Consider the following 115,343-nt stretch of genomic DNA (forward strand, 5'->3'; position numbering starts at 1 on the left):
GCCGGGGGCCACATCGGGGCCGCAACGCCCCTGGGTCTGAAAGAAGTACAAGGTGCGCAGATCGGCGCTTTCCACCATGGTCACGGCATGCTCCATGCCCGGCGGCACCCACAGCACGCGCGAGGGCGGCACGATATAGGTGCCCTGCGCTACCGTCAGGCGTATGGTGCCCGTGGTGGAGATGGCCAGCTGCCCCCAGGGATGACGGTGCGGCTTGACCTGGGTGTCGGCCTCCAGCCAGCGGCATTTGGCACGCACCGGACGCTGTGCCGTGGGTATGTAGAGATGGGGTGTCAGCGTCTCCACATAGGCGCTGGCCTTGCCTGCGCGCAGGGGCTCGGGGTCGTGGAGGCTGGACATGATGGTTTGGCTGGCTTGCGATAGCAATTGGCAGACTATCGCATACAAGACGCGAGCAGTCTGCCTAAGATGCGACATATGAACCGCCCTGCCTCCACAACACCTCAAAACCAGGCGCCAGAGACACTGCGCAGTGACGCGCGCACCATCAGCCTCATCGGTCTGGCCCATGGCTCGTCGCATTTCTTCCATCTGCTGCTGCCGCCGTTGTTTCCCTGGCTGATCAAGGACTTCGGCTACAGCTATGCCGAGCTCAGCGTCATGGTCTCGCTGTTCTTCATTGTTTCCGGCACCGGCCAGGCACTGGCCGGCTTTGCGGTGGACCGCTTTGGCGCACGCCCGATTCTCTTTGCCGCCCTCGGCAGCTTTGTGGTGGCAGGCCTGATTGCCAGCACGGCCCAAGGCTACAGCATGCTGCTGGCTGCCTCCTTTTTTGCGGGCCTGGGCAATGCGCCCTTCCACCCCGTGGACTTCACCATCCTCAACAAGCGCGTGTCGCAGCAGCGCATAGGCCATGCGTTCTCGGTACATGGCCTGTCCGGCAATCTAGGCTGGGCGCTGGCGCCGCTATTCATGGCGGGCATCACCACGGCCACGGGCTCCTGGCGCCTGGCCTGCCTGGGCGGAGCCCTCTGCGCAGCCGTGGTGCTGGCCATCATGGTCTTCAACCGCGACGCGCTCGATGATCGCGCCGAATCCGCCGGAGCTGCCGCCAAGCCGGCCGCCGGAGCCATTGCCGCACCTCAGGAACACCCCATGGCCTTCATGAAGCTGCCATCGGTGTGGCTGTGCTTTTCCTTCTTCTTCTGGAGCACCTGCGCGCTCAGTGCCATCCAGAGCTTTGCCAGCCCGGCCCTGCAATCCATGTACGGCCTGCCGCTTTCCGTGACGGCGCTGATCGTCACCGGCTATATGCTGTGCGGCGCTGCCGGCATGGTCGTGGGCGGCTTTCTGGTCGGCCGCGTGCAGCGGCTGGAAAAGGTGATCTCCATCTGCATGCTGGGCTCGGGCCTGTTGCTGTTTGTCGTCGGAACGGGCTGGCTACCCGGCATGGTGGCGGTGGTCGTGGCCTCAGTCGCCGGTCTGGGCACGGGCCTGGCCGGCCCCTCGCGCGACATGCTGATCAAGCGCGCAGCGCCCCCCGGCGCCACGGGCCGCGTCTACGGCACGGTGTATTCGGGCCTGGATCTGGGCTTTTGCCTGGCGGCGCCGGTCTTCGGCTACATGCTGGACCACCAGATGACCAACGCAGTGTTCTATGGCTCGGCAATTGCGCTTGTACTGTCTGTGGTCTCGGCCGTCATCGTCGGCGACGGTGTGAGCAAGAAGACCAAGGCCCATCTGGCGGCGGCCTGAGCAAACGGCGCAACCCACCAAGCCCTGCCCGCGCAAGCTGCAGGGCTTTTTTGTCGGCGCGAGAGATCAAGTTACCCTGGTATTTATCCCTAGGTCGGCAGCCCGGAGGCCGCAAACACCGCTGCTAAGCTGAATTCCCTCAGCGGCGCATCACGCCGCTTTCCTGCCGCGGCCCTATCCGGGAGCGGCCCGCCCCCCAAGGAGAATTTCTATGCGTTGGAACACGCCCTCTGCCCCTTTGCTGCGCGCCCTGCCCCTGGCCCTGGTGCTGGCCTTCGGCTCTGCCCAGGCTGCCCCTCAGGCCGAATGGCTGGAGCATGCGAAAAAGGAGCAGCAGCCCTATCTGGATACGCTGCGCGATCTGGTGCACATCGAGTCCGGCAGCAAGGATGTGGCGGGCGTGAAGAAGATCGCCGAGTACATCGCGGGCAAGCTGCGCGCGCAGGGCGGCAAGGTCGAGGTGATCGAGCCCAGCGACATCTACCGCCTCGATGACACGCCCGAGAAAGTCGGCCCCATGGTGCATGCCGAATTCAAGGGCAAGGGCAGCAGCCGCATCATGCTGATCGCGCATATGGACACCGTCTATCTGCCCGGCATGATCAAGGACCAGCCCTTTCGCATCGACGGCGACAAGGCCTATGGCCTGGGCATTGCCGACGACAAGCAGGGCGTGGCCCTGATCATGCATATCGTGCCCCTGCTCAAGAAGCTGGGCATCGAGGACTACGGTACGCTCACGGTGCTGATCAACGGCGACGAGGAAATCAGCTCGCCCGGAGCACGCAGCACCATCACCCGCCTGGGGGCCGAGCAGGACGCCGTGTTCAGCTTTGAAGGCGGCGGCACCGACGGCAGCCTGCGCCTGGCCACCAGCGGCATCGGCGCCGCCTACCTCAAGGTCACGGGCAAGGCATCTCATGCGGGCGCCAAGCCCGAAGACGGCGTGAATGCGCTGTACGAGATGTCGCATCAGTTGCTGCAGATGAAGGATCTGTCCCAGCCCCAGGACGGCCTCAAGCTCAACTGGACGGTGTCGAAGGCCGGCACCAACCGCAATGTGGTTCCCGCCGAAGCCACGGCCCAGGCCGATGCCCGCGCACTGCGCGTGGCCGACTTCACGGCGCTGGAAAAAGCCATGCAGGACAAGATCGGCAACAAGCTGCTCCCCGCCAGCAAGGTGGAGCTGAAATTCGAAGTGCGCCGCCCACCGCTGGAGGCCAATGCCACGGCACGCAAACTGGCCGCCCATGCCCAGGGCATTTATGAGCAGGAACTGAAGCTGCCGATGAAGGTCATGGACAAGGCCACGGGTGGCGGCACGGATGCGGCTTTCGCGGCCCTCAAGGCCAAGGGCGGCGTGATCGAGGGCTTCGGCCTGTCGGGCTATGGCGCGCATTCCAACGATGCCGAATACGTGCAGATCAACACCATCGCACCGCGCCTGTATCTGGCCGCCCGCATGATCCAGGACCTGTCGCGCGGCCAGATCAAGTAAGCGGTTTTGATAGCGGCTTTCGCTTGATTTGCTTCAGTTTTTGTACATAAGCTATCTGAAAATCAAAAGGAGCTTACGCTGTAAGCTCCTTTTTTATTTCCAGCTACTTACGCGAACAGAAAGACACAGCCGTCATTTCCATCGAGAGCACACCCTGCCTGATCTGAATTGGCGTAATCCGTATTTCCAAGCTTCTGTCGCCTAGCCAACAGACCGCTGGCGCGCGAGTCTCTACATTCATCGAATCAACGATGAAGGAGAGTCGCCCGTGAGCCAAGAGCCCTTGAACATCCCCAGCGTGCAGCATCTGGTCAGCCCCGAAGAGTGGCAACTGCGCGTGGATCTGGCCGCCTGCTACCGGCTGGTGGCGCTGTACGGCTGGAGCGATCTGGTCTTCACCCACATCAGCGCACGGCTGCCGGGCCCCGGACATCACTTTCTCATCAACCCCTACGGGCTGATGTTCGACGAGATCACGGCATCCTCGCTGATCAAGGTGGACCTGGGCTGCAACAAGCTCATGGACTCGCCCTTCCCCGTGAACCCGGCCGGCTTCGTCATCCACAGCGCCGTGCACGAGGCTCGCGCCGATGCACAATGCGTGATCCATACCCACACGCGCGCCGGCGTGGCCGTGGCGGCCCAGAAGCAAGGTCTGCTGCCCATCAGCCAGCAAAGCACGTTTGTCCTGGGGTCCCTGGCCTATCACGTCTACGAAGGCGTGGCCTTTCGCGAGGACGAGAAGCCGCGCCTGCTGGCCGACATGGGCGAGGCCAACTTCCTCATGCTGCGCAACCACGGTCTGCTGACCTGCGGCCCCACGATTGCCGACGCCTTTCTGTCCATGTACGTCTTCGAGTCCGCCTGCCAAATCCAGATCTCGGCCCAGTCCGGCGGCGCCGAACTCACCGAGGTCGACCCGCAGATTCTGCAAGGCATCGCCCATGCCATGAAGGTACAGACCGGCGGCATGGGCGGCCAGTTTGCCTGGCCCGCCCTGCTGCGCAAGCTCGACAGAATCGACCCCGGCTACCGCAGTTAGAACACCGCTCCGGAATCAAAAAAGGGCATCCAGATGGATGCCCTTTTTTGCAGCATCAGCTGCGGCGAATACGGTAGAGACAGTGCTCAGCAAGCGCGTGGCCGGATGGCAGATCAGGGTGCATGAATGTCTGCGCATCGGGCTGCATTCCCAGGCGCTGCATTACGGCCTGTGAGGGTTTGTTCGGCACCGCCGTGAACGCCACAACTTCATCCAGCTGCAGCTCATTCCACGCAAAATCCAGCGCGGCTCTTGCGCCCTCTGTCGCCAGACCTTTGCCCCAGTATGGCCGGGCCAGCCGCCAGCCCACTTCCACGCAGGGTGAAAACGGTAGCTCTGCTGCGGGAGTGTGCAAGCCAATCATTCCTGCCAAGTGCCCGGTGGCTCTATCTTGCGCAACCCAGAATCCCCAGCCACGCTCGGCAATCAGAGCCTCGGCCTTGGCGGCCAGGGCATCGCTGGCCTGTCTGTCCAGCACGTTGGGGAAGTAGCGCATGACTTGCGTGTCCGCATTGAGCGCGGCAAACTCCGGCAGATCCTGCGGCGTCCATTGCCGCAGAATCAGCCTTGGTGTGGTAAGGCACTCAGACTTCGCCACGCAGCTTTTCGATGATGCCGTTGAGCTCCTCCAGCGAGCCGAACTGGATGGCGATCTCGCCCATTTCCTGCTGCTTGCCGTGGCGACGCACGGTCTTCTTGATGCGCACCTCTACATCGGCCGTGAGCAGGTCGGACAACTCTTCCTCGATGCGTTTCACGTCGCGCGACTTGCCATCCTTCTTGGCTTTCTGGCGCGTCAGATTGAACTCGGCACCGATTTTCTTGACCAGCGACTCGGCCTCGCGCACCGACATCTTCTTGGCTGCGATCTGGTTGCCTGCCGTGATCTGGGTGGCTCGGTCCAGCGTCAGCAGTGCTCGTGCATGGCCCATGTCGATATCGCCGGCCATCAGCATGGTCTGCACGGGCTCGGCCAGATTCAGCAGACGCAGCAGATTGGTGGCGGCGCTGCGCGAGCGGCCCACGGCCTGCGCGGTCTGCTCGTGGGTCAGGCCGAACTCCTTGACCAGGCGGGCCAGCCCCTGCGCCTCTTCCAGCGGGTTCAGGTCTTCGCGCTGAATGTTCTCGATCAGCGCCATGGCCGCAGCGGCCTCGTCGGGCACTTCGCGCACCAGCACCGGTACCTCGGACAGACCCGCGATATGCGCGGCACGGAAGCGTCGCTCGCCGGCAATGATTTCGTACTTGCCGGCGTTGTCGCCCCTGGAGAGCTGGCGCACCAGAATCGGCTGCATGATGCCCTGGGCCTTGATGCTCTCGGCCAGCTCATACAAGGCGCCTTCGTCCATGCGGGTGCGCGGCTGGTACTGGCCGGCCACCATCACATTGAGCGCCAGGCTGCTCGGCAGATTGGCCTGCTGCCCGCTCGCAGCGGCCTGCTCTGCTTCACTGACCTTGGGGCCCAGCAGGGCTTCCAGACCTCGTCCCAGGCCCTTGGGTTTCTTAGTCACCATTGCTGAATTCTTTCTTTAAAGGGAGAGCAGCAGCTCATGCCCGGCTTCCCACAGTCCCAGTCCGCTGGCCGTGTTGATATGGCCTGCGGCGCCCGCATTCACGAAGCGGCTGCCCCAGCCCTGTGCCATGGCCTGCGCGCGCGCTACAGAGCAATTGGGGTCGTTCTCGCTGCCCACCAGTATCGACGGGAAGGGCAGCTTTTGCAGCAGCACGGGCGACCAGCCCAGCAGGACGCCGCGCAGACTCTCCTGCTCGGTGTCGCCGGGTGCCACCAGCAACGCACCACGCACCTTGCTCCTGGCAACCTGAGAATGTGCCGCCCACCAGGACACCAGCACGCAGCCCAGGCTGTGCGCCACCAGGGTGACGGGAGCCGGAGCGTCGAGCACGGTTTCCTGCAGGCGAATGCTCCAGTCGCCGCGCAGCGGATGCTGCCAGCTATGCTGCTCCAGCCGCTGGTAGCCATACCGGTCCTGCCACAGACTCTGCCAGTGGCCGGGATCGGAGTTCTGCCAGCCGGGCAGCAGCCAGACATGCTGCGGGTTCAGTGCTTCAGAGGTCATGACGGTTGGCGATGGCTGGATGGGAGACTGGGAGCTGTTTCACGTGAAACCCTCACATTTTCTTGATGCGGCGCACCATCTCTTCGGCGAACTCGACAAAGGCCTTGCTGCCCTTGGCCGAGGCATCGAACACCACGCCGGGCAGGCCGTAGCTGGGGGCTTCGGCCAGGCGCACATTGCGCGGAATCACGGTATCGAACACCTTGTCGCCGAAATGCTCCTTGAGCTGGTCGCTGACCTGCTGCTGCAGCGTAGTGCGCGGATCGAACATCACGCGCAGCAGACCGATGATCTGCAGGTCGGGATTCATATTGGCATGCACCTGCTTGATGGTGTTGACCAGATCGGTCAGGCCTTCCAGTGCAAAGTACTCGCACTGCATGGGCACGATCACGCCATGCGCCGAGCACAGACCGTTCAGGGTCAGCATGGACAGCGAAGGCGGGCAATCGATCAGCACGAAGTCGTAGTCGGCGGCCACGGCCTGCAGAGCGGTCTTGAGGCGCTCGTTGCGGCGCTCCAGCGAGACCAGCTCGATCTCGGCACCCGACAGCTCGCGGTTGGCGCCCAGCACGTCATAGCCGACTTGCTCGGACTTCTGGGCCACTTCCTTGACGCTGGCGTTTTCCAGCAGCACGTCGTAGACCGTCAACTCCAGCGCGCGCTTGTCTACGCCGGAGCCCATGGTGGCATTGCCCTGGGGGTCCAGGTCGATCAGCAACACACGCTGGCCGACCTTGGCCAGACCGGCGGCAAGATTGACCGTGGTCGTGGTCTTGCCCACTCCACCCTTTTGATTGGCAACGCAGAAAATTTTGGCCATTGAACTTCTCTTTTAGTTGGCGGCCAGCTTGAGGCCAAAACCGATCAAAAACACACCGGCTGTTTTTTCCAGCCACTTCACCACGGCCGGGTTGGCACGCAAGCGCTCTGCCAGCACCGTGGTCAGCATCACCACGATGACGCTGTAGATAAAGGTAATTGCTGCCACCGTGACTGCCATCACACCAAAGGTGATGACGCCCTGATGCCGGGCCGGGTCCACGAACATGGGAAAGAAGGCCATGTAGAACACGATGGCCTTGGGGTTCATCAGGGTGATCAAAGCACCCTGGCGGAAATACTGGCGCGGCTGGATTTCAATGGCCGGCGCATCGCCAGGCTTGGCCGTGAGCAGCTTGTAGCCCAGCCAGGCCAGATAGGCCGCCCCCACCCATTGCACGGCATGGAAGGCCGCCGGATAGGCTGCCAGCACCGCTGCCACGCCGGCTACAGCCAGCCACATCAGCACCTGGTCTGCAGCCATCACACCCAGGCAGCAGGCGACACCGGCCCTCCATCCGCCCTTGCCCGTGGAAGTAATCAAGGCCAGATTGCCTGGTCCAGGGATCAGCAAGAAGACGGTAACGGCGGCTGCAAAAGCGCCGTAATCAGAGATGCCAAACATTCAAACCCTGCGCGATGGAAAACAGCAAGTTTATGCGAGGGCCGTGACCGACGCATCTGCATTGCACAGATGTTGCCTGACACAGTATGTAAAAAGGCACTTTGCTCCCCTTGGAAACAAAGTGCCCGACCAAGCTTTACCGCTCAAGAAGCCAGTTTCAACCAGATCACGCAGCGCTCGGCATCCAGGCCGGGAACCTGTAATGGTTCCACGTGAAACACCTTCACATCGGCAGGCAGCGCAGCAATTTCCTCATCAGGGTGCTTGCCCTTCATGGCAAACCAGATACCGTCCTCGGCCAGAGCCTTGCGCGACCAGGTGGTGAAGTCCACCAGCGACGCAAAGGCACGGCAGCTGATGACCGGATACCGGGTCTTGAGATTTTCCACCCGGTCATGAATACCGCGCAGATTGGGCAGGCGCAAGGCTGCAGCCACCTGCTGGATGAAAGCAGCCTTCTTGCCCACGGTATCCACGCAGTTCACATCGATCTGCGGGCAGCAGATGGCAAACACCACACCGGGCAGACCACCGCCTGAGCCCACGTCCAGCAGAGGCAGGCGCTTGCCTTCTTCCAGCGGCAGGCGGTTCACATGCCGCAGCAAGGCGGGCACGGCGGCCAGGCTGTCGAGCAGGTGATGCGTCAGCATCTCCTGGGGATCACGCACCGACGTCAGGTTGTAGACCTTGTTCCATTTCTGCAGCAGATCCATGAAGGACATCAGCAGATCGATCTGCGCCGGAGCCAGTTCCAGCTTCAGTGCCTGAACGCCCTGCTCCAGTTGGGTACGCAAAACCTGACTCATGCGGAAGCCTCTTCGTTCTGATTGGCAAAGCCCTTGAAGCCGCCTTTTTTCAGATGCACCATGAGCAGCGAGATGGCGGCAGGCGTCACTCCCGAAATACGCGAGGCCTGACCCAGGGTTTCGGGCCTGTGCTTTTGCAGCTTCTGGCGCACCTCGAAGGACAGCGCCGCCACCTGCATGTAGTCGAAGTCCAGCGGCAGACGCAGGCGCTCGAAATGTGCAGCGCGTTCGACTTCATCCTTCTGGCGGTCGATATAGCCAGAGTACTTGGCGGCAATCTCCACCTGCTCGATCACTGGAGCGCTGAGCTCGCCCAGAGCCTCGGGCTGCACATCGGCAGATGCATACCGGCCCTGGTTCATGCCCATGAGCTTGTCGTAGTCCACACCGGGGCGACGCAGCAGATCGAACAGGTTGTATTCGCGCTCCATGGCCTTGCCCAGCACGCGCTCTGACTCTTCCGCTGCCACGACACGCGGGTTCACCCAGGTGGACTTGAGGCGCTCTGTTTCACGTGAAACAGCATCGCGCTTGCGGCTGAAGGAATCCCAGCGCGCATCGTCGACCAGCCCCATCTGGCGGCCCGCTTCGGTCAGGCGCATATCGGCATTGTCTTCACGCAGTTGCAGGCGGAACTCGGCGCGGCTGGTGAACATGCGATAGGGCTCGGTCACGCCCTTGGTGATCAGATCGTCGACCAGCACGCCCAGATAGGCTTCGTCACGACGCGGCATCCAGGGGCCTTCGCCACGGCACTGCAGCGCTGCGTTCAAGCCGGCGAACAGGCCCTGGGCGGCCGCCTCTTCATAGCCGGTCGTGCCATTGATCTGACCCGCAAAGAACAGCCCTTGAATTTGCTTGGTCTCGAAACTGCTCTTGAGCGAGCGGGGATCGAAATAGTCGTACTCGATGGCATAGCCGGGACGCAGAATATGGGCGTTCTCCAGACCCTTCATGCTTCGCACCAGTTCGTACTGGATGTCGAACGGCAGGCTGGTTGAGATCCCGTTGGGGTAGAACTCGTGCGTGGTCAGGCCTTCGGGCTCCAGAAAGATCTGATGGCTTTCCTTGTCCGCAAAACGGTTGATCTTGTCTTCCACGCTGGGACAGTAACGCGGACCTACACCCTCGATCTTGCCGGTGAACATGGGACTGCGGTCAAAGCCGCTGCGGATGATCTCGTGCGTGCGCGCATTGGTGTGCGTGATCCAGCAAGGCATCTGCCGGGGATGCATGGCACGGTTGCCCATGAAGCTGAATACAGGCACTTCACCCTCGTTCACGCCGCCAGGCATGCCGTCGCCGGGCTGTTCCTCGCACTGGCTGAAATCGATGCTGCGGCCGTCGATGCGGGGGGGCGTGCCGGTCTTCAGACGCCCCTGTGGCAGCTTGAGTTCCTTCAGGCGTGCCGACAGGCTCACGGCCGGAGGATCGCCGGCACGGCCTGCTGCATAGTTGTTCAGGCCCACGTGAATCTTGCCATCGAGGAAGGTGCCCGCCGTCAGCACCACGGTGCGGCTGCGGAACTTGAGACCCACCTGGGTGACGGCACCTACCACGCGGTCGCCCTCCACCATCAGGTCATCCACGGCCTGCTGGAAGAGCCAGAGATTGGGCTGGTTTTCCAGCATCTCGCGAATCGCGGCCTTGTACAGAATGCGGTCGGCCTGGGCGCGCGTGGCGCGTACGGCCGGGCCCTTGGAGCTGTTCAGGATGCGGAACTGGATGCCGCCCTTGTCTGTCGCCAGGGCCATGGCGCCGCCCAGGGCATCGACCTCCTTGACCAGATGGCCCTTGCCGATACCGCCGATACTGGGGTTGCAGCTCATCTGCCCCAGGGTTTCGATATTGTGGGTCAGCAGCAATGTCTTGCTGCCCATGCGCGCAGCGGCCAACGCAGCCTCGGTGCCGGCGTGGCCGCCACCGACCACGATCACATCAAATTCCTGTGGGTACAACATATTCCTGCTCCGGGCCAAGCCCGGCCCTTGCCCCTGCACGAAGCAACCATGCCTCGGCTCTCACGGCAGGCGGACATGTTCTCGCGCCATGTCCAGCCCTGCGGGGAACCTGCAATTTTCCCACCATTGGCGCAACAATGCCTTGCCAGGGGGGTTTCACGTGAAACATGGCGGCCTGAAGCCCAGCCTAGATGTTTGCCCTGATAGTCCCGTCTATGCATGAAAAATGCAATTGCTCTGTGCTGCAATCACTGCATGCAAATTCTCATTTTTGCGGGCAGTACCCGCCAGGACTCATACAACCGCAAGCTGGCCAAGGTGGCCGCCTCCATCGCGGAACAACAGGGCGCACAACCCAGCCTGCTGGAATTGTCGGACTACGACATTCCGCTCTACAACGCCGACCTCGAAGCGCAGGGCACTCCAGCCGATGTCATTCGCCTCAAGCAGGCCATGCACAGCCATGCAGCCTGGATTGTCTGCAGCCCCGAGTACAACGGCAGCTACCCTGCCCTGCTCAAGAACGCGATTGACTGGGCCTCCAGCCCGGTCAAGGGCGATGCACAGTGGTCTGATGGCGTCCTGCCCTTTCGCAACAAGGTCGTCGGCATGGCCAGTGCCTCGCCTGGAGGTCTAGGCGGCCTGAGAGCCCAGTCTCACCTCGCAGCGCTGCTATTGAATCTGGAATGCTGGGTAGCACCGCGCAGCCATGCCGTGAGCCATGCTGCAGAGGCTTTCGATGCCCAGGGTCATCTGCTGCGTACACAGAACCAGCAAGGCATGGAGGCTCTTGTGCAGCAGGTGCTGTGGGCTGCAGGGCGCCTGGGCTGAGCAATCTCCTCTCCGATCCGGACTTCTGCCGGCTGCGCATGCATATGAAGTGCAACCGGTTTAGCATGGGCGCTTGTCTTTTCATTGCATAGAGAGCCACTCACCATGAAGCTTTACTACAGCCCCGGCGCTTGCTCCATGTCTCCGCACATCGTGCTGCATGAAGCAGGCCTGCCGCATGAAACCGTGATGGTCAGCACCAAGAGCCACAAGCTCCAGGACGGAACGGATTACTACGGCATCAATCCGCTGGGTTATGTGCCCTTTCTGGTGCTGGACAACGGCGACACCTTGCACGAAGGTCCGGCCATTGTTCAGTACCTCGCCGACCTGGCCCCCGAAAAGAACCTGGCGCCGGCCAACGGCACCGTGGCACGCTACCACCTTCAGGAATGGCTGAACTTCATCAGTACCGAGGTGCACAAGGGCTTCAGCCCCTTGTTCAGCCCCGCAACGCCCGAAGACTTCAAGCCTGTGCTGCTCGGCAATCTGTTCAAGCGCCTGAGCTGGGTCAACGAGCAGCTCGCCAACAAGTCCTATCTGATGGGCGATCAGTTCACCGTGGCCGATGCCTACTTTTTCACGGTCACAGGCTGGGCCCAATTTGTGGGCCTGGACATCTCTGAACTCCAGCACCTTCAGGCTTATCGTGAGCGCATTCTGGCGCGCCCCGCAGTGCAGGCTGCCATGAAGGCAGAGGGCTTGCTCAAGTAAGTTTTTCGACACCCATGCAAACTCAAAAGCTCGGTACCCACCGAGCTTTTTTCATCTGGAGTTCTGCATGACCTCATTGTTCGAACCGATTGAAGCAGGCAGCCTGCGTCTGCCCAACCGCATTGCCATGGCACCGCTGACGCGCAACCGCGCCCCCGACGCGATACCCACGCCACTGATGCAAACCTACTACGTCCAGCGCGCCTCCGCCGGTCTGCTGATCAGCGAAGGCACGGCCATCAGCCACCAGGGACAAGGCTATGCCGATGTGCCCGGTCTTTATGGCGAAGAGCAACTGCGGGCCTGGAAAAAAGTCACCGATGCCGTGCATGCCAAGGGTGGCCGCATCGTCACCCAGCTCTGGCATGTGGGTCGCATCTCCCACAACGTGCTGCAGCCAGACAGCCAGTCCCCGGTCGCGCCCTCCGCGCTGACGGCCCGCTCCAAGACCTATGTGATCGACAAGCAGACGGGGCAAGGCCAGTTTGTCGCCACCTCCGCACCGCGCGCACTCCGGCAGCAGGAGCTGCCGGGCATTGTTCACAGTTTCGCCACCGCCGCGCGCGAAGCCGTACAGTCGGCGGGCTTCGATGGCGTGGAGCTGCATGCAGCCAACGGCTATCTGCTCGATCAATTCCTCAAGACCGGCACCAACCAGCGCAGCGACGACTACGGCGGCAGCATCGAGAACCGCGCCCGTCTGGTGCTGGAATGCGTGCGCTCCGTGGCCGATGCCATCGGTGCCGGAAAGGTCGGCATCCGCATCTCTCCGGTCACGCCAGCCAATGACATCGTGGACAAAAACCCGCAGGTGCTGTTCGAATATCTGGTGCGCCAGCTCGCCCCGCTGGGCCTGTCCTATATCCATGTGATCGAAGGCGCAACAGGCGGTCCGCGCGAGCTGGCGGATCGTCCCTTCGACTACCAGGCGCTCAAGCAGGCCTATCGCTCTGCAGGCGGCAAGGGAGCCTGGATGGTCAACAACGGCTATGACCGCCAGTTGGCCACGCGCGCTGTGGAAAGCGGCTATGCCGATGTCGTGGCCTTCGGCAAGGCCTATATCTCCAACCCCGATCTGGTGCATCGTCTGCGCGACGATCTGCCGCTCAATGCCTGGAACAGCGAACGTTTCTACGGGGGCGGTGCCGATGGTTATACCGACTACCCCTCGGTTGCCTGCCAGTAACTTCAATCCATCAAGCCTCCAGCCCTTTCTCTGATTTGGCTGGAGCCTATCGAATAGAAAGCAAAAGCCCGGTGCATCACTGCAACCGGGCTTTTTTCATGGAACGAGCCGCTCAGGAATGAGCCGCTCGGGGCTCAGGCATGTTCCAGCAATTGCGCCTTCTGACCAGGCAAAGCAGTCTGCGCGGATGCAGGCACCGCCGGTGCCATGCCGGGATGGGCTGCGCCTCTGGGGCTGCGCATGACTGCATGCATCGCGCCGCCCGCCAGCTTGAACTGGCTGACCAGCTGTGCCAGTCGCGCCGCCTGCTCGCGCAGCGATTCTGCGGCGGCGGCAGACTCTTCCACCAGGGCCGCATTCTGCTGGGTCATGCGGTCGATATCACCCACGGCCTGATTGACCTGGCCGATGCCCAGCGACTGCTCGCTGGACGCCGCCGTAATCTCGCCGATGATGTCGCCCACACGCTGTGCGCTGTCCACGGTCTCCTGCATGGCCTTGCCTGCGCTCTCCACCTGGCGCGCGCCCACGTCCACGGTCTGCACGCTGGTGTTGATCAAGGACTTGATCTCGTTGGCGGCCTGGGCCGAACGCTGGGCAAGGCTGCGCACCTCGGCCGCCACCACGGCAAAACCACGGCCCTGCTCGCCGGCACGGGCCGCTTCCACAGCGGCATTCAGCGCCAGGATATTGGTCTGGAAAGCAATGGAATCAATCAGGCCGATGATGTCGCCGATCTTGCGGCTGGAGGCCGAAATCTCCTGCATGCTGTTGACGGCCTGGCCGACGATCTCGCCGCCCTGCACGGCCGTCGAAGAGGCCGAGGCTGCCAGCTGGTTGGCCAGCTGCGAAGACGATGCGGTCTGCTGCACCGTGGCCGTCAGCTGAGCCAGCGACGCGACGGTTTCCTGCAGATTGCTGGCAGTCTGTTCGGTGCGGGCCGACAGATCCTGATTGCCCGTGGCAATTTCCTGGCTGGCCGTGGCGATATTGCCGCTGGCATCGCGCACCTGGGCCACCGTGGTGCTCAGCGATTGCTGCATCTGGTCCAGCGCACGCTGCAGATCCGTCAGCTCATCCTTGCCGCTGACCTCGGCCCTGTGCGACAGATCGCCGCCGGCAATCGTCAGTGCCATCTGGCGGGCCACTTCAAGCGGACGGCAGATGGACAGCATGTTCAGCAAAGTCAGCGGAATCACCACCACCAGCGCCAGGATCACGGCCGCCACAAACATCCAGCGTGTCTGGTCGGCCACGTCGCGCTCGGCTGCGGCCAGTGCATTGGCCTGCTCACGCAGCAAGTTGTCCAGCTGCGCCAGCAGCTTGTCGGCCTCCATGACTTCGGCCAGAGCCTTGCCGCTCATGCGGTTGGCCGTGGTGGCCGAGTCATAGCCACCGGCTTCAAGCTGGCGCGCAACAGGCTCGAAGAGCTTTCGATAAGCGTCGATGTGCCCAATGATGCTCTTGGTCAGCTGTGCGTCCTGCGCGTTCTGGTCGGTCACAAACTTGCCCAATGTCACCTTGGATTTGTCGATGAACATGACCCATTGCTGATAGGCCTTGCGCACCTCTTCGGGCTTTTCGTACTGGATGACCATGTCCTTCTCGCTGGAACGGATGCCACCCAGCTCGGTGCGCAACTGCGCCATATGGCCCGATTTGACAAAGGCGTTGCTCAGAAACTCCTGGCTCATGTCCTGGATGCGGAACATGCCCAACATCCCGGCGCCGCCCAGCAGACTCAGCAACACCATCACCACACCAATGGCGCCCAGCATGCGCGTGCGGATGGTGAAGCCCCGCATCATTTCCAACAGACTCATGAATCCCTCTCCACTTTGAACGACTGGCATTGTCGGGCCAGAACTTGCAAATTGTTTCAGATTGTCACCGACACCAAGAAAAACCCGTGACTGCGATGCCCAAGCCATGGCGATCAGCAATATGACAAGTTCTTATCGGCAGTCTTTGCGGCTTATCAACCCTGCCGGCTTCATGTCTTGTCAAAGGCTTGACCTTGCCATGATGTTAGGGTTGACCATTCAAGACATGGAGTCCGCCAGTCCGGTCGACTCACTTTCTGAAGGAGCCATCCATGCAACAAGTTTTTGAAGTTCAAGGCATGACCTGCGGCCACTGCGAACGCGCCGTCACCAATGCCATCCAGGGCGTCGATGCCCAGGCGCAGATCAAGATCGACCGCGCCGCCAACCGAGTGGAAGTCGAAACCGGCGCCAGCCGCGAGGCCGTGGCAGCCGCCATTGCCGAAGAGGGCTACAAGGTAGCCTGAGCGCAGCCTCTCCCACCGCGCCAGCACCTCACGCGAGCCATCAGAAGGCCGCTGGCGCGTTTTTTCAGGATCGTCCATGCCCAACCACCCATCGACACAAAAAATCGCTCAGAACTGGCCTGTCGTCATCGGCGAGGCTGCACGCCGCGCCGGGGTTTCTGCGCGCATGGTGCGTCACTACGAGTCACTGGGCCTGCTGCCACCCGTGCACCGCACCGACAGCGGCTATCGCCAGTACACCGAAGCCGATGTGCATGCGCTGCGCTTCATCCGCCGCGGGCGCGATCTCGGCTTTTCCATGGACGAGATCGCCACCCTGCTCGGCCTGTGGCAGGACCAGGGCCGCGCAAGCAGCCAGGTCAAGGCCATCGCGCAAAAGCACATCGCCACGCTGACCGAGCGCATCGCCGCCATGCAGTCCATGCAGCGCACGCTGCAGACTCTGGTGCATTGCTGCCATGGGGATGACAGGCCGGACTGCCCCATCCTCGACGACCTGGCCAGCGCGGACACCGACCTGACGCCGGCCCATCACGAACCCAGGGCCCCCACTCCGAGAAGCCGGCGCAGGGCTGCGGCCTGAGGCTGCTCATGGGTTTCACGTGAAACCATCGCCGCCCACGCAGGGCCGCGTCAACAATGAGACATGTTGCACTGCAGCAAATACTGCAGAATACTCTGTGCGATGAATGCGGTTGCTCTCATTCATCTTTTCAAATCACTCAAGCACAAGCATTGCTGACGCGATGCAGGAGACAAACCATGAGCACCAGAGACATCTTCGTTGTCAGCGCCGCGCGCACGGCCATCGGCACTTTTGGCGGCAGCCTCAAGGACGTTCCCAACGCCCAGCTGGCCACCACCGTGGTCAAGGCCGCCATTGCGCGTGCCGGCATCGCTGCCGACACCGTGGGTCATGTGGTGATGGGCAACGTCATCCCCACCGACACGCGCGACGCCTACCTGTCCCGCGTGGCGGCGGTGGACGCCGGCTGCCCCATCGAAACCCCTGCCTTCAACGTCAACCGCCTGTGCGGCTCTGGCCTGCAGGCCATCGTCTCGGCAGCTCAATCGATTGCGCTGGGCGACTGCGAAGTGGCCATTGGCGCCGGCTCCGAATCCATGAGCCGCGGCCCCTACTTCGACATGTCCGCGCGCTGGGGCGCACGCATGGGCGATGCCAAGAGCATCGACTACATGCTGGGCATCCTGCACGATCCCTGGCAAAAAATGCATATGGGCATCACCGCTGAAAACGTGGCCGAGCGCTACAAGATCAGCCGCGTGATGCAGGACGAGCTGGCCGTCATCAGCCAGCAGCGCGCCGCTGCCGCCATCGAGGCCGGCCGCTTCAAGGAGCAGATCGTTCCCGTGGAAATTGCCAGCCGCAAGGGCGTGGTGCTGTTCGACACCGACGAACATGTGCGCGCGGCCACCACGCTGGACACCCTGGCCGGCATGAAGCCCGCGTTCAAGAAGGAAGGCGGCACGGTCACCGCCGGCAACGCCTCCGGCATCAACGATGGCGCGGCTGCCGTGCTGATGATGAGCGAGCAGGCGCTGAAGTCTTCCGGCGCCAAGCCCATTGCCCGCCTGGTCGGCTACGCCCACGCCGGCGTCGAGCCCGCATACATGGGCATCGGCCCGGTCCCTGCCACGCAGAAGGTGCTGGCACGCACCGGTCTGAAGATCGAACAGATGGACGTGATCGAAGCCAACGAAGCCTTCGCCGCCCAGGCCTGCGCCGTGATTCAGGAGCTCGCTCTGGACCCTGCCAAGGTCAACCCCAACGGCTCCGGCATCTCCCTGGGCCACCCCGTGGGTGCCACCGGCGCCATCATCACCACCAAGGCGCTCTACGAGCTTCAGCGCACCGGCGGCCGCTATGCGCTGGTGACCATGTGCATCGGCGGCGGCCAGGGTATTGCCGCGATTTTTGAGCGCGTCTGATCCCCGCGTTTCCGGGAACCTGAAATGCCCATGAAAAAGGCCTGCCAGAGTGATCTGGCAGGCCTTTTTTGATAGCTTCTTGCGCTTTCTAGTGCTTGATTTCAGCATTAATAAATACTGAATTCATTGCCTGGAAAGCGCAGACAGCTACAGCATAAATAGCGTCAAAACGGTGCCTCTTCCGGGGCCGTATCGGCGGGCGCCGTGGCCGGCCCGGTGACCGTCCCCTGGCTCCGCCCCTGTGCCAGACGCACGGGCAGAGTTTCTGCGGCAGGAGCCGACGACAGCGATGCCGGCAGGCCGTCGCCCAGACCCGTACGCCCTTCCCCGCCCAGCGCTTCGATCAGATCGGGAATCAGGCGCGAGAGCTCGCCCGTGGCAATCGCCACATCGGTATCGAAACCGCCATCGTCCTGGCTGTTGCCGTCCATCACTGCGTCGAGCAACGCGATCTTCTTGATCTGCAGACCTTCGCTGAGCACAAAGCTCACGCGGTCATCCCAGGTCATGGCCAGCTTGGTCGGCAGCTTGCCATGCTCGATGTGCTGGCGCACCTCGTCGATATCGAGCGGGTGGCGCGCATAGCGCACCACGGCCTTGGACTCATCGGCGGCCTTGAGCTCGCACTCGCGGTCTATGGAAAAACCTGCGGGCGGCTCCTGCGTCATCAGCCAGTGCGCCATGGCGGCCTGCGGACTGGTCTGCGTATCCAGCAGCGCCACCGCAAAGCCCGGCAGGCCTTCGACCAGCAGCGTCACGATCTCGTCGGCACGGCCTTGTGCACTGGTATCGAGCACCAGCGTGCGCGCCTGCGCATCGATCCAGACCCACATGCTGCCCTGCTTGGTGAAAGCCATGGGCAGCAGGTCCAGCTTGGCCTCGTCCTTGAGCTCTTTCTTTTCCTTCTTGCCGGGCTTGCGGCCCTCGGTCTTTTCGATGTGCTCGGCCTTCTCGTTGACCTTGCGGTTGAGCACGCTGGCCGGCAGCATCTTGGACTCGCTCATGAAGCGCATCACCCACTGGCCGGCCACGCTTTCCGCCAGCGGGCCATGGGCCTCGCCGCGCGGCGGCACCCAGCCCACGGAGCGCTCCTGGGTCGCACCGCACTCCTCAAACACCGTCTTTTGCAGCGCATCTTCGAGCTGCTGCAGATCGCCCTGCCAGCTCTCGGCAATGCGATAAACAATCATGTTCTTGAACATCAAAAACCTTTGCTAAACCTTCAATCGTCGCCAGCTCCTGCAGCTGGATCTCGCGGGAAAAAATCGGCCGCCAATGCAGCCCATGCATGCATTGTTGCGCAGTCGCAGCCACTCAAACTTATCAAATCTTTACAGAGCGGCTGCAAAACCTCACGTCTCAGAAACATGGGGGGTCCACACTTCAGTCATCCGCTACCGAATGCCCATTCAGGAGCAAGACCAGGCGGCCACTTCTTCCACTTCAACCGAAAAGGAAACAGACATGACCCGCTTTCGCCAGACATTGACCAGCGCCGCTGTGGCAACCGCCCTGCTCGCCTCGCTGAGCCTGCCCAGCTTTGCCCAGACTACCGCTGCCGCCGAGCAGCCTGCCGCAGCCCAGAAAGCGCCAGAGACGCACAAGCACCAGCGTGGTGACAAGCGCGGCGACCGCATGGAGCATATGAAGCAGCGCATGGAAAAACTCAAGGCCGATCTGAAGCTGACGCCTGCGCAGCAAACTGCCTGGACCACCTACACCCAGGCCATGAAGCCCGGTGAACGCCCTGCCCCCGGCGACCGCGAAGCCTTTGCCAAGCTGACCACGCCCGAGCGCATCGACAAGATGCGTGAAATGCGCGGCAAGCGCATGGCGGAAATGGACCGCCGTGCCGAAGCCACCAAGGCCTTCTACGCCCAGCTCAATGCCGAGCAGAAAAAGACCTTCGATGCGGCCACCCTGCACATGCATCACCAGCGCGGTGAGCACCATCACGGCCATCATGGCGGCAAACCCGGCCAGGAACGTCCCGCAGCTCCTGCCCCTGCGGCCAAGTAAGCCGAGTTCAATCGCCTTCTCCATAAAAGCCCCCGGTCGTCATGACCGGGGGCTTTTTTCATTTCGATATCAATTGGCTGACTACCAACGCAAGCGCTTGCCGACAGAACATTTATTCACAAGCTTCTAAATTCATATCCACAGAGGGAGCGAAATCAAGGCATTGTCGTAGTATCGATATCGCGACCAGATTCCAAGCATTTAGATGGCAATTGACATGAAAAAACTGCAATTAGCAACAAATCTTGTAGTCCCCATGCTGATCGGCCTGACAAGCCCCATGCTTCATGCACAGCCTGTGCAATCCTCGACCAGCGCCCTCTATCTGCAATACGGCTCGGCGGAGCACAGCACCGACAGCTGGACAGGCGGCGTCATCCTCCCCTGGAACTGGAGCTACGCCCTTGGCTCGGGTCGGATGACGGGTTACTGGGATCTCTCTGTCAGCCGCTGGTCGGCCGACTATCAGGGCGGCAATCGTTCAACCTGGGTTCTGGGTGCACAACCCACATTGCGCTGGCGCCCCTCTCAAGGCCAGCCTCCCTGGTTTCTGCAAGCCGGCCTGGGCGTGAGCTATGCCATCAACCACCGCTTCATCACCGATCACAAGGAATTTTCGACCCGCTACAACTTTGCCAGCCATATAGGCATCGGCTACCTGTTTGGCGAGCAACTGAAAAACGAGATCAGCCTGCGCTTCGAGCACCAATCCAATGCAGGCATCAAGCGCCCCAATCCGGGAGAGAACTTTCTTCAGCTGCGATACGCACGCCACTTCTGAATTCCCGGGGCAGCGCTATCCGGGTCGACCTGGCCGCCCAACGGGCGGCTTTTTTCATGCTTTGCAGCGGTTGCACGGCCTGTGAATAAACATGGTGATAAAAGCCAAGGAAATTTTCTGTTTTCCACAGCTAGGCTGGCTTCTGGAAAGTTGTTCCCAAATCAATGACATCGGCAGCCCATGCAAGGGCACAGACTTTGGAAAAGTCTAAGTTATTGATTTTAAATGAACTTAATTACTTATCAACAATTAAGTGGACTACTTACTATTACTACTAAGTAAAAAGATAAGACTAGAAATAACAACTTTGGCCGAAGTGTACACAGCAATCTGAGATGGTCTGAATAAAAAAAGAGGCTAATCAGATCCGCTTCAAGAAGTTCTTGCTACATCACACCCTTGACATCTGATGTGCTCAAGCATGTCTTCATCAGTTGTTCACTATAAAAATAATAGCTAAAAACGTATATATATCAACGGATAAATAGCATTTAATTCCAATCAACAGAAAAATGGATTTCTGTGGATAAGCGGATATCAACTTTCATGTTTTCCACAAAAATATGGAAGAAGGCCAAGTTGTTCATGGATCGAGGACAGCAGCAACCGTCATTTGTCTCCATGTTTGTCATTACGCAAGATGCTTGATTTGCCTTGAGTTTTTAAAGTTATCAACAGCAGATGCCAAGTCTTACTACTACGACTATATTTTTATAAAACTTCTAAAGAACAACTGAAGGCAAAGTCGCAGGCAAAAGCAGGGGCCATGCAAAATTGCAGCTGATCAGACGCTCCAATCCCTTTGATTCAGAGGGAAGTCCAGAAAAAAAGGGCTTTGGGAAAATTGACGCGCCAGATCTCGAAAAATTGGCGTAAGATGCGCCTCCTCAATGAAATGAGGTGGGGATAAATTCCCATTGAAGAGTCTTTGAAGCGACTGTTATCCACAGAATGTTATGAACAGCTGGGGGAAACTGGCCAAACGTGCGTGCAATCGATATCAGCCATGATTGCGCCCTGCTCGTTCAAAAAAATTCAACGATCTATAGATCATTGTTTTTAAAGAACTTTTCGCTTTTCGCTTGTCGGTGAAGCAAGACCCGGCCCAGATGTGGCAAGCGCTGGGAAAGTGCGGCACCCGCCAACACCGACAGGTCTGAAATCCGGAGTTGCTCAACAACCATGGGGTCTGCAGCGCACCTGCCCGGCTGCGCCGCTTCGGGCAAGACCTTGCGGGTTGCCAGTCCTGCAAGACGGATGCCGTCTCGCATTGCCCGGCAACTGTTAGAAAAATTACAACTGCGCGGAGTGCGCCGGGACTGAGTGAACGTGCGCAGGAAGGGCGCTGCAGCAGTGCAGAAAAGAGCCATGCTGCAAAGGCCTGGAGCGCTGAAAACCTGTCTCAGGAATGGCGCAAAAGAGCAGCGAAACGGCCTTGGATCAGCAGTGTGAAAGGCGCGCTTCGCTCAGGACGTCAAGGCATTGAAACAGGGCGCCGTTGCAGCGTGAAGGGCGGCAGGCCCTTGATGAGCAATTGACCGTAGCTGGTGCCCGTCAGGCGGCGGTCATAGCAGTACACATGGGCCTGGTCTTCCTCGGTCCGGATGGCGCGGCCTACCCACTGGGCCAGGCGAATGGCCGTGGCCGGCACCACCAGCTCGTTGAAGGGGTTGCGGCCGCTGCTGCGCAGCCATTCGGCTCTTGCCTCGCCAACAGGGTCATCGGGCGGAGCAAAGGGCAGCTTGGTGATGAACAGGGACTCGCAGAGCGCTCCGGGCAGGTCCAGTCCTTCGCCAAAGGACTGCATGCCGAAGATGATGGAGGGCTCGCCCATCGCCACGGCCTCACGATGGCGTGCCAGCAGAGTCTGGCGGGGCAGGGCGGTCTGCACCAGCACCTGGTTGCGCATGCTGGTGGAAAGCGCGTCCACGGCCTGGCGCATCTGCTCGCGGGATGTGAACAGGACCAGTGCGCCGGCCTCTATGCGGCTCAGATCGTTCAACAGGGCCTCGACCATCTCCTCGGTAAAGCGGGCGGCTTCGCGCGGGTCTGAGGCCGTTTCACGGGCCACCAGCGTGCCCTGGCGCGCATAGTCGAATGGGCTGGGCACTTCCAGCGTGGTGACGGAATCGTCATTGGCCAGCCCCGCTTCGCGCAGAAAGAAGTCGAAGTGGCCGCAGCTGGTCAGCGTGGCGGATGTCAGCACCGCACCGCGCACCTGCGACCACAGGTGCTGGCGCAGGGTGGAGCCGGGCTGTATGGGGCTGGCATGGGCCTTGACCACGATGAACTCGCCGTCCATCTCCAGCGTGAACCACTTGGCATGGGGCACCATCTTGCCGTCGCCATCGCTCTCGTTGTTCTGCAGCAGCAATTGCGTGGTGTTGAAGATGGCTTCCAGCCTGGGCGCCAGGGCGCCTACCTGCGCATAGACGGTGGACAGGCGTTGTGCTTCCTCGGGTTGTTCCTTGATTTCGGCACGCAGAGCCTTGGAGACGGCACGCAGCGCATCCAGAAAGCCGTCGGCATGGTGCGCAATCTGTCCCAGAGGCTCCAGAAGGGCCTCTGGCAGCATTCCGCGGGGTGCCCGTACCCTGGCTGGCCCATAGCTGTCTTTCTGCGATTTGAGAGTCTCTCCGTAGTGCTCCATGACCAGCCGCGCCAGCTCCTGCATCTGCTGGCGCAGCTGACCCGCATGCTTGGGCACGTCGGCCAGTTCCTCGACTTCGGCGACCTGGTTCACGCGCAGCGCACGGCTGGCCAGCTTGTCGATCCAGCCCAGGCGGCTCAGATCCATCTCGCCGGCAAACTGATCCAGAGCCGTGGAGGGCAGGTGGTGGGCCTCATCGAGCACGAGCAGGCAATTGTCCAGCTCGGGCAGCAGCTTGGAGCCCAGCGAGGAAAGCAGCAAATCATGATTGGCGACAATGACTTGCGCCGCCACCAGGTCTTTGCGGCGTTCGTAATAGACGCAGTTGCCGAAGGCCGGGCAGTGCTTTCCGGTGCATGAAGAGGACTCGGCTGCCACGGGGCTCCAGGCCTCGGCCTCAGGCGGGGTCTCCAGCGAATCGCGGTCGCCGTTCCAGGCCTCCGTGGCCAGCGCATCGGCCATGGATTTGTAGAACTGCATGCGGGCCTGCAGTTCATGCTGAGGACGGCTGAACTTGGTCTGGCCCTGCTCATCGCCAAACAGATCGTCCATCTCGTCCTGTGCTTCCCCCGTGCTCGCCAGACGTTCCAGCTTGAGCTTGCAGACAAAGCGGCCACGCCCCTTGGCCAGTGCGAATTTGAATGGCTGGTCCAGCTTTTGCGCCAGAGCCGGCAAATCCTTGTTCACCAGCTGTTCCTGCAGCGCCACCGTGGCTGTGGAGATCAGCACGCGCGTGCCGCGCGACAGCGCCATGCGAATGGCCGGAATGCTGTAGGCCAGCGATTTTCCGACCCCGGTTCCGGCTTGCACGACAGCGATGGCACGACGCGGTTCCGGTTCGCCTTCATCGACTTTTCCGAGCTGGGCCTGGCTCAGCGTTTGCGCGATCTGGGCCGCCATTTTTCGCTGTCCATCACGACTGCGAAACCCCGGCATGGCCCCGACCACGGCATCAAAGGAATTCAGGGCCTCTTCAGCCCACTTTTTTTCATGCATTTCAGCGTTTTTTGAGACGCAAAGACGCTGTGCTTTGGCGTTTTATAAGTATTCGTACAGAGATATGTATCAAATAAGATTGAATTTCTTATGTGATACGGCATACAAAACAGGGGAGTTTGTATGTTCTGCGCTTGTATCCAGTGGGCGGTTTCAATGAAACTTTTCCACCACTTGTATGTGACTTGTTCATTGTAGTTGTGGATTCCGTCCATGGTAGTTACCAAGAAACTTATCCACAGGGAGATTGGAGAATTGGCCTGTACATATCCTGGAGACAACCATGTATTCATGTCTGTGGATATAGTTGTTAAATTTTTATGAATAAAAACTTTTTCTAGATTTTGATACTGCTGAGGTTTTTCGGGATCTGCATAGTTTTCAAGCGCTGTGAGTAAGTTTATCCATGGCTTGCATCGCTCTTGCAGGGTATGGAGTTCTCGGTTTATCCACAGGTTAGACGGATCTGCTCCTGAAGGCATTCAGGCTCTGAATTTTCCACTGATGACGGTCATGCCGCTGGTTTGTATGCCAGAGCGGTCATTTCTGTTGAAATCCGGGATGCGGAGGAGGGAGGGGCGCAATCTATCCACTGCGTGGATAACTTCAAAGCTCTACTTTTGATAGTAGATATCCATTGCTTATCAATGGATTGATCGTGTTTTCTGAGGAATTCAGAGATAAGGCGTGGCCTTGGCTTTGGTCACGATTTTTGGATACTTTTAATACTCATGTATGAAAAAATACATGAAAAATGCCTGTTTTTTGAGCAATTGACAGATGCTGTCAATGAATTGCCTGAAAAACGGGCAATTCGTCGAGTCTGCAGGCTGATTTCCCTGTTCAACCCTGGCCCGGCTGCTCTCTGGTCGTGCTTGTACCTGTGTCCGGTCTTACCAAACCGTAATGCGTGTGTCATCCACGCAGCTGGGGGCTGTTCCTAGCATGGTGGCATCACTGCAAGTGAAGCCGCGGACCAGCTCGTCACTTGCCAGTCATGGAAAAGGGTGAACGATGAACAAAAGCCTTGTGGGACTGCCGGGAGCGGCACATTTACCAAACTGGACATGGGCAAGACTGCCGGTGGTGGCTGCGGCCATTGCCGTGGCGGGTCTGTTGGGTGGCTGTGATGCCTCCAAGGCCACCGAGGAAGCGAAGAAACCGGTTGCGCAGCTGCCCAAAGGCTTTATTCAGGTCAAGCCAGAATCCGTGAAGATGCTGGAGATCGCGCCCGTGGCCGATCCGCAAGGGGTGCAGATGGCCTGGGCTCCTGCGCACGTGGCGTTTGTCGAGGATCGTGTGGCTTCGGTTGCAGTGCCGTTATCGGCGCGTGTCGTGGCTGTCAATGCGCATGTGGGCGATATGGTCAAGGCCGGTGATTTGCTGGCGACGCTGGTCAGCCCCGATGCACTGCGCACCCGCTATGACGTGGCTGCGGCCAAGACCGCACACGACGTGGCTGTGGTGGAAGCCCAGCGCCAGCAGACCATGGTGGACAAGGGCGTGGGCGTGGAGGTCGATCTGCGTGCCGCGCAGGCCAAGCTGCGTGAAACCTCGCAGGAACTTGGTCGTGCACAGGGCACGGCAGCGCTGCTGGGCTCCGGTGGCGGCGATCGGATCGAGCTGCGCGCACCGCGTGCCGGCATCGTGGCCGAGCGCAAGGCCGTGGTGGGTACCGCTGCCGAGCCGGGAGCGGCGCTGTTCATGATTGGCGATCCCCAGGCCATGAATGTGGTCGCTGAGGTGTTCGAGTCCGATCTGCCAGGCATTCGCCTGGGCAGTTCCGTACAGGTCGAGGTACCGCAGCTGCCCAAGCCGATCAAGGGCACGGTCCGTCATCTGGGGGCCACCCTGGACAAGGAGTCGCGCCGCGCTGCCGTGGTGGTGGAGCTGAGCGAACAGAACCCGGTGCTGCGTCCCGGCATGCAGGCCAAGGTGGGCGTGCAGTTGTCGAATCTGCAGGAGATGCTGATTCCCGTCACTGCCGTGCTCATCAAGGATGAGAGCCGCAGCGTGGTCTATGTGCAGCATGAGAACAACCAGTTCGAGGCACGCGTGGTGACGCTGGGGCGTCCATCGCGCGGCATGGTGCCGGTGATCAGCGGCCTCAAGGTCGGTGAGAAGATCGTGGTGCGTGGTGGCCTGCTGCTCGACGGCGCGGCCAGTCAGCTGCTGTAGTCCCGGCAGGAGTCTGAACCATGCTGCGTTCATTTATTGCATTTGTCGTCCATCGCCGGCTGCTGGCGCTGTGCGCCACGCTGGCGATTGCCATCTATGGCGTCTACGCCTATCTGCAGACAGCCATCGAAGCCTATCCTGACGTGACCAATGTGCAGGTCGGCGTGATCACCCAGGCACCGGGGCTGGCTCCTGAAGAAGTGGAGCGCCAGATCACCCAGCCGCTGGAGCGTGAGCTCAACGGTACGCCGGGTCTGATATCGCTGCGCTCGGAGAGCTATTTCGGCCTCTCCATGATCAACCTGGTCTTCAACGACGACGCGAAAAGTTTCACCGCGCGCGCCGAGGTTTCGCAGCGTCTGCCGCAGGCAGATCTGCCCAACGGCGTGACGCCTGAAATGGCGCCTGACTACACGCCGCTGGGCAAGATTTTCTACTATCGCCTGCAAAGCGACAGGCACACTCTGGCGCAGCTGCGCACCGAGCAGGAATGGCATGTGGTGCGCGTGCTCAAGCAGGTGCAGGGCGTGGCCGACGTGGTGAGCATTGGCGGCTTCGTCAAGGAGTTCCACGTTGAAGTGGACCCCGAGAAGCTCTACAGCCTGGGCCTGTCGCTGGACGATGTGAGCGATGCACTGTCCAAGTCCAACCGCAACGTCGGCGGTGGTCTGATGCGTCGCGGCGAACAGTCCTTCATCATTCGCGGTATCGGCCTGTTGCGCAATCCGCAGGAGATTCAGGATGTGGTCGTTGCCATGCGTGGCAAGGCTCCCGTGACCATCGGTGACGTGGCGCGTGTCGCGCAGTCGCATACGCCGCGTCAGGGCTCGGTGGGCATGGACGACCAGAACGATGTGGTGCAGGGCATTGTGCTGCTCAAGCGCGGCGCCAACCCTTCCATCGTGCTCGATGACATTCATGCCAAGGTCGATGAGCTCAACAGTGGCGGCCTGCCTGAAGGCATGCACATGGTCACCAACTATGACCGCTCCGATCTGGTGGGCCATACGCTCAAGACCGTGCAGCACAACCTGCTGTTCGGGGCCACGCTGATCGTGGCCGTGCTGTGGCTGTTCCTGCGCAGCCTGCGTGGCTCGCTGATCGTGGCCACCGTGATTCCGCTGTCGCTGCTGGTGGCCTTCATCGGCCTGCACTGGCTGGGCATGCCCGCCAATCTGATCTCCATGGGAGCCATCGACTTCGGCATCATGGTGGACGGTGCCGTGGTGCTGGCCGAGAACATCATCCGCAACGCACGCCAGCGCAAGCCGCAGACGGCGAACGACATGCGCCACATCATTGTGGATTCGGCCGTTGCCGTGGCCAAGCCCACGCTGTTCGCCATGGCCATCGTGATTGCGGCGCTGATTCCCGTGTTCTCGCTGCAGAGCATCGAAGGCCGTATCTTCCGCCCGCTGGCCATGACTTACAGCTTTGCCCTGCTGGGTGCGCTGGTGTTTGCCATGGGGCTGGTGCCTGCGCTGTGCGCCCTGATGCTCAAGCCCAAGCATGTGATGGTGGAAGAGCCCAAGATCTTCGACCGCGCGCATCATGGCTACCAGCACTGGATCGCCAAGGTGCTGGGCGCCGCCAAGCGCCGCACGGCTGTGATTGCCGTGTTCGTGAGCGTGCTGGTGGTGGCCGGGGTTTCAGCCAAATGGCTGGGCACCGAGTTCCTGCCCGAGCTCGATGAGGGCGATGCCTATGTGCTGGTGCAGATGCCTGCTTCCATCTCGCTGGAAAAAGGCCAGGAAGTGCTGCGCGATGTGCGTCTGCGTCTCAAGGTCTTCCCCGAGGTGATCACCGTCACCACGGAGCAGGGTCGCCCCGAATCGGGAACCGACAACGAGACGCTCAATCTGGCCAAGGTGCTGGTGCGCCTCAAGCCCCATGGCGATTGGCGCAAGGGCTTGACCAAGCCCGCGCTGATCGAGGAAATGCGTGCGACGCTGGGTGAAATTCCTGGCGTGGCCTTCAACTTTGCGCAGCCCATTCGCGACAGCGTGGAAGAGTCCACATCGGGCGCGCGCGGCCAGGTGGTACTCAAGCTGTTCGGCCCCGATATTCCCACCCTGCGCGGCATTCTTCAGCAGACCAAGTCGCTGGTGAAAGGCATCGACGGAGTGGTTGACCTGGATCTGTATCGCGATGCTCCGGCGCCGCAGGTGCATGTGCAGTTCGATCGCCAGGCGCTGGCACGCCAGGGCATCGCCATGGAAGACGCGCAAAAGACGCTGGAAGTGGCCCTGGCAGGCAATGTGGCCACCACTCTGTGGGAAGGTGAATTCCCCGTGCCGGTGCGCGTGCGCCTGCCCTATGTAGACCGCATGGACGAGGAGCGCATTCGCAACATCGCCATACCGCTGCCCGATGGTGGCTCGGTCCCCCTGGGATCGGTAGGTACGGTCAGCATGAAGATCGGCAACTCCTCCATCTTCCGCGAAGGCAATGCGCGCTATATGGCGCTCAAGTTCAACGTGGAAGGCCGCGATATCGGCTCGGTAGTGAAGGACACGCTGGCCACCTTCAAGCAGAACGTGAAGCTGCCCGAAGGCTACCAGGCCGTCTGGGGCGGCGAGTGGGAGAACCAGCAGCGTGCGGCTGCACGCCTGAAGGTGGTGGTGCCGCTGTCTCTGGTCATCGTCTATGCCCTGCTGTTTGGTGCGCTGGGCCAGGCCCGCAGCGCCGGCATCATCCTGCTGTGCGCGCCGTTTGCCATGGTGGGCGGCATCGCAGCCTTGCATCTGGCACACATCGAGCTGTCCATCAGCGCGGCCATCGGCTTTATCGCCTTGCTGGGTCAGGTGGCTTTGGCGGGCTTGCTGGTGGTCTCTGCGGTCGAGGATTTGCGCCGCCAGGGTATGCCCTTGATGCAGGCGCTGATCGAAGGTGCAGCCGAGCGCATGCGCTCCATCATTCTGGTGGCACTGCTGGCGCTGCTGGGCCTGCTGCCCATGGCTCTGTCTACCGGCGTGGGTAGCGAAACCCAGCGCCCCTTTGCCTCGGTCATCGTTGGCGGCATGGTGGTGCTGCCACTGGTGGCGCTGGTGCTGCTGCCCGTGCTGTATGCCTTGCTGGGCCCCAAGAACATGTTGACGCAGGAAGAACGTGATGAAAGCGCTCAAGATGAATAAGTGGCACTCTCTGGCCATGGCCGCTGCACTGTGCTGCGGCGCTTTCAGCGGCACAGGCCATGCTGCCGAGACTATGGATGCAGCCGCACAGAGCAATGCTGCAGCGGGCCGTCTGGCGGCCCCTGCACAGCCTGTGACCCTGCAGGAATATCTGCGCATCGTCGTGCAGAACCAGCCCAATCTGGCGGCAGATCGCATGCAGCTGGATCTGGCAAAGGCAGACAGCAAAACGGCTGCCACCATACCCAATCCCGCCATGCACTACTCCAGCAAGCGCGGAGAAAAGGAATGGGGTGTGGAGCAGGCCATCCCCATCTTCGGCCAGCGTGGCATGCGCATCGAGAACGCCAGGCTGGGCGAGAAGGCCGCCGCGGCGAATGCCGATGTCGCAGTCGCCGTCACCATGAGCGATGCAGCCCATGCCTTCAATGAGCTGCTGGTGGCCCAGCAGCGCTATCAGGTGTGGTTGGCTGCCCGTGATGAGCTGGAGAAGGCCGGCAACATCGTCAAGGGCCAGATCGAAGCAGGCACGCGCAGCCGCTATGACGGCGCGCGCCTTAACCTGCAACAGGCACAGATGAGCATGCAGGTCAGCAAGGCCCAGGCCGCCTTGCGGGATGCAGCATCACGCGTGGCCAGCATTGCCGCCTTGCCGCAATGGCAGGTGCGTGTGGAAGGCAGCCTGCAGGCCACTGACATTCGCAAGGCAGCCAGCTACGAGCAGCTGTGGAACCAGGCGCAGAACCAGTTGCCGAGTCTGCGTGCCGCGCAGGCCGAGCTCGACAGGTCGCGCCAGAAAATCAAGCTGGAGCAGCGTGAAGCATTGCCCACGCCGTCCTTTGGTCTGGCCCGCATTCGCAACAGCGTGGATGGCAGTTTCAACCAGGTGGGCGTGAGCGTGGAGATCCCGCTGTTCGACCGCCGTCAAGGCCCCATCGAGCGCGCCAAGGTCGAGGCCGATCAGGCCGAGCTGCGCCGCGATGCGGCTGTGCTTGCCGCCCAGTCCGAGCTGCAGCGCGCCTTGCAGCAGCTGTCGCTGCGCCGAACGGCCGTGCGCGACTACGAGAAGGAAGGGCTGGCGCAGATTGCGCCGCTGCACCAGATGGCACAAGACGCCTACAAGCTGGGCAAGGGCACGATTCTGGAGCTGATCGATGCGCTGGGCTCGATCACCGAGCACAGGCTGGAGCATCTGGAGCTGGTCAAGGACATGCTGGATGCGGAGTGGGAAGTGCGTCTGGCCAGCGGCGATCTGCCACAGGTGCAGCCTTGAGCGAGGCGAGGGAGATGGCACAAACCCCTGTACCACCTCCTGATGCTGCTGCATCGCCGGCTGCGAAGGTGGAGGCAACGGCTTATAGTGTCTGTCCACCAACGGCCAGAGACAGACTCAGCATGTACCGCTACCTCATCATCGAAGACGATGCGCTCAACGCGCGTTACATCGCTGAAGGGTTGCGCCAGCAAGGCGCGCATGTCAGCGTCTGCGGTGACGGCGTGCAAGGCATTGCACAGGCCGTTGGCGAGAACTGGGATGTCATCATCCTTGACCGCATGTTGCCCAATGGCTTTGACGGGCTGCAGATTCTGCAGACACTGCGCTCCATGGGAAAACAGACGCCGGTGCTGGTGCTGAGTGCCTTGTCTGCCACGGATGAGCGAGTGCGCGGGCTCAAGGCCGGCTGCGATGACTATCTGACCAAGCCCTTTGCATTTTCCGAGCTATCGGCAAGGCTCGAAGCCCTGGTGCGCCGCGCCCAGATCCCGGCTCCCACGCGCGAGATGCAGGTGGCCGATCTGCGCGTCAACCTGATTTCGCGCAGCGCCGAGCGCGCCGGCCAGCCGCTGTCGCTGCAGCCGCGCGAGTTCCGTCTGCTGGCGTTCCTCATGCAGCACGCGCACCAGATCGTCACGCGCACCATGCTGCTGGAGTCGGTCTGGGATTACCGCTTCGATCCGCAGACCAATGTGATCGACGTGCACATCAGCCGCCTGCGCAGCAAGGTGGACAAAGGCTTTGCCACGCCTCTCATCCATACCGTGCGCGGTGTGGGCTACAGCCTTTCGGACCAGCCGCAAGACCTGCCCGAGGTGGTCTGATGATGCGCTCCAGACCCTGGAGTTCGCTGGCCTTCAGGCTGGCACTCAGCTATGGCGGCCTCCTGGTTCTGACCATGGCCATTGTGCTGGCTGTCTTCTATGTGCAGACCGTGGGCGTGGTGCGGGTGAGGCTCGACAAGCAGGCCGAAAACCATGTGCGCAGACTGACCGAGCACTCGGCCAAATACGGCCCCGGAGCGCTGGAAAGCGAGATATTGCAGACCATTCGTGACGGTGTGAATACCGACACGGAAATCCTCATTCTCATGAACCCGCAGGGCGAGACCATTGTCAGCAATGCCGAGGTCTATCCTCCGCGCAAGCTCAGCATCATGGGCGTGCGCGAGCTGACCGTGAAGCGCAACGGGCGGCTGATGGTGGGCCGGGTTGCCGTGGTTGAAATGCCCAATGGCAATCTGCTGGCCGTAGGCAGCGACATGCAGCTGCAGCGCGACATGGAGGAGCTGTTCGGTCAGGCCAGCTTGCTGGCGGCCGTTGCAGCCTGCATCATGGCCCTGATCGGTGCCATGGTTTTCAGGCGTGTGGTGGATGAGCGCGCGGCCGCCATTCGCAACACCATGTCGCGCGTTGCGGCGGGCGATTTGCGACAGCGCATTCCGGTCGATCAGCGCGGCGATGAATTCACGCTGCTCAACCGCGATATCAACGCCATGCTCGATCGGCTCGAGCAGTTGATGGAAGGCATACGCCATGTCTCCAACAGCATTGCGCACAACCTCAGAACGCCGCTGACGCGCATCCTGCTGCGCCTGCGCAACGCGCAGCAGGCCAGCCCCGAAATGCAGTCCGCCACGCTGGCGCTGGTGGCCGAAGAAGTCGCTGAACTCGGTGTGGTGTTCGAGAAGCTTTTGCAGATTGCCGAAGTGGAAAGCGGAGCCAGCCGCAAGAGCTTTGCACCGGTTGATCTGCAGGCCTTGCTGGTCGATGTGGTGGACTTCTACGAGCCGCTGGTGGAAGATGCCGGCGGCATTCTCAGGCTGGATGTGCAGCAAGGTGTGCAGGCCCTGGGCGATGGTGACTTGTTGGCCAGCGCCGTCTCCAATCTTGTCGATAATGCTATCAAATACGGAGCATCATCCAACGACATTCATGGCGCTGACGTGCTGCTGCGTGCGGCCCCGGCGCAGGAGCAGGGCAGCGATGGCGCATGGGGGGTGGAGATCACCGTGCAGGACCAGGGACCGGGCGCAGATCCTCAGACCCTGGAGAAAATGACCACCCGTTTCTATCGCGCAGAATCGGATCGCCCAGGCTACGGACTGGGCCTTGCCAGCGTGCTGGCCATTGTCCAGCTGCATGGCGGCAAGCTCAGTTTTCACAACGCCCATCCAGGCATGGTGGCGCGCATCTGGCTACCTGCCGTGGCCGATGTCTGAAGCGCTGCCCAGAAGCTTTCAGATCTGCGAAAGCGCCTTGTTGCCGTAGGCGCAGAACCCCGGTTTTGGCCCCTTCTTGGGATGCAATCTGCAGGTCTCCGGGCGCTTTTCATAGACCGTGCAGCGACGCGTGTTCTTGTCCAGAAAATTGCAGTCTCCGCCTGCCCGGCGGGCCATGGTGAAGATCTCGTGCTTGGGGTTGAAGTGGTCGATCAGGCGCATCTTCAGCAGCCGCTTGGCGATCAGCTTGGGCTCGATGTTCTCGACCTCGAACGGGTCCACCAGCTCCAGGCGCACCAGATCCGGCAGGCGTACCTCCAGCGGCATGGTGCAGCAATTGGCCGCGCAGCTTTCACACATGCCGGCCTTGTACTTGCTCCAGGTTTCCAGGCGGTCGACGTCAACAATGCGGATGGAGGATTTCATTTCGGGTGGGGCACTTCTGGGAGAAGCGCGATGCTGCCATGAGATGTCGATGTCTGCCTTGCGCCATTGCTATGAGCAGACCCGGTTCATGGGATTGAGCCGGCTGCGCAGCAGCCTACACTGCACAGGCATATCACCATCCACGGGAGAACGATTTTGGCAAGCCAAACCACGCTTTACTACGCAGCTGGCACCTGCGCGCAGGCCGTACTGATTGCGCTTTATGAGGCCGATGCCCAGTTCACGCTCAAGACGCTGAGCTTTGCCGACAACGAGCAGCGCAGCCCCGAATACCTGAGCATCAACCCCAAGGGCCGAGTGCCCGCGCTGGTCACGGAACGCGGCGTGCTGACCGAGACCCCGGCGCTGCTGCTGTATGTGGCGCAGACCCATCCGCAGGCCCGACTGGCGCCGCTGGAGGACCCCTTCGCGCTGGCGCAGATGCAGGAATTCAATGCCTATCTGGCCTCTACCGCGCACATCGCCCACGCCCACCGTCCGCGCGCCTCGCGCTGGGCCGACGACGAGGCTGCCCAGGCCGCGATGCGCGCCAAGGTGCCGCAGAACATGCGCGACTGCTTTGCCATGATCGAGCAGCACTATCTGGGCGACAAGACCTGGATCATGGGCGAGCAATTTACCGTGGCCGATGGCTATCTCTACACCGTGGCGGGCTGGCTCAAGGGCGACGGCGTGGACATTGCCGAATTCCCGCGCGTGGCAGCCCATTTTGAGCGCGTGAAGGCCAGGGCTTCGGTGCAGAAGCTGGGTTGATTGAGCAAATGCGTGGTTGCGCTGTTCATATTGTGGCAGCTTGATCCGCCCAGGCCCGTACGGCCTGCTTCACTAGGCTGGCGGGCAGGAATTCCTGTTCCAGCCGTCCACGCTCCAGTCTACGAAGATGTGCATCAAGAGCTGCTTCCCCAGGTGGAAGAGCAGGAAACTTTTCTGCGTGTACGGGTTCGGTCACGGCCAGATGACTATGCGTGTCGAATGTGGTTTGGTCCATCAACAACGCATGCAGATGAGGCAGGTGCTGGCGAGCTGTGACCAGCATGGCCAGACCCCAGGTGTCCAGATCACCCCAGTAAGCCACGCTGCGCTCACGCAGCCAGGGTGCGTCAAGCCAGTTCAGGTTCAGGCCCGCGCCAAGAATGGCGATGGTGTCCTCCAGCGGCTGCGGCAACTGATGCAGACTGCGCTCGTTTTCCACCAGTAGGATGCGGTTTGCGGGCAAGGGCGTGGCTTGCAGCTCGCTGGCCGGTACACGCTGGCGCGCAAAGGGCAGCAGGCCGGGGGCCAGTGGCACCACCAGCAGCCAATGGTCATCCTCAGCCAGGGCACCCAGAAAGGCGGTCAGGCCCTGGCGGCTGACCTCCTTGTCAAAACGCTCATCCAGCAAGGTTGTCAAGAGGCCTGCATGGCGTTCGTAGAACTTGCTGTCATTTCCCTGGACCGACAGAGCGCGCAAAGGCTTGCCCTGGGCGCAGCCGGGCTCCAGCTGCAGCGCCATTTGTGCGGCGGCAATGACGTCACTGGAGGGAATGCTTTGCCATTGGGTCAGGCGTCGCACTAGTAGGCGCTGAAGGCCACTGTGCTGCACCGCCTTGATGATGGCGCTGAGTCTTGTGTAGTCCGCCCGGATCTGTGCATGGCCGGGGGCTTTGAGTTGCTGAATGGTGGCCAGCCATTCGGAGGGGCGAGCCAGTTGCCAGTGTGTGGGCACTTCAATCACATCGTTGCTGCCGCGGTAGCGGCGTGCTTGCCATTGCACGGTGCCCGGTCCTTGCTGCTCAATGCCGCGCCACTGCTGCAGGTGGCTGCGCAGCAGGGCCGAGTCGCCCATGAAGACTTGTGCTGTGGGCTGGCCAATGGAGAGCACCACGGGCCATGCGCTGGCCCCGCCCAAAAGCTGGCGTTCGCGCCAGTCTGCACTTTGCCATTGCTGTGCCAGTCTGGCGGCTAGGTCTTGTGGAGATTTCATGGCAAACATCCAGGGCGTTGGCTGCGGTCCACATCCCTTGAAATTGGCGCAGCCCAGGCCAGCGGCAACCGGGCAATGGTCGTCCCGCAGTGAAGGCTGAGTCCTCCTGCCCGCATGGCGTAGCCATGCGAGAGCGGGGGGAAGGCGGGCAGCGACTCAGAGGGGTGTCTCATACCGCCTTTCGGAAAGCATCAATCTCTTCCCAACGCAGGGATGCCAGGGTGGCCTGCGCGCCGCGCCGGTGCACGACAACGGCCGAGCGTGTATAGCTGCGCAGCAGGCGAACTTCCTTGTTGGGGGTGACAAACAAGGCATGTAAGCCAAACTCGCGCAGTGCCTGGATGATGCGCGCTGCCACAGCCTGCGAGCTTTTGGAGAAGGCCTCATCCAGCACGATGGAGCCGAACACCGGGCGGCTGCTGCCGGTGGGGCACAGCGCATAGCTCAGCGATGCTGTGAGCACATAGCTGGCGATGATTTCTTTCTCGCCCCCGCTGCCGCCTTGCGAGCCCGTGCGGCGTTCCAGTAATTGATCGTTGGCTCGGTCGAGTACCAGCACGGCAAACTGCAGCCGGTAACGTGGGTCCAGAAGCGCCTGAGCCGCCTTGCTGCGGCGGTTGCTGGCATGCTCCTGCAGCATTTCGACGATGGCGCGCAGTGCCCGGTAATGGCTGCTGCCGCCGTCATCGCGCAGCCGCTCCGTACGCAGCTGTGCCTGTGCCTTGGTCAGGCTTTGCAGGCTTTGGTGCACGACGGAGCGTGGCTCTAACTGCAGGTAGCGACCGGGTTGAAAATCCACGCGCTTGAGCGTTTCGTTGAGTTTGGTGATGCGGTCTTCGATGTCTGCCACATGGGCGGCAATGCCATTGAGCAGCGTGTCCACGCCTTGCTGCGACGTCTCGTTCAGGTACTCCTGAAAACGTTGGCGCTTCTGCGGCAGGGCTTCTTCTTCTAGCACCTGCAGGCGCTGCAGAAAGTGGGGCAAGGCTTCCAGCTCCGGCGCATGGTTTTCCAAGGCGCCACGGTCTTCAGCCTTGGTCTTGCCCATTTGGCGAATGATCTCGTTGTGTTGGCCGGCGAGTTTTTTCTGAGCCTCGTTGATCTTGCCTTGCAGCGCATTGCCGGCATCGCGTTCATGCGCATCGAGATTGTCGCCATCCAGCACAGGCAGGCCTTTGCCAAGCTGCTTCCTGAGCAACTGCGGAAAGTCCTCATCCACGGGGGCTGCGTTGCGCAGCCTATCCTCAAAAGCGCTGTGCTTCTGGTGTGCGGTACGTAGCAGGGTTTCATCCTGCGTCTGCGCGCTTTGCAGCTCTCGCAAATGGGCTTCGGCATTTTTCGTCTGCAGCTGCGCATCCATCCATTGCTGCTTGGCCTGCGCGGTATCGGATTGCGGGCTCAGCAGTGCCTGCAACTGATGCTGTTTTTGCTGCAGTTGCTGTTGGGTGGTTGTGGTGTCCAGGTCTTCCGGGCGCAGCGCTTGCAGGGAATGCCACAGCTGGCGCTGGCTGCGGGCATGGTTTTGGGCTTGGAGTTTTTGAGTCTTCTTGGCCTCTAACGCTTTCCAGTCCTGCGCTGTCTGCTCTTTTTGTTGAAGCAGTTGTGCCAGCCGGTCGCGGTTATCGAAGCCCGTCATCCAGTCCTGATCCAGGCGTTTGTGGTCTTGCTTGTCAAACTGATCGGCGCGGCCGGACATCAGGCCTTGCGCCGTCATCGCATGTGGCGTGTTCTGCAAGGTCTCGACGTCGGCAACGCAGTGGCGATCCAGATCGGCAAGCAACTGGCGCAGTGCGTGAAGCTGCGTGGCAGGGGTCTGTGGTTTCAGGTTGAGCTTGCAGGCAAAACCATCGCTGAGAAAGCTGGCCGAGGCTGTGGTGGCCCGTATTTCCAGCAGGCGCACATGCAGGCGGTTATGGCGATGGTTGACCCAGTGCAAGGCCTCACGCATGGCCTTGGGCGGCACCAGAATGCGCAGCCGGTGGCTGCCAATGGCGCGCTCGATGGCTCCGCGCCAGTGCTGCTGGTTTTTTTGCACTTCCACCAGCTCGGCCACAAAGGGTAGGTCGTCTTCAGGCAAGTCCAGTTTCGCAGCCAGCTCCGCACGAAAGCGCTGAAATTCCATGGGCAGATTGCTGCCCGGGCGCTGGCGCACGGCTTCATGTTCTTCCTCCAGATCCTTCCAGATCTGGTGTGCATTGCGTTCGGCCGTGATGGCGGCTTCCGCATCGGCCTGCAACTGTTGCTGCTGAGCCTCCAGCTGCCGCAGTGCGGCGGTAGCCATGGCTTGATGGGGCACCAGGCTCTGGGCACCTGCCGCGGGGTCCAGCCCCAGATTGCGAGCCAGTTTCAGGTACTGAGCCAGGTTGTGCTGCTGGCGTCCCAGCTCCTTGTGGGCCAGCTGAATGTTTTCCTCCAGCGTGGCAATGTCGGCACCTCCAGCCTGCAGATAAATGCCGTGCAGATCCTGCTCGTGCTGGCGAGCGGTGTCGACATAGGCCAGCGCGCTGTGCAGTTCCTGATTGCGCTGCTCAACCTGCGTCTGAAGTTGATTCACATGCTGCAGCCACCATTGCGCGCCCTGCGTTGCGAACCAGTGTGGCAGCTGTTGCTGCAAGGTCTGCAAATGCTGAAGGTGCAGGCTTTGCTGCTGCTCGCGTGCGGCCATGTCGCGCAGCGGCAGCAGCGAGACGAATTGCATGTTAGCGAGTTCCAGATCCGCATGAATGGAGGCCAGTTCCGCGAAGCCATCGACGACTTTCTGTGCATCGTCAAAGGCGGCGTGGTCGTCCAGCACCAGCTCCCGAAAAATTTCGTCAATGCTGTTGAGCTGCTTCAAGCCTGCGGCGCGGTTGAGCAGGGTGAAGGCGTTGGCGCCGACCTCGAAAAAGCTGTGCAGCTTGGCCAGGTAGGACGTCTTGCTGGTGTACATCTGCAGGTCGTCACTGTCCTTGGTCAGGCGCGTCAAGGCGCGTGCTCCGCCGTTGTGCAGTTCTTCCAGCCAGAGGTTCAGCGTCTGTCCTTGGCCCTGCGCAAAGAACCAGCGCTTTTGCATATCGCCCGCCGACTGGCTGCTACCGTCAAACCAGAACAGTGCGCCCAACAGAACCGATTGTGCGAACGGCGCCGTGCCGCGCTCCAGCCTGGCGGCGATGCCGGTGATGCACTGGCCCGACCGTGCAATATGGTCGCCGCTTTCGTTGCCCTGACCGCTGGCGCCGCGCACATAGCTGACCAGATCGCGGTCGCTTTCATGCCCGCCCGTCGATGCCAGGTTGTAGCGCGGGTTGGCACACAGCAAGGTCATCAGTGCATCGACCAGCGTGGTCTTGCCGCTGCCCGTAGGGCCGATGATGGCGCTATTGGCTGCATCGATATTTGCCTGGTGGCGGCCCGCAAACGGCCCCCAGTTGTACAGATGCAGCTCTTGCAGGATGTAGGAGGCCTCGGTGCTCATGGGGCGTTGTTTGGGCTGTCCGATGCTGCGCCGTCGGCCACTTCGCGCAGCTTCAGCAGCAGCGCTTGCAGGTTCTCAGGGTTGAGCAGGTGGACGATCATGGGACGAATGGTGATGCAGTCCTGGGCATCGGCTTCGGACACCATGCCGTGGTTGCGCAGGGTGTCCAGCAATTGGTTCAGGCGTCTGCGCTCTTGCATGTCACTGCCGGTTGCGCCCAGATAGGTCTCCAGTTGCGGCAGCAGGCTCTCCACGGTGATGCGCACGGCCACGCCGGTGCCGCTTTCCTGCTCGCGCTGCAGAAATTCACGACGCAAGATCGCCAGCAGCAGGGATTGCTCGAGATTCAGTCGCTGGCGCCGCATCAGCGGATGCGTCCAGTCGTCTTGCTCGCTTTCGTCGACATCATCGTTTTCGTAGTCAGCCACCACGGCCAGAAATGCCAGGCCGCGTACATCATCCACCTGCACGCGCAAGTCCAGCGGCTCCAGCATCCGGTCAAGTTGGGCGCTCTGCGCCGCGATCAGGCGAAACAGCGTGGGCTTGCTGGTTTCTTCCAGCCAACCGTTGGCCAATAGAAATTGAAGCGCCTTGCGCTGATTTTGCGGGGTTCTCAGTTGGATATCAGCTTCAAGTTCTATATATTCATGCGCTGGCAACTCTTCTTTTTGAGGCAGGTCCTGCTGTTGCGCTGTGGGCTGGCTGGCAAGGAGGTCAAAAATATCCGGCTCTTGGTTCATCAAAGCTCCCAATCGATTGATGCCAGTTGCGCCGCGTCCAGTGCTACGCGCGGCACGGTAAAACGCCAGGATTGCTCGCCGTCCTGCGTGTCGATTTGCTCCTGTGCATCCTGCAGCGCGATACCTGCCTCACGCGCCATTGACAGCCACAGTGCCAGCGTCTCCAGATCATGTCCGGCAGGCGGCATCGCGGCAGCCAGTTCGGCCAGCGTCATGGGCTGGCCATGCTGGGCCAGCAGCTGCAAAGTCTGATGCAACAAGGCTTCACGATCGAGCCCCTCAAAGGACTACCAGAAGTCGCCCTCCATCTGGCTCAGGTCGGTGTATTCGGTCGTCAGAAGCAGCGCTGCCTGCTCACCGCCTTCCAATGACTTGATGCGCAGCCGCTCCAGCAAGGGCACGCTGCCCAGAGCCACGCCCAAGGGCGGCAAGGGGGCGGGCGTGCGCCTGACCTGCTGGCGCTGCCAGTTGACGCGCAAAGCCTGCTCCAGCACCTCATTGAGCAATTGCCCAACGCGCAGGTTTTCGGCGGCTTGCCCGGTTTTCATGAACTGACTCACCTCGCGCTCGCTGCGTGCGCGAACGCTTTGCACGACCTTGGCCTCTTTGATGAGTTGCATCACCAGCGTTTGCAGGGTGCTGCGCTGCAAGCCGTCCAAGGCCTTATCTGTCGCAGGGTGCAGCAGAATCTGCCGGATGCGATGGCGCATCTCAGTCAGCTCGGTCTGGTTGGACAGCTGTTGATGAAAGCTGTCAAACACCCTGCCTTCCTGCGTGTTGAGCAGGGTGGCATGGCCATCGAGCAATTGATCGATCACTGCACCGCGATGGTGGCGGGCACCGATGATGGCCTCGCGCAATGATCGATCGGCATTGCGCCAAGAGTCTTCCACACGGCGAAAGTCCGCACGCAGACTGGTGGCCAAGGTGTAAATCTCGCGAATACCTTCTACTGCCTGCTCCGGTGTCAACTCGGTGATGTTGCCTGCGAGCGCCGCATCCAGCTGCTGCTGCATTTCATCCACACGGCGCTGCAAATGCGTGATGCGGCTTTGCGGGTCGGGGTTGAGTGCAGCGGCAAGGTTGTCGATTTCGCGCTGCACGACGGCCAGTCGAGAGGCGGTGGACGTCATCATTCGACCGTCGAGCTGCGCGATGAAACCCAGTGCGGTCTTGAGTGCATCGGTCTCGAAAACGTGGCCTTCACGCTCCACAACCAGTCCACGACGAATCCATTCACGGATTTCACGTCGCGCATCGTTCAGCGTGTCGGTGCTATCAATTTCAAAATCGGTATCGTTGGCATGTGCAGCCAGCATGTCCGCCAGTGCCTGCACGGCCGCATCAAAAGGCACGCCATCACGCTGATGCTCAAACAGCGCATCCAGACAACTGAGCACCAGCGGCGCTCGCCGCGCCGCCAGCAACAGCCACGCCGGATGCTGCTGGCGCGCGGCGATGTATTTCTGGGTGCGTTGCTGGCTGAGGCTGAGCATGCAACGAATTGTAGATAAATGCTCACAATTGCTGAAACACTGGCAAAGCACTTCGCGCATAAACAGACAGGCTGCTGTTTTTCAACAGCAGCCTGTCTGTTTGAGGCGATTTGTAGAATTGCTCCTACAAAAAATCACACATCAATATTCCCCGCCCGCAGCGCGTTGTCTTCGATGAAGTTGCGGCGCGGCTCGACCTCGTCGCCCATGAGCATGGTGAAGACGCGGTCGGCTTCGATGGCGTCGCCGATCTTGACCTGCAGCAGGCTGCGGACGTTGGGGTCCATGGTGGTTTCCCAGAGCTGCTCGGGGTTCATTTCACCCAGACCCTTGTAGCGCTGGCGACCCGTGGTGCGCTCGGCTTCGGAGATCAGCCAGGCCATGGCCTGACGGAAGTCGCCGACCTTTTCGGTCTTGGCCTTCTCGCCTTCGCCGCGCGTGACCTTGGCGCCTTCGCCCAGCAGGCCGACGAAGTTCTGCGCTTCGTCGGACAGAGCGGCGTAGTCATGGCTGCGCACGAACTCCTGGGTCAGGATGGAGCTCTTGATATTGCCGTGGTGATGGCGGCTGATGCGCAGGATGGGGTGCTCGCTGTTGGGGTCGATCTCGGCCGTCACATCGGCGGGAACGCCGGTGGTGGTCAGCTCGCGCAGCTTGGCTTCCAGAATCGGGGCGCACTCCTGGGCTTCCTCGATGGTGTCGAGCTTGATCTGCACGCCGTCGGCAATGGCGCGCAGGGCTTCGGCATCCATGAAGTTGGACAGGCGCTCGATGACGGTTTCGGCGGCCAGGTGCATGTTGGCCAGCTTGGCCAGTTCTTCGCCTTCGACGGTGCGCGGATTGTCGCCGCCGGTGTTCACGCTGGCATGGTTCAGCGCGATCTTGAGCAGGTATTTGTTGAGGGCCGGGCCGTCCTTGAGGTAGAGCTCTTCCTTGCCGTTCTTGACCTTGTACAGCGGCGGCTGGGCGATGTAGATATGGCCGCGCTCGACCAGATCGGGCATCTGGCGGTAGAAGAAGGTCAGCAGCAGGGTACGGATGTGGGCGCCGTCCACGTCCGCGTCGGTCATGATGATGATGCGGTGGTAGCGCAGCTTGTCGGGGTTGTAGTCGTCGCTGCTGCTCTTGCCCGAGTCTTCGCTGACCTTGCCGATGCCGGTGCCCAGGGCCGTGATCAGGGTGATGATTTCCTGGCTGGACAGCAGCTTTTCGTAGCGGGCCTTTTCCACGTTCAGGATCTTGCCGCGCAGCGGCAGGATGGCCTGGAACTTGCGATCGCGACCCTGCTTGGCAGAGCCGCCGGCGGAGTCACCCTCGACGATGTAGATTTCGCACAGCGCCGGATCTTTTTCCTGGCAGTCGGCCAGCTTGCCGGGCAGGCCCATGCCGTCGAGCACGCCCTTGCGGCGCGTCATTTCACGGGCCTTGCGCGCGGCTTCACGGGCACGGGCCGCCTCGATGATCTTGCCGCACAGGATCTTGGCGTCGTTGGGGTTTTCTTCGAGGAAGTCGGTCAGGCTCTTGGCCACGATGTCTTCCACGGGCGCTCGCACTTCCGAGCTGACCAGCTTGTCCTTGGTCTGGCTGGAGAACTTGGGCTCGGGCACCTTCACGCTGAGCACGGCGCACAGGCCTTCGCGCATGTCGTCGCCGGAGACTTCGACCTTGGCCTTCTTGGCCATTTCGTTGTCGGCGATGTATTTGCCGATCACGCGGGTCATGGCCGCGCGCAGGCCGGTCAGGTGGGTGCCGCCGTCACGCTGGGGAATGTTGTTGGTGAAGCACAGCACCTGTTCGGCATAGCTGTCGTTCCACTGCATGGACACTTCGACACCGATTTCGGTGCCGGGAATGCCGCCATAGGTTTCCGCGGGGCGCGAGCCGTTGGCATGGAAGGTGGTGGGGTGCAGCACCTTCTTGGTGCCGTTGATGAACTGCACAAAGCCCTTGACGCCGCCGGCGCCCGAGAAGTCGTCTTCCTTGCCGTCGCGCTCGTCCTTCAAGCGGATGCGCACGCCGTTGTTCAGGAAGGACAGCTCGCGCAGGCGCTTGGCCAGAATTTCGTAGCGGAACTCGAAGTTCTCCTTGAAGATTTCCTGGTCGGGCAGAAAGTGCACCTTGGTGCCGCGCTTGTCGCTGGCACCGACCACGCGCATGGGCGAGACCTCGGCGCCGTCCACGACTTCGATCAAACGGTTTTGCACAAAGCCGCGCGAGAAGTCGATCTCGTGGCGTCGGCCGTCGCGGCTGACGGTGAGCTTGAGCCAGACGGACAGCGCGTTCACGCAGGACACGCCCACGCCGTGCAGGCCGCCCGAGACCTTGTAGCTGTTCTGGTTGAACTTGCCGCCGGCGTGCAGCTCGGTCAGCGCGATTTCGGCAGCCGAGCGCTTGGGCTCGTGCTTGTCGTCCATCTTCACGCCGGTGGGAATGCCGCGGCCGTTGTCGATGACGGACAGCGAGCCGTCGGCATGGATGGTGACCAGAATGTCGTCGCAGTAGCCGGCCAGCGCTTCGTCGATGGAGTTGTCCACGACCTCGAAGACCAGGTGGTGCAGACCGGTGCCGTCCGAGGTGTCACCGATGTACATGCCCGGGCGCTTGCGCACGGCTTCCAGGCCTTCCAGGATCTGGATTGCGCCTTCGCCATAGCCGCCTGCATCTGCGGCGGTCTGGGTGTCTGGCTTGTTCTCTTCGGTCATGAAATTACCTTGCTGCTACAAGGTCAGGAGCTGTTGGCGCCTGACCTGCATAACTTTCAAATGAATACTTGCCTGAAATCATTACAGGACGAGCGGTAGCTGCTCCTGTTATTTCAGGCAATGAAATGGCTGGCTGCGTTCGGTCCACTCAGATGCGCATGGGCATCACGACGTACTTGAAGCTTTCGTTCTCGGGGATGGTCACCAGCGCCGAGCTGTTGCCGTCCTGCAGATCGATCTTGACCATGTCCTGGCTCATATTGGTGAGCACGTCGATCAGATAGGTCACGTTGAAGCCGATCTCGATGGTGTCGCCACCGTAGTCGATGTCGAGTTCGTCCATGGCCTCTTCCTGCTCGGCGTTGTTGGACGCCACGCGCAGCGTGCCAGGCTCGACCGACAGGCGCACGCCCTTGAACTTGTCGCTGGTCATGATGGCCGTGCGCTGCAGCGATGCCAGCAGCGGGGCGCGGCCCAGGGTCACGCTGTTGGTGTGGTTGCGCGGGATGACGCGGTTGTAGTCGGGGAACTTGCCCTCGACCAGCTTGGTCACGAACTCCATACCGCCAAAGGTGAACTTGGCCTGGTTGTTGGCAAACTGCATCTCGATGACGGGCTGGTTCTCGCCGCTGGCGTCCGACAGCAGGCGCTGCAGCTCCAGCACGGTCTTGCGCGGCAGAATCACTTCCTGCTTGATGGGCACTTCCACGTCCAGCGTGGCGCTGGCCCAGGCCAGGCGGTGGCCGTCGGTGGCCACCAGGCTCAGGGTGTTGCCTTCGGCGACGAACAGAATGCCGTTGAGGTAGTAGCGGATGTCCTGCACGGCCATGGCAAAGGAGACCTGGCCCAGCAGGTCCTTGAGCACCTTCTGCGGCACGCTGAAAGCGGGGCCGAAGGCGGCCGATTCCTGTACCAGCGGGAAGTCTTCGGCGGGCAGGGTCTGCAGCGTGAAGCGGCTCTTGCCGCCTTTCAGAATCATCTTGGACTGCTGCGTCTCCAGGCTCACGGTCTGGTCGCCGGGCATGGTCTTCAGGATGTCGATCAGCTTGCGGGCACCGATGGTGGTGGTGAAGTCGCCGGCGTCGCCGCCCAGCTCGGCCGTGGTGCGGATCTGGATTTCCAGATCGCTGGTTGTCAGCTGCAGTGCATTGCCGGTCTTCTTGATCAGCACATTGGCCAGAATGGGCAGCGTGTGGCGGCGCTCGACAATGCCGGCCACCGATTGCAGGACCGCGAGAACTTTGTCTTGTGTGGCTTTCAGGACGATCATGTCAACCTCAGTGATTTAAGTGCGCATTTGTTTTGACGCGGCGGCATCCGCAGGGCTGGGCGGACGCTCCCTCATGCCGCGTGAATTCCCCATTTTGCCCTGTGTGAGTGACATTCATGGGGGAGTTTTTCCGAGCGTGGTCATGATCTCTACGTCGGCGCGAGCAGATCGTGAACACGCTCTTAACCCTTGAGCGTTTGTTCCAGCACATGCAGCTGCTGGTTCAACTCGGTGTTGGTCTGGCGCTCGCCCGCAATCTTGCGTACGGCGTGCAGCACCGTGGTGTGGTCGCGGCCGCCGAACAGCTCGCCGATCTCGGGCAGGCTTTTTTGCGTCAGCTCCTTGGCCAGGTACATGGCAATCTGGCGCGGCCGGGCAATGCTGGCCGGACGCTTCTTGCTATACATGTCGGCCACCTTGATCTTGTAGTAGTCGGCCACCGTCTTCTGGATGTTTTCCACAGAAATCTGGCGGTTCTGAATACTGAGCAGATCGCGCAGCGCCTCGCGGGCCAGCTGGATCGACACTTCCTTCTGGTTGAAGCGCGAATAGGCCAGGATCTTGCGCAGCGCGCCTTCGAGCTCACGCACGTTGGAGCGCACGTTCTTGGCCACGAAGAAGGCAACTTCCTCGGGCATGTCGGCGTTCTCGGCACGGGCCTTGTTGATCAGAATCGCCACGCGCATTTCCAGCTCGGGCGGCTCGATGGCCACCGTCAGGCCGGAGTCGAAGCGCGAGACCAGGCGCTCGTGAATATTGGCCAGACCCTTGGGGTAGGTGTCGGACGTCATCACGATATGGCTCTTCTTGGCCAGCAGGGCCTCGAAGGCATTGAAGAATTCTTCCTGCGTACGGTCCTTGTTGGCGAAGAACTGCACATCGTCGATCAGCAGCAGGTCGAGCGAGTGGTAGCGTTCCTTGAACTCGTCGAAGGTGCGGCGCTGGTAGGCCTTGACCACATCCGAGACGAACTGCTCGGCGTGGATGTAGAGAATCTTGGCGTCGGGCTTGTCCTTGAGCAGCTGGTTACCCACAGCATGCACCAGGTGGGTCTTACCGAGACCGACACCGCCATAGATGAACAGCGGGTTGTAGAGATGACCGGGCGAGCCTGCCACATGCATGGCGGCCGAGCGCGCCATGCGGTTGGCCGTACCTTCGACCAGCGTCTCGAAGGTGAGAGCCGGGTTCAATCGGGTGCGGAAAACCGGTGCGCTGGCCTCTTCGCTGGTGACGGTAGGCACGGCGACATTGTGCGTTTGCGGTGCAGCCTGCTGAGTCGATGAAGGAGGGCGCACATAAGTACGAACAACGCTTTCCCGCTGAGCAAGTGCTAACTCAAGAGTGACGGGTTGGCCGTAGAGCGACTCCAGCATGGCCGAGATGCGGCCCGCATACTGGGCACGGATCCAGTCCAGCTTGAAGCGGTTGGCCACATAGACGGTGACCTTGGAAAAATCTTCTGCAACGAGTGCCGTCAGCGGCTTGATCCAGGTGTTGAATTGCTGCTCTGGCAGCTCCTGACCCAGTTGCTCAACGCAGACTTGCCACAGGGCCTGGCCTGCATCATTGGTTGGTTCCTCTGTCATTGTCAAAAGTCTAATTGTGGATAGGAGGAACAGTTGCGGGGTTGGTATTGTAGCTTTTGCGGAAGTTATCCACAAAATATCAGAAGGCTGTCCCCGACTCCGGTGCGTTATAGGCTGCACATCCTAATAGATTGGCCGCCTGCTGTTTGTAAAGAATCTCTGGGCTGCGCAGGTGCTTGACGGGATACCCCGTGAGTCCTTAGCAAATTCAAGGGTCATTGCATCAAAGGCGCAACGCTGTGATAATCCCCGGTTTCCCTGAATGTGTTCAGGGTGATATGAGCCGGGCGCCTTTTTTGTGCGCGCGCGCCCAGTTGCTTTAGCGCTGTGGCGGGTGCTTTGTTCCGTTTGTTGCCTTCTGGTCCGATGACATGCACGGCATGTGAAAAAATATCGGGTTTGGCGGTGACAGTGTGCGGCGCAAAACCGGAATGGTCGGGCGCAGACATGGCGCCTTGCCGACGCAAATACTGAACCTTCTCAAGGAACCAACATGAAACGTACTTACCAACCTTCCAAGATCCGCCGCGCCCGTACCCACGGTTTCCTGGTCCGCATGAAGACCAAGGGTGGCCGTGCCGTGATCAACGCACGTCGCGCCAAGGGCCGCAAGCGTCTGGCCGTCTAAGGCCGGCGTTGGCTAGCGGTCTGCTCATTCGCTGCGCTGAAGGCCTCTGAACGGAGGCTCTCCTATGCAAAGGCTGAAAACGCGTCCGCAATTCCAGGCCACCATGTCCGCGGGCACGATTGCCCGTACCCCGCACTTCGCCCTGCATCGCATGGAGCTGGTGGCCGAGGTTCCCGACATGGTTGCCAACCCCAGGACAGGGCCCGGATCGAACGATCCGCAGGCCCTGTTTGGCATTGGTGCCGTGCGCAAGCAGGCCTGGCTGGGTGCCATGGTGCCCAAGCGCTGGGCACGCCGCTCGGTCACGCGCCACACCATCAAGCGCCAGATCTACGCGGTGTCCTCGGAGTACGAAGACGCCCTGCTGTGTGCTTCCTATGTGGTGCGCCTGCGCTCGGGGTTTGACCGTAAGCAATTCGTCAGTGCAACTTCGGATCAGCTCAAGGCAGCGGTCCGCAAGGAACTGCAACAGCTTTTTGCGACCGGGGCGCGCCGCCTGACGCAGGCCCGTCAGACCGCCGAGGCGGAGGTGGATTTGAAGAAGAATTCACCTCAAGCCATTGATGGTAAAGCGCAAGAAGCTACTGATTTGATAGCGAATCAGCCGGAGAACCAGCCATGATGCAGCGACTGCTCATGGCTGTAGTGCGTGGCTACAGGCTGCTGCTCAGTCCCTGGCTGGGCTCGGCCTGTCGCTTCGAGCCGACCTGCTCGGCCTATTCCCTTCAAGCGCTGGAGCAACACGGCGCTGCGGTAGGCTCTTATCTGACGGTGCGCCGGCTGGCGCGTTGTCATCCGTGGTGTGACGGAGGGCATGATCCCGTGCCACAGCAAAAGCCCAGGCTGTTTTCCTTTCTGGACGATGCCTCGGACTCTTCCGCGACCACCCAACCTTCCTCACCTAAGAAGTCTTCATGAACGATATTCGCCGCACCATACTGTGGGTGATATTTGGCTTTTCCATGGTTTTGCTCTGGGACAAGTGGCAAATCCATAACGGCAAAAAGCCCACCTTCTTCCCATCGCCGCAGACGGTCAGCGCGCCTGCTGCGGCCGATGTCAAGCCTGCTGACGTCAGCGTGCCCCAGCCCGCGGCAGCAGCTTCTGCCGGCGATGTGCCCGGTGCCGCCAATGCCGCGGCTCAGCCCGCAGCAGCCGTGACGCCCCGTCAGGACGTGATCGTGGGCAGCGATGTGATGCGTCTGACCTTCGATAGCGAAGGTGGCACGCTGAAAGCTTCCGAGCTGCTCAAGTACTCCGACACCGTGGATGACAAGAAGCTCATGCAGGTGTTCGAGGAAAACGCCAAGCGTGTGTATCTGGGTCAGACCGGCCTGATCGGCGGCAACTTCCCCACGCACAAGACTCCCATGACCGTGATGCCCGGCGAGCGCGAGCTCAAGGACGGTCAGGACAGCGTGCAAGTGCGCTTCGAGTCGGCCGACCAGGGTGGCGTGAAGCTGGTCAAGACCTTCACGCTCAAGCGCGGCTCCTATGCCGTCGATGTGCAGCACGATGTGGTCAACACCGGCTCTGCCGCCGTGAACCCCCAGCTGTACATGCAGCTGGTGCGCGACGGCAACAAGCCCGAGCATGAGTCCACGTTCTACTCCACCTTCACTGGCCCGGCCGTCTATACCGAAGCCAAGAAGTACCACAAGGTCGAGTTCAAGGACATCGAGAACGGCAAGGCCGAAGTCGACAAGGCATCCTCCAATGGCTATGTGGCCATGGTGCAGCACTACTTCGCCAGCGCCTGGCTGCTGGCCGACGGCATCCAGCGTGACAACTTCGTGCGCAAGGTGGGTGACAACCTCTACGCCGTGGGCATGATCACGCCCGTGGGCACCGTGGAGCCCGGCCAGACCAAGACCGTGAGCTCGCGCCTGTTCTCCGGCCCTCAGGTCGAGCCCATGCTGGAAAAGCTCTCGCCCGGTCTGGAACTGGTCAAGGACTATGGCTGGCTGACGATTCTGGCCAAGCCGCTGTACTGGCTGCTGTCCGAGCTGCACAAGTTCATCGGCAACTGGGGCTGGTCCATCGTGGCCCTGGTGGTGCTGCTGAAGATTGCCTTCTACTGGCTCAACGCCAAGGCTTACTCCTCGATGGCCAAGATGAAGGCCATCAACCCCCGCATTCAGGAAATGCGCGAGCGTCTGAAGGACAAGCCCCAGCAGATGCAGCAGGAGATGATGCGCATCTACCGCGAGGAGAAGGTCAACCCCATGGGCGGCTGCCTGCCCATCGTTATTCAGATCCCTGTCTTCATGGCTCTGTACTGGGTGCTGCAATCCAGCGTGGAAATTCGCAACGCGCCCTGGATTGGCTGGATTCATGACCTTTCGGTGCCGGATCCCTTCTTCATCCTGCCGCTGCTGATGACTCTGTCCTCGCTGCTGCAGACCGCCCTGAACCCTGCTCCTCCTGACCCCATGCAGGCCAAGATGATGTGGATCATGCCGCTGATGTTCAGCGTGATGTTCTTCTTCTTCCCCTCGGGTCTGGTGCTGTACTGGCTGACGAACAACATTCTGTCGATCGCTCAGCAGTGGATCATCAACAAGCGCATGGGCGTGCCGCCTCAGTTCAACCTGCCGAAGTTCGGCAAGGCTGCCGAAGGCAAGTAAGCACGGCGCCAGCGCCAGCAAAAACGCCACCTGAAAAGGTGGCGTTTTTTTATGCCCGCTTGAGTAGTGCAGCGGGCCTGCCGGCCGCTTTACTTGCCAATGCAGAAGCTGGAGAAGATCACCCCCAGCAGGTCGTCGGAGCTGAATTCGCCGGTAATAGAGTTCAGCGACAGCTGGGCCAGGCGCAGCTCCTCGGCCAGCAGGTCCAGATGGGCGGATTGAGCGGCCAGTTGCTCGTCGGCCATCTCCAGATGGGCATCCACGGCCTGCAGGGCTTCCACATGGCGGGCGCGGGCCAGGTACAGGCCTTCGGGGGCGGATTGCCAGCCCGCCACTTCCAGCAGGCGCTTGCGCAGCGCATCCAGGCCATCGCCGGTACGGGCCGACAAGGCGATCTGCTCGGTATTCAGCTGGGCGGTGTGGCGGGACTGCACGTCGGCAGCCGCCATATCGGTCTTGTTCCAGACATGGATGACCGGTACCTGCGCGGGCAGCTTGTCCTGCAGGGTGTGGGCGATATCGGCATCGGCTGCCGCATAGTCGGCCTGTTCCACGCGGGTCAGGTCGTGCAGGAAGAGCACGGCATCGGCCGCTGCAATCTCGTCCCAGGCGCGTGCAATGCCGATGCGCTCCACCTCGTCATCGCTGTCACGCAGGCCTGCGGTGTCGATCACATGCAGGGGCACGCCCTCGATCTGAATCGTCTGCTGCACCTTGTCGCGCGTGGTTCCGGCAATGGGGGTGACAATGGCCAGCTCGGCGCCCGCCAGCGCGTTGAGCAGCGAGCTTTTGCCCGCATTGGGCTGGCCGGCAATCACCACCTTGATGCCCTCGCGCAGCAGCGCGCCCTGATGGGCGCGTGCCAGCACGGCAGTGACCTGGGCGCGCAGGCGCTCCAGCTGGCCAAAGGCATCGGCCTTCTGCAGAAAGTCGATTTCCTCCTCGGGGAAGTCCAGTGTGGCCTCCACCAGCATGCGCAGATGCACCAGGGCATCGCGCAGCACATGGATTTCCTGCGAAAACGCGCCGGACAGCGAACGGCTGGCACTGCGCGCGGCGGCTTCGGTGCTGGCATCGATGAGGTCGGCAATCGCCTCGGCCTGGGCCAGGTCGATCTTGTCGTTGAGAAAAGCACGCTCGGTGAACTCGCCGGGCTGGGCCAGGCGCAGCCCAGTCAGCACCGGCTTGCCGTCTTCATTGGCGCTCTGTGCTGCTTCCAGACAGCGTGCCAGCAGCAACTGCAGCACCACGGGGCCGCCATGGGCCTGCAGTTCCAGCACATCCTCGCCCGTGTAGCTGTGCGGGCCGGGAAAGTAGATGGCCAGGCCATGGTCTATGGGCGAGCCGCCCGCGTCCCTGAAGGGCAGATAAGTCGCTTCGCGCGGTTTCAGCTCCTTGCCGCAAAGCGTCCGTACCAGCGCAGCAATGCCTTTGCCGGAGACCCGAACAATGCCCACGGCACCACGCCCCGGAGCGGTGGCAATGGCGGCAATCGGGTCGTTGTGGCGGGGCAGCATGGGCGGACTTTCGGTCGAGAAGAGAAGCCGCGAATCATAGCCCTGCGGGTCAAGTCCTAGAAAGTCAGTGGTGAGCGCTGCTTGGGCGGCTATTTAACAAAAGAAGTATTTCATACAATCGTCACAAATCTGTCACGAAATATGAATATATCTGCCTTTGCAATGAGACTGGGCTCTCTAATCGCCTGGATATTGCTTTTTTCACCTCCGTTTCTCATTCGCTCATATGGAAAAGAAGTGGGCTACACGCTGTTGGCCGCGCTGTTCTTCTATCCTTTGGCGCTGTCCCGAAAGTCTCTGGCGATCTGTATTCCACTTCTGATTTTTATCGGCGCTGCGAATATTTTTCATGCCCAGTTTTTGGGAAACATGATCGATGAGTTTTCCCTTGCCACGCTGCTGCGCACCGAAGCTCATGAGGCTGCCGAGTTCCTGAACTCCATCAATCGCCAGATGATTCTTGTCGTGCTGTGCTGGCTGGTGGCAAGTTTCGGATGTGGCTACTTTCTCTTTAAAAACTGCAAGGCTGGAGCAGCTCCATTTCAGAAATGGGAGAAAAGAATACTGCTGGGCATAGGATTGCTCTGGACCAGTTTTTTTGCCTTTGGCATGACTCAGCAGTTCACCGTCAATGACTATGTGCATAAACTGCGTCATATCTACCCCATGCATATGGCCAAGGCTGCAGTGCGTTATGGCGATCTGGAAAAAGAGGTTTTCTATCAGCCGACACTGCCTGCCAGGCCAAGTGCATCTCAGGCGAACACCTTGGTAGTGATTATTGGTGAGAGTGCCAGCAGCCATCGCTGGTCACTATTGGGCTATCAGGAAGACGATACCAATCAGTCACTGAGGCAGGTTTCCGGTTTGCGTACCTACAAGGTCATGGCTCATGGCTTCAACACGGCAAAGGCACTGCCCTATATTTTGACGGGGCAGTCTGCTTTCGACAGCCAGAAAAATGCCTCGCCTTCGTTCCTGGATTTGGCTCGGCATGCTGGCTACAAGACCTTTGTCTTTTCCAACTCCAGATTCAATGACAAGAGCGAGGATATGTACTCGCAGATATTGCGTCGCTCTGCGGATGTCTATGCCAAGGTGGGCAATGGGGCACATGACGAAGTGATGACGACTTGGCTGGAGAAGTCGCTGGCGGATGAAGCGTCACATAAGCTAGTGGTTCTTCATACCTATGGCAGTCATCCCGATATCTCCCAGCGCTACCCTCGTTCCCGCTATGAGGGCGCAGATGCATACGATAACTCGATTCGCTATACCTCGGACCTGCTCGCCGACTGGATTCGCATGCTGGATGAAGCGTCTGACGCGCCCAGCGCGCTGCTTTACGTGTCTGATCATGGCCTTGGAGTTCCTCCTTGTGTGGACAGCCCTCGCCAGGGCAATGATCAGTCAGTGCTGGAGGTGCCACTGGCATATTGGGCGAACGAGACAATGAGGAGTCTACAAGGGAGTGAAGAGGTGGCGATCTCTGAAAGTCCTATGGCACATAGCACGACTCTGGCGCCCGAGATATTGATTGCAGCTCAGGGATACGAAGCCAGCACGGCGATGCCGCATTTGCAGGACAGCCGGAAGCTGCATTTCGATGGCGTGCCTTATGCCGAGCTCTATCGCGACGATGCCTGCACGCCCTGAGGTGCAAAATCTCCATGTGTTATGCATTGTTCGCATAATGTTATGATTTTGTTTGCATTGTTATTGAACAGTCATGGCTGTTTGACCTTAAACGCCGAGCTGCACCCCCTCTTTTTTTGATAGCACTCGGCCTACAATCCAAAATCCGATTTCATCGTCCGCAGGAGCGCAGGGGCCGGGCTGTGTGCCCATAGAGAGTCCTTACTGCGGATGACTTACTTTGCGAGCTGGAGACCGCTGATGTCCGACACCAAGCCCATTACCTCGATTGATAAACGTGCGTTGCTGCGTCAGGCGGCACTGGAGTATCACGAGTTCCCCAAGCCCGGCAAGGTGGCCATCACGGCAACCAAGCCCATGGCCAATCAGCATGATCTGGCCCTGGCCTACTCACCCGGCGTGGCTGCGCCCTGCGAGGAAATCGTCAAGGACCCCGCTGCGGCCTTCAAATACACCAGCCGCGGCAACCTGGTGGGCGTGATCTCCAACGGCACGGCAGTGCTGGGCCTGGGCGACATCGGTGCGCTGGCCTCCAAGCCCGTGATGGAGGGCAAGGGCGTACTGTTCAAGAAGTTCGCCGGCGTCGATGTGTTCGATATCGAGATCGACGAGAAGGATCCGCAAAAGCTGGTCGACGTGATTGCTGCGCTGGAGCCCACCTTCGGCGCCATCAACCTTGAAGACATCAAGGCGCCCGAGTGCTTCTTCGTGGAGCGCGAGCTGCGCAAGCGCATGAACATTCCCGTCTTCCACGACGACCAGCACGGCACGGCCATCACCGTGGCAGCGGCCATGGTCAACGCGCTCAAGGTCGCGGGCAAGAAGATCGAAGAGGTCAAGCTGGTGGCTTCGGGCGCCGGCGCCGCGGCTCTGGCCTGCCTGAACCTGCTGCTGGAAGTGGGTCTGAAGCGCGAGAACGTGTTCGTGACCGACATTGCCGGCGTGGTCTATGAGGGCCGTACCGAGCTGATGGATCCGGACAAGGCGCTGTTTGCCCAGAAGACCGAGCTGCGCACGCTGGGTGAGGTGATCGAGGGCGCCGACGCCTTCCTGGGCCTGTCCGCCGGCAACGTGCTCAAGCAGGACATGGTCAAGAAGATGGCGGCCAGGCCCATCATCTTCGCGCTGGCCAACCCCAACCCGGAAATCATTCCTGAAGATGTGAAGGCGGTGCGCGACGACGCCATCATCGCCACGGGCCGCACGGACTACCCCAACCAGGTCAACAACGTCCTGTGCTTCCCCTACATCTTCCGTGGCGCGCTGGACTGCGGTGCGACCACCATCACCACCTCGATGGAGATCGCCTGCGTGCACGCGATTGCCGCGCTGGCCCAGGCCGAGCAGTCCGAAGAAGTGGCAGCCGCCTATGTGGGCGAAGTGCTGAGCTTCGGCCCCGAGTACCTGATTCCCAAGCCCTTCGATCCGCGCCTGATGCTGATCGTGGCGCCAGCCGTGGCCCAGGCTGCGGCCGAAGCTGGTGTGGCCAAGCGCCCCATCCAGGACATGGATGCCTATCGCGAGCATCTGAAGACCTTTGTATACGCCTCCGGCACCATGATGAAGCCCATCGTGCACGCCGCCAAGAAGGCCACCAAGAAGCGCGTGGCCTATGCCGAGGGCGAGGAAGAGCGCATCCTGCGCGCGGCCCAGATCGTGGTGGACGAACGCATTGCCCGCCCGACACTGATCGGCCGCCCCGCCATCATTGCCCAGCGCATCGAGAAGTTCGGCCTGCGCATGAAGGAAGGCGCCGACTACGACGTGGTCAACGTCGAGCATGACGAGCGCTACCGCGACTTCTGGCAGAGCTATCACCGCATGACGGAGCGCAAGGGCATCACCGCGCCCATCGCCAAGATCGAAATGCGCCGCCGCCTGACGCTGATCGGCTCCATGCTGCTGCACAAGGGCGAGGTCGACGGCCTGATCTGCGGCACCTGGAACAACACCAATGTGCACCTGAACTACATCGATCAGGTCATCGGCAAGCGCAGCGGCGTGGCCACCTATGCCTGCATGAACGGCCTGCTGCTGCCCGAGCGCCAGGTGTTCCTGGTGGACACCCACGTCAACTACGACCCCACGGCCGAGCAACTGGCCGAGATCACCATCATGGCCGCCGAGGAAATGATGCGCTTCGGCATCAAGCCCAAGGCTGCGCTGCTGAGCCACTCCAACTTCGGCTCCAGCAACCAGCCCAGCGCCGTCAAGATGCGCCAGACCCTGGAGCTGCTGCGCGAGCAGGCGCCATGGCTGGAAGTGGATGGCGAAATGCACGGCGATGTGGCCCTGGACGGCAAGGCCCGCGCCAAGCTCATGCCCAACAGCACGCTGCTGGGTGATGCCAACCTGCTGGTGTCGCCCAACATCGACGCCGCCAACATCAGCTACAACCTGCTCAAGCAGGCTGCCGGCGGCGGCATTGCCGTGGGCCCGGTGCTGCTGGGTGCGGCCAAGCCCGTGCATGTGCTGACGCCCAGCACCACGGTACGCCGTATCGTGAACATGACGGCGCTGACCGTGGCCGACGCCAACGTCAGCCGTTAATTACGCGGTAAAAACAAAAGCCCGCCGTGCTCCATGCACGGCGGGCTTTTCTGTGCCTGCGGCGGGGCCTACCAGGTGCGGCTGACGCCTGTGTCCACCGTGCCAAAGATTTCCACGCTGCTGGAGCCGCTGGAGCTGGAGGAGGCCGGCATGGTGCCGGAGCAGGCCGTCAGCGCCAGCGTGGCGGCTGCTGCGGCCAGGGTGAGCCATTTGCGCATCTGCATTTCCTTGTCCGCATCCATTGCGGCTTATGGCCCATGGTAGCGGGCCGAAGATACCCTGCCGTAACAGCTTGTTATGCCTGAAATTGGTATGAAACCAATTCAGGATAAGCATTGGCAGCTATCAAATTTGATCAGGTCTCCAGATACAGCTCGGCCAGCCGCTCGCGTGCAGCACCGTCTATACCCAGAACCTGGGTCAGATAGCGGTCCACGCTGCCATGCTGGGCGCGCACCACATCGACCGAGGCCATCAGGTAGGACGGCTGCACGCGCCACAGCGCGTCCAGAGCCTCTTCGGACAGCTGGCCGTACATCTGGGCGGGGCGTCTGAAGTATTGATTGGTCAGCAGATAGTCTTCCATGATCTGCTCCTCGTCCACACCCAGCGCCGTCAGCAGCAGGGCAGCGGCCCAGCCCGTGCGGTCCTTGCCGGCCGTGCAGTGAAAGACCAGCGGCGCATCGCTGAGCTGCAGCAGCGCGAGGAACTGTGCAAAGCGATTGCCGTACACGTTCACAAAGCTGCGGTAGGTGTCATGCATCAGCTCCTCGGTATCGCGGCTGCTGAGGTTGCGGCCCTGCTCCATCATGGACTGGGCGCGCTGCACTACCGTGGGCTCGACGACCAGGGCATGGCGTTCGATCCTGGGCCAGTCATAGGAGAGATGCGCGCTTTCGCCTTCGCCGCGAAAGTCCGCGCTGCGGTGGATGCCCAGCTTTTGCAGCTGTTCCAGATCCTGCTGCGTCAGATGCGCCAGATGGGCGGAGCGGTACAGCTTGCCCCATTGCAGGCGGCGGCCGTCCAGGCCCCGATATCCGCCCAGATCACGGAAATTGGAGGCTCCCGAGAGGGAGACTTGGCGCGCTGGGCGCTCCGTCAGCAGGTCGTGGTTCAGTTGCATATCACTGCTTATAGCGGATTGCAAAGACCCGTCCATGTCATCCGTGTTACCCAGCGGCGGCGCATGCATCGTCGGCCCCGACGAAAAGCGCCGCCTGCCTTTGACCTCAGTGGCTGGTCGTGCTGCCGCGCAGCATGTGCTTGAGCAGCTTGCCGGTCGCGGTGCGCGGCAGCGTGTCACGGACTTCGAAGATGCGCGGAATCTTGTAGCGAGCCAGCCTGGTTTCCATGAACTGGCGCAGATCTTCATGGACCAGCGTCTTGCCAGGCTTCAGGGTCAGCACCGCCACCACGGTCTCGCCCCATTCGGGATGAGGGCGGCCGATGACGGCCACGTCCTGCACATCGGAGTGGGTGCAGAGCACGTCTTCCACTTCCTTGGAGTAGACGTTCTCGCCGCCGGTGACGATCATGTCCTTGAGTCTGTCCACGATGTAGAGATAGCCGTCCTCGTCCACGCGCGCCAGGTCGCCGCTGCGATACCAGCCCTGGTCGTCCAGCACGGCGGCCGTGGCCTCGGGGTTGTCCAGATAGCCTTGCATCATGGCCGCAGAGCGCAGGCAGATCTCGCCCACTTCGCCGGGGTCGCACAGGCCGCCGTCCTGACGGCGCACTTCCAGTTCAACGCCGGGTATGGCGCAGCGACCTATGGAGCCCGCCTTGGCCACGGCCTCTTCGGGGTAGAGCACGGTGCCCAGAGGGCCTGATTCGGTCATGCCATAGACCTGCATGAAGCGGTCGCTGCGATAGACCTGAGCCAGCTTGCGTGCCATGTCCGCGCCCAGCGGGCCGCCGCCGTAGGCCCACAATCGCATGGCGCTGAAGTCGTAGCTGGCCACATCGGGCACCACGGACAGCGGTGCCAGAAAGGCAATCGGTGCGCCAAAGGTGAAACTGATGCACTCGCGCTCCAGCGTTTCCAGAAACTCCCTGGGCGCATATTCGCGCATCAGTACAGCGGTGCCGCCCATGAGCAAAGTGCCCAGGAACCAGTTGTTCAGCGGCGACGAGTGCCAGATGGGCATGGCGATCAGCGTGCGCTCCGTGGGCGCCAGCGAGGTGGCCGCCGCTGCACACAGGGCGGCATGGAAGACATTGGCATGGCTGTGCAGGCAGCCCTTGGGCTGGCCCGTGGTGCCGGAGGTGTAGAGAATCTCGGCCAGAGCGTGTGGCGCAGGTCGGCCATGCTCGTCGCCGCAGGGCGCAGCCTGCGCCAGCAGCTCATCGAAGCAGTCCACGCCTTCGGCGGCAGAAGCTGTGCTCAGCCACTGCATGTCGGCCGGCGGCTGTGGTTCGGCCTGGATGGCGGCGATCAGCGAGGCGCGCGCACCATCCACCAGACATAGGCGGGCACCCGAGTGACGCAGTATGTAGCTGACTTCCGGGGCCTGCAGCTTGTGGTTGATGGGCACGACGACCGCGCCCAGCCGCCAGGCGCCAAGCAGCGCAAACACAAAGCCCGGGGTGTTGAAGCACAGCAGGCCTAGCTTGTCGCCCTGGCGCACGCCTTGCTCATAAAGCACGGTGGCGGCTCGGCGGCCGGCCTGCGCCAGCGCGGCATAGCTCCAGTCCTGACCGTCGGCGCGCAGCGCCAGTTTTTCGGGGCGAGTGCGTGCCTGCTGGTCAAGCAGGGAAATGAAATTCATCATTGCTGGCGTCCTCCTCAGCCAGTCCAGGCATTGCGCAGCAGGGCGGCTGGGTCGCTGCTGCCGCAGGCAACACCTGCCACCGGGCCCCAGTCCGGGTCGAAGCGGCTGCCGATGAAGGCCGAGGCACTGTCGCTGCCCGCATGCTGCAGCATCAGTGTGGCTTGCACCGTGGTGGCCAGGCGCTGGGTGAAGCGGCGCGCTTCGCGCTCCAGATCCTGCGGGGGTAGGGTGACGGCCTCGCGCAGCTTGTCCACCTGCGCACGCAGCACGGCGTCCTCTGAGCCGACTTCACGCAGATGGTCCAGCAGCAGATGGGCGTCGTCCGGATTGCGGGCAATGGCGCGCAGCACATCCAGGCACATGACGTTGCCCGACCCCTCCCAGATGGAGTTGACGGGTGCTTCGCGGAACAAGCGCCCCATGGGGCCGGTCTCCACATAGCCGTTGCCGCCGAAGACTTCCATGGCTTCGCCGGTGTAGCCCACGGCACGCTTGCAGTTCCAGAATTTGGCGGCAGGCGTGACGATGCGGCGCCAGGCCTGATCCAGAGGGTCTTCGGAGCCAAAGCGTGCGGCCAGATCCATGGCCAGCCAGGTGGCGGCTTCGGATTCCAATGCCATATCGGCCAGCAGGCCGGTCATCACCGGCTGCTCTACAAGGGGCAGGCCGAAGGCATGGCGGTTGTGCGTGTAGTGCAGGGCCTGCACCAGGGCCTGGCGCATGAAGCCTGCACTGGACAGCGCACAGTCCAGGCGGGTGTAGGTGGCCATTTCGATGATGGTGGAAATGCCCCGGCCTTCCTGGCCTATGAGCACGCCCCAGGCGTTGTCGAACTCCACTTCGCTGCTGCTGTTGGAGCGGTTGCCCACCTTGTCCTTGAGGCGCTGGATATGAATGGCGTTCTTGCTGCCGTCGGGCCGCCAGCGTGGCACGAAAAAGCAGGTGGGGCCGCGCTCCTCGGTCTTGGCCAGCACCAGATGCCCGTCGCACATGGGGGCCGAGAAGAACCACTTGTGGCCGGTGATCAGGTATTCCTCGCCCCAAGGGCCGCTGTTGCCCGATGGGTTCAGGGCCACGGCACGTGTGGTGTTGCTGCGCACATCGCTGCCGCCCTGGCGCTCCGTCATGCCCATGCCCACGGTGATGGAACGCTTGCCCTCGGCGGGGATGTCGCGCGCGTCGTAGTCAGTGGATTCCAGCAGCGGCCCCAGCACCGCATTGAGTTGCGGGTTGATGCGCACCAGCGGAATGCTGGCCTTGGTCATGGTCGTCGGGCAGGTCGAGCCGGACTCGATCTGGCTGTGCATGAACAGCGATGCGCCATAGGCGGCCCAGGCCGTTGGCCGCTTGTCGGTGAAGGGCAGGTTGGAGATGCCGTTGCGCCGTGCAATCGTCATCATCTGGTGCCATGCGGGATGAAAGCGCACTTGGTCGATACGGTCGCCCGAGGGCGAATGCGTGTGCAGTTCGGGCTCGAAGTGATTGGCTTCTTCTGCGGCGCGCAGCGTGGCTTCGGCGCCGTATTCCGCGCCCTGGCGTTGCAGCTCCGGGTCGCGCCACTGTGCGCCGCCGCGTGTCACGGCACGCTGCAGCACCGGGTCGCTGGTGTAGACGTTGTAGTCCTTGAGCTCCGGAGCCTGGTTATGGGGATGGATGCCAGTCATGATGTCTCTTCCTTGCTATGTGACCCTGCCCGCAGCAGGGCGCAGGGCTTTGTGATTTCTATGTCATGCGCAACTGGCGGTCAGGGGCCGCCAGGGTGCGGGTTCAGGATGGCCGCTTCATCTTGCAGCTGGTGTCCAGGCTGGCCGCCTGTGCGGAAACCGTGCTCACGGGCTTCCATCCCAGGCCCGTTCCTTCCTGGTCATGCACCACGGCCTTGCCGTCCACTTTTTCCCAGCTCAGCACATGGATGGGTTGCTGGGCCTGGTGGTCGCTCTTGCGCATTTCCACGGGGCCGTTGATGCCCTCGAAGCGCATGCCCGACATCCTGGCCGCGACGGCGGCAGGTTCCACGGACTTGGTCTCGCGAATGGCCTGGGCCAGCATCAGCATGGCGTTGTGGCCCAGGCCGTTGATGAAGTCCTCGTTGAACTGGCGCTTGAAGCCCGGCAGCAGCGGGTTGCTGGCCAGTGGCTCAGAGTTGGGGCTGAAGGCCGAGATCAGCTTGACCCTGCCTTGCCCTGCTGCCCCCATGGCGCTGGGAACGCCGAAGTTGTTGCCGTTGAGGGTATAGAAGTCCGTGCTCAAGCCAGCTTCGCGCGCAGCCCGCACGATCAGCGCCAGATCGGCACCGAAGTCCGCAGTGATGACGGCATCGGCCCCGGATTGCTTGATCTTGGCGATATAGGGGGAGTAATCCTTGACCTGGCCCAGCGGGTGGAAGTCATCGCCCACGATCTTCAGGTCGGGGTGCTTGGCCGCCAGCATGCTGCGTGCGGCGCGCGAGACTTCCTGGCCATAGGCATAGTTGGGGTTGAGCAGAAAGACCTGCTTCACCTGCTTTTGCCCGGCCAGATAGGAGGTCAGCGCGGCCACCTTCATGTCCGAGTTCGCATCGGTGCGGAAGTGCCAGTAGCTGCACCTGGCATTGGTCATCTGCGGTGCCTGGGCAGCATAGTTGAGATAGATGATTTCCTTGCCGGGGTTGCGGCTGTTGTGCTTTTCGATGGCTTCCTGCAGTGCCAGGCCCACGGCCGAGGAGCTGGCACCCTGCACCACATAGCGGATGTTCTGTCCGATGATGGAGTTGAGCTGGCTCAGCGCCTCCTGTGCGGAGAGGCGGTTGTCGAAGGGCACGACCTCGAACTTCACGGCACCGGCCCAGCTTTGCTCGTTGGCAAGCTTGGCGCTGTACTGGAAGCTCTTGAGTATGTTCAGGCCCAGCCCCGCCATGGGGCCGCTCATGGCATCCAGCGAGGCAATCTTCACCACCGTGGCCGGCTGCGCGTGAACGAGTGATGCGCAGGCCAGAGCCACTGCCGCCAGGGGAGTGGAAATACGAGGGTGCATGCTTGTCTCCGTCCTCTCATAGGAATTTTTTATTCGCCAGGCCGCAATGCACAATGGCATCGAGGTACCTGTCAAAAATTCTAGGAAACCGTGCAAAAAAGGTGTTCGGATTTGGCCAGCATGAAACCACGCACTCCTTCGACCGCGACAGCAGGGCGTCGCCGCCCTTTGCAGTCCCGCGCGCGGCAGACGTTTCAGGCCCTGCAGGACGCCTTTGTTCGGCTTTTGCTTGAGCGCAGTTACGCGGAAATCACCGTGCGCGAGATCGTCCTGGTGGCGGGCACCGGGCTGGGCAGCTTCTACGAGTACTTCTCGGGCAAGGAAGATCTGGCCAAGGTCTGCCTGCATCTGCGCTCCAAGTCGCTGCTGCTGGGCATTCGCGGCGTGACCGGCAGTCATTCGGGCCAGCCGCTGATGCAGATTGCCGAGGCGGTGATCGAGTCACAGCTGCAGGCGCACCGCGAGCGGGCAGATGAATGGGGTGCCCACTATCTGCTGGAGCGCCACTACTCCACTTCCGAGGCCTACCGCAAGATGTTCGAACGCTTTGTGGATGCCTGGGCCGCAGCCATAGAGCAGGCCGTCGATCTGCCCCCGGACTACCCGGTGCGCGATGCTGCACGGGTGAGCCAGTGCATTCTGTACGGCCTGTTCAATCACAGCTATCTGGCCGCCGATGCACCGCCGGATCTGGACTTGCTGCGCCAGCGCGCCAACACGGCCATATCCGGTTATCTGAACGCCTTGCGCTGCGCTGCCTGAAATGAAAAAGACCGCCAGCGGCAAGCCGCGGCGGTCCTCGTTGGTCATTGCGGCAGGGCTGGCGATCAGCTCACATGCTTGCCCACAATGCCGGCCAGCTCGAACATGCTGATCTGCTCCTTGCCGAACACCGGCTTGAGCTTGGCGTCGGCGTTGATGGCGCGCTTGTCCTTGGCGTCCTGCAGGCCGTTGGCCTTGATGTAGTCCCAGAGCTTTTTGATCACGTCGGGGCGCGAGGTGGGTTCGCTGCCGATCACGGCGGCCAGGTCGGCGCTGGGCTTGAGCGTGGCGCTCACGGTGCGGGGCTTCTTCACCGCTGCGGTCTTGGTCGCTGTCTTGGCGGCGGTCTTCTTGGCTGCCGTGCCTGTCTTCTTGGCGGCAGCTGTCGTGGTTTTGGCCGCCGCTGCGCCGGCAGTCTTGCGTGCCGGGTACTTGCCTTCGCGCTGCTCGAACTCGAAGTTCACCTTGCCCGCAGCACCATCCCAGACCAGGAAGGCCTTGAAGTTGCGGCGCGTGCGGTTGGAGACGAACTTCTCCAGCAGATCGGTCTTGCCGGTCTGCAGCAGCTTGCTCATCTGCTCGCGTTCGATGGGCTGCTGCAGAATGATCTGACCGCTCTTGAAGTCGCAGCTGGGCGTGGTCTGGGCCAGCGTGGGCACGGCCTTGGAGCAGACATAGTTGGCGCCATGCTCGAAGACGGGCGAGCCGCACTTGGGACAGGGGCCCAGGCTTTGCTGGTGGGCAAAGTCCACGATCTCGCCCGTGTCCTCGGAGTCCTTGTCGTCGCCGAAGTCGAATTCCAGCTTGAAGTTGCTGTTTTCCTCGTCACGCACGATGGCGACCTCGGCCACGAACGGCCAGCCGGCCTTGGAGCGGAAGCCCTCCAGCGGGCCGATGCGGCGCTCGCGCAGCAGCTGCTCGGCCTCGGCCGTCTCGAAGGTGCGGCCGGCCGGCGACTTGGTGAACGAGAAGCCGCAGCCTTCGCTGGCACCATTGGCGCCCGTGCAGGCATAGCGGCGGTAGTTCTCCTTGACTACGCCGCCGCAGTTGGGGCAGGGCGTGGAGAGCGTCGCGTAGTCGCCGGGAATGGTGTCGCGGTCGTATTCCTTGGCCTTCTTGACCAGCTTCTCGGTCATGGCCTGGATCTGCTGCATGAAGGCTTCGCGCGAGAGCTGGCCTTTTTCCATCTGCGACAGCTTGAATTCCCATTCGCCGGTCAGGTCGGCGCGGCACAGCTCCTCGACTTCCAGGCCGCGCAGCAGCGTCATCAGCTGGAAGGCCTTGGCCGTGGGGATCAGCTCGCGGCCTTCGCGCAGCATGTACTTTTCCGTCAGCAGGCCTTCGATGATGGCCGCGCGCGTGGCTGGCGTGCCCAGGCCTTTTTCCTGCATGGCTTCACGCAGCTCGTCGTCGTCGATCTGCTTGCCGGCGCTTTCCATGGCGCCCAGCAGCGTGGCTTCGGAGTAGCGTGCCGGCGGCTTGGTCTTGAGGCCCTTGACATCGGCGTGGTGGGTGCGCGGCTGCTCGCCGGGCTGCACGGCCACCAGGGGCTGGCCCTTGTCGCCTTCCTTGGCGTCCTCCACCTCGTTGGCGGCTTCCTTGCCGTAGATGGCCAGCCAGCCCGGCTTGACCAGCACCTTGCCCTCGGTCTTGAAGCTGTGCTGTTCCACCTTGCTGATGCGTGTGGTGACCTGGTATTCGGCGCTGGGGAAGAACACGGCCATGAAGCGGCGCACGACCAGGTCGTACAGCTTCTGTTCGGCTTCCGACAGGCCCGAAGGGGCCTGCGTGGTCGGGATGATGGCAAAGTGATCCGACACCTTGCTGTTGTCGAAGACGCGCTTGGTGGGGCGGATGTAGTTGTCGTTGATGGCCTGCTGGGCAAAGGGCGCCAGATGTCGCATGCCGCTGGTGGCCAGCATGTCGAAGGTCTGGCGTGCCACGGGCAGATAGTCCTCGGGCAGGGCGCGCGAGTCGGTACGTGGGTAGGTCAGGGCCTTGTGGCGCTCGTACAGGCTTTGCGCCAGCGCCAGCGTGGTCTTGGCCGAGAAGCCGAACTTGCCGTTGGCCTCGCGCTGCAGGCTGGTCAGGTCGAACAGCAGGGGCGAAGCCTGGGTGGTGGGCTTGCTTTCCTCGGTCACCTGGGCCGGCTTGCCCTGCACGGCGGCGGCAATCGCTTCGGCATCGGCCTTGTTCCACAGGCGGTCGGCCTTGGCCTCGGCATCGTCCGATTTCTTCCACTGCGGGTTGAACCACTTGCCCAGGTACTGGCCGGCCTGGGCGTCGAAAGTGCCGTGCACTTCCCAGTAGTCGCGGCTGACGAATTTGCGGATCTTTTCCTCGCGCTCCACCACCAGGGACAGGGTGGGTGTCTGCACGCGGCCCACGGTGGTCAGGAAGAAGCCGCCGTCGCGCGAGTTGAAGGCCGTCATGGCGCGCGTGCCGTTGATGCCCACCAGCCAGTCGGCTTCGGAGCGGCTGCGCGCGGCGCTGGCCAGGCCCTGCATCTGGGCATCGCTGCGCAGATTGTTGAAGCCGTCGCGAATCGCCTGCGGCGTCATGGACTGCAGCCACAGGCGCTTGACGGGTTTGCCCAGGCCGCCCTTGGCGCCGCCCGCGTATTGCTCGATCAGGCGGAAGATCAGCTCACCCTCGCGGCCCGCGTCACAGGCGTTGATGAGTTCGGTCACATCCTTGCGCTTGGCCTGCTTGACCACGGCGTTCAGGCGGGTCTTGGTCTTGTCCACGGGCTTGAGGTCGAAGCGCGGGGGGATGACCGGCAGATTGGCAAAACTCCATTTGCCGCGCTTGACATCGAATTCTTCGGGCGCCTGAATCTCCACCAGGTGGCCGACCGCACTGGTCACCACATAGCTGTCGGATTCGAAGTAGTCATCGTGTTTTTCGAACTTGCCTGCCACCGGGGTCAGCGCACGGACGATGTCCTGTGCGACAGAAGGCTTCTCTGCAATCACCAGGGTTTTAGTCATTGTGTGTTCTCGTCGTCATTAACCACCTGAACCCGAATCGAAACTCAGGCTCATACAATTCGCTTCTCACGCGCGCGCATGCGCACATGTGTGCATATTCAAAGTATCAGAGAAAACATGCCCCGCACATCACTGGCCTCTTCAACGGGCCGACGCATCCAGACCCGGCGCTCCGGCGTTCATGGCAAAGGCGTTTTCGCCGCGCAGGATATTGCGGAAGGCGAAACCATTATTGAGTACGTGGGTGAAGTGATTGACTGGCAGGAGGCGCAGGACCGTCATCCGCATGATCCCAGCCAGCCCAATCACACTTTTTACTTTCAGGTCGACGATGAGCGGGTGATAGATGCCACGCACAAGGGCAATTCCTCGCGCTGGATCAACCACAGCTGCGCGCCCAACTGCTACACCGACGAGATCGACGGTCGCGTCTATATCGTGGCGCTGCGCAATATTGCAGCGGGCGAAGAACTGAACTACGACTATGGCCTGATGGTGGAGGAGCGCTATACGGCCAAGCTCAAGGCTGAATATGCCTGCTACTGCGGCGCTGCGAACTGCCGCGGCACCATGCTGGCGCCGAAAAGGGGCTGGAAACCGCCGATGCCTCACGGCACCCCCTGAGCGGCTTTGCCGCTTCCCCCTCTCTCGCTTCGCGGGAGGGGGACGACGCCATCGCCGCGAGGCGGCTCTTTCTCGGCGTCTCTGAGTTGGAGCATGCCTTGTTCAAGGCGTGCTAGCTGCATAGAAATTTTGGATAAAGAAAAATGACTCAGCCGATTCACTGGAATGCCGAAGCCTTGTGGGAAGCCATTGCACCGCAGTTGCCGGGCTTTACGGTCGAGGTGCTGCCGACCATCGACTCCTCAAATACCGAACTCATGCGCCGCGCACGCGACGGGCTGACGGATCCGGTGCTGTTGATTGCCGAGCAGCAAACCCAGGGCCGAGGCCGCCTGGGCCGCAACTGGGTCAGCGGCGTCGGTGATTCGCTGATGTTCTCGCTGGGCCTGCCGCTGGCACCGCGCGACTGGTCGGGGCTGTCGCTGGCAGTGGGCGTGAGCGTGGCCGAGAGCCTGCAGCCCCAGCTTCCCGCAGCGGGGGCCGCGCCCAAGATCGGCATCAAATGGCCCAACGATCTGTGGCTGGAGGGCGACCGCAAGCTGGCCGGCATTCTGATCGAGACCGCCAGCTTTGTCGGCGGCCAACAGCACGATATGACGGCTCCGCGCTATGTGGTGATCGGTATCGGCATCAATGTGCGTCCCCGTCCCGGTGACGGCATGCGCACGGCCCCGGCCTGCCTGCAGGAGCTTGATGCCGCACTGGATGCGCCTACGGCCCTGGCCTGCATATTGCCCAACCTGGTGGCCGAGGTGCAGAGCTTTGCCCGGCATGGCTTTGCCCCGCTGATGCAGCGCTTTGCCCAGCGCGACCTGCTGGCCGGACGCGAGGTGAATCTGAGCGACGGCACGAGCGGCATGGCTCAGGGTGTGGCTGCCGATGGCGGCTTTCTGGTGCGTACAGCGACCGGGCTGCAAGCCGTGACCAGTTCTGAAATCAGCGTGCGTCCGGCTGGCAGCCCGCTGCAGGCTTGAAATGAAGCACCTCCTGAGGCGCTTTGCGCCTTCCTCCTCTCTCTACGCGCTGCGCGCCAGGGGAGAAGGACGCAGCCCTCGCTGCGGGGCGGCGGGGCCGCCCAGGCCCTTGCTCGGCTGCCCGCGAGCGGCTGCAGCCCATGGATAACTGATGTGAGAAACCTATGCTGAGAATCGTTTTCCTGCTCTTGCTGCTGGGCAACGCGGGTTACTACATGTGGAGCCACGGCTATCTGGCCGGCATGGGGCTGGCGCCGGAGTTGCAGTCCGAGCCGCAGCGCCTTCAGGAGCAGATCAGGCCGGATGCCCTGGTGCTGCAGCAGCCCGAAGCGGCACAAGCTCCGGCTTTTGAACCGGCAAAGACTATGGAGCCCGAAGCGCCTGCGGTGGACGACAGCGCGCCGCCCGCCGCTCCCGAAAGCAAGTCGGATGGCAAGCCCGAAGCTGCAACCGTCGCGGCCAGGGAAACCAAGGACGCCAAGGACACAAAGGATGCCAAGACCGCCATCAAGGAGCCCGAGGCCTGCTATCAGGCCAACGGCATCGAAGAGGGACAGGCCGACAGCATTCGCCGTGCGCTGGCGGGCAAGTCCAAGAGCGATTGGGAGCTGGTGGCCAGCCATCAGGGCGGGCGCTGGATGGTCTATATGGGCAAGTTCCCGGACGCCGAATTCATGGACCGCAAGCGCGGCGAGTTGCGCCTGATGAATATCGACTTCGACCGCGCCGGCGGCAGCTTCGAGCCCGGTCTGTCGCTGGGGCGTTTTTCGACGGAAGAAGCCGCCCAGCGCCAGCTGGCGACTTTCGCGCGCCAGGGCGTGCGCACCGCGCGAGTGGTGCAGGAGCGCCCCGATGTGACGACCTATGCGCTGCGTCTGCCCAAGGCCACGCCGACCTTGCGCAACGAAGTGGCGGCGCTGGCTGGCAAGAATCTGGTGCCCAAGGCCTTGCAGGCCTGTGCCAAGTAATTTTCGTAGCTGCTATCGCAAAAAAGGCCTGCATTTGCAGGCCTTTTGTATTGGAAAACCAGTTGCGACAAGCGCAACCAGCTCCTGTTTTTAGTCCAGATGAATATTGGCGACGGCGGCCAGCTTCTTCATCTTGGCCACTTCGCTGGCGATCTGCTTGGTGAAGTCGGCGCTCGATGTGCCCGAGGGGTACAGGCCTTGAGCAGCCATGCGCTGCTTGACGGCGGGGTCCTTGAGTGCGGCAATGATGGCTTTTTGCACACGTTCCACTTGTGCGGCGGGCGTGTTCTTGGGGGCCACCAGGCCGAACCAGGAAGGCTCGTTCAGGTCGGGGTGACCGGCCTGCGCATAGGTCTGCACATCGGGCAGCACGTCCAGACGTTCATGCCAGGACACGGCCAGGGCGCGCACCTTGCCCGACTTGATATGGGGCAGGGACGAGTTCACCTGATCGAAGTACACGGGAACCTGGTTGCCCAGCACGTCGTTGATGGCAGGAGCCGAGCCACGGTAGGGGATGTGGTGCATTTCGGTGCCCGTGCTCTTGAGGAACTGGGCGCCCCACATATGGCCGATGGTGCCGTTGCCGGGGGTGGCATAGGACACCTTGCCGGGGTTGGCCTTGAGGTAGGCCACAAACTCGGCAAAAGTCTTCACGGGAATCAGCTTGGGGTTGATCACCAGCACGCCGGGGGCCTTGACGATCTCGGTCACGCCCACGAAGTCGTTGATCGCGTCGTAAGGCAGCTTCTTGAACACGGCGGGGTTCACACCATGGGTGGACAGGGTGGCAATACCGAACGTCACGCCATCGGTGGCGCGAGCCACTTCTGCCATGCCGATGGAGCCGCCGGCGCCGGCCTTGTTTTCAATCACCACGGCCTGGCCGCCCAGCAGCTTGATCAGCACGTCCTGCATATTGCGGGGCACCATGTCGGTGGGGCCGCCAGCGGGGAAGGGCACGACGATGCGCAGAGGACGCGATGTGTCCTGCGCCATGCTCATGCCGGAGAAAGAAGAAGCGGCTGCGGCAGCAGCGGCGGTGTAGATGAATTGACGTCGTTGCATCAAAAAGCTCCCAGGATCCAGTGATTCCAAATTGCTGTCTTGCGGAGCGCAAATAGCGACTCTTCAGACAACCCATGATCGAATTGATTCTAGGGTAAGCGAGAACTTGCCAAATACGCAGTTTCCGATATTCGTATCGGGGCAAACGGGCGCAAAGCCAAGCCTGGCGCGGCTTCTCAGTCTTGACTGGCACCGAATTGGTGCATTTCTAGGTTGCGCTTCACTGCTGTCCAGGCATGGCCTTGAAGCGCACGGTAAACAGCGCCCCCGGCGGGGTATGGCCGGGCCTGGCATCCTGCAGCAGCACTTGCGCGCCGTGCTGACGGGCGATTTCCATGACGATGGGCAGGCCCAGACCGGAGCCGTCGGCTTCGGAGCCCAGCGCCCGGTAAAAGGGCTGGAAGATCAGTTCGCGCTCGCCCAGCGGCACGCCGGGGCCTGAATCCTCGACCTGCAGCAGCAGAATCTGGCCGAAATGATCGGCCTGCACGCGCACGGTGACCACGCCTGGCTGTTCGCTGGTCGATGGCGTGTAGTTGATGGCGTTGTCCACCAGATTGCGCACCAGCTCGGCCAGCAGCGTGGCATTGCCGTTGAGCCAGACACCGGGCGTGCTGGCGCTGGCACCCTCGTAGCCCAGGTCTATGTGCTTGTCCATGGCGCGCGGCAGGCAGTCCTGCACCACGTCGGTGACGATGCGCACGAGGTTGCAGCCCTGCATGGCGGGCACGGCGCTCTCGGCCCGTGCCAGTGCCAGCAGCTGGTTGACAGTATGGGTGGCACGCATGCTTGAGCGGCCGATCTGCGCCAGCGAGCGCTTCAGGTCTTCGGTATTCGTGCCCTCGCGCTGGGCCAGGTCGGCCTGCATGCGCAGGCCCGCCAGCGGGGTCTTGAGCTGGTGGGCCGCGTCGGCCAGAAAACGTTTTTGCGTGGCGATGGAGTCATGCAGGCGCTGCAGCAGATCGTTGACCGAATCGACCAGCGGCACCACCTCCAGGGGCACATCCTTGTGATTGATGGGCGAGAGATCCTCGGGCTTGCGCGCGCGGATGCGCTCCTCCAGCCGGTGCAGCGGCTTGATGCCGCGCGCCAGCGCCAGCCAGACCAGCAGGGCGGCCAGCGGCAGGATGACGAACTGCGGCAGCATCACGCCCTTGATGATTTCCGTGGCCAGCACGCTGCGCTTTTCGCGTGTTTCCGCGACCTGCACCAGGGCGTTGGGCTCGCCGGGCAGCGGCATGCGCACCCAGATATAGGCCACGCGCAGGTCAATGCCCTTGTATTCCTCATCGCGCAGCAGCACCGAGCCGGTGGGCGTGTCCTCGTCGACGGAGGGCGGGCGCGGCAGGTCGCGCTCGCCGGCCAGATATTCGCCCCTGGTGCCGCTGACCTGGAAGAACACCGTGTCCGATTCATCGGCGCGCAGGATCTCGCTGGCCGACTGAGGCAGATTGAACTGCACCTTGCCGCGCTGCACGATGACCAGCTGAGCCAGGGCCTGGGCGTTGTACTCCAGCGCGCGATCGAAGGGCTTGTTGGCCAGACCCTGGGCCACCAGCCAGGTCAGCGCCAGGCTCACGGGCCAGAGCAGCAGCAGCGGCGTGAGCATCCAGTCGAGGATCTCGCCAAAGAGGGATCGCTGCTCACGCTGAAAAATTTTCATGCTTGTAAAACTGGCGTATTCCAACTCAGGGATGGCCAGCAAGGGCCGCCCCGCAGCAAAGGCCATCGTCCCCCTCAGGGGGAGGCGGCGGGGGCCGCCTAGGCAAAGCCGCTCAGGGGGGGGCTATCTTTTCCAGGCAGTAACCGAGGCCACGCACGGTGGCGATGCGGATCGGGCCTTTCTCGATTTTCTTGCGCAGGCGGTGGATATAGACCTCGATGGCGTTGTTGCTCACCTCTTCGCCCCATTCGCACAGGCGCTCCACCAGTTGGTCCTTGCTGACCAGGCGGCCCGCGCGCTGCAGCAGCACCTCCAGCAGGCCCAGCTCGCGCGCCGACAGCTCCACCATCTTGCCGTCTATGGTGGCGACCCGGCCGGTCTGGTCATAGACCAGCGGGCCATGCTTGATGGTGGAGCTGGCGCCACCCATGCCGCGACGCGTGAGGGCGCGCACGCGCGCTTCCAGCTCGGACAGCGCAAACGGCTTGGCCATGTAGTCGTCGGCACCATAGTCCAGGCCCTGTACGCGCTCTTCGATCGAATCGGCGGCCGTGAGAATCAGCACCGGCAGCGCATCGCCGCGCCCGCGCAGGCGCTTGAGCACTTCCAGGCCGTGCACCTTTGGCAGGCCCAGATCGAGAATCAGCAAATCGAATTCGCTGCTGGTCAGCAAGGCCGTATCGGCCTCGCTGCCGTTGGCCACATGGCTGACGACGGCGCCCGAGCTGCGCAGCGTGCGCAGCAGGCCATCCGCCAGCACCTGGTCGTCTTCGGCAATCAGTATGCGCATGTGTGTCTCCTGCTTGTTATGTGTGCCTGTTTGCACTTTTGCTGCCATTGTAGGGATGGCTCATGGCCGTTCGGGGCAATTCTCGACAGCCGCTCATAGGCGTCAAGAAGGCGTCAATACAGAATCTCAGTAGCCTTCGGCATAGGCCTCCAGGCCCAGCGCGACCACGGTGGCCACATCCGCGCCCACGGCTTCGCGAAATTCGGCCTCGGCCTGGCTTACGGCGTCGTGAAAAGCCTGCAGCCAGGCCAGACCCGCATCGGTGAAGCGCACGCGCCTGGCGCGCGCATCATGCGGGTCGGCCTCGCGCGTGACCAGGCCCCAGGCTTCGCACTGCGCCACCAGATCGGCCATGGCCTGCTTGGTCATGCCGGCCTTGTCGGCCAGATCGGTGAGCCGGTCGCCAGCCAGCGACAGATGGCGCGTGATGTGGATATGGGCCGCTCCTACCTTGTCGCGCGCCGCCAGATTGGATAGCGCCAGCGGCACCTCCACTGCACGCGCCATGAGCTGCAGCACGCGCGCATCGAAGCGGCGCATGGCATGGCCCAGCAAACGACCCAGATGGGTCTGGCGCCAGGCATCGGCGGGCGGGGTGACGGGGGCGATTTCTGACATGGATAAATAGTAAGGCAAACTGACTAAATATTTAAATAAATCTGCAGTATCCGCATCTAAACTACTGTTCAAGCATCCAGCCTGAATGCAAAAACAGGACTGGCCACAGACAGTCATTCACCTACTTCGGAGCCTGATATGAACGCCATCGCCAAGACCAACGACGCCAACAGCGAAAAAGCCAAAGCCCTGGCTGCAGCCCTGGCCCAGATCGAAAAGCAGTTCGGCAAGGGCACCATCATGAAGCTCGGTGAAGGTGAGGCCATCGAAGACATTCAGGTCGTTTCCACCGGCTCCCTGGGTCTGGACATCGCGCTGGGCGTAGGTGGTCTGCCCCGTGGCCGCGTGATCGAAATCTACGGTCCCGAATCCTCGGGCAAGACCACGCTGACGCTGCAGGTCATTGCCGAGATGCAAAAGCAGGGCGGCACCTGCGCCTTTATCGATGCCGAACATGCGCTGGACACCAGCTACGCCCAGAAGCTGGGCGTGAACCTCAGCGACGTGCTGATCAGCCAGCCCGACACCGGTGAGCAGGCTCTGGAAATCTGCGACAGTCTGGTGCGTTCGGGTGCCGTTGACCTGATCGTCATCGACTCGGTGGCCGCATTGACGCCCAAGGCCGAAATCGAAGGCGAGATGGGCGATGCCCTGCCCGGCCTGCAGGCCCGTCTGATGAGCCAGGCCCTGCGCAAGCTGACGGCCACCATCAAGAAGACCAACTGCATGGTCATCTTCATCAACCAGATCCGCATGAAGATCGGCGTGATGTTCGGCTCGCCCGAGACCACCACCGGCGGCAATGCGCTGAAGTTCTATGCCTCCGTGCGTCTGGATATCCGCCGCACCGGCACCATTAAGAAGGGCGACGAGGCCATCGGCAACGAAACCAAGGTCAAGGTCGTGAAGAACAAGGTCTCGCCCCCCTTCAAGACGGCAGAGTTCGACATTCTGTTTGGCGAAGGCATCAGCCGCGAAGGCGAGATCCTGGACATGGGCGTGAATGCCAAGATTCTGGAAAAGAGCGGTGCCTGGTATGCCTACAACGGCGAAAAAATCGGTCAGGGCCGCGACAACTCGCGTGAGTTCCTGCGCGAGAACCCCGCGCTGGCCATTGAGATCGAAAACAAGGTCCGCGAAAGCCTGGGCATCAAGCTGCTGCCCGTGGACGGTGCTGCGGCTGCCGAAGCCAAGCCTGCCAAGGGCGGCAAGGGCAAGGTGGACAAGGACGGCGTGATTGAAGGTTGATTCAGTCACCCTGAGGCGCCATGCGCCTTTCGCGAAAGGGGACGACATCCTCGCTGCGGGCGCGGCCTCTGCTTGATGTCCCTGGCTTGGTGAGCGCCAGTGTTTGAGTGCGGGCCTCATTGCTCAAAAGGTTTGCCATCTTTGCGCAGGTTCGTCCTGCGCCTTTTTGTTTCTGGAGATGCGTCGTGAGCTTTGCCAAACTTTCACTCAAGGGCCGCGCCCTCAAGCTGCTGGCGCAGCGCGAGCATTCGCGGCTGGAGCTGCAGCGCAAGCTGGCCGCCCATGTGGAGGAGGGCGACGATCTGAATGCCGTGCTCGACGAGCTGGAGCAGCGGGGCTTCATCAGCGTGGAGCGCGTGGTCGAGTCTGTCCTGCGCAGCAAGGCCGGCCGTTATGGCGCAGCGCGTCTGGTGCATGATCTGCGCAGCAAGGGGCTTGATGACGAGACCGTGCGCCAGGCGGGCGAGCAGCTGCGCGGCAGCGAGCTGCAGCGTGCGCGCGAGCTGTGGTGCAAGCGTTTTGGCAGCGTGCCCGTCGACGTCAAGGAAAAGGCCAGGCAGCTGCGCTTTCTGGCTTCGCGCGGCTTTTCGTCCAGCGTGGCTTCACGCGTGCTGCGCGATGCCCCATACTCCCCTGCACCCGACAGCGAGGACGAGGACTGAGGCGGCCACCCGGTCCCCGCCCGCTTGCGGCGGGAACAGCTTTTCACACCGGAGGGACCCACGTGCTGACTGCTTCGCAACCCCCTGATTCCCCATCCGCCTTGCGCGTGGGCCTGAGTGCCGGCAAATCGCTGCTGGGCGGCCTGATGCTGGGTGCCTTGCTGGCCCTGGTGCTGGGCTGCGGCGCGGCCGTGTTCTATTTTTCCCGCCTGATGGCCGATCCTGGCCAGGGCATTCATGCCTCGGCCCATACCGGCATCTACGGCGCCGTGATCAGCCTGCTGATGTCGCCGCCGCTGCTGGTCGCCGTGGTGCTGATCTTCATCATCCCCGCCTACCTCATGGTCGGTCTGCAACTGGGCCGCGCCCGTGCGGCAGGCAAGCTGGTGGCGCGCTACGGTCAGGGCCTGGCCGAGCGCCTGGCTGCCATGCTGGCACAGCGCATCGAGGCCCTGCCCAGCGCTCACAAGGCCATGCACAAGGCGGCCGACCTGCTCACAGTGGGCGCGGCGATGGAGCATCTGCAGCCCTGGGTGGGCAACGGGCGTGCCGTGCAGTTCGTGGTGCGCAGCGTGCTCAATCGCCTGCCGCTGGCCGACCTGCTCGAGGAATGGGGGCGCACGCGTGCCCAGTGGGGCAGCGAAGGCGGCAAGGACGATCCGGCGCTGCGTGCTTTTCTGGGCGCTCGCATCGAGGAGATGCTGCAGGGCCTGACCGAGCCGCCCTGGACGCTGTTGTGGATTTTGCTGGCCGGCCATGCCGCCGTGCTCGGCCTGGGCATCTGGCTGACCGCCTGAGCGCCCGGCCGACCTGGCGCCGGCTCAATGTCGGTGGCTGCGCGTAGCCCACCAGCAGACCAGCGAACCCAGCGTGACCAGTGCCACGCCTTGCCAGAAGCTCCAGCCCGGCAGCACCTGCAGCAGTGCGCTGGCCATCAGCGCCGAGAGCACGGGTGTGAAATAGGACGCCGCAGCCAGCAGGGCCAGCTTGCCATGCTGGATGCCGTGCTCCCAGCAGCTATAGCCCAGTGCCGTGAGCGCCCCGACCAGCAAGACCTGGCCGGCGGTGAGCCAGCTCCAGAGCATGGGCTGTGACTCGCCCAGCATCAGCCACTTGAGCCACAGCGCGATGGCAGTCCAGGTCACGAACAGACCCACGGCGTTGAAGCCGGCGCCATAGCGGCGCGCCAGCAGCGAGTAGGCCGGCCAGAGCAGGGCGGCCGCAAAGCCCATGCCATAGGCCAGCGGGTTGCCCAGCACATGGCTCCACATGACCGGCAGGCTGAAGCTGTCGCCGCCCAGCACGCGCGCCAGACCCCACAGGCAGATCAGCACGCCTGGCCAAAGCCACCAGCGAGCCGCCTGCTGGCCGCACAGCACGGCCAGCACGATGGTGAGGCTGGGCCAGAGATAGTTGATGAGCCCGATTTCCATGGCCTGGCTGCGGTCGTGGGCCAGGCCCACGGCCACGGACAGGCAGATCTCATAGACCACAAACAGCAGGCCGCAGCCCCAGAGGTAGGCAGGGTGCATGCTGCGCCAGCGTGCCAGCTCGCGCCAGCCTTTGCGCCCGCGTGCTGCGGCAATGCAGATGGCGGCCATGGTGTAGAGGCAGGCCGCGCCGCCGACGGCGCCCAGCGGCTCGGCCACGGCGCGCATCAGACCCACGGTGCAGCTCCAGCAGAGTACGGCGATCAGGCCGATGGCCGTGGCCTTTTGCGCGGCGGCTGCGTTCATGCGCAGCCGTTTCTGCTCCTGAAGTAGGAGCAATTCACGTTAGTCCTATCTGAAAAATTCACAATAACTGCCATGTAAACCTTGTAGATGCTGCGCAGGCTGCTGCGAAATTGATGAGTGCAGATATGAAAAAAGCCGCAGACCTGCGGCTTTGGAGGGTAAGGGCGAGGGCTGCGCTATGCGCGGCCCGGCACTCTGCCGTTGACGGTCATGCCGTGCATATTGTCATCGCTGTCGTGGAACTGCTTGCGCATATTGCATCTGGCCTGCGGCCTATGGGTCATGGATGCTGTTTGGCGACCCCGGCGCTGTCGCGCTTCACGAACAGCAGCACCAGAATGGCGGCACAGAACTCCACGGCAGCGATGATGAGCAGGCCTGGCGCATACGAGCCGCTGCTGGATTTGAGCAGACCCAGCAACTGCGGCGAGAAGTAGCCGGCCAGATTGGCTGCAGAGTTGATGACCGCCAGGCCCACGACCAGGGCAGTGGCCGAGAGGAAGCGGTTGGGAATCTGCCAGTACACGGGGATGGAGCCCATGGTGCCCAGCGATGACAGAGCCAGAGACGCGACGACGCCGGTCACATTGCCCTGCTGCAGGAACAAGGCCGTCAGCACCAGCCCGACAGCGCCCATGGCAGCGGCAATCGCCGTGTGCCAGCGCACTTCCTTTTTGCGATCGGACAGCCAGCCGTTGCCCACCATGCCTATCCAGCCACAGGCGTAGATCAGGGACATGACCCAGCCCAAGGTCTTGAGGTCGGTGATGCCCACGGATTTGACGATGCTGGGTCCGTAGAACACCAGCGTGGAGTTGCCGGCCACGATGCAGAAGAAGATCAGGATCAGCATCAGCACGCGAGGGTTGCGCATGGAGGCCCAGAAGCTGTGCTCGCGTTGGCCCAAAGAGGCTTCCTCGGCCTTGAGCTCTTCGGCTACATGCTGTTTTTCACGGGCGCTGAGCCAGGGGGCCTTGGCCGGTGTGTCGCTGAGCAGAAAGTAGGCAGCAATGCCCGCGAGAACGGACGGAATGCCTTCGATGATGAACAGCCATTGCCAGCCCGCATGATTGGCCACGCCATGGAAGGTTTCCATCAGATAGGCGGCAATCGGGCTGCCCAGCATCAGCGACAGGGCCGACGCCGAGACAAAGAACGCCAGGGCCTTGCCGCGGCGGTGCGCCGGCAACCAGTAGGTCAGATAGAGAATCACGCCGGGCTGCAGGCCGGCTTCGAAAGCACCCATCAAGAAGCGCAGCACATAGAACTGCAAAGGCGTCTGCACCCAGGCCATGAGGATGCCGGTCACGCCCCAGCCTATGGTGATGCGCATGATGGTCTTCTTGGCCCCGAACTTGTGCAACAGCAGATTGCTGGGGACTTCAAAGAAGAAATAGCCGATGAAGAAGATGCCGGCCCCTGCGCCATAGACGGCGTCGGACCATTGCAGGTCGCTCATCATGGTCAGCTTGGCAAAGCCGACGTTGACACGGTCTACCCAGGCCAGAAACCAGATCAGGGTGAGAAACGGAATCAGCCGCCAGATGATGCGGCCAAAGGTGATGTCGCGCTCCTGCACGGTGCTGACATCGCTGCGCGCCGCCGAGACGGGGATGGAAGACATGGTTTCCTCGCTTTCGTACAACAGTGGGACTGAGAACGGCTACGAGAGCAGGGGTAGCAGCTCCGCGCATCCACTGCTGCCTGCGCGGATGCCGTCGCGCCGGGGGTCAGGCGCGGCCGGCATCACAAGGCCGGGAAAGGCTCTGCCAGGTACAGCTCAGATGGGGCGACTATAGAAGTGGCTTGCGCAAAGCACAGCCGGTGCTTTTCCGTCTGGACAAAGCAAGAAATTTAAATTTCAAAAAATAAAATATGAAAAATTAATTTCTTTTTTTTCGATTTTTGCCAGGACATGGAAAGCAAAAAACGGCCACCAGGGCCGTTTTTTTCGGGAGCAGGGCAGGGCTTACAGGTCGAGCATGATCTGCAGGTTTTGCACGGCAGCGCCGCTGGCACCCTTGCCCAGATTGTCCAGGCGGGCAATCAGCACGGCCTGGCGGTATTGTTCGTTGGCAAATACGCGCAGCTCCAGCTTGTTGGTATTGGCCAGAGTGTCGGCGGCCAGCTTGTTGTCATCAGTAGGCGGCAACACGCTGACCCAGTTGGCAGGCGTATTGGTCCTGGCGTAGTGGCTGGCCAGTGCGTCATGCAGGTCGGCGGCCTTGGGTGCGCCGGGCAGCAGGTCCAGGTGCAGCGGCAACTGCACCAGCATGCCCTGGGCAAAGTTGCTTACGGCGGGGATGAACACGGGGCGGCGGGTCATGCCCGTGTAGTGCAGGATTTCGGGAATGTGCTTGTGCGACAGGCCCAGCGCGTAGGCCTCGTAAGGTGCGGCATCGCCGCCTTCATAGGCTTCGATCATGGTGCGGCCGCCGCCGGTGTAGCCGGACACGGAGGGCAGGCTCACGGGGTAGTCGGCGGGAATCAGGCCGGCAGCCACCAGCGGTGCCAGCAGGGCGATGGCGCCCGTGGCGTAGCAGCCGGGGTTGGAGACGCGGGTGGCGCTCTTCACGGCGTCGAGCTGGCCGGCGCGCAGTTCGGGGAAGCCGTAGACCCAGCCTGCGGCCGTGCGGTGGGCAGTGGAGGCGTCGATGATCTTGATGGCGCGGCCTGTCTCTGCGGTGATGGAGTCCACCATGGCTGCGGTTTCACGGGCGGCATCGTCATGCAGGCAGAGGATGACCAGATCCACACCGGCAATCAGAGCGCGCTTGGCGGCCGGGTCCTTGCGCAGTGCGGGGTCGATGCTGACCAGTTCCACACCTGCAAAATCGACCAGACGATCACGGATCTGCAGACCCGTGGTTCCTGCTTCTCCGTCAATAAAGACTTTTGCCATTGCATTTTCTCCTGCACCGGCGCGCGCATTTCTTGGTTTATATGCCGCTGCCTGCGGCACCATTGCCGCTTTCCGAACGGTGATTGTCCTTGAATCTCGTCAGGGATGTGCACTGCCTGTCTTTTGGGCAAGTCTCGCGCGAATGGCCCAGTAGACGCTGCAGCTATTCGCAGTTGTCAGCACATTGCCAGCCGCTGCCCCAATGTCCTTGACTCGTATATAAGACATAAGAAAGTTGCGGGAAGAAAAGATATCGTGTAGGAATAATTTCCCTAAAGAATTCAAGGCATTGCAGCTGTTTCCGGAACACGACAAAGTTGCGCGAAATTGTGGATTTTGCGCATGTTCAGGTGTCGTTTTGCGCGGTGCAGCATGGTACATTCCTGCTCGCCATGTCATATGAACCCGATGGCCAGGCTCCCCCGAGTCGGTGGCAAGCGGGTATTTCCCCTCAGTTCAGAGAGACAAAGTCATGAAGATTCATGAATACCAAGGCAAGGAAATCTTGCGCCAATTTGGTGTGCCCGTTCCCCGTGGCATTCCTGCGTTTACCGTGCAAGAGGCTGTTGAAGCAGCCCAGAAGCTGGGTGGACCCGTGTGGGTGGTGAAGGCCCAGATTCACGCTGGCGGCCGCGGCAAGGGCGGCGGCGTGAAGGTTGCCAAGTCCATCGAGGACGTGCAAAAGCTGTCCGAGCAGATTCTGGGCATGCAGCTGGTGACTCACCAGACCGGCCCCGAAGGTCAGAAGGTTCGCCGCCTGTACATCGAAGACGGCGCCGACATCAAGAACGAACTGTATGTGTCGCTGGTGACCGACCGCGCCACACAGAAGGTTGCCCTGATCGCTTCCAGCGAAGGCGGCATGGACATCGAGGAAGTGGCCCACTCCACTCCCGAAAAGATCATCACCGAGATGATCGACCCCCTGACCGGCATCACCGAAGCGCAATCGCGCAAGGTGGCAGCTGCCATCGGTCTGGAAGGCAAGTCCGTGGACCAGGCCGTGGATCTGTTCGCCAAGATCTACAAGTGCTACATGGACACCGACGCGTCGCTGGTGGAAATCAACCCCCTGAACTGCGACTCCAAGGGCGACCTGATGGCCCTGGATGCCAAGTTCAACTTTGACCCCAACGCTCTGTTCCGTCACCCCGAAATCGTGGCTTTCCGCGATCTGGACGAAGAAGACGCTGCCGAAATCGAAGCATCCAAGTTCGATCTGGCCTACATCTCCCTGGACGGCAACATCGGCTGCCTGGTGAACGGCGCCGGTCTGGCCATGGCCACCATGGACACCATCAAGCTGTTCGGCGGCGAACCAGCCAACTTCCTGGACGTGGGCGGCGGCGCTACGGCCGAGAAGGTGACCGAAGCCTTCAAGATCATGCTCAAGAACCCCGAAGTCAAGGGCATTCTGGTCAATATCTTCGGCGGCATCATGAAGTGCGACACCATCGCCACCGGCGTGGTCACTGCTTGCAAGGCCGTGAACCTGTCCGTGCCTCTGGTCGTGCGCATGAAGGGCACCAACGAAGAACTGGGCAAGCAAATCCTCAAGGATTCCGGCCTGCCCATCATCGCTGCCGACACCATGGCTGAAGCAGCGACCAAGATCGTTGCTGCCGTTAAGTAATACGCCCCGGAGATAGAAACATGTCGATCTTTATCAACAAAGACACCAAGGTCATCACCCAGGGCATTACTGGCAAGACCGGCCAGTTCCACACTGAAAAGTGCCAGGAATACGCGAACGGCAAGAACTGCTTCGTGGCAGGCGTGAACCCCAAGAAGGCTGGCGAAAAGATTTTCGACATCCCAATCTTTGGTTCCGTCAAGGACGCTGCCAAGGAAACCGGCGCTACCGTGTCCGTGATCTACGTGCCTCCCGCAGGTGCTGCTGCTGCCATCTGGGAAGCTGTTGAAGCCGACCTGGACCTGGCCATCTGCATCACCGAAGGCATCCCCGTGCGCGACATGCTGGAAGTGCGCAACAAGATGAAGGCCAAGGAAGCTGCCGGCGGCAAGAAGACTCTGCTGCTGGGCCCCAACTGCCCTGGTCTGATCACGCCTGACGAAATCAAGATCGGCATCATGCCCGGTCACATCCACAAGAAGGGCCGCGTGGGCGTGGTGTCCCGTTCCGGCACGCTGACTTACGAAGCCGTGGCTCAGCTGACCGAACTGGGCATTGGCCAGTCCTCCGCCGTCGGTATCGGTGGCGACCCCATCAACGGTCTGAAGCACATCGACGTGATGCGCGCTTTCAACGACGATCCCGACACCGATGCCGTGATCATGATCGGTGAAATCGGCGGTCCCGACGAAGCCGAAGCTGCCCAGTGGTGCAAGGCCAACATGAAGAAGCCTATCGTGGGCTTCATCGCTGGCGTGACTGCCCCTCCCGGCAAGCGCATGGGCCACGCAGGTGCCCTGATCTCCGGCGGTGCCGACACTGCTGATGCCAAGCTGGCCATCATGGAAGAGTGCGGCTTCACCATCACCCGCAACCCTTCCGAAATGGGTCGCCTGCTGCAAGGCCTGCTGAAGAAGTAAGCTCGTGCAAAAGTTCGTGATACAGCGTTGAATTTACGCAGTATTACGAACTGGCAAGATGGGCTTCGCGCCCTACACTGCCTCCACTCTTAAAAGAAAGCGCCGCGCAATGCGGCGCTTTCATATTCAAAACAGTGGAGTCACAAATGGAATTTCTCAATAGCGCCGATTTCTGGATCGGCCTGGTGAAGATCATCTGGATCAACATCATTCTCTCCGGCGACAACGCCGTGGTCATCGCACTGGCCGCGCGCTCTCTTCCCCCTGAACAGCAAAAGAAAGCCATCATGTTTGGCTCCGGCGCCGCCGTGGTGCTGCGTATCGTGCTGACCGTGGTGGCTGCCAAGCTGCTGGAACTCTCCTTCCTGCAGGTTGTGGGCGGCTGCCTGCTGCTGTGGATCGGCTATCAGCTGCTGACCGGCGACGAAGACGGCGAGGGCGAATCCAAGGGCCATGGCTCCATGATGACCGCCATCCGCACCATCCTGATTGCCGACCTGGTGATGAGCCTGGACAACGTGATTGCCGTGGCCGCTACCGCCCAGGGCAATATGGTGCTGCTGATCCTGGGTCTGGCCATCTCCATTCCCCTGGTGATCTTCGGCTCCACGCTGATGATCAAGCTCATGGAACGCTTCCCCGTCATCGTCACGCTGGGCGCGGCGCTGATCGGCTGGGTGGGCGGCGAGACCATCGTCAACGACAACCTGCTGCATGGCTACACCATGGCTCACCCCTGGCTGCACTATGCTGCCGCTGGGGTCGGTGCCGTGCTGGTGGTCGGACTGGGCAAGTTCATGCAGGCACGCTCTGCAAAGAAGGAAGTCGCTGCGGCCTGATCGCCCCGGAAGTCTCTCCCCAAAGAACGCACTGTGGATTCACAGTGCGTTTTTTTATGGCCGCAGTGCGGAGACAAACTGTGTGAACATCTGGCGGACACCAACCTTCGTGTAACCCCAGGCTTGTTAGCCTTGTCGCCATGCAGATATCGGAACTTGCCAGCCTGTCGGGTGTGTCCGTACACGCCATTCGCCACTATGAGAGTCTGGGCCTGATTGCCGCCAGTCGGCGTCCTTCCGGCTACCGCGAGTTCGATGACAGCGTGATCCGCGAGCTGCGATTCATCGCCATGTCGCGGCAATGTGGCTTCTCTCTTGCGCAGATTGCCGAGGTATTGCCGGCTTACCGCTGCAAGTCCCTGACGGCCAGCCAGATCGTCTGCAGGCTTGAGGAGCGCATTGCCGAGATCGATGCCGAAATCGCCAAGCGCAACGCTCTGCGTCAGCACCTGGTTTCCCATGTGGAATGGTTTCGTCTGCGCGAGCAGCGACCAGCCTCGAAACCGGGATTTCCTCGCGTCTCTGCGCGAGGCGGCAATGATGCCGGTCCATCCGGCAGGAGGGGGTGCAAGTCATGACACCGCAGAACGAACACTTTGCCCGAGACATCAGGGCGCTGGTGCTGTCCATGCCAGTGGCGCAGATGCTGCAACTGCGCTTTGAACGCATAGAGCCCGGCGAGGTCGATCTCTGCCTGCCCTACCAGGAAAGTCTGAGTTTCAGGCCCGGCCAGTTGCAGGCAACGCCGGTCTTTGCCATCGCAGACTTTGCCGCCGTATCGGCGGCAGGGACGCTGCTGCCGCCGGGCTGGCTCAATGCCACGATCGACTGCAGCATCAAATACCTGGCTCCTGCCGATGGCGAGACATTGCTGGCACGTGGCCGCGTCATCCAGGCCAGCAAGCTGCTGACGGTGGCCAGTGCGGATGTGTTTTCTCGCAAGGCGGGCCGGGAGCTGCTGTGCGCCACCATGCTGGCCACGGCGCGGAACCTGGCGCCTGCACAGTAGGGGGCCTTGTGGGGTGCTGTAGCGCCTGAACGCTGGATGCTATCGAGATTGATTTTTCTCGATAGCGGGCCTGTAACCGGCCGAGTCAGCGCCTTCAAGGCAAACTACAGCCCATCATGAAGACCCAGTACTACACCGCTTCCAGCCTGGACGGCTTTCTTGCCACCGAAGACGACTCTCTGGACTGGCTGTTTCCGTTGGGCAGCCTGACGCAGTCCAGCTATCCGGGCTTTATTGCGCAGGTCGGTGCGCTGGCCATGGGCTCGTCCACCTATGAGTGGATGGTCCGCAACGCCGATGCGGTGAAGAAGGAGAGCGGCGCGGCCTGGCCTTATGCACAGCCTGCCTGGGTTTTCTCCAGCCGTCAGCTGCCGTTGATAGAGGGAGCCGATGTACGCTTTGTCAGCGGCGATGTGCGGCCCGTGCTGGCAAGCATGAGGGCTGCAGCCGGCGACAAGAACATCTGGATCGTGGGTGGCGGAGATCTGGCGGGACAGTTCCATGACGCGGGCCTGCTCGATGAAGTCATCGTGCAGATTGGCTCGGCCACTCTGGGTCGTGGCAAGCCTTTGTTGCCGCGCCGCTTGCTGAGTCCCGTGCTGCAGCTGCAGTCCGTGCAGCAGATGGGCCCGGGAATGGCCGAGCTGCGCTACACCGTGTGCAAGACGCAGTCGCCCGCGAATTAACGGCTGCTTCTGGCAGGCCAGAGCACCGAAGCAATTGCCACCACCATCAGGCAGACAGCAGTCCAGTCCTGCCAATGCAGGACCTCGCCCAGCCACCAGGCGCCCACGAACACGCCCAGCACCGGAATCATCATCACGCTCAGCGTGGAGGCCACGGGCGGCAGGCTGCGGGCCAGATAGAACCATACGGCCTGGGCGAAGCCCAGCACCAGCACACCATTGAAAGCGATGGCAGCCAGAGCGCTCTGGTCGGGCATATGCCATTGTTGGCGCTCGAAAACAAAGGCCAGCACGGTCAGCACCACGGTGGTGATGGCCACCATCCACAGCGACAGCGTCATCAGCGGCACCGGTGCCTCGGTGCGGCGCAGCAGCTGCGTGCCCCAGGCCCAGCCGGCGGCGGCGATCAGCATCAGCATCACGCCCAGGGGCTTGCTGCCCAGAGCGCCAACCTCATGCCACAGCAGCAGCAGCACGCCGGCAAAGGCCGCTCCCACGCCGGCCCAGGCGCGTGCGCCCAGCCGGTCCTTGAAGAACAGGCTGCCGAACACGGCCGAGAAGATGGGCATGGTGTAGCCCAGAATCGCCGCACGCCCGCTGGACAGCGTGGGGATGGCGATGATGATCAGGCAGTGCCAGAGCACCATATTGAACAGCGTGAGCTTGGCCAACTGGCCCCAGTAGCTGCGCGGTATGGTCAGCGGCAAGCGCTGACTGGTCACAAACAGGGCCAGAATCGGCAGGCCTATCCACATGCTGACCATGCGAAAACTCAGCGGCGGGAAATGCTGTACGCCGAGCTTCATTACCGGCCAGTTCAGGCCCCAGACGATGGTGAGCAGGACGAGAAGAATGAGCTGTTTGGGCGTGAACGAAGGCATGGGTGTGGATTATCTCCCCCGGAATGACTTTCTCCCCCTGTGGCGCTTCGCGCTTTCCCCCTCACTCGCTTCGCGGGAGGGGGACGACACCGTCGGTGCGCGGCGGCGCTTCCTCGGTGTCACTGAGTTGGTGTGTGCGTCTGCTTTGCGGCTTGGCGCAAGACCTGTAGCGGGGCTTGGAAGGGTCGAGCAATTAAAATCACGCTTTATGACTTTCATCGACATGCTGCGCGACGCGTCCACGCGCAATGACTCCATGCTGTGCGTGGGTCTGGACCCCGAACCCAGCCGCTTTCCCGGTGCCATGAAGGGCGATGCGTCCAAGATCTACGACTTCTGCGCAGCCATCGTCGATGCCACCCATGATCTGGTCAACAGCTTCAAGCCCCAGATCGCTTACTTTGCCGCCCACCGTGCCGAAGACCAGCTCGAAAAGCTGATGGCGCACATGCGCCGAGTGGCACCCCATGTGCCCGTGATTCTGGATGCCAAGCGCGGCGATATCGGCTCCACAGCCGAGCAGTATGCGAAGGAAGCCTTCGAGCGCTATGGCGCCGATGCAGTGACGCTCTCGCCCTTCATGGGTTTCGACTCCATCACGCCCTATCTCAAGTACGAAGGCAAGGGAGCTTTTTTGCTGTGCCGCACCTCCAACCCCGGCGGTGACGATCTGCAGGCCCAGGTCCTGGCCGATGTGCCTGGCAACCCCCATATGTTCGAGCATGTGGCCAAGCTGGCCCAGGGTCCCTGGAACACCAACGGCCAGCTGGGCCTGGTGGTGGGTGCAACCCGTCCCAACGAGATCGAGCGTGTGCGTGCCGTGGCTCCCACCTTGCCGCTGCTGATTCCCGGCGTGGGTGCACAGGGTGGCGATGCCGTGGCAACCGTCAAGGCAGCCCGCATCGGCGGCGGACCCATCATCATCAACTCCTCGCGCGCCATTCTGTACGCAGGGCAGGGCGACGACTTTGCCAAGGCTGCACGCGAAGCCGCCATCGCCACGCGCGCCACGCTGCAGGCTGCAGCCCAGAGCTGAGCCAGGGTAGGCTCTGGCCATGCAAAGCAAATGGCTGGAAGACTTCCTGCTTCTGGCTCAGGAGCGCAGCTTCACCCGTGCGGCAGAGCTGCGCCACGTCACCCATCCCGCCTTCGGCCGGCGCATTCGTGCGCTGGAGGCATGGGCTGGAACGCCGCTGATCGAAGCGGGCGGCGGTCCGGTTCGTCTCACCCCGGCCGGTGAAGCCTTTCGCGATACCGCCGAGCAGATGGTGCGCACCCTGGCCCAGTCGCATGACGAGCTGCAGGCCGTGGCCGGTCGGCAGGCCCATGTGATCACGCTGGCCACGGGGCGTACCCTGGCGCGCACCATCGTAGCCGACTGGCTGGCGCGCTACGGCAGTGTGCTGCAGACGGCGGAGATGCGCATCGTTACCCGCACACTCGACGAAACCGTGCACATGCTGCAGCGCGGCGAGGTCAGCTTTGCCTTGCTCTATCATCATGCGGCCATTGCCGTGCGGCTGGATGGCCGCCAGTTCAGCTATCTGACGGTAATGAGCGACAAGCTGGTGCCCGTGGCGCGGGCCGATGCCGAAGGCAAGCCCTTGTTTGCACTGGCGCAGGCCCTGCTGCCCGGTGCCAGCCCCGTGCCCTATCTGGCCTTCTCGCACAGCATGGCGCTGGGGCGGCTGGCCGAAGATCATCTGGCCAGCCATCCGCTGTGGCCGCGTCTGCGCCGCTGCATCGAATGCGATTCGGCGGATGCCAATTACGAGTACGTGCTCAAGGGCCTGGGCGTGGCCTGGATGCCCTGGTCCATGGTGCAGCGCGACTGCCAGGACGGCCGTCTGGCGCTGGCCGGGGACGGCAGCCTGGACGTGCATTTCGATGTGCGGCTTTATCGGCCCAAACGCCGCTTGAGCACCGCTGCGGAGCAGTTCTGGACCGATATCACTGGCCAGTAAATGAGCGGTCACTCCTTTTTTGTCTGCAGCCAGACTTGAAGCTGGAAAAACAACAGCTGGTATCGGACTCCTGGCGGCACTGCTCCCTCTCTATTTGCTCAAAAACGCGTTGATGTGCTGAAATGGCACGGAAATGTGCCAGATCGGCACTAAAAGGTTTTCTCCGTATTCGGACAATTGCCTCATACAGATTCGGAATAGTTTCATGCAGAACACAAACATCCTCCGCCGTACCGCCATCGCCGCGGGCCTGCTGCTGGGCGCTGCCGTGGCAGTGCCTGCCATCGCCGCCGACAACTATCCCAGCAAGGCCATCACCATGGTCGTGGGCTACCCGGCCGGCGGCAGCACCGACCTGGTCGGTCGTCTGGTGGCCGACGGCCTGGCCAAGCAGCTGGGCCAGCCCGTGGTGGTGGAAAACCTGGGCGGTGCCGGTGGCGCCATCGGTGCGCAGAAGGTGGCCAAGGCCCCTGCCGACGGTTACACCATCATGGTGGGCGCCAACAATGAGCTGGCCATTGCCAGGCTCATCAACAAGGCCGTGAAGTACAACATTGGCGACTTCACTCCTATCGGTCTGGTGGGTTCCCAGCCCATGGTGCTGGTCGCATCACACAAGGCCGGCGTGAAGAACGCGGCCGAGTTCGTCAGCCTGGTGTCTAAGAACCCCGACAAGTTCAGCTACGGCAGCTCCGGCGTGGGCACGGCGCTGCACCTGGCCGGCGAGCTGGTCAAGGAGCAGGGCAAGCTGCAGATGACCCATGTGCCCTACAAGGGCGTGGCGCCTCTGACCACCGATCTGGTGGGCAACAACATCGAGTTCGGCGTGTTCGTGCTGTCCTCGGGCCTGCCCCATATCAAGGCCGGCAAGGTCGTGGCCCTGGGTACGACCGAAGCCAAGCGCTCGGCCATCACCCCCGATATTCCTGCCCTGTCCGAGCTGCCCCAGTTCAAGAACGTGGACATCAACAGCTGGTTTGCGCTGATGGCACCCAAGGGCCTGCCCGCTCCCATCGCCGCCAAGCTGAAGAAGGCGCTGGAAGAGACCATGGCTTCGCCCGAGTTCCGCAAGAAGATGGAAGAAACCGGCAATGTGGTGGCCGATCCCAAGGTGGATGCCGGCAAGTACATCAACACCGAGATTGCCAAGTACTCGAAGATTGTTCAGTTCGCCAAGATCGAGAACTGATCTTGCGTTGACTGGCGGCGGCCTGAGGTCGCCGAGGTTTGAAAACGGCTTGTGCCTCTGGGACGCAGGCCGTTTTTGTTTTTTCTGCTGGTTGCAGGACAGAGGGCGGGTCTCGGCCCGCCTTGCCGACTCACTTTCTTGCTGGTGGCGGGGGGCCGCCCCCAAGAAAGTAAGCAAAGAACACCGCTCCTGTTACCCACGCCCCCTTCGCTACGCTACGGGGTAACCTGCGCCGTCAACCTCTTGTGGCTGTACGGCAAAACTCACTTCGAGCTTCGCTCTGCGCTCAAACACGTTGCCGTAAATGTGATGACGATGCAGTTGCACTCTACGGTGCAACTGCCCGCCACAAGAGGCAGCCGTCGCAGGCGTGGGCAAAAGGGGCAATACCGAATGCGGGATAGCTTCTTTATGCTTTGAATAGCTGCTTCCGTAATCTGGATAAGCGCAGGGGCGCAGACACTCGGGTTGTGCTCTTTGCCTACTTTCTGATGGCCGAAAGTAGGTCGCGCGCCGGGGTGAAATCCCTGTCTCTGCCCTGAGATCAAGAAAAAATCAGGCTGCAACCCACATTCAGAAAGAGCGATACGCTATCAATTTTGATCAGTCCGTTGGCACCGCGCAGGCGACACCGCTCCCACATTTACCTTCTGCGCGGCGAGCGCCGCATCCAGCGTTTCCCCGAGCAGCAGATTGCGCGCCAGCAGGCTGTAGCCGGCGGCGCTCTGGATGCCATAGCCGCCCTGGGCGGCGACCCAGAAAAAGCCCGGAACGGGCGTGGGCGAGGCATCCCAGCCTATCACCAGCTCGCCATCGGCGACAAAGCTGCGCAGGCCGGCCCAGGTATGCGAGGGGCGGCGGATTTGCAGCGTGGTGGCTTCCTCTATGTGATAGATGCCGGTGGCAATGTCCAGCTCTTCGGGCACTACATCGTGCGGTGCCACGGGGTCTGCATTGGCGGGCGAGCCCAGCAACTGGCCGGCGTCGGGCTTGATGTACCAGTTTTCATCGGCGCTGATGATGGCGGGCCAGTGCGTGGCATCCATGCCTTCGGGGGCCGGGAAGGTGAAGGCGCTGCGGCGCTTGGGCGTGATGCCGATGGGAGCCGCGCCCACCATGGCGGCCACGACATCCACCCAGGCCCCGGCGGCGTTGACGATGACCTTGGCACGAAGGCTGCGGCCCTGGGGCAGGGCGATGTGCCAGAAGTCGTTGACGCGGGTGATGGCCTGGACCTCGGCGTTGCACCACAGATCGCCGCCACGCTGGCGCAGGCCGCGGATATAGCCCTGGTGCAGGCCGTGCACATCGATGTCGCGTGCGCCGGTGTCCAGAAAGCCGTCCACCAAGACTTCGGTATCGAGCACGGGAACCAGGGTCTTGAGTTGCTCGGCGCTCAGGCGCTGGGCCTCGGGGGAGTGGATGGTGGCTTCGGCGTAGGCGGCGTCGACCAGATCCTTTTGCTCGGCCGTGCCCACATAGAGCACGCCGCGCGGCGTGAGGATGGGAGCTTCGGCAAAACCGGCCGGTGGCGCATCGTAGAAGGCGCGGCTTGCGCGGGTCAGAGCCTGCACCTGGGCGGGCCCGTAATGCTCTTCAAACAGCGCGGCCGAGCGGCCGGTGGTGTGATAGCCGGGCTGGGATTCGCGCTCCAGCACCAGCACGGAAGGCGGAGTATCGCCACCCGACTGCGCCAACTGCCAGGCGGCGGATGCACCGGCCATGCCCGCGCCCACGATGACGAAATCCCAGACATCTTTCTGCATTGCTTCTCTCCTCGGTGTCGCCGGCCATGGCCCTGCATGGCCGGCTGTGCTTGGTCAATCCTGGCTTGTGGCCGACTTGGCTCTGGATTTGGCAGGAGCCTTGTCCAGATAGGGCTTGAGGTAGCGGCCCGTCACGCTGGCCGGGTTGGCCGCGACTTCCTCTGGCGTGCCCTGAGCCACGACCTGGCCGCCGCCCGAGCCACCCTCGGGGCCCATGTCGATCAGCCAGTCTGCGGTCTTGATGACGTCGAGGTTGTGCTCGATCACGACGATGGTGTTGCCCGCATCGCGCAGCTGGTGCAGCACCTTCAGAAGCAGGGCGATGTCGGCAAAGTGCAGGCCCGTGGTGGGCTCGTCGAGGATGTAGAGCGTGCGGCCGGTGTCGCGCTTGGACAGCTCCTGTGCGAGCTTGACGCGCTGGGCCTCGCCACCCGACAGCGTGGTCGCGCTCTGGCCCAGGCGGATATAGGACAGACCCACGTCCAGCAGGGTCTGCAGCTTGCGCGCAATGCTGGGCACGTCCTTGAAGAAGGCATGAGCGTCTTCGACCGTCATCTCCAGAATCTGCGAGATGTTCCGGCCCTTCCACTGAACTTCCAGTGTTTCGCGGTTGTAGCGCTGGCCGTGGCAGATGTCGCAGGGCACGTAGACATCGGGCAGAAAATGCATTTCCACCTTGACCACGCCGTCGCCCTGGCAGGCTTCGCAGCGGCCGCCTGAGACATTGAACGAGAAACGCCCGGGGCCGTAGCCGCGCTCCTTGGCGGTATTGGTTTCGGCCATCAGCTCGCGGATGGGCGTGAACAGGCCGGTATAGGTGGCCGGGTTGCTGCGCGGCGTGCGACCAATGGGCGACTGGTCGACGTTGATGACCTTGTCGAAATAGTCGATGCCCGCGATATCGTCATGCGCAGCCGGCTCGGTGCCTGCACGGTGTACCTGGCGTGCCACTTCGGCATATAGCGTGTCGTTGACCAGGGTGGATTTGCCCGAGCCCGAGACGCCGGTCACGCAGGTGAACAGGCCGACGGGGAAGTCCACCGTCACATTCCTGAGGTTGTTGCCGCGCGCGCCTTGCACGGTCAGCGCCTGAAGGTCGGTGCGTGCCTTGCTCGCAGATTCCCGCTTTTTGGCGGCCGTGACTGGAAAGCGCGATGTGCTCTGGGTGGCCTCGGCGTCACTTTCCTTGCGCAGCACGGGCAGCCAGGCGGTGCGGTGCCTGGGCACGGGAATGCTTTGTACGCCGCTCAGGTAGCGGCCCGTGGGCGAATCGGGGCTGGCCTTGATGTCTTCATAGCTGCCCTGGGCCATGATGCGGCCGCCATGCACGCCGGCGCCCGGCCCCATGTCGATGATCTGGTCGGCTGCGCGCATCATGTCTTCGTCATGCTCGACCACGATCACGCTGTTGCCGATATCGCGCAGGTGCTCCAGCGTGGCAATCAGCTTGTCGTTGTCGCGCTGGTGCAGGCCGATGGAGGGCTCGTCCAGCACATACATCACGCCCGTCAGGCCCGAGCCGATCTGAGACGCCAGTCGAATGCGCTGGGCCTCGCCGCCCGAGAGCGTGTCGGCGCTGCGGTCCAGGCTCAGGTAGGACAGGCCCACATCGTTGAGGAAGAGCAGGCGCGAGGCGATCTCGCGCACGATCTTGTCCGCAATCTCGGCCTTGGCCCCGGCCATGCTCAGCTGCTTGAACCAGCCCAGCGCATCGGCCAGCGTGGCATGGCTGACCTCATAGATGGAGCGGGCCTGTTCGCCATCGCCCACGCGCACAAAGCGCGCTTCGCGGCGCAGGCGCGTGCCTTCACATTCGGGGCATTTGCGGATGCTGCGCAGCTTGGCCAGATCGTCGCGCACGACCTGGGATTCGGTCTCGCGAAAGCGGCGCTGAATATTGGGGATGATGCCTTCGAACGGGTGCGACTTGATAAAGGCCTCGCCCTTGCGTTCGCCGCTCTCGAAAACATAGTTGAACTCCATGGACTCGTCGCCCGAGCCAAAGAGAATCACGTCGCGCACCTTCTCGGGCAGCTCCTCGAACGCCGTCTCGGTGCTCACGCCATAGTGCTTGGCCACGCTCTCCAGCATGGAGAAGTAGTAGTTGTTGCGCTTGTCCCAGCCCTTGATGGCGCCGCTGGCCAGACTCAGCGACGGGAAGGGCACGACGCGGTCGGGGTCGAAGGCTTCGCTGTTGCCCAGGCCGTCGCATGCCTGGCAGGCTCCCATGGGGGAGTTGAAGGAAAACAGGCGCGGCTCCAGCTCGGGCAGGGAGTAGTCGCAGAGCGGGCAGGCGAACTTGGCGCTGAACAGATGCTCCTTGCCGCCGTCCATCTCCAGGGCGATGACGCGGCCGCCGGCATCGGCACCGCCGGCGCGCAAGGCAGCCTCAAAGCTCTCGGCCAGGCGCTGCTTGATGTCTTCGCGCACCTTGACGCGGTCTATCACCACATCGATGTTGTGGCGCTCGTTCTTCTCCAGCTTGGGCAGGGACTGTGCATCGTAGATCTGCCCGTCGACACGAAAGCGCACATAGCCCTGGGCCTGGAGCTGCACGAAAAGCTCGGCGAACTCGCCCTTTTTCTCGCGCGCCAGGGGCCCGAGGATCATCAGCTTGGTGTCCTCGGGAAGCTGCAGCACGCTGTCCACCATCTGGCTGATGGTCTGGGCCTGCAGCGGCAGATTGTGGTCGGGACAGAACGGCGTGCCGGCACGGGCGTAGAGCAGGCGCAGATAGTCGTTGATCTCGGTCACCGTGCCCACGGTGGAGCGCGGGTTGTGGCTGGTGGCCTTTTGCTCGATGGAAATGGCGGGCGACAGGCCCTCGATCAGATCGACATCGGGTTTGTCCAGGCGGCCCAGAAACTGGCGTGCATAGGCCGAGAGACTTTCCACATAACGGCGCTGGCCTTCGGCGTACAAGGTATCGAAGGCCAGGCTGGACTTGCCCGAGCCCGACAGGCCGGTGATCACAACCAGCTGGTTGCGAGGAATGTCCAGGTCGATGTTCTTGAGGTTGTGCGTGCGTGCGCCGCGAATGGCGATACGTGTCTGCGCCAGAGAACGGCCCAGATAGAGGCTGTCATCATGGACTTCAGAGGGCGAATCAGGCTTCAGGGACACGGGCGCTCCAGACGGGGAAAACTCTCCATGATAGTCAGACGGGCTTGCGCGTGACTAGATGATTCAGGTTCACGGACAATCTACGGTTTTATTTCCTCTCTTTTGCCCGGCAGTGGTTTAGTTAACCTGGGCATAAGACTTTGACTCTTGGCAAAATCTGAGCGTGAAAAAAATCAATACCTCCCCCAGCGCGGGCACGCAGGGCACGGACAAATCCTCTTCCACCATGACCTCCCAGGAACGCCGCTCCAGCGGTGCCCTGGCGCTGATCTTTGCGCTGCGCATGCTGGGCCTGTTCCTGGTGCTGCCCGTCTTCATGCTGGAGGCACGCAAATACCCGGGCGGTGACGACCCGGCCATGATCGGCCTGGCCATGGGCCTGTATGGCCTGACCCAGGCCCTGTTCCAGTTGCCCATCGGCCTGGCCTCCGACCGTATCGGCCGCAAGCGTGTCATCGTCGCCGGCCTGCTGGTGTTTGCGGCGGGCAGCCTGATTGCGGCCATGGCCGACTCGCTGACCGGTCTGATGGCGGGGCGTGCCATTCAGGGCGCAGGCGCCGTGTCTGCCGCCGTCACGGCCCTGCTGGCCGATCTGACGCGCGATGGCGTGCGTACCAAGGCCATGGCCATGGTCGGCGGCAGCATCGGCCTGATGTTTGCACTGGCGCTGGTGCTGGCGCCGCTGCTCAATGCCTGGATCGGCCTGTCCGGCATCTTCGGTCTGACCTGTGCGCTGGCGCTGGCCGGCATTGCCGTGGTGCTGTGGGTGGTGCCGCCCGAGCCCAGGCAGCATGCCGATGCGCCCAAGGGCAGGTTCAGCGAGCTGCTGGGCCAGTCCGATCTGCTGCGCCTGAATTTTGGCGTCTTCATTCTGCATACTGTGCAGATGTCCATGTGGGTGGCCGTGCCTGCCATGCTGGTGCAGGCCGGTCTGGCCAAGGAGCAGCACTGGCATATCTATCTGCCGGCCGTGCTGCTGTCCTTTCTGGCCATGGGCCTGCTGTTTTCCATGGAGCGCAAGGGCAAGCTGCGCAAGGCCTTGCTGGGAGCCATTGGCCTGGTACTGGTTGTGCAGATCGGTCTGGGCATGCTGGCCGCCAGCGGCACCATTCCGACGGTCTGGTGCATGGCGCTGCTGATGTTTCTGTTTTTCTGCGGCTTCAATGCTCTTGAAGCCACCCAGCCAAGTCTGGTCTCGCGCATGGCTCCGGCGCCGCTGCGTGGTGCGGCATTGGGTGCCTACAACACGCTGCAGTCGCTGGGCCTGTTTGCCGGTGGCGCTGTCGGTGGTGCAGTCGCCAAATTTGCGGGCGTGCCGGGCTTGTTCGTCATGACGGCTGTGCTCGTTGCCCTGTGGCTGGTCGTGACCTGGCCGCTGCGCCCGGTGGGGCGTCACTGACTTACAGCAACACCCCCTGAGGCGCTGTGCGCCTAGGCGGCCCCGCCTTCCCCTCTCTGCTACGCGGAGGGGAACGCAGCCCTCGCAGCGGGGGCTGCCCTTGCTCGGCTGCTCGCGCGCAGTGGCCCCTTTTCTGCTGGAGCACCATGTATCGCCGTGATGGGATATAGGGCAATCCCGTGCTGTTCATGGCTGGCTTGGGGCAGAATACGAGGCTCATTGGTTCGGGACCTTTCCCAATAGCCCGGACCACTTTTTGAAAAGGTATCTCTATGGCATCCGTCAACAAAGTCATCATCGTCGGCAATCTGGGTCGTGACCCCGAAATGCGCACTTTCCCCAGCGGCGATCAGGTGGCCAATGTGACCATCGCCACCACAGACCGCTGGCGCGACAAGAACACCGGAGAAAACCGCGAAGCCACTGAATGGCACCGTGTGGTCTTCAACGGCAAACTGGCTGAAATCGTGGGTCAGTACCTGCGCAAAGGCAGTCAGGTCTATGTGGAAGGCAGCCTGCGCACCCGCAAGTGGACCGACCAGGCCTCCGGCCAGGAACGCTACGCCACCGAAATCCGTGCCGACGCCATGCAGATGCTGGGCAGCCGCCAGGGAGGTGGTCAGCAGCAAGGCGGCTACGGCAGCGATGATGGCTATGGCGAAAGCAGCTACGAAGCACCCCGCCGTCAGGCTCCCGCTCCCATGCAGCAGCGCCCCGCACCGGCACCCATGCAGCAGCGTCCTGCTCCTGCACCCATGGCTCCTCCTCCCCAGCGCGCAGCTTCGGGGTTTGACGACATGGATGACGACATCCCGTTCTAAATCACGGATAGGTGGCTGTCGCCACTTTGCAAAGATTTGCAAAAAAGCCCGCGCTTTCAACGAGCGCGGGCTTTTCTTATGTGGCGACTTGATAGATTGCGGGTGCGATTCGAAAGATGCTGCAGTCGAATGACAGCATGGTTGAAAATTTCAATCGAATAGCTGGCTTCATCGAATTAGTGAAATAAGATGCAGCATGCAAGCGCGTTTCATCCAGTTACGATTGATGATTGAGCGCTGAATCACACACTCAAGTGGGAGTGGTCCTAGCCAGTGCAGCCAAGCAGGACTTGGCGTTTCCTCAGGAGCTTCGAGCATGCCGACTTTGGTCATCTCAATCGACGGCGCAGTCATCAAGGAAGTACAGCTCACCAAGGAGCGCACGACCTTGGGTCGTCGTCCCTACAACGACATCGTGATCGAGAATCTGGCGGTCAGCGGCGAGCATGCCGTGCTCACCATCTCTGGTGGCAAGGTCAGCATTGAAGACCTGCGCAGCACCAACGGCACCTATGTCAACGGTCGTGCCATCCAGAAGCAGGACCTGCTCAACGGCGACCTGCTGGACATTGGCCGCTACAAAATCCGCTTTCTCGATACCGTGATTACCGATTCGAGTGCCCCGTCGTCTGCCCAGAGCAGCAAAAAGGCGCTGGCGCATATTTCCGAAGAGGCCGACAGCGGCTATGCCAAAGTCGCCAGTCCCTCCGGGTTTGGTGAAATCTCCAGCTTCAGCTCCACCATTCAGGGCTCGCTCGCCGCGCTGCCGGAGCGCCACGCCGTGATTCGCATGCTCACCGGCAGCCTGGCTGGCAGGGAAATACCTCTTTTCAAGGTCGTCACCACCCTGGGCAAGCCCGGTGTAGCCATCGCCTCCATCACCCAAAAGCCCCATGGCTTTGTGCTCACCCAACTCGAGGGCGCAAGCGAAGACCTCAAGCTCAATGGTCAGGTGGTGGGCCCTCTGTCTGTGCCGCTGCTCAATGGCGATACGGTGGACCTGGCGGGCAGCACCATGCGCTTCGTCGTGGAGTGACAGGCCGGCTTGATGGGCGTTAAGCGTCTGACAAATTTGTCACCGCTTGCGATTGGATCGCCAAAATTGTTACTCAAACTCGCGTGAATGTTGCCAAACGTGTCATCTTGAATGAGGCCTGCCTTTGCCAAATTGTTGGCATGCAGCTTGCTTGGTACCTTGCGTCTCATCCAACTAGGGAGTTTGAAATGAAGCGTTCCATTCAAAAGGGTTTCACCCTGATCGAACTGATGATCGTTGTGGCGATCATCGGTATTCTGGCTGCCGTGGCTTTGCCTGCGTATCAGGATTACACCGTGCGCGCACGTGTTTCTGAAGCTCTGGTATTGGCGTCTAGTGCTAAGACTGCTGTGACAGAAAATGCCGCTACGGGTAAAGATCTTGCTGCTGGAATTGGATCCATTTCTGCAACTAGCAATGTTGCTAGCATGACTGTTGCTTCTAGCACTGGCGTGATTTCAGTTGTTACATCTTCGGCTGCTAAAAGCATCTCTTTGAGCCTGGCTCCTACTGCCGGAGGATCTCCTCTTACCGCTGGCACAGTTCCTGAAGGAAATATCAGCTGGAAATGCAGCATCTCTGACTCCACCAAGGCTAAGTACGTACCTTCTGAGTGCCGCTAATCTATCCATGATTTCGCATTCTCCGAAATGCGATAAAAAGGCCCTTTGCAGGGCCTTTTTATTTGCATTATCTATCCTTTTTGTTTTTGGTATATCGGCTAGTTTTGTTTGGAGTGTTCAGTCACCCTTGGTAACTTCTATTAATAATGAGGTTGTTGTTTTTTTTGTTTTTTTTGTTTTTCTTGTTTTCTTTATAAGAAAAAATACTTCGTTTCATGCTGACGAAATTTCTTTCTTGGTTATTATTTCTGTACTTCTGTCGTTAAGGCAGATAAATATTTTTGACAATACATCAATAATAATATATTTCGTATATTCTTTTGGATTTCTTGTTGTTTATTCCCTAATAAAATCATTGAATAATGATGAAGATAAGGAAAGAATACTGAATGCAACATTATTTGCGCTGATATTATCTTCTTTGGTGAATATTATTATTGTTATTTATCAATGGCTTGGGTATGCCAATGATTTTGGTGTGAATTATTGGGTTTATCCGGCATATAGTGGGCGAATGGCTTCAAACTTGGCGCAGCCAAACCACTTGTCAACGTTATTGATAATGGGTATTTATTCAAGCTTTCTGTTTGTAAAGAAGAATAATTTTTTACTATTGATTGCATATATTGCCTTTTCTGTATTTTGCATAGTCTTGACAGGATCTAGAACAGCATATTTGTCGTTGTTTTTTTGCGCCGCCTTTGCATCTGCTTTTCTTAAAGATCGGGAATTATCGTTTCTGGCATGGTTGCCGCTAATTTCTTTTTTGATTTTTAGCGCAAGCTATGATAGTTGGAGTTTGATCTCTCCTTTGGATTTTTCTGTTGTTAGGGATCGAGGTATTGAGTCTGGTCGATATTTGCTGTGGGAAATGGCGCTAGATGCAATTCAACAGAAACCATGGATTGGCTATGGCATCGGAAATTTGACTTATGCATATAAGCAATTAATTCCCTTGAATTTGAATTTTTCAGAACGCAGCGTCCCGTCTAGCAGTCATAATATTATTCTTGACTATGTCATATATTTCGGACTGCCTTATGTGCTGTTCGCACTTATCTTTTTGTTGAGGGCATTTAAGAATAGCTATAAAAGTCTGAATAGAGAAAAAATACTATGCTTTATTGTGCTTATCCCTGTTTTAGTGCATTCTTTACTTGAGTATCCACAGAATTATGCATATTTCCTCTTGCCGATGGCTTTTTTGTTTGGATTTATTTTTGATAAGGGGCGCGGCGATAAAAAATCTTCTTCTTCTTCTTCTTCTTTCTTCTTCGTCTCAGTCTACTGCATTTATCTTATTCTATCTGTATTTTTGATTAAAAATTATTATGAGATAGAGGAAAATTTTAAAAAAATAAGACTTCAGCAGAATGGCGTAGAGGTTTCTGTTAAATTTAGTGGAGCAGGATTTTGTGTTTTAAGAGACTACTGTGAGTTCCTTAATGTACATCTCTTAAGTAAAATAAACAACATAGACGATCCATATTATGAGATTTTATCGGACAGAATAGCAACTCCCTTTGTCATGGAGGTGGGGATAATTTCTTCTCTAAACAGAAAGAATTATGACAGAGCTAGGAATGAGATAATAAATTACTGTTTGTTCTTCAATGAAATGAAATGTGATTATCTGAGAAAAAGGCTAGATTCGATATTTCCTGATTTTTATAATTTTTATCCTTTTGGTGAAATTGATAAAATAAAAAATATTCAAAAGTATCAGTAATAGTCATTGCTTTTCCCCCCCCGCTTCTCCAGCACCCTGACCCCCCCCATCACCATCCCCTTATCCACCGCCTTGCACATATCGTAGATAGTCAGCAAGCCGACCTGCACGGCGGTCAGGGCTTCCATTTCCACGCCGGTCTGGCCTTTTAGCTCGACGGTGGCGGTGCAGAGAATGGAGCTGGATTCGGGCTCCAGCTCAAACTCCACGGCAACGCGGGTCAGGGCCAGGGGGTGGCAGAGCGGGATGAGGTCGCTGGTCTTTTTGGCGGCCATGATGGCGGCGATGCGGGCTACGCCCAGCACGTCGCCTTTTTTGGCCGTACCGGCCTGCACAATGGCCAGGGTCTCGGGCTTCATGGTGATGCGGCCTTCGGCGACGGCGATCCGGTGGGTGCTGGGTTTGGCACCGACGTCCACCATATGGGCCTGGCCCTGGGCGTCGAAGTGGGTAAGAGAGGACATGCTGGTTCTTTCCGGCAGCAGACGGGTTCGGTTCTGCGGCGCAATCAAGGTTGAGCGGGTGGTGGGTGGCGGCTATACCTGGGCATCACAGGCGGGCATCTCGCCGCATCCATCAATCAAGGCATCATAGTGGGGTGTTGAACGGTCGGCATATGGAAGATCCGTATGCCGGCAATGCTGTGATTGCCATGCCATTCTTGATGCCAAAACTGCGTACAGTTCATATTCTAAAAGCGCTGACAGCTTCTGTTTTGATAGCTATTCAGGCCGTATCCCCATTGGCTTCCTCTGCGCAGGCGGCGGGTTTGCCGACTCTGGGCGACGGCGCATCGTCGCTGACCACGGGCGAGGAGCGGCGTCTGGGCGATTCCATCGTCCGCGAGCTGTACCGCGATCCGGACTATCTGGACGACCCGGTGCTGCAGGAATATGTGGAAGGCATCTGGCTGCACCTGCAGGATGCGGCGCGCAAGAATGGCGAGCTGTCGCCCGAGCTGGAGGAGCGCTTTGCCTGGACGCTGCTCCTGGGCAAGGATCGTCAGGTCAACGCGTTTGCGCTACCCGGCGGCTATATGGGCGTCTATCTGGGCCTGATCGGCGTGGTCAGCAGCGGCGATGAGCTGGCCTCGGTCATTGCCCATGAAACCAGTCATATCACCCAGCGCCACATTGCCCGCATGATGGCGCAGCAAGGCAAGCAGACGCCGCTGATGCTGGCTTCCATGCTGCTGGGCGCCCTGGCGGCCACGCGCAGCCCCGATGCAGCCATGGCCATCATGATGGGCGGTCCGGCGGCGGTGATGCAAAACCAGCTGAACTTCTCGCGCGCCATGGAGAGCGAGGCGGACCGCATGGGCTACAGCCTGATGTCCCCTGCCGGTTTTGCTCCCCAGGGTTTTGTGAGCATGTTCGGCAAGCTGCAGCAGGCCAGCAGGCTCAATGACAACGGCAGCTGGCCCTATCTGCGCAGCCACCCGCTGACCACCCAGCGTATCGCGGACATGGATTCACGCATTCCGCCCGGCAAGCGTGCGGCCGACCCCGTGCCGACGCTGGAGCATGTGATGATGGCGGCCCGCGCCCGTGTGATCTCCAACCCCGGTGTCGAGGTACGTCGCCAGTGGGCCACGCTACCGCGTTCCGGCAGTTTTTCCAGCCTGGGCCAGTTGGAGCAGGTTGCTCAGCTCTATGCAGCGACGCTCAGTGCCATGTATCTGCGCGACTGGCCGCTGGCGCGCGAGATGGCGCAGCGGCTGCTCGCGGCGACGGCGGGCAACGCACCAGCGAATATTCAAGCCAGATGGCTGAATGCCGAGCTTGAATTCAAGGCCGACAACCCGCAGGCGGCCTTGGCGGCCTTGCCACTGCAGTCCGGCAATGCCCCCCAGGCGGCGCCCAGGGTCACGGCCAGCGGCAATCTGGCCGGGCCGAGTCTGGCCACGATTGACGTGGTGGAGCGGGTTGCGCCGCGCAGGCCAGAGCTGTTGCTCAAGGCGGAAATCCTGCTCAGGCTCAACCAGGCAGGTCCCATGGCCAGCTCCTTGCAGACCTGGGTGACGGACCATCCCCGCGATGGCTCGGCCTGGCAGACGCTGGCGCGCGTGTGGCGCAGCCAGGGCCAGGAGATGCGCGCCCTGCGGGCTGAAGCAGAGGCCCAGGTGGCGCACTATGACTACGCGGCAGCGGTGGATCGCTTCAAGGCCGCGCAGGATCTGGCCCGCAAGGCCGGCGCCGGTGCCGATTACTTCGAGGCTTCCATCATCGACACGCGTTTGCGTGCCGTGGACGAGTTACTCCGGGAACAGCTGCGCGACAAGGCGGTCAATAAGTAGGCCCAGCACCGAGTAGATCAGCGCACCCAGCATGGCGGCCCAGAAGCCGGTGACATGGAAGCCGCCGAGGATGCCGGAGGCCATCCAGAACATCAGGCCGTTGACCACCAGCAGGAACAGACCCACGGTGATGATGGTCACGGGCAGCGTCAGTATCACCAGGATGGGGCGAATGATGGTGTTGAGCAGGCCGATGACCAGGGCCGCAATCATGGCCGAGCCGAAGCTCTGTACCTGTACGCCGCTGTAGACATAGGCGACCGCGAGAAGAGCCGCCGCGCAAAAAAGCCATTTGACGAGGATTTTCATGCTGGCCAGCATAGCAGCAGGCCGTGTCTGCGGTCATCGCGGCGCAGCATAAAAAAAGCCTTGCGAGGTTTTGGCCGCGCAAGGCTTATTCAGAGAGTGCTTGAAGCTCTTAAATCGAGAGCGAGTCGTCGATCACAAAGCCCATCATGGCGGCAATCGCCGCCATGGTGCCGGGCAGATTCCAGCGGCCGCCGGTGGCGCCTGTCTTGGCATTGGCCTTGACGGGAGCGGCTTGCACGACCTCCTGCTTGGGGCGGCGGGCGTCGATGATCTGCGCTGCGCCATGTTCCTGCTGCAATTCGGCGACCAGCTCGGTCAGCGGGCCCTTGGCCAGCACGGCGGTGACCTTGCCTCCTGTCGTCGCCATCACGGGCATCAGCGCCGCAAACAGCTTGTCTGCCCATTTGCCGCGCCAGTTCTCGCGAGCGCGATGGCTGACCCATTTGCTCACACGGTGGGTCATGCGCGGAGCACAGGCCACCAGCAACCAGTGGGAGGAAGCCGCCTGGCTCGATCCCGCCAGTGCCTCGAGCATAGGCTGGGCGTATGTGGCGTCATCCACGTAAACAATGATGGGGTTCAAAGTGCGTCCTAACTGGAACGAAGGTTGAAGAATGCGGCACATCTGTAGGAATGTGCCGACTTGTTTCTATTGTGAGTCGTGAAGGCTGCGGTCAGTTCCCGCATTCCTTCACGAATTGCTGGGTTTTCCAGACTTAGTGGGCTGCAACCGCGGGACGGCGGCTGGCAATGAACTTGCCCAGGGCCAGAACCAGCAACGCGCCGCCGATATGGGCTGCCCAGTACAGGGTCTTGGAGATCTCGGCCAGACCTTGTGCATCGGTCGTGCCCAGCTTGGGCATCCACAGCCACTTGTCGGTGTTCACGAACACGGGGTCGGTCACGAACATGCCGCCCGCGATCCAGCCCAGCAGCATGCCGCCGGCCACGATGATCATGGGGAAGCGCTCCATCAGCTTGATGACCAGCTGCGAGCCCCAGACGATGATGGGCACGGAAATCAGCAGACCCAGCACGATCAGCAGCATCTGGTGGTCGCCCGAGCTCTGGGCTGCGCCGGCGATGGCGATCACGTTGTCCACGGACATCACCAGGTCGGCGACGATGATGGTCTTGATGGCGGCAAACAGCTTGTCGCTGCCTTCGATGTTGTCGTGACCTTCGTCATCGGGAGCAATCAGCTTGATACCGATCCAGATCAGCAGTATGGCACCCACGACCTTCAGGAACGGCAGCTGCAGCAGCACCATGGCAAAGGCGATCAGGATGATGCGCAGGACGATGGCACCGGCAGTGCCGTAGATGATGCCCTTGCGGCGTTGCTCGGGAGGCAGCTTGCGGCAGGCCAGTGCGATCACGACCGCGTTGTCGCCGCCGAGCAGGATGTCGATGATGATGATTTGGCCCAGCGCAATCCAGAAGGGCGTGTGGGTCAGAAAGTCCAGATCCATGTGATTTTTCCTCGTTGTGGAATGCCGCTGGTGCAGTCTGCATAGGTTTGGCACTTGACGCCAGCGGGTGAAGACCAAGGTGACGTAAGTCGAAGCGCAAACCCGCGCGAGGAATCGTGCAGGGGCAGACACTTTGATTGACCGTCATCGGCCTATCAAAGGTCTTGCTCGATTGCAGCCTGGCTGCAAACCGTATGGCCGGAAGCTTGCGCTTCGTATTGACGACCATCCGCTCATGACGCAAGACATGCGCCCGATAAGCTACTCCCCTTCGAAGCTGCGCATTTCAACACAGCAGGCATGGGATTTCAAGTTTCAAACCCCATCTAGTTCACAGGTTTTATATTGAGCAGCCGTCTTGCGGCGCCTTTGCACAAAGCGCAGGCGGCTACCAAAAACGAAGCAACCTTGCTGGCGCAGGCCTCATGGCAGCGGCTTATGATGCCTGCTCCATGACTGCCATTCACATCACCGACATCGAAGCTGCCATCAATTACTGGCGAGGCCGCGCTCCATCGCCCGACGGCGTGTTGCTGGCACCTGAGGTGAAGGCTCTGGCCGAGGTGTATGCGCTGATGATTCATGCATGCGAGTCCGAGGTGGCGGTGGAGGGCTTTCCGTCACATGCCATGGCTGCCTGGCTGGCCTGGTTTGACACCATGCCCGATACGCCTTGCATTGCCATCTGCTCCACCAGCCAGGGCGACGAGAAATGCAAGGGCTGCGGCCGCAGTTTCGACGAGGTGCAGCACTGGACGGCCATGGAGCCCGCCGAGAAGCGGGCCGTATGGCGCCGCATCACGGTCGAAGGTGACTCCTGGCGCTTCAACCGCTATGCGGAGCGCGCGGCGGAGCGGCGCGGCCAGAGTTTCTGAGGCTTATTTCCAGCGCGTGGGCTCGATAAACACCGTGCCCAGATTGCTGGACAGTGTGAGCTGGCCTTCCTGAATCGTGGCCTGCAGCTGCATGCTGCGCTCGGCCAGCGCACCCAGTTGCTGGGCCACTTCCGAGTCGATGTAATGCACTTCCAGCTTGCTCTGGCGGGCCAGCTTGCCTTCCAGACCCTTCCACCAGACATGGGCGGCGTGGTTGAAGGGGTAGACCAGCATATGGTCGGACTTGTTGCAGGCCTTGGTGATGGGCTTTTCGTCGGGCTGGCCGACTTCGATCCACAGGCGCTTCTGGCCGGTGTAGTCGGTGATGTGCACGTCCGGATCATCAGGGTCGGACAAACCAATGCCAAAGCCCAGCGTGCCGTCACCATTGCACAGGTCCTGCAGCTTCCAGGCGTTCAGCGCCAAGGCCACCAGGCGCACCATCATGCGGTCATCTGTTTCGCTGGGATGGCGCGCCAGCGTCAGATTGTGGTCGGCGTAGTAGTTGTGGTCGATGTCGGCAATCGACAGATTGGCTTTGAAGATGGTGGACTTGATGGCCATGGCGGTGCTGCCCGCAGGCAGTCCTTTTGAAAACTATCAAAAACAAGAGCTGCCAGCGCCAATAAACATTGGCTTTGGCAGCTCTTTGATGCTGAAAAGCTTGAGTATCAAGCGCTAGCAGCTATCCTTTTTGCGGATCAAACTTGCGGTTCAAACGCGCTTGGCCAGCTCGGCAGCCTTGCCGATGTAGGAGGCTGGCGTCATGGCCAGCAGACGGTCCTTGTCGGCCTGGGGGATTTCCAGACCGTTGATCAGGCGGTGCAGGTCTTCGGCCAGCACGGTCTTGCCGCGCGTGACTTCCTTGAGCTTTTCGTAGGCGCCCTGCACGCCATAGCGGCGCATCACGGTCTGGATGGGCTCGGCCAGCACTTCCCAGGCGTGATTCAGGTCTTCCTGCAGGCGCTCTTCGTTGAGTTCGAGCTTGTTCAGGCCGGTCATCAGCGAAGCGTAGGCCAGCGTGGTGTAGCCGAAGGCGACGCCGATGTTGCGCAGCACGGTGGAGTCGGTCAGGTCACGCTGCCAGCGGCTGATGGGCAGCTTCTCGGCCAGATGCTTGAGCATGGCGTTGGCCATGCCCAGATTGCCTTCGCAGTTCTCGAAGTCGATGGGGTTGACCTTGTGGGGCATGGTGGACGAGCCGATCTCGCCGGCCTTCAGGCGCTGCTTGAAGAAGCCCAGGGACACATAGCCCCAGATGTCGCGCGACAGGTCGATCAGGATGGTGTTGGTGCGAGCCATGGCATCGAACAGCTCGGCCATGTAGTCATGGGGCTCGATCTGGATGGAGTAGGGCTGGAAGCTGATGCCCAGTCCCTTGGGCTCGGCGGATTCCACCACGTTCTTGCTGAAGGCTTCCCAGTCGAACTCGGGCCAGGCCGACAGGTGGGCGTTGTAGTTGCCCACGGCGCCGTTCATCTTGCCCAGAATCTTCACACCGGCGATGTTGGCAGCGGCCTTTTGCAGGCGTACGACCACATTGGCCAGTTCCTTACCCACGGTGGTGGGGGAGGCGGTCTGGCCGTGCGTGCGGCTGAGCATGGGCACTTCGGCGTAGAGGTGGGCCATCTCGCGCAGCTTGGCGATGATGCCGTCGATGGCGGGCAGCAGCACGGTGTCGCGGCCGACGCGGATCTGCAGCGCGTGGCTGGTGTTGTTGATGTCTTCGCTGGTGCAGGCAAAGTGCACGAACTCGGCGGCCTTTTGCAGCTCGGCGCGGCCATCGAACTTGGACTTGATCCAGTATTCCACGGCCTTCACGTCGTGGTTGGTGGTCTTTTCGATGGCCTTGATGGCGTCTGCGTCGGCTTCGGAGAAGTTGGCGACCAGCGCGTGCAGATAGTCGCGCGATTCGGCCGACAGCGCGGGGAATTCGGCAAAGCCGGCATCGGACAGGGCGATGAACCAGGTCACCTCGACCTGAACACGGCGGTGCATATAGCCGTATTCGCTCATGATGGGGCGCAGTGCGGACAGCTTGGCGGCGTAGCGGCCGTCCAAGGGAGAGATGGCGGTGAGGGAGGACAGGTTCATGGTGGCGCAATTGTAGGTGCGCTGCATCAGTCGCACGCCGCGCTGGGTTGCTCGGCGGCCGCAGCCGGCATGCATGCCGGCCCTTTGCGGCGGCAGCCGTGCCGCCATGCCAGCGCATAGAATCATCGCACCGGCCCGTCGCCGGTGACTCGTGTCATGGAACCGCTGCTATGAAACTAATAGGCTCCACCACCAGCCCCTTTGTGCGCAAAGTCCGCGTCGTGCTGGCCGAAAAGAAGCTGGACTATCAATTCGTCGAAGAAAACCCCTGGGAGGAAGCGCTTGCGCCGGGTACGGGCAATCCTCTGGGCAAGGTGCCGCGTCTGGTGATGGACGGCACGGAGGCCATGTTCGATTCGCGCGTTATCGTCGAATATCTGGACACACTTTCGCCGGTTGGCAAGCTGATTCCGGGCACGGGCCGCGAGCGCGCCGAGGTCAAGACCTGGGAGGCCCTGGCTGACGGCATGCTGGACGCTGCGGTTCTGGTGCGGCTGGAGGCCACCTGGCCCGGCCGCAGCGCAGAGCAGCGCAGCCAGGCCTGGATGGATCGCCAGATGGGCAAGGTCCAGGCCGCGCTCAAGGTCATGTCTCAGGGCCTGGGCGAGAAGCCGTTTTGCTGCGGAGGCACGCATCTGACGCTGGCCGATATCAGCGTCGGCTGTGCCCTGGCCTGGCTGGATTTCCGCTTTCCCGAGATGGATTGGCGCGCCGAGCATCCGAATCTGGCCGCCTTGCTGATAAAGCTGGCGGCACGCCCCAGCTTTGTGAACACCGTGCCCCACTGAGTGGCAGCATGTCGTCAAAGAAAAGGCCACTCGAAAGTGGCCTTTTTTGGGGCATAAAAAAGCTGCGAAGCATCCCGAAACGAATTAAGAGAGGGAGGGAGGAGAAGCGCTCCGGGGATTGTTCAATGGGCGTACCCAAGGGCTTCGCAACTGGAAATTGGTGAATGCAGACCTGTCAGTTCATTGCACTTGACTATCAGATAAGACACTGTTGCAGAAGTTCCAGCCCCCGTGGGTTTCATTTTTGTAACAGTTTGGCAATGCCTGTAGGCAAATCTTGATGGATGCTGCCAGTGCTTCGAAAAGCAGGTACTCACCAATCTCCGGTCCCTTGAGACAGTTAGCTGCTTTGTGCTGAGGCGACAGGCCCGAACACCGCAGCCCAGAGCTTGAGTACCGCTTCGCGCTGGGCCTGGGCCTGCTCCGGCTCCAGCTGTCCGGAGCGCTCGTCCAGTCTTGCCACGTGTTGCAGGCGGCGCAGCTCGCGGTAGGCCTTGGCTGCTTCATAGCCCACTGTCTTGGGCAGCAGGCCCGCGTCTTCGGCGCGCTGCAGCAAGGCGATATTGCCCACATTGGCGATCAGCTCGCGGTGCGCGCCGGATTCGGCAAGCACCAGGTACTGCACGGCAAATTCCACATCCACCATGCCGCCGGGGCTGTGTTTGACGTCAAACAGGCCGCCGCGTACCGGGTGGGCGCCGCGCACCCGCTCACGCATGGTTTCAATCTCGTTGCGCAGAGCAGCGGCATCGCGCGGCGCGGTGATGACGGCTTCGCGCACCGCATCAAAGCGCTGATGCAGGTGCAGATCGGTCGCAGGCTCGCCTGCAGGCGAGGGAAAGTCGCGGCTGCCAAGCACAAAGCGGGCACGCGTCATGGCCTGGTGTTCCCAGGTCCAGGCGGTGTTGCTGCCGCGCTGCTGCTGGTAATTGGCATAGGACTCGAAGCTGGTCACCAGCAGGCCCGAGTTGCCGTTGGGGCGCAGCGCGGTGTCGATCTCGAACAGATCGCCTTCACCGGTCTTGACGGTCAGCCAGTTGATGAGCTTGCGCACATAGGCCGCGTAGACCTCGGGTGCGCGCTCATCGTCGTCATCGAAGACGAAGACGATGTCCAGATCGCTGCCGTAGCCGAGCTCCTTGCCGCCCAGCTTGCCGTAGCCCACGATGCCGAAACGTGGCGTATCGCGATGGCGGTTCTTGAGCCGGCTCCAGCACCATTGGGCCGTGATGCGCAGCACGCTGTCGGCCAGGGCGCTGAGGTCGTCTGCCACTTGCTCTACGGTAATGCGGCCTTCGATATCGCGCGCCAGCGTGCGGAAGACTTCGGCATGGTGGGCGCGGCGCAGCAGATTGAGCAGGGTTTCATCGTCGTCCTCGCCCGTGGACTGCAGGGCGGCCAGGCGCATGGCCAGCTCGTGCTCGAAGTCTGCTGCGACAAAGCGCTCCTTGAGGATGGCATCGCTGGCCAGCTCATCGATCACCCCGGGGTGTTGCTGCAGGTACCGTGCAGGCCAGCGTGCAGCTCCCAAAAGATGTAGCAACCTCTCGTGAACTGCCGGGCGTTCCAGCAGCAAGGCGAGGTAGCTTTCGCGGCGCAGCAAGGGTTCCAGCCACTGCAGAAAGCGTTTGGCAGCCTCTTCGCTGGACTGGCCGCTTTCCACCCATTGCGAGGTGCGCTCCACCAGCCTGAACAAACGGGCCCGCGCCTCGTCGCGCAGGCCGTTGATGCGGGTATTGCTGCGCCAGTCGGCGACCTGCCCGGCCAGCGAGGGAGGCAGGGCCTCGATCAGGTCTTCGATGTCTCTGGGCGTGGGCGGTCCGCCTGCCGCGGCCTTGGCGGCATTGCAGTGGCCGTTGCTGCATTGCTGGGAGTCACCGCCGAGCAAGGTGTCGAACTCCTGCGCCACCAGTTCGCGGTGCTCGTCCAGCTGGTGCAGAAAGCCGCAGGCATCGGCATAGCCCAGGGTGCGGGCAATCCACAGCAGATCATCGTCGCGTGTGGGCAGCACATGGGTCTGCTGATCGTCCAGATACTGGATGCGGTGCTCCACCTGGCGCAAGAAGATGTAGGCGCGGCTCAGCGCATCGGCAATTTCGGCGCTCATCAGATTGGCCTGCACCAGGCGCTGCAGCGCTTCCAGCGTGGGGCGGCGGCGCAGCTCGGGGAACTGGCCGCCGCGCACCACCTGCAGCAGCTGCACGATGAATTCGATCTCGCGGATGCCGCCGCGCGAGAGCTTGACGTCGTTGGCGCGCTCGGGATGGCCTGCGCTGCGCTTGGAGGCGTGGTCGCGGATCTGGCGATGCAGACTGCGCAGCGAGTCGAACACCGCATAGTCCAGATAGCGGCGGAACACAAAGGGCAGCACCACGCCGCGCAGGGCCTGGACGTTGGGGGTCTGGATATCGGCCAGCGGCGCCACGATGCGGCTCTTGAGCCAGGCAAAGCGCTCCCACTCCCGGCCGTGGATCTGTAGATACTCCTCCAGCGAGGACAGCGAAACGGCGGGGGCGCCTGAATTGCCGTTGGGCCGCAGGGCCAGGTCGACGCGAAAGACAAAGCCGTGCTCGGTGGTGTCGCCGATCAGGCTGAAGATGCCCTTGACGGCACGGCCGAAGTACTCGTGGTTGGAGATCACGCCGCGGCCGTCGGCCTTGCCCCGGGTGTCGCCGTCATGTTCGTAGACGTAGATCAGGTCGATGTCGCTGGAGACATTGAGCTCGCGGGCACCTAGCTTGCCCATGCCTATGACCCAGAACTGGACTTCCTGGCCGGCGGGTCCTTGAGGTGCACCATGCCGGGTGTCGAGTTCGGCGCGCACCTGGGTGCAGGCGCGATCCAGGGCCAGCTCGGCCAGCTCGGTGACGGCCTTGGTCACCACGGCGAGAGGTGCCTGCTGTTCGCAGTCCAGCACGATGATGCGCTCCATCACCAGCTGGCGCAGCACGCGCAGCGCCGCGGAGAGATCCAGGCCGCGCGACTGCAGCGTGCCCAGGGCCTGCTCCATCAGGGCCCGGTCGGGGGCTCCCGGCGGCAAGGCGTCAAACCAGTTCTCGTAACGGCGGTGAAGGCGCTGCACAAAGCGCGAGTACTGGGCCGGGGAAGGAACATTGAGGGCGTTTTCTGCCATTGCTTGCTCTGGGGACTGCATGCGGACCGTGAAAAATGGTGTCAGGCAGGCAGGTAATCAGCCCGGCAACGTGTGGTTACCGAAACGCGCACGGGGGCGCCGGTCATAATTCCTGCCATTGCTAGGCCACCGATGATCGAACCGAAACCACTCCCAACTCGCCAAATTCATAGGCTGGCCAGCTTGGCACGGTGGTCTCTGGGACTGGTCCTGAGCCTGTGGCTGCTGCTGGCCACCGTGTGGGGGGTGCTCCATTTCTGGATTGTGCCGCGAATCGAACAGTGGCGCCCCGAGCTGGAATCCCTGGCCTCACGCAGCCTGGGTGTACCGGTTTCCATTGGCAGGCTGAATGCTTACCGCTCGGGTCTGGTGCCGACTTTCGAGCTGGGCGACGTAGTCCTGCATGACCCTGCGAACAAGAGTGAGGCCTTGCTGCTGCCCAAGGTGGTGGTGGCGGTCTCTGCCCATTCGTTGATGACCCTGGGAGTCGAGCAGATATATCTGGAAGGACCGGATCTGACGGTGCGCCGCGATGCCGACGGACAGATCTTTGTGGCCGGTATTGCCGTGTCATCCGATCCGGGGCAGGGAACCGACTCCGACTGGATCTTCTCTCAGCCCGAAATCGCCATCCGCAGCGGCAAGCTGCAGTGGGTGGACGAGCTGCGCAATGCTGCGCCCTTGCAACTGCAGGATGTGGATCTGGTGCTGCGCAACAAGCGCTGGCACCACTCCCTGCGGCTGGATGCCACGCCGCCAGAGGGCTGGGGCCAGCGCTTTACGGTCATGGGCAACTTCAAGGAGCCTTTGCTGTCGGTGCATGAAGGGCGTCTGGAGCGCTGGAGCGGACAGGCTTATCTGGACTTCACGCATATCGATTTGTCCCATCTGGGCCAGTATCTGGGTCCGCAGGACTGGAAGCTGCAGCAGGGCAAGGGCTCGGTCAGGGCCTGGCTGGATGTGGAGCACGGCCAGCCCGTGGGCGGGGTGGCCGATGTCGCGGTACAGGCGTTGCAACTCCAATGGCGGGACAGACCTGAGCCCCTGGCCCTGCAGGCCTTGCGGGGGCGCCTGCGGGCCAAGAACCAGAACGGTTACCAGTTTTCCGTCCAGGGATTGCAGTTCACGGCCGATGACGGCCTGAACTGGCCCAGAGGCGACTTCAGCCTGCGCTATGTGCCGACCGGCGCTTCCGAGCAGGGCAGCCAGGGCGAGCATGGCGAGGTTCAGGCCGATGGCATCGACCTGGCCATTGCGGCGCAGATGCTGCAGCGTCTGCCCCTGCCGCAGGCCGTGCAGACCCAGCTCAAGGCGCTTGCGCCGGCAGGACAGCTGAGTGATCTCAAGCTGTCATGGCGCGGACCTCTGCAGCAGCTGGCCCAGTACAAGGCTTCGGGGCGCTTCGAGCAACTGGGCTTGCGCTCCCAGGCTTCGCAGGAGGGCCCTCACAGCATTGGTATTCCCGGCGTGCGGGGGCTGAGTGGCAAGTTCAGCCTGGACCAGGACAGCGGCGAGGCAACGCTGACCAAGACGGCGGCCGCCAGCCAGGCCATGCTGAGCTTCCCCGGAGTGTTTGAAGACCCCGATATTCCGTTCGACCAGTTCGACAGCCTGGTGCGCTGGCAGCTGCTGGACAAGGGCCAGTCCATCAAGGTGCAGGTGCCCCGGCTGCGTTTCGCCAATGAGGACACGGCCGGCCAGGCCCAGGCCAGCTGGCAGTCCGGTGCTGGGACCAAGGAGCAGCCGCGCTTTCCGGGACTGCTGGATCTGCAAGGGCAGCTCAGCCGCGCCAAGGGTGAACGGATTTATCGCTATCTGCCCCAGGATCTGGGCAGCGATGCGCTGCGCTATGTGCGCGAGGCCATCACCACGGGTCAGGCCAGCGCGGTGAACTTCCGCGTCAAGGGCGAACTCGAGCATGTGCCGTTTGAAAAACCGGGCAAGGGCGAATTCCACATCAGTGCCCAGGTGCATGATGTGAACTACCAGTTTGTGCCCGGCTATCTGCTGGGCCCTGGCGAAAAGCCCTGGCCGCCGCTGACCAAGCTGTCGGGCGAGCTGGTGTTCGACCGCAACTCCATGCAGGTGCGCAAGGCCAAGGGCTTTCTGGGGCATACCGCCATCGTGGTTGATGAAGCGCAGGCCGGAGTGGCCGACTGGAACCTGACCGAGGTGGAGGTCAACGCCAAGGCTCATGGAGCCCTGGGCGATATGCTGAACCTGGTTCAAGGCTCTGCCCTGTCTGCGCTGACTGCCCATGCTCTGGATGGCAGCAAGGCCACGGGCAATGCCAAGCTCAGCCTCAGGCTGCATCTGCCCACCATGCATATGGAGCGCAGCAAGGTACAGGGTGAAGTGGCGCTGGCGGGCAATACGCTGCAGTTGATGCCCGAGGTGCCCACACTCAGCCAACTGCGCGGCAATGTGCAGTTTTCGGAGACCGGCTTTCAGCTCTCGGGCGTGCAGGCCAGAGCGCTGGGCGGTGATGTGCGCATCGAGGGCGGCATGAAGCCTGCCGCCGATGCCGCCACGGCTCCGGTGCAAGTGCGTGTGGACGGCATTGCCACGGCCCAGGGCCTGCGTGATGCCAAGGAGATGAGCGAACTGGTGGCTCTGGGCAAGCATCTGCAGGGCCAGGCCCGTTATGGCTTGCAGATCAAGGTGCTGCACAGCGTGCCGGAAATCAGTCTGCAGTCCGACCTGCAGGGCATGGCGGTCATGTTGCCAGCTCCATTGGGCAAGGCGGCCGACAGCTCCCTGGCCTTGCGTGTCAACCGCACGGTGCCAGCCGTGGCCAAGCCGCTGACCGATCAGTTCGGCGTGCAATGGGGCAATCACGCCGCAGCTTTGCTGGAGCGCGATATCAGCGGGGCTCAGGCCCGCATCACACGTGGCAGCCTGGAGCTGGTGGAGTCGGGCACGGCGGAAGCCACGTTGCCGCCTGCCGGCCTGCAGGCCAGGGTGCAACTGCCGGTGCTTGATCTGGATGCCTGGAGTCGTTTGTGGCCCGATGGTGCAGGGGGCGCTGCCGATGGCCCCGGTATCGAGGAAGAGAGCTGGCGCCAGTTTGTGCCGCAGCAGCTGGCGCTCCAGGCGCGCGAGGTGAAGCTCCATGGCCGTTCGCTGCACGATGTATCCCTGCAGCTCAGCCATGCCAGCAAGGTCTGGATCAACCAGATCCAGTCACGCGAGCTGGCAGGGCGTGTGGAGTATCGCGAGCCCTCTGTGCAGGAGCCGGGCGGCCTTGTCATCGCCAAGCTCTCGCGTCTGAGCATTCCCGACGGCCCGGACGAAGGGCTGGATGCCGCTGCGGAACAGACCGGCAATGTGCGCGAGTTACCGGCCTTGCAGGTCAGTGTGGACGACTTCCAGCTGGGCAGGCGTTCGCTGGGCAAGCTGGATGTGGTGGCGCGCAATCACGGGCTGTCCGTCGGCGCGGGGCAGCGCGAATGGCAGCTGTCGCGCTTCAATATCAGCACGCCCGAGGCGACGTTGACAGCCCAGGGCTCCTGGGGGCTGCGCTCCAGTGACAAAAAGCACCCGGGGCAGACCCAGCTGCAGTTCCAGCTCAATCTGCGCGATGTGGGCAAGCTGCTCAATCGCTTTGACATGCCTGGCGTGGTTGCCAATGGACAGGGCCAGCTGCAGGGTGAAATCAGCTGGACAGGAGCGCCCGTGACGCCGGAGTTCAAGACCATGTCCGGCGCCGTGCATCTGGAGGTGCAAAAAGGCCAGTTCCTCAAGGCCGATCCGGGACTGGCCAAGCTGCTGGGCGTGCTCAGCCTGCAGTCCTTGCCCAGGCGGCTGACGCTGGATTTCCGCGACGTGTTCCGCAACGGCTTCTCGTTCGACTTCATGCGAGGCGATGTCACCATAGAGCGCGGCATTGCCAAGACGAATAACATGCAGATGAAGGGCGTGAACGCGGCTGTGCTGATGGAGGGCTCTGCCGATATCGACAAGGAAACCCAGGACCTGCATGTGGTGGTGGTGCCGGAGATCAACGCCCTGTCCGCCTCCCTGGTTGCGACGGCCATCAATCCCGTGGTGGGGCTGAGCAGCTTTCTGGCACAGATGATTCTGCGTGGCCCGCTGATTGCGGCCACGACCAAGGAGTTCCATATCCACGGCAGCTGGGAAGACCCGCAGGTGACCGAGCTGCCCAGGCGCAGTGTGCCCAAAGCCGGTGCCGACGATGCCGGCAAGCAGCCCGCCGCCGCTCCAAGCTCAGAGGAGAAGCCATGAAGATTGCCGCTCTACAAATGGTCTCGGGTCAGGACGTCGCAGCCAATCTGGCGCAGGCGCGCAGCCTGATGCAGCAGGCTGCCGCCCTGGGTGCGGAGCTGGTGGTGCTGCCCGAGTATTTTTGTGCCATGGGAGCCAGGGACACCGACAAGCTGGCCTACCGGGAGGCGTTTGGCCAGGGGCCGATCCAGGACTTCATGGCCGGGGCTGCTAGGCAGCTGCAGCTGTGGGTGGTGGCCGGCACGCTGCCGCTGCAGGCCGCTGACGACAGTCATGTGCTCAACACCAGTCTGGTCTATTCGCCCGAGGGCGAATGCGTGGCCCGCTACGACAAGATCCACCTCTTTCAGTTCGACAACGGGCGTGAGAGCTATACCGAGGCCGCCGTGGTGCAGGCGGGCAGCCAGCCCGTGGTCTGCGACATACAGGCCAGAAATGGCGTGAGTTGGCGCCTGGGCCTGAGTGTCTGCTATGACCTTCGCTTTCCCGAGCTGTACCGCGCGCTCAGCGCACAGGGGGCCGACCTGCTGCTGGTGCCAAGTGCCTTCACCTACACCACGGGCCAGGCGCACTGGGAGGTGCTGCTGCGGGCGCGGGCGATAGAGAACCTGGCCTATGTGCTAGCACCGGGCCAGGGCGGCGTGCATGAAAACGGTCGCCGCACCTGGGGCCACAGCCTGCTGATCGACCCCTGGGGCGAGGTGCAGGGCCTGCAGGCCAGCGGCACCGGCGTGGTGGCGGGAGAGCTCAATCGTGACCGCCTGCTGCAGGTGCGCCAGCAATTGCCGGCCTTGACCCATCGTGTGCTGTGACTGATCCGCTGAATACCGCTCTTGACGCACTGCCCGAGGACCATCCCGTCCATTGGCCCTGGCGGCGCTGGCGCATGGCCTGGAAGCGCTGGTCGCTATGGACCTTGCTGGTGGCACTGGTGGTCAGCATGCTGGTCACCATGGTCTGGCTGGCCGGACGCTATGAGGCCTCGCAGGTGCAGGAAAAGCTGGAGCGCGACACCGCCAATGCGGTCGGCGATATCCGTGCAGCGCTGGGCCGCAATCTGCAGGACCTGCTGGCGCTGAGCGCCTACAGCAGCAAGCATGCCGCCTGGCGCGAGCATGCGACCGAGCTGCTGCAGCAGCGCCGCGACCTGATGCGCATCGAATGGCGCGGTGAAAACATGCGTCTCATCGAGCATGCTGAGACGCCTTATCGCACCTTGCTGGTCGAGGACGAAAGCCATTTGCCCGAGCTGCATTCGGGCGAGGCACTGACCTGTACCCAGGCCAGGCGCGTCAACGGGCCATCGTACTCGCCCAGCCGCTTCCAGCTGCTGGGCGAGGGCCTGGGCACGGAGACCATGCAGGTCTGCATGCCGCTGACGGAGAACGGCCATGTGGTGGGCTATGTGCTGGGCACGTACAGCCTGCAGGGCATTCTGATGGCCCAGGTGGGCAAATCCCTGCCGCGCACCCAGGAGGTTTCGTTCACCGAGCCGGACGGCACGCGTCTGGCCATGGTGGGGGCGGCCTGGCGCGGCTCGCGCATGTTCACGGCCCAGCAGTTGCTGGATCTGCCGGGCAACACCCTGGTGCTGCGCATGGACAGCTGGCATCACGCGCCCAGTGTTTTTCCGAATGTGATGACGGCGCTGGTGACCGGCATGTCGATCGCGCTGGTGACTGTGGTGGTGGTGCTGGTGCGCGACAACCGCCGCCGCCTGCGGGCGGAGCGCGATCTGGGCGATGCGCTGGCCTTTCGCAAGGCCATGGAGGACTCCCTGGTCACGGGCATGCGTGCACGCGATCTCCAGGGCCGCATCACCTATGTGAACCCGGCCTTCTGCAATATGGTGGGCTTCAGCGCGCAGGAGCTGCTGGGCCTCAATGTGGCGCCTTACTGGCCGCCCGAGCTGGCCCAGGAATATGTGAGCCGGCGCGATCAGCGCCTTGCCGGCCTGCTGCCCACACCGCGTCAGGGCCACGAGAGCGTGTTCATGCGCAAGGACGGCTCGCGCTTTCCGGTGCTGATTTTCGAGGCGCCGCTGATCACCGCCCAGGGCCAGCACACGGGCTGGATGAGCGCTTTCATCGATATCAGCGAGCAGCGCCGCATGGAGGAGATGTCGCGTGCCTCCCAGGAGCGCCTGCAGGCCACGGCACGCCTTGCGACGGTGGGCGAGATGGCCTCCATGCTCAGCCATGAGCTGACACAGCCGCTGGCCGCCATTTCCAGCTATGCCACGGGCTCGCTCAATCTGCTGGAGCATGAGCCGACCGGCCCTCAGGTCCCGCATCTCAAGGACTTGCGCATGG

The 115,343-nt window shown here is 61.6% G+C and carries 93 protein-coding genes and 1 pseudogene (2 of these 94 running past the window's edge); 50 read left to right on the forward strand and 44 right to left on the reverse strand.

The window, feature by feature from the left end; genetic code table 11:
- Positions 1-360, reverse strand: partial view of an AraC family transcriptional regulator gene (locus tag Cth01_RS12000; RefSeq protein WP_045839311.1) — the beginning only. 522 nt of this gene lie to the left of the window's left edge; 360 of the gene's 882 nt are visible here — the first part of the coding sequence; it begins with the start codon at positions 358-360; the stop codon falls past the left edge of the window.
- A 78-nt stretch (positions 361-438) separates the two neighbouring features.
- On the opposite strand from Cth01_RS12000, the gene Cth01_RS12005 reads away from it, so the two are divergent.
- The 3 genes from Cth01_RS12005 (at position 439) to Cth01_RS12015 (ending at position 4,256) form a co-directional block, all read left to right on the forward strand.
- Positions 439-1,716, forward strand: coding sequence for an MFS transporter (locus Cth01_RS12005; RefSeq protein ID WP_034406662.1), 1,278 nt, complete (start codon positions 439-441; stop codon positions 1,714-1,716).
- 211 nt (positions 1,717-1,927) lie between these two features.
- Entirely contained in the window at positions 1,928-3,214 is a 1,287-nt protein-coding gene (locus tag Cth01_RS12010) for a M20/M25/M40 family metallo-hydrolase (RefSeq protein WP_034392873.1), read from the forward strand.
- A gap of 268 nt (positions 3,215-3,482) precedes the next feature.
- Complete coding sequence (locus Cth01_RS12015; RefSeq protein ID WP_034351173.1) at positions 3,483-4,256, forward strand: class II aldolase/adducin family protein; 774 nt, start codon at positions 3,483-3,485, stop codon at positions 4,254-4,256.
- A 55-nt stretch (positions 4,257-4,311) separates the two neighbouring features.
- On the opposite strand, the gene Cth01_RS12020 is transcribed toward Cth01_RS12015, so the two are convergent.
- The 7 genes from Cth01_RS12020 to mnmG form a co-directional block, all read right to left on the reverse strand.
- Positions 4,312-4,854, reverse strand: coding sequence for a GNAT family N-acetyltransferase (locus Cth01_RS12020; RefSeq protein ID WP_034351171.1), 543 nt, complete (start codon positions 4,852-4,854; stop codon positions 4,312-4,314).
- Positions 4,841-5,770 (reverse strand): ParB/RepB/Spo0J family partition protein, encoded by a 930-nt coding sequence (locus tag Cth01_RS12025; protein ID WP_003065276.1) that lies wholly within the window; start codon positions 5,768-5,770, stop codon positions 4,841-4,843. Before Cth01_RS12025 ends, Cth01_RS12020 begins: the two co-directional genes overlap by 14 nt.
- A 15-nt stretch (positions 5,771-5,785) precedes the next feature.
- Positions 5,786-6,334 (reverse strand): RBBP9/YdeN family alpha/beta hydrolase, encoded by a 549-nt coding sequence (locus Cth01_RS12030; RefSeq protein ID WP_045839312.1) that lies wholly within the window; start codon positions 6,332-6,334, stop codon positions 5,786-5,788.
- Between the two features lie 52 nt (positions 6,335-6,386).
- Positions 6,387-7,157 (reverse strand): ParA family protein, encoded by a 771-nt coding sequence (locus Cth01_RS12035; RefSeq protein ID WP_003059963.1) that lies wholly within the window; start codon positions 7,155-7,157, stop codon positions 6,387-6,389.
- A 12-nt stretch (positions 7,158-7,169) separates the two neighbouring features.
- On the reverse strand, positions 7,170-7,781 hold the full coding sequence (locus Cth01_RS12040; protein ID WP_045839313.1) for a LysE family translocator: 612 nt from the start codon (positions 7,779-7,781) through the stop codon (positions 7,170-7,172).
- Positions 7,782-7,924: 143 nt separating this feature from the next.
- Positions 7,925-8,587, reverse strand: coding sequence for a 16S rRNA (guanine(527)-N(7))-methyltransferase RsmG (rsmG, locus tag Cth01_RS12045; protein ID WP_012836558.1), 663 nt, complete (start codon positions 8,585-8,587; stop codon positions 7,925-7,927).
- The gene (gene mnmG, locus Cth01_RS12050; protein WP_034351159.1) at positions 8,584-10,548 is read right to left on the reverse strand and encodes a tRNA uridine-5-carboxymethylaminomethyl(34) synthesis enzyme MnmG; all 1,965 of its coding nucleotides are present in this window, start codon (positions 10,546-10,548) and stop codon (positions 8,584-8,586) included. The genes rsmG and mnmG overlap by 4 nt, the downstream gene beginning before the upstream one ends.
- Before the next feature lie 255 nt (positions 10,549-10,803).
- On the opposite strand from mnmG, the gene Cth01_RS12055 reads away from it, so the two are divergent.
- From Cth01_RS12055 to Cth01_RS12065, 3 genes are all read left to right on the forward strand, one after another.
- Positions 10,804-11,379: an NADPH-dependent FMN reductase gene (locus Cth01_RS12055; RefSeq protein ID WP_034351157.1), complete on the forward strand. Its 576-nt coding sequence runs from the start codon at positions 10,804-10,806 to the stop codon at positions 11,377-11,379.
- A gap of 105 nt (positions 11,380-11,484) precedes the next feature.
- Entirely contained in the window at positions 11,485-12,093 is a 609-nt protein-coding gene (gstA, locus tag Cth01_RS12060) for a glutathione transferase GstA (RefSeq protein WP_003065291.1), read from the forward strand.
- 67 nt (positions 12,094-12,160) lie between these two features.
- On the forward strand, positions 12,161-13,279 hold the full coding sequence (locus tag Cth01_RS12065; protein ID WP_045839314.1) for an alkene reductase: 1,119 nt from the start codon (positions 12,161-12,163) through the stop codon (positions 13,277-13,279).
- A gap of 134 nt (positions 13,280-13,413) precedes the next feature.
- Here the strand turns inward: Cth01_RS12065 and Cth01_RS12070 are convergent, their stop codons facing one another.
- Entirely contained in the window at positions 13,414-15,102 is a 1,689-nt protein-coding gene (locus tag Cth01_RS12070; protein WP_034406650.1) for a methyl-accepting chemotaxis protein, read from the reverse strand.
- Positions 15,103-15,374: 272 nt separating this feature from the next.
- Here Cth01_RS12070 and Cth01_RS12075 point away from each other — a divergent pair, with 272 nt between their 5' ends.
- From Cth01_RS12075 to Cth01_RS12085, 3 genes are all read left to right on the forward strand, one after another.
- A complete protein-coding gene (locus tag Cth01_RS12075; RefSeq protein ID WP_012836553.1) occupies positions 15,375-15,569 on the forward strand; it encodes a heavy-metal-associated domain-containing protein in 195 nt (64 codons plus the stop codon).
- Between the two features lie 76 nt (positions 15,570-15,645).
- Positions 15,646-16,152: a Cu(I)-responsive transcriptional regulator gene (gene cueR, locus Cth01_RS12080; protein WP_034351148.1), complete on the forward strand. Its 507-nt coding sequence runs from the start codon at positions 15,646-15,648 to the stop codon at positions 16,150-16,152.
- 179 nt (positions 16,153-16,331) lie between these two features.
- Positions 16,332-17,519 carry an acetyl-CoA C-acyltransferase family protein gene (locus Cth01_RS12085; RefSeq protein ID WP_003072098.1) on the forward strand — a complete coding sequence of 396 codons (1,188 nt, stop codon included), beginning with the start codon at positions 16,332-16,334 and terminating at the stop codon, positions 17,517-17,519.
- Between the two features lie 164 nt (positions 17,520-17,683).
- On the opposite strand, the gene Cth01_RS12090 is transcribed toward Cth01_RS12085, so the two are convergent.
- Positions 17,684-18,721, reverse strand: coding sequence for a recombination-associated protein RdgC (locus Cth01_RS12090; RefSeq protein ID WP_034406644.1), 1,038 nt, complete (start codon positions 18,719-18,721; stop codon positions 17,684-17,686).
- Positions 18,722-18,983: 262 nt separating this feature from the next.
- Between Cth01_RS12090 and Cth01_RS12095 the strand changes: the two genes are divergently transcribed.
- Together Cth01_RS12095 and Cth01_RS12100 are read left to right on the forward strand one after the other, a co-directional pair.
- On the forward strand, positions 18,984-19,538 hold the full coding sequence (locus Cth01_RS12095; RefSeq protein ID WP_045839417.1) for a Spy/CpxP family protein refolding chaperone: 555 nt from the start codon (positions 18,984-18,986) through the stop codon (positions 19,536-19,538).
- Between the two features lie 217 nt (positions 19,539-19,755).
- A complete protein-coding gene (locus Cth01_RS12100) occupies positions 19,756-20,319 on the forward strand; it encodes an acyloxyacyl hydrolase (RefSeq protein WP_045839315.1) in 564 nt (187 codons plus the stop codon).
- A 1,474-nt stretch (positions 20,320-21,793) separates the two neighbouring features.
- Here Cth01_RS12100 and dinG read toward each other — a convergent pair.
- Entirely contained in the window at positions 21,794-23,965 is a 2,172-nt protein-coding gene (gene dinG, locus Cth01_RS12105) for an ATP-dependent DNA helicase DinG (protein WP_072248247.1), read from the reverse strand.
- Positions 23,966-24,979: 1,014 nt separating this feature from the next.
- Between dinG and Cth01_RS12110 the strand changes: the two genes are divergently transcribed.
- From Cth01_RS12110 to Cth01_RS12130, 5 genes are all read left to right on the forward strand, one after another.
- A complete protein-coding gene (locus Cth01_RS12110) occupies positions 24,980-26,143 on the forward strand; it encodes an efflux RND transporter periplasmic adaptor subunit (protein ID WP_034347924.1) in 1,164 nt (387 codons plus the stop codon).
- A 20-nt stretch (positions 26,144-26,163) separates the two neighbouring features.
- Positions 26,164-29,277, forward strand: coding sequence for an efflux RND transporter permease subunit (locus tag Cth01_RS12115; RefSeq protein WP_012836546.1), 3,114 nt, complete (start codon positions 26,164-26,166; stop codon positions 29,275-29,277).
- A complete protein-coding gene (locus tag Cth01_RS12120; protein WP_045839418.1) occupies positions 29,255-30,550 on the forward strand; it encodes a TolC family protein in 1,296 nt (431 codons plus the stop codon). The genes Cth01_RS12115 and Cth01_RS12120 overlap by 23 nt, the downstream gene beginning before the upstream one ends.
- A gap of 122 nt (positions 30,551-30,672) precedes the next feature.
- Positions 30,673-31,377, forward strand: a complete 705-nt coding sequence (locus Cth01_RS12125) for a response regulator transcription factor (protein ID WP_003065317.1) — start codon at positions 30,673-30,675, stop codon at positions 31,375-31,377.
- A complete protein-coding gene (locus tag Cth01_RS12130) occupies positions 31,377-32,774 on the forward strand; it encodes a sensor histidine kinase (RefSeq protein ID WP_045839317.1) in 1,398 nt (465 codons plus the stop codon). Before Cth01_RS12125 ends, Cth01_RS12130 begins: the two co-directional genes overlap by 1 nt.
- 18 nt (positions 32,775-32,792) lie before the next feature.
- On the opposite strand, the gene Cth01_RS12135 is transcribed toward Cth01_RS12130, so the two are convergent.
- Positions 32,793-33,200 (reverse strand): YkgJ family cysteine cluster protein, encoded by a 408-nt coding sequence (locus Cth01_RS12135; RefSeq protein WP_045839318.1) that lies wholly within the window; start codon positions 33,198-33,200, stop codon positions 32,793-32,795.
- Positions 33,201-33,356: 156 nt separating this feature from the next.
- On the opposite strand from Cth01_RS12135, the gene Cth01_RS12140 reads away from it, so the two are divergent.
- The gene (locus tag Cth01_RS12140; protein ID WP_045839319.1) at positions 33,357-33,974 is read left to right on the forward strand and encodes a glutathione S-transferase family protein; all 618 of its coding nucleotides are present in this window, start codon (positions 33,357-33,359) and stop codon (positions 33,972-33,974) included.
- 25 nt (positions 33,975-33,999) lie between these two features.
- Here the strand turns inward: Cth01_RS12140 and Cth01_RS12145 are convergent, their stop codons facing one another.
- From Cth01_RS12145 to Cth01_RS12180, 8 genes and pseudogenes are all read right to left on the reverse strand, one after another.
- A complete protein-coding gene (locus Cth01_RS12145; RefSeq protein WP_045839419.1) occupies positions 34,000-35,184 on the reverse strand; it encodes a Wadjet anti-phage system protein JetD domain-containing protein in 1,185 nt (394 codons plus the stop codon).
- A gap of 169 nt (positions 35,185-35,353) precedes the next feature.
- A complete protein-coding gene (locus Cth01_RS12150) occupies positions 35,354-38,638 on the reverse strand; it encodes an ATP-binding protein (RefSeq protein WP_045839320.1) in 3,285 nt (1,094 codons plus the stop codon).
- Positions 38,635-39,213: a DUF4194 domain-containing protein gene (locus Cth01_RS12155; protein ID WP_211267689.1), complete on the reverse strand. Its 579-nt coding sequence runs from the start codon at positions 39,211-39,213 to the stop codon at positions 38,635-38,637. The genes Cth01_RS12150 and Cth01_RS12155 overlap by 4 nt, the downstream gene beginning before the upstream one ends.
- 164 nt (positions 39,214-39,377) lie before the next feature.
- Positions 39,378-40,934, reverse strand: a pseudogene (locus tag Cth01_RS12160) (DUF3375 domain-containing protein).
- A gap of 74 nt (positions 40,935-41,008) precedes the next feature.
- Positions 41,009-43,576, reverse strand: coding sequence for a DNA topoisomerase (ATP-hydrolyzing) subunit B (gene gyrB / locus Cth01_RS12165; protein ID WP_012836528.1), 2,568 nt, complete (start codon positions 43,574-43,576; stop codon positions 41,009-41,011).
- 148 nt (positions 43,577-43,724) lie between these two features.
- Positions 43,725-44,846 (reverse strand): DNA polymerase III subunit beta, encoded by a 1,122-nt coding sequence (gene dnaN / locus Cth01_RS12170; RefSeq protein WP_003064798.1) that lies wholly within the window; start codon positions 44,844-44,846, stop codon positions 43,725-43,727.
- A gap of 182 nt (positions 44,847-45,028) precedes the next feature.
- A complete protein-coding gene (gene dnaA / locus Cth01_RS12175) occupies positions 45,029-46,435 on the reverse strand; it encodes a chromosomal replication initiator protein DnaA (RefSeq protein ID WP_003064795.1) in 1,407 nt (468 codons plus the stop codon).
- A gap of 215 nt (positions 46,436-46,650) precedes the next feature.
- Complete coding sequence (locus Cth01_RS12180) at positions 46,651-46,884, reverse strand: hypothetical protein (RefSeq protein WP_034382419.1); 234 nt, start codon at positions 46,882-46,884, stop codon at positions 46,651-46,653.
- 44 nt (positions 46,885-46,928) lie between these two features.
- Here Cth01_RS12180 and rpmH point away from each other — a divergent pair, with 44 nt between their 5' ends.
- The 4 genes from rpmH to yidC all read left to right on the forward strand — a co-directional run bounded on the left by rpmH (position 46,929) and on the right by yidC (position 49,690).
- The gene (rpmH, locus tag Cth01_RS12185; RefSeq protein WP_003060014.1) at positions 46,929-47,063 is read left to right on the forward strand and encodes a 50S ribosomal protein L34; all 135 of its coding nucleotides are present in this window, start codon (positions 46,929-46,931) and stop codon (positions 47,061-47,063) included.
- A 64-nt stretch (positions 47,064-47,127) separates the two neighbouring features.
- Positions 47,128-47,685, forward strand: a complete 558-nt coding sequence (locus Cth01_RS12190; RefSeq protein WP_045839321.1) for a ribonuclease P protein component — start codon at positions 47,128-47,130, stop codon at positions 47,683-47,685.
- Positions 47,682-47,981, forward strand: a complete 300-nt coding sequence (gene yidD, locus Cth01_RS12195; protein ID WP_003064792.1) for a membrane protein insertion efficiency factor YidD — start codon at positions 47,682-47,684, stop codon at positions 47,979-47,981. The genes Cth01_RS12190 and yidD overlap by 4 nt, the downstream gene beginning before the upstream one ends.
- Positions 47,978-49,690, forward strand: a complete 1,713-nt coding sequence (yidC, locus tag Cth01_RS12200) for a membrane protein insertase YidC (RefSeq protein ID WP_012840382.1) — start codon at positions 47,978-47,980, stop codon at positions 49,688-49,690. Before yidD ends, yidC begins: the two co-directional genes overlap by 4 nt.
- An 89-nt stretch (positions 49,691-49,779) precedes the next feature.
- Here the strand turns inward: yidC and mnmE are convergent, their stop codons facing one another.
- On the reverse strand, positions 49,780-51,207 hold the full coding sequence (gene mnmE / locus Cth01_RS12205; RefSeq protein ID WP_045839322.1) for a tRNA uridine-5-carboxymethylaminomethyl(34) synthesis GTPase MnmE: 1,428 nt from the start codon (positions 51,205-51,207) through the stop codon (positions 49,780-49,782).
- Positions 51,208-51,348: 141 nt separating this feature from the next.
- Between mnmE and Cth01_RS12210 the strand changes: the two genes are divergently transcribed.
- Both Cth01_RS12210 and Cth01_RS12215 read left to right on the forward strand, forming a co-directional pair.
- Positions 51,349-52,863, forward strand: a complete 1,515-nt coding sequence (locus tag Cth01_RS12210; RefSeq protein ID WP_233425160.1) for a sulfatase-like hydrolase/transferase — start codon at positions 51,349-51,351, stop codon at positions 52,861-52,863.
- A gap of 240 nt (positions 52,864-53,103) precedes the next feature.
- A complete protein-coding gene (locus Cth01_RS12215; protein WP_012840379.1) occupies positions 53,104-55,413 on the forward strand; it encodes an NADP-dependent malic enzyme in 2,310 nt (769 codons plus the stop codon).
- Positions 55,414-55,481: 68 nt separating this feature from the next.
- Here Cth01_RS12215 and Cth01_RS24005 read toward each other — a convergent pair whose 3' ends face one another.
- The 5 genes from Cth01_RS24005 to Cth01_RS12235 all read right to left on the reverse strand — a co-directional run bounded on the left by Cth01_RS24005 (position 55,482) and on the right by Cth01_RS12235 (position 61,196).
- Complete coding sequence (locus Cth01_RS24005; protein ID WP_169749766.1) at positions 55,482-55,655, reverse strand: hypothetical protein; 174 nt, start codon at positions 55,653-55,655, stop codon at positions 55,482-55,484.
- A 113-nt stretch (positions 55,656-55,768) separates the two neighbouring features.
- Positions 55,769-56,536, reverse strand: coding sequence for a tyrosine-protein phosphatase (locus Cth01_RS12220; protein ID WP_034351093.1), 768 nt, complete (start codon positions 56,534-56,536; stop codon positions 55,769-55,771).
- Positions 56,537-56,642: 106 nt separating this feature from the next.
- Positions 56,643-58,181, reverse strand: a complete 1,539-nt coding sequence (locus Cth01_RS12225; protein WP_045839421.1) for a class I adenylate-forming enzyme family protein — start codon at positions 58,179-58,181, stop codon at positions 56,643-56,645.
- Positions 58,182-58,198: 17 nt separating this feature from the next.
- The gene (locus Cth01_RS12230) at positions 58,199-59,848 is read right to left on the reverse strand and encodes an acyl-CoA dehydrogenase family protein (protein ID WP_045839324.1); all 1,650 of its coding nucleotides are present in this window, start codon (positions 59,846-59,848) and stop codon (positions 58,199-58,201) included.
- A gap of 103 nt (positions 59,849-59,951) precedes the next feature.
- Positions 59,952-61,196, reverse strand: a complete 1,245-nt coding sequence (locus Cth01_RS12235; RefSeq protein ID WP_045839325.1) for a branched-chain amino acid ABC transporter substrate-binding protein — start codon at positions 61,194-61,196, stop codon at positions 59,952-59,954.
- Positions 61,197-61,364: 168 nt separating this feature from the next.
- Here Cth01_RS12235 and Cth01_RS12240 point away from each other — a divergent pair, with 168 nt between their 5' ends.
- Positions 61,365-61,958 (forward strand): TetR/AcrR family transcriptional regulator, encoded by a 594-nt coding sequence (locus tag Cth01_RS12240; RefSeq protein WP_012840373.1) that lies wholly within the window; start codon positions 61,365-61,367, stop codon positions 61,956-61,958.
- A 65-nt stretch (positions 61,959-62,023) separates the two neighbouring features.
- Here Cth01_RS12240 and Cth01_RS12245 read toward each other — a convergent pair whose 3' ends face one another.
- Positions 62,024-64,948 carry a DNA topoisomerase III gene (locus tag Cth01_RS12245; RefSeq protein ID WP_012840372.1) on the reverse strand — a complete coding sequence of 975 codons (2,925 nt, stop codon included), beginning with the start codon at positions 64,946-64,948 and terminating at the stop codon, positions 62,024-62,026.
- 117 nt (positions 64,949-65,065) lie between these two features.
- Between Cth01_RS12245 and Cth01_RS12250 the strand changes: the two genes are divergently transcribed.
- The 3 genes from Cth01_RS12250 to Cth01_RS12260 all read left to right on the forward strand — a co-directional run bounded on the left by Cth01_RS12250 (position 65,066) and on the right by Cth01_RS12260 (position 67,514).
- Positions 65,066-65,572, forward strand: coding sequence for an SET domain-containing protein (locus Cth01_RS12250; RefSeq protein ID WP_034351085.1), 507 nt, complete (start codon positions 65,066-65,068; stop codon positions 65,570-65,572).
- Between the two features lie 143 nt (positions 65,573-65,715).
- Entirely contained in the window at positions 65,716-66,546 is an 831-nt protein-coding gene (locus Cth01_RS12255; RefSeq protein ID WP_003064764.1) for a biotin--[acetyl-CoA-carboxylase] ligase, read from the forward strand.
- A 164-nt stretch (positions 66,547-66,710) separates the two neighbouring features.
- On the forward strand, positions 66,711-67,514 hold the full coding sequence (locus Cth01_RS12260) for a hypothetical protein (RefSeq protein WP_045839326.1): 804 nt from the start codon (positions 66,711-66,713) through the stop codon (positions 67,512-67,514).
- 90 nt (positions 67,515-67,604) lie between these two features.
- Here the strand turns inward: Cth01_RS12260 and Cth01_RS12265 are convergent, their stop codons facing one another.
- From Cth01_RS12265 to Cth01_RS12280, 4 genes are all read right to left on the reverse strand, one after another.
- A complete protein-coding gene (locus Cth01_RS12265; protein WP_003064761.1) occupies positions 67,605-68,582 on the reverse strand; it encodes a Bug family tripartite tricarboxylate transporter substrate binding protein in 978 nt (325 codons plus the stop codon).
- Positions 68,583-68,802: 220 nt separating this feature from the next.
- On the reverse strand, positions 68,803-70,245 hold the full coding sequence (locus Cth01_RS12270) for a sensor histidine kinase (RefSeq protein ID WP_003064759.1): 1,443 nt from the start codon (positions 70,243-70,245) through the stop codon (positions 68,803-68,805).
- 112 nt (positions 70,246-70,357) lie between these two features.
- The gene (locus Cth01_RS12275) at positions 70,358-71,035 is read right to left on the reverse strand and encodes a response regulator (protein WP_003064757.1); all 678 of its coding nucleotides are present in this window, start codon (positions 71,033-71,035) and stop codon (positions 70,358-70,360) included.
- Positions 71,036-71,161: 126 nt separating this feature from the next.
- Positions 71,162-71,653: a MarR family winged helix-turn-helix transcriptional regulator gene (locus Cth01_RS12280; RefSeq protein WP_012840368.1), complete on the reverse strand. Its 492-nt coding sequence runs from the start codon at positions 71,651-71,653 to the stop codon at positions 71,162-71,164.
- A 138-nt stretch (positions 71,654-71,791) separates the two neighbouring features.
- On the opposite strand from Cth01_RS12280, the gene recA reads away from it, so the two are divergent.
- The 3 genes from recA (at position 71,792) to Cth01_RS12295 (ending at position 74,360) form a co-directional block, all read left to right on the forward strand.
- On the forward strand, positions 71,792-72,901 hold the full coding sequence (gene recA, locus Cth01_RS12285) for a recombinase RecA (RefSeq protein WP_003072158.1): 1,110 nt from the start codon (positions 71,792-71,794) through the stop codon (positions 72,899-72,901).
- Positions 72,902-73,086: 185 nt separating this feature from the next.
- Positions 73,087-73,563, forward strand: a complete 477-nt coding sequence (recX, locus tag Cth01_RS12290) for a recombination regulator RecX (protein ID WP_045839327.1) — start codon at positions 73,087-73,089, stop codon at positions 73,561-73,563.
- A 62-nt stretch (positions 73,564-73,625) separates the two neighbouring features.
- On the forward strand, positions 73,626-74,360 hold the full coding sequence (locus Cth01_RS12295; protein ID WP_045839328.1) for a hypothetical protein: 735 nt from the start codon (positions 73,626-73,628) through the stop codon (positions 74,358-74,360).
- 24 nt (positions 74,361-74,384) lie between these two features.
- Here the strand turns inward: Cth01_RS12295 and yddG are convergent, their stop codons facing one another.
- From yddG to argC, 3 genes are all read right to left on the reverse strand, one after another.
- On the reverse strand, positions 74,385-75,299 hold the full coding sequence (gene yddG / locus Cth01_RS12300) for an aromatic amino acid DMT transporter YddG (protein ID WP_034351073.1): 915 nt from the start codon (positions 75,297-75,299) through the stop codon (positions 74,385-74,387).
- A gap of 280 nt (positions 75,300-75,579) precedes the next feature.
- Positions 75,580-76,923 (reverse strand): MFS transporter, encoded by a 1,344-nt coding sequence (locus Cth01_RS12305; protein WP_003064745.1) that lies wholly within the window; start codon positions 76,921-76,923, stop codon positions 75,580-75,582.
- A 345-nt stretch (positions 76,924-77,268) separates the two neighbouring features.
- On the reverse strand, positions 77,269-78,201 hold the full coding sequence (argC, locus tag Cth01_RS12310; RefSeq protein ID WP_045839422.1) for an N-acetyl-gamma-glutamyl-phosphate reductase: 933 nt from the start codon (positions 78,199-78,201) through the stop codon (positions 77,269-77,271).
- A 472-nt stretch (positions 78,202-78,673) separates the two neighbouring features.
- Here argC and sucC point away from each other — a divergent pair, with 472 nt between their 5' ends.
- The 6 genes from sucC (at position 78,674) to Cth01_RS12340 (ending at position 83,288) form a co-directional block, all read left to right on the forward strand.
- Positions 78,674-79,834 carry an ADP-forming succinate--CoA ligase subunit beta gene (sucC, locus tag Cth01_RS12315; RefSeq protein ID WP_003064741.1) on the forward strand — a complete coding sequence of 387 codons (1,161 nt, stop codon included), beginning with the start codon at positions 78,674-78,676 and terminating at the stop codon, positions 79,832-79,834.
- A gap of 20 nt (positions 79,835-79,854) precedes the next feature.
- Entirely contained in the window at positions 79,855-80,754 is a 900-nt protein-coding gene (gene sucD, locus Cth01_RS12320; protein WP_003064739.1) for a succinate--CoA ligase subunit alpha, read from the forward strand.
- A 146-nt stretch (positions 80,755-80,900) separates the two neighbouring features.
- Entirely contained in the window at positions 80,901-81,593 is a 693-nt protein-coding gene (locus Cth01_RS12325) for a TerC family protein (protein WP_045839329.1), read from the forward strand.
- A gap of 140 nt (positions 81,594-81,733) precedes the next feature.
- Positions 81,734-82,171, forward strand: coding sequence for a MerR family transcriptional regulator (locus Cth01_RS12330; protein ID WP_045839330.1), 438 nt, complete (start codon positions 81,734-81,736; stop codon positions 82,169-82,171).
- Positions 82,168-82,602: a PaaI family thioesterase gene (locus Cth01_RS12335; RefSeq protein ID WP_045839331.1), complete on the forward strand. Its 435-nt coding sequence runs from the start codon at positions 82,168-82,170 to the stop codon at positions 82,600-82,602. The genes Cth01_RS12330 and Cth01_RS12335 overlap by 4 nt, the downstream gene beginning before the upstream one ends.
- A gap of 116 nt (positions 82,603-82,718) precedes the next feature.
- Complete coding sequence (locus tag Cth01_RS12340) at positions 82,719-83,288, forward strand: dihydrofolate reductase family protein (protein ID WP_034351057.1); 570 nt, start codon at positions 82,719-82,721, stop codon at positions 83,286-83,288.
- Here Cth01_RS12340 and Cth01_RS12345 read toward each other — a convergent pair.
- Complete coding sequence (locus Cth01_RS12345) at positions 83,285-84,169, reverse strand: DMT family transporter (RefSeq protein ID WP_003064721.1); 885 nt, start codon at positions 84,167-84,169, stop codon at positions 83,285-83,287. The genes Cth01_RS12340 and Cth01_RS12345 overlap by 4 nt on opposite strands.
- Before the next feature lie 208 nt (positions 84,170-84,377).
- Here Cth01_RS12345 and pyrF point away from each other — a divergent pair, with 208 nt between their 5' ends.
- The 3 genes from pyrF (at position 84,378) to Cth01_RS12360 (ending at position 87,322) form a co-directional block, all read left to right on the forward strand.
- Positions 84,378-85,205, forward strand: coding sequence for an orotidine-5'-phosphate decarboxylase (gene pyrF / locus Cth01_RS12350; protein ID WP_034382398.1), 828 nt, complete (start codon positions 84,378-84,380; stop codon positions 85,203-85,205).
- Between the two features lie 19 nt (positions 85,206-85,224).
- The gene (locus Cth01_RS12355) at positions 85,225-86,133 is read left to right on the forward strand and encodes a LysR family transcriptional regulator (protein WP_012840359.1); all 909 of its coding nucleotides are present in this window, start codon (positions 85,225-85,227) and stop codon (positions 86,131-86,133) included.
- Positions 86,134-86,338: 205 nt separating this feature from the next.
- Positions 86,339-87,322 (forward strand): Bug family tripartite tricarboxylate transporter substrate binding protein, encoded by a 984-nt coding sequence (locus Cth01_RS12360; protein WP_003064714.1) that lies wholly within the window; start codon positions 86,339-86,341, stop codon positions 87,320-87,322.
- A 593-nt stretch (positions 87,323-87,915) separates the two neighbouring features.
- Here Cth01_RS12360 and Cth01_RS12365 read toward each other — a convergent pair.
- Positions 87,916-89,088 carry an NAD(P)/FAD-dependent oxidoreductase gene (locus tag Cth01_RS12365; RefSeq protein WP_045839332.1) on the reverse strand — a complete coding sequence of 391 codons (1,173 nt, stop codon included), beginning with the start codon at positions 89,086-89,088 and terminating at the stop codon, positions 87,916-87,918.
- 54 nt (positions 89,089-89,142) lie between these two features.
- Positions 89,143-92,211 (reverse strand): excinuclease ABC subunit UvrA, encoded by a 3,069-nt coding sequence (gene uvrA, locus Cth01_RS12370; RefSeq protein ID WP_045839333.1) that lies wholly within the window; start codon positions 92,209-92,211, stop codon positions 89,143-89,145.
- A gap of 226 nt (positions 92,212-92,437) precedes the next feature.
- Here uvrA and Cth01_RS12375 point away from each other — a divergent pair, with 226 nt between their 5' ends.
- From Cth01_RS12375 to Cth01_RS12395, 5 genes are all read left to right on the forward strand, one after another.
- The gene (locus tag Cth01_RS12375) at positions 92,438-93,610 is read left to right on the forward strand and encodes an MFS transporter (protein WP_034382449.1); all 1,173 of its coding nucleotides are present in this window, start codon (positions 92,438-92,440) and stop codon (positions 93,608-93,610) included.
- A gap of 272 nt (positions 93,611-93,882) precedes the next feature.
- The gene (ssb, locus tag Cth01_RS12380; RefSeq protein ID WP_003064700.1) at positions 93,883-94,431 is read left to right on the forward strand and encodes a single-stranded DNA-binding protein; all 549 of its coding nucleotides are present in this window, start codon (positions 93,883-93,885) and stop codon (positions 94,429-94,431) included.
- Between the two features lie 316 nt (positions 94,432-94,747).
- Entirely contained in the window at positions 94,748-95,467 is a 720-nt protein-coding gene (locus Cth01_RS12385; RefSeq protein WP_034382392.1) for an FHA domain-containing protein, read from the forward strand.
- Between the two features lie 188 nt (positions 95,468-95,655).
- Positions 95,656-96,090 carry a pilin gene (locus Cth01_RS12390; protein WP_045839423.1) on the forward strand — a complete coding sequence of 145 codons (435 nt, stop codon included), beginning with the start codon at positions 95,656-95,658 and terminating at the stop codon, positions 96,088-96,090.
- A gap of 7 nt (positions 96,091-96,097) precedes the next feature.
- Positions 96,098-97,819, forward strand: coding sequence for an O-antigen ligase family protein (locus Cth01_RS12395; protein WP_082085656.1), 1,722 nt, complete (start codon positions 96,098-96,100; stop codon positions 97,817-97,819).
- On the opposite strand, the gene moaC is transcribed toward Cth01_RS12395, so the two are convergent.
- The gene (gene moaC, locus Cth01_RS12400) at positions 97,813-98,283 is read right to left on the reverse strand and encodes a cyclic pyranopterin monophosphate synthase MoaC (RefSeq protein ID WP_045839424.1); all 471 of its coding nucleotides are present in this window, start codon (positions 98,281-98,283) and stop codon (positions 97,813-97,815) included. The genes Cth01_RS12395 and moaC overlap by 7 nt on opposite strands.
- 200 nt (positions 98,284-98,483) lie before the next feature.
- Between moaC and Cth01_RS12405 the strand changes: the two genes are divergently transcribed.
- Complete coding sequence (locus Cth01_RS12405) at positions 98,484-100,115, forward strand: M48 family metalloprotease (protein ID WP_082085662.1); 1,632 nt, start codon at positions 98,484-98,486, stop codon at positions 100,113-100,115.
- Here Cth01_RS12405 and Cth01_RS12410 read toward each other — a convergent pair.
- From Cth01_RS12410 to Cth01_RS12420, 3 genes are all read right to left on the reverse strand, one after another.
- Entirely contained in the window at positions 100,074-100,424 is a 351-nt protein-coding gene (locus Cth01_RS12410; RefSeq protein ID WP_045839426.1) for a phage holin family protein, read from the reverse strand. The genes Cth01_RS12405 and Cth01_RS12410 overlap by 42 nt on opposite strands.
- A gap of 109 nt (positions 100,425-100,533) precedes the next feature.
- Positions 100,534-101,007 (reverse strand): hypothetical protein, encoded by a 474-nt coding sequence (locus Cth01_RS12415; RefSeq protein WP_034351037.1) that lies wholly within the window; start codon positions 101,005-101,007, stop codon positions 100,534-100,536.
- 133 nt (positions 101,008-101,140) lie between these two features.
- A complete protein-coding gene (locus tag Cth01_RS12420) occupies positions 101,141-101,896 on the reverse strand; it encodes a TerC family protein (protein WP_034351034.1) in 756 nt (251 codons plus the stop codon).
- Positions 101,897-102,321: 425 nt separating this feature from the next.
- Between Cth01_RS12420 and Cth01_RS12425 the strand changes: the two genes are divergently transcribed.
- On the forward strand, positions 102,322-102,771 hold the full coding sequence (locus tag Cth01_RS12425; RefSeq protein WP_034382388.1) for a DUF3717 domain-containing protein: 450 nt from the start codon (positions 102,322-102,324) through the stop codon (positions 102,769-102,771).
- Between the two features lie 3 nt (positions 102,772-102,774).
- Here Cth01_RS12425 and Cth01_RS12430 read toward each other — a convergent pair whose 3' ends face one another.
- Positions 102,775-103,335, reverse strand: coding sequence for a YaeQ family protein (locus Cth01_RS12430; RefSeq protein WP_012840346.1), 561 nt, complete (start codon positions 103,333-103,335; stop codon positions 102,775-102,777).
- Positions 103,336-103,485: 150 nt separating this feature from the next.
- Positions 103,486-104,865 carry an adenylosuccinate lyase gene (purB, locus tag Cth01_RS12435; protein ID WP_034382447.1) on the reverse strand — a complete coding sequence of 460 codons (1,380 nt, stop codon included), beginning with the start codon at positions 104,863-104,865 and terminating at the stop codon, positions 103,486-103,488.
- A 170-nt stretch (positions 104,866-105,035) separates the two neighbouring features.
- Between purB and Cth01_RS12440 the strand changes: the two genes are divergently transcribed.
- Positions 105,036-105,653, forward strand: a complete 618-nt coding sequence (locus Cth01_RS12440) for a glutathione S-transferase C-terminal domain-containing protein (RefSeq protein ID WP_012840344.1) — start codon at positions 105,036-105,038, stop codon at positions 105,651-105,653.
- Positions 105,654-105,993: 340 nt separating this feature from the next.
- Here the strand turns inward: Cth01_RS12440 and glnE are convergent, their stop codons facing one another.
- Positions 105,994-108,786: a bifunctional [glutamate--ammonia ligase]-adenylyl-L-tyrosine phosphorylase/[glutamate--ammonia-ligase] adenylyltransferase gene (gene glnE, locus Cth01_RS12445; RefSeq protein ID WP_045839334.1), complete on the reverse strand. Its 2,793-nt coding sequence runs from the start codon at positions 108,784-108,786 to the stop codon at positions 105,994-105,996.
- Between the two features lie 183 nt (positions 108,787-108,969).
- Between glnE and Cth01_RS12450 the strand changes: the two genes are divergently transcribed.
- The 3 genes in view from Cth01_RS12450 to Cth01_RS12460 are tightly spaced (each overlapping or abutting the next) and all read left to right on the forward strand, a layout consistent with a single transcriptional unit that may run on beyond the window.
- Positions 108,970-113,031, forward strand: coding sequence for a YhdP family protein (locus tag Cth01_RS12450; protein WP_082085657.1), 4,062 nt, complete (start codon positions 108,970-108,972; stop codon positions 113,029-113,031).
- Entirely contained in the window at positions 113,028-113,843 is an 816-nt protein-coding gene (locus Cth01_RS12455) for a carbon-nitrogen hydrolase family protein (protein WP_045839336.1), read from the forward strand. Before Cth01_RS12450 ends, Cth01_RS12455 begins: the two co-directional genes overlap by 4 nt.
- Positions 113,840-115,343: the 5' portion of a two-component system sensor histidine kinase NtrB gene (locus Cth01_RS12460; protein WP_052703312.1), read on the forward strand. The gene runs 572 nt beyond the window's last position; 1,504 of the gene's 2,076 nt are visible here — the first part of the coding sequence; it begins with the start codon at positions 113,840-113,842; the stop codon falls past the right edge of the window. Before Cth01_RS12455 ends, Cth01_RS12460 begins: the two co-directional genes overlap by 4 nt.

It is taken from the genome of Comamonas thiooxydans (assembly GCF_000964545.1).
Classification (GTDB): Bacteria; Pseudomonadota; Gammaproteobacteria; order Burkholderiales; family Burkholderiaceae_C; genus Comamonas; species Comamonas thiooxydans.

What these genes read in the sequence shown, in the direction of transcription:
- Cth01_RS12385 (WP_034382392.1), top strand. Translation starts at nt 94,748, where the DNA reads ATGCCGACTTTGGTCATCTCAATCGACGGCGCAGTCATCAAGGAAGTA.
- Cth01_RS12335 (WP_045839331.1), top strand. Translation starts at nt 82,168, where the DNA reads ATGACACCGCAGAACGAACACTTTGCCCGAGACATCAGGGCGCTGGTG.
- Cth01_RS12180 (WP_034382419.1), bottom strand. Translation starts at nt 46,884, where the DNA reads ATGTCTGCGCCCGACCATTCCGGTTTTGCGCCGCACACTGTCACCGCC.
- mnmG (WP_034351159.1), bottom strand. Translation starts at nt 10,548, where the DNA reads ATGTTGTACCCACAGGAATTTGATGTGATCGTGGTCGGTGGCGGCCAC.
- dnaA (WP_003064795.1), bottom strand. Translation starts at nt 46,435, where the DNA reads ATGACAGAGGAACCAACCAATGATGCAGGCCAGGCCCTGTGGCAAGTC.
- glnE (WP_045839334.1), bottom strand. Translation starts at nt 108,786, where the DNA reads ATGGCAGAAAACGCCCTCAATGTTCCTTCCCCGGCCCAGTACTCGCGC.
- Cth01_RS12215 (WP_012840379.1), top strand. Translation starts at nt 53,104, where the DNA reads ATGTCCGACACCAAGCCCATTACCTCGATTGATAAACGTGCGTTGCTG.
- Cth01_RS12410 (WP_045839426.1), bottom strand. Translation starts at nt 100,424, where the DNA reads ATGAAAATCCTCGTCAAATGGCTTTTTTGCGCGGCGGCTCTTCTCGCG.
- Cth01_RS12120 (WP_045839418.1), top strand. Translation starts at nt 29,255, where the DNA reads ATGAAAGCGCTCAAGATGAATAAGTGGCACTCTCTGGCCATGGCCGCT.
- Cth01_RS12135 (WP_045839318.1), bottom strand. Translation starts at nt 33,200, where the DNA reads ATGAAATCCTCCATCCGCATTGTTGACGTCGACCGCCTGGAAACCTGG.
- pyrF (WP_034382398.1), top strand. Translation starts at nt 84,378, where the DNA reads ATGACTTTCATCGACATGCTGCGCGACGCGTCCACGCGCAATGACTCC.
- Cth01_RS24005 (WP_169749766.1), bottom strand. Translation starts at nt 55,655, where the DNA reads ATGGATGCGGACAAGGAAATGCAGATGCGCAAATGGCTCACCCTGGCC.
- dnaN (WP_003064798.1), bottom strand. Translation starts at nt 44,846, where the DNA reads ATGATCGTCCTGAAAGCCACACAAGACAAAGTTCTCGCGGTCCTGCAA.
- Cth01_RS12325 (WP_045839329.1), top strand. Translation starts at nt 80,901, where the DNA reads ATGGAATTTCTCAATAGCGCCGATTTCTGGATCGGCCTGGTGAAGATC.
- Cth01_RS12345 (WP_003064721.1), bottom strand. Translation starts at nt 84,169, where the DNA reads ATGCCTTCGTTCACGCCCAAACAGCTCATTCTTCTCGTCCTGCTCACC.
- Cth01_RS12255 (WP_003064764.1), top strand. Translation starts at nt 65,716, where the DNA reads ATGACTCAGCCGATTCACTGGAATGCCGAAGCCTTGTGGGAAGCCATT.
- Cth01_RS12100 (WP_045839315.1), top strand. Translation starts at nt 19,756, where the DNA reads ATGAAAAAACTGCAATTAGCAACAAATCTTGTAGTCCCCATGCTGATC.
- Cth01_RS12085 (WP_003072098.1), top strand. Translation starts at nt 16,332, where the DNA reads ATGAGCACCAGAGACATCTTCGTTGTCAGCGCCGCGCGCACGGCCATC.
- Cth01_RS12430 (WP_012840346.1), bottom strand. Translation starts at nt 103,335, where the DNA reads ATGGCCATCAAGTCCACCATCTTCAAAGCCAATCTGTCGATTGCCGAC.
- Cth01_RS12405 (WP_082085662.1), top strand. Translation starts at nt 98,484, where the DNA reads ATGCCAAAACTGCGTACAGTTCATATTCTAAAAGCGCTGACAGCTTCT.
- Cth01_RS12355 (WP_012840359.1), top strand. Translation starts at nt 85,225, where the DNA reads ATGCAAAGCAAATGGCTGGAAGACTTCCTGCTTCTGGCTCAGGAGCGC.
- Cth01_RS12375 (WP_034382449.1), top strand. Translation starts at nt 92,438, where the DNA reads ATGACCTCCCAGGAACGCCGCTCCAGCGGTGCCCTGGCGCTGATCTTT.
- argC (WP_045839422.1), bottom strand. Translation starts at nt 78,201, where the DNA reads ATGGCAAAAGTCTTTATTGACGGAGAAGCAGGAACCACGGGTCTGCAG.
- Cth01_RS12010 (WP_034392873.1), top strand. Translation starts at nt 1,928, where the DNA reads ATGCGTTGGAACACGCCCTCTGCCCCTTTGCTGCGCGCCCTGCCCCTG.
- yidC (WP_012840382.1), top strand. Translation starts at nt 47,978, where the DNA reads ATGAACGATATTCGCCGCACCATACTGTGGGTGATATTTGGCTTTTCC.
- Cth01_RS12270 (WP_003064759.1), bottom strand. Translation starts at nt 70,245, where the DNA reads ATGAAAATTTTTCAGCGTGAGCAGCGATCCCTCTTTGGCGAGATCCTC.
- Cth01_RS12150 (WP_045839320.1), bottom strand. Translation starts at nt 38,638, where the DNA reads ATGAGCACCGAGGCCTCCTACATCCTGCAAGAGCTGCATCTGTACAAC.
- Cth01_RS12235 (WP_045839325.1), bottom strand. Translation starts at nt 61,196, where the DNA reads ATGCACCCTCGTATTTCCACTCCCCTGGCGGCAGTGGCTCTGGCCTGC.
- rpmH (WP_003060014.1), top strand. Translation starts at nt 46,929, where the DNA reads ATGAAACGTACTTACCAACCTTCCAAGATCCGCCGCGCCCGTACCCAC.
- Cth01_RS12030 (WP_045839312.1), bottom strand. Translation starts at nt 6,334, where the DNA reads ATGACCTCTGAAGCACTGAACCCGCAGCATGTCTGGCTGCTGCCCGGC.
- Cth01_RS12395 (WP_082085656.1), top strand. Translation starts at nt 96,098, where the DNA reads ATGATTTCGCATTCTCCGAAATGCGATAAAAAGGCCCTTTGCAGGGCC.
- Cth01_RS12095 (WP_045839417.1), top strand. Translation starts at nt 18,984, where the DNA reads ATGACCCGCTTTCGCCAGACATTGACCAGCGCCGCTGTGGCAACCGCC.
- Cth01_RS12005 (WP_034406662.1), top strand. Translation starts at nt 439, where the DNA reads ATGAACCGCCCTGCCTCCACAACACCTCAAAACCAGGCGCCAGAGACA.
- Cth01_RS12040 (WP_045839313.1), bottom strand. Translation starts at nt 7,781, where the DNA reads ATGTTTGGCATCTCTGATTACGGCGCTTTTGCAGCCGCCGTTACCGTC.
- Cth01_RS12280 (WP_012840368.1), bottom strand. Translation starts at nt 71,653, where the DNA reads ATGTCAGAAATCGCCCCCGTCACCCCGCCCGCCGATGCCTGGCGCCAG.
- dinG (WP_072248247.1), bottom strand. Translation starts at nt 23,965, where the DNA reads ATGCATGAAAAAAAGTGGGCTGAAGAGGCCCTGAATTCCTTTGATGCC.
- yddG (WP_034351073.1), bottom strand. Translation starts at nt 75,299, where the DNA reads ATGAACGCAGCCGCCGCGCAAAAGGCCACGGCCATCGGCCTGATCGCC.
- Cth01_RS12075 (WP_012836553.1), top strand. Translation starts at nt 15,375, where the DNA reads ATGCAACAAGTTTTTGAAGTTCAAGGCATGACCTGCGGCCACTGCGAA.
- recA (WP_003072158.1), top strand. Translation starts at nt 71,792, where the DNA reads ATGAACGCCATCGCCAAGACCAACGACGCCAACAGCGAAAAAGCCAAA.
- sucD (WP_003064739.1), top strand. Translation starts at nt 79,855, where the DNA reads ATGTCGATCTTTATCAACAAAGACACCAAGGTCATCACCCAGGGCATT.
- Cth01_RS12305 (WP_003064745.1), bottom strand. Translation starts at nt 76,923, where the DNA reads ATGTCTTCCATCCCCGTCTCGGCGGCGCGCAGCGATGTCAGCACCGTG.
- Cth01_RS12070 (WP_034406650.1), bottom strand. Translation starts at nt 15,102, where the DNA reads ATGAGTCTGTTGGAAATGATGCGGGGCTTCACCATCCGCACGCGCATG.
- Cth01_RS12035 (WP_003059963.1), bottom strand. Translation starts at nt 7,157, where the DNA reads ATGGCCAAAATTTTCTGCGTTGCCAATCAAAAGGGTGGAGTGGGCAAG.
- Cth01_RS12360 (WP_003064714.1), top strand. Translation starts at nt 86,339, where the DNA reads ATGCAGAACACAAACATCCTCCGCCGTACCGCCATCGCCGCGGGCCTG.
- Cth01_RS12115 (WP_012836546.1), top strand. Translation starts at nt 26,164, where the DNA reads ATGCTGCGTTCATTTATTGCATTTGTCGTCCATCGCCGGCTGCTGGCG.
- Cth01_RS12225 (WP_045839421.1), bottom strand. Translation starts at nt 58,181, where the DNA reads ATGAATTTCATTTCCCTGCTTGACCAGCAGGCACGCACTCGCCCCGAA.
- Cth01_RS12125 (WP_003065317.1), top strand. Translation starts at nt 30,673, where the DNA reads ATGTACCGCTACCTCATCATCGAAGACGATGCGCTCAACGCGCGTTAC.
- Cth01_RS12190 (WP_045839321.1), top strand. Translation starts at nt 47,128, where the DNA reads ATGCAAAGGCTGAAAACGCGTCCGCAATTCCAGGCCACCATGTCCGCG.
- Cth01_RS12055 (WP_034351157.1), top strand. Translation starts at nt 10,804, where the DNA reads ATGCAAATTCTCATTTTTGCGGGCAGTACCCGCCAGGACTCATACAAC.
- Cth01_RS12420 (WP_034351034.1), bottom strand. Translation starts at nt 101,896, where the DNA reads ATGGATCTGGACTTTCTGACCCACACGCCCTTCTGGATTGCGCTGGGC.
- Cth01_RS12340 (WP_034351057.1), top strand. Translation starts at nt 82,719, where the DNA reads ATGAAGACCCAGTACTACACCGCTTCCAGCCTGGACGGCTTTCTTGCC.
- mnmE (WP_045839322.1), bottom strand. Translation starts at nt 51,207, where the DNA reads ATGCTGCCCCGCCACAACGACCCGATTGCCGCCATTGCCACCGCTCCG.
- Cth01_RS12210 (WP_233425160.1), top strand. Translation starts at nt 51,349, where the DNA reads ATGAATATATCTGCCTTTGCAATGAGACTGGGCTCTCTAATCGCCTGG.
- Cth01_RS12440 (WP_012840344.1), top strand. Translation starts at nt 105,036, where the DNA reads ATGAAACTAATAGGCTCCACCACCAGCCCCTTTGTGCGCAAAGTCCGC.
- Cth01_RS12110 (WP_034347924.1), top strand. Translation starts at nt 24,980, where the DNA reads ATGAACAAAAGCCTTGTGGGACTGCCGGGAGCGGCACATTTACCAAAC.
- Cth01_RS12245 (WP_012840372.1), bottom strand. Translation starts at nt 64,948, where the DNA reads ATGACTAAAACCCTGGTGATTGCAGAGAAGCCTTCTGTCGCACAGGAC.
- Cth01_RS12330 (WP_045839330.1), top strand. Translation starts at nt 81,734, where the DNA reads ATGCAGATATCGGAACTTGCCAGCCTGTCGGGTGTGTCCGTACACGCC.
- Cth01_RS12065 (WP_045839314.1), top strand. Translation starts at nt 12,161, where the DNA reads ATGACCTCATTGTTCGAACCGATTGAAGCAGGCAGCCTGCGTCTGCCC.
- yidD (WP_003064792.1), top strand. Translation starts at nt 47,682, where the DNA reads ATGATGCAGCGACTGCTCATGGCTGTAGTGCGTGGCTACAGGCTGCTG.
- gstA (WP_003065291.1), top strand. Translation starts at nt 11,485, where the DNA reads ATGAAGCTTTACTACAGCCCCGGCGCTTGCTCCATGTCTCCGCACATC.
- Cth01_RS12455 (WP_045839336.1), top strand. Translation starts at nt 113,028, where the DNA reads ATGAAGATTGCCGCTCTACAAATGGTCTCGGGTCAGGACGTCGCAGCC.
- ssb (WP_003064700.1), top strand. Translation starts at nt 93,883, where the DNA reads ATGGCATCCGTCAACAAAGTCATCATCGTCGGCAATCTGGGTCGTGAC.
- Cth01_RS12025 (WP_003065276.1), bottom strand. Translation starts at nt 5,770, where the DNA reads ATGGTGACTAAGAAACCCAAGGGCCTGGGACGAGGTCTGGAAGCCCTG.
- Cth01_RS12365 (WP_045839332.1), bottom strand. Translation starts at nt 89,088, where the DNA reads ATGCAGAAAGATGTCTGGGATTTCGTCATCGTGGGCGCGGGCATGGCC.
- Cth01_RS12090 (WP_034406644.1), bottom strand. Translation starts at nt 18,721, where the DNA reads ATGTTCAAGAACATGATTGTTTATCGCATTGCCGAGAGCTGGCAGGGC.
- moaC (WP_045839424.1), bottom strand. Translation starts at nt 98,283, where the DNA reads ATGTCCTCTCTTACCCACTTCGACGCCCAGGGCCAGGCCCATATGGTG.
- Cth01_RS12265 (WP_003064761.1), bottom strand. Translation starts at nt 68,582, where the DNA reads ATGCAACGACGTCAATTCATCTACACCGCCGCTGCTGCCGCAGCCGCT.
- Cth01_RS12250 (WP_034351085.1), top strand. Translation starts at nt 65,066, where the DNA reads ATGCCCCGCACATCACTGGCCTCTTCAACGGGCCGACGCATCCAGACC.
- cueR (WP_034351148.1), top strand. Translation starts at nt 15,646, where the DNA reads ATGCCCAACCACCCATCGACACAAAAAATCGCTCAGAACTGGCCTGTC.
- Cth01_RS12275 (WP_003064757.1), bottom strand. Translation starts at nt 71,035, where the DNA reads ATGCGCATACTGATTGCCGAAGACGACCAGGTGCTGGCGGATGGCCTG.
- Cth01_RS12220 (WP_034351093.1), bottom strand. Translation starts at nt 56,536, where the DNA reads ATGCAACTGAACCACGACCTGCTGACGGAGCGCCCAGCGCGCCAAGTC.
- Cth01_RS12390 (WP_045839423.1), top strand. Translation starts at nt 95,656, where the DNA reads ATGAAGCGTTCCATTCAAAAGGGTTTCACCCTGATCGAACTGATGATC.
- Cth01_RS12230 (WP_045839324.1), bottom strand. Translation starts at nt 59,848, where the DNA reads ATGACTGGCATCCATCCCCATAACCAGGCTCCGGAGCTCAAGGACTAC.
- gyrB (WP_012836528.1), bottom strand. Translation starts at nt 43,576, where the DNA reads ATGACCGAAGAGAACAAGCCAGACACCCAGACCGCCGCAGATGCAGGC.
- Cth01_RS12145 (WP_045839419.1), bottom strand. Translation starts at nt 35,184, where the DNA reads ATGAAATCTCCACAAGACCTAGCCGCCAGACTGGCACAGCAATGGCAA.
- sucC (WP_003064741.1), top strand. Translation starts at nt 78,674, where the DNA reads ATGAAGATTCATGAATACCAAGGCAAGGAAATCTTGCGCCAATTTGGT.
- purB (WP_034382447.1), bottom strand. Translation starts at nt 104,865, where the DNA reads ATGAACCTGTCCTCCCTCACCGCCATCTCTCCCTTGGACGGCCGCTAC.
- Cth01_RS12130 (WP_045839317.1), top strand. Translation starts at nt 31,377, where the DNA reads ATGATGCGCTCCAGACCCTGGAGTTCGCTGGCCTTCAGGCTGGCACTC.
- Cth01_RS12425 (WP_034382388.1), top strand. Translation starts at nt 102,322, where the DNA reads ATGGCAGCGGCTTATGATGCCTGCTCCATGACTGCCATTCACATCACC.
- Cth01_RS12260 (WP_045839326.1), top strand. Translation starts at nt 66,711, where the DNA reads ATGCTGAGAATCGTTTTCCTGCTCTTGCTGCTGGGCAACGCGGGTTAC.
- rsmG (WP_012836558.1), bottom strand. Translation starts at nt 8,587, where the DNA reads ATGAGTCAGGTTTTGCGTACCCAACTGGAGCAGGGCGTTCAGGCACTG.